Below are 115,343 nucleotides of genomic sequence, written 5' to 3'. Positions count from 1 at the left end.
GCGACGGCTATGCCGGCCTGTCGGACACGGCGCTGTTCTACATCGGCGGCATCATCAAGCACGCCAAGGCCCTGAACGCGATCACCAACCCTGGCACCAATTCGTACAAGCGCCTGGTGCCGGGCTACGAAGCGCCGGTCAAGCTGGCCTATTCGGCCAAGAACCGCTCGGCCTCGATCCGCATCCCGCACGTGGCCAACCCGAAGGGCCGCCGCATCGAAGTGCGCTTCCCGGACCCGCTGGCCAACGTCTACCTGTGCTTCTCGGCGCTGCTGATGGCCGGCCTGGACGGCATCCAGAACAAGATCCATCCGGGCGAAGCGGCCTCGAAGGACCTGTACCACCTGCCGCCGGAAGAGGACAAGCTGATCCCGACCGTCTGCGCTTCGCTCGAAGAAGCCCTCGAGGCGCTGGACAAGGACCGCGAGTTCCTGACCCGCGGCGGCGTGTTCAGCGACAGCATGATCGACGCTTACCTGGAACTGAAAATGCAGGAAGTGCAGCGCATGCGCATGACGCCGCACCCGCTCGAGTTCGACATGTACTACTCGGCATAAACCAACCTGTTGCGCTACGGCATCAAAAGCTGTAAGCACTGGTAACAAACGCGGGGAGGGCCGGTGGCTTTCCCCGCGTTTTTTTATGGATGCGGTATATTCGGCTCAACTCCACCTTGCACGCTCGACGTGCTGCCTCTACTGATGCGACTGACAACCAGTATGACCCGCCTGGCAATGGCCGCCGGCCTGCTGATTCATGGTGCGGCCCACGCCCAGACCACTGTCTACAAATGCGTCGATGCGCAAGGGCGCGTCGAGTTCACCGATACGGGAAAGCGTGGCTGCAAGGCGCTTGATTTGCCGGGCTATATTCCGGCGCCGGTCGAGCGCCGTGCCCCGGCGCCGTTGGCGTCCCGCCCGGGCAATGCGGCCCCGGCCGTCGCCGCCGCGGCGACGCCCAGCCCATCGAACTTCCCGCGCGTCGACACCTCGCAGCAGCGCGCCCGCGACGACGACCGTCGCGGCATCCTGAACGACGAATTGCGCGCCGAAGAGAAGAAGCTGCTTGAGCTGCGCCAGGTCTTCAACAACGGCGAGCCCGAGCGCCAGGGCAACGAACGCAACTACGCCAAGTACCAGGAGCGCGTCGCCGGGATGCGCGACGACATCAGCCGTACCGAGCGCAATATCGAGGCGCTGCGGCGCGAGCTCGCCAATATCCGATGAGCGAGCCCGCGCGTACCGTGCAGCCGGCGCGCTTCGCCGGCCTCGAACTGTTGGCCTCATCGGTGCTGCTGGTCGATGCGACCGACCGCGTGCGTTACGCCAATCCGGCGGCCGAGAACATGCTCGACGCCTCGTTGAAATCCCTGTCGCGCCAGACCCTGGCCGCGTTGTTCAGCAATGGCGACGAACTGGCCGCCCTGTGCGAGCAGACCCGCACCCATCAATACGCCGACCTGCGCCAGGACCTGGCCTTGGAAAGACAGGGCCGCGACACCCTGCATGTGCACTCGATCGCCAGCAGCCTGGAAAACGGCGAAGTGCTGATCGAGCTGCGCGAAAACGTCCAGCAACTGAAACTCGACCGCGAGGAGCGCTTCCTCGACCAGAGCCAGGCCAACAAGGAACTCATTCGCAACCTGGCGCACGAGATCAAGAACCCGCTGGGCGGCATCCGCGGCGCGGCGCAACTGCTGGAACTGGAACTGCCGCCGCTGCACCTGGGCGAGCTCAAGGAATACACGCAAGTCATCATCAAGGAAGCCGATCGCCTGCAAACCCTGGTCGACCGCCTACTGGCGCCGCACCGCAAGCCCTATATCGTCGGCGACGTGAATATCCACGAAGTGTGCGAGCGCGTGCGCTCGCTGGTGCTGGCCGAATTCCCCAACGGTCTGACCATCCGGCGCGATTACGATGCCTCGATTCCCGAGTTCAGGGGCGACAAGGAGCAGCTGATCCAGGCCGTTCTGAACATCGTCCACAATGCCGCGCAGGCGCTGGCGGGCCGCATCGCGCTGGGGAACGCCGAGATCGTTTTGCGCACCCGGGTGGCGCGCCAGGTCACCCTGGCCAAGGTCCGCTACGGCCTGGCATTAGACTTGCATATCATTGACAATGGACCGGGCATCGCACCGGAGATCCGCGACCGTATCTTCTACCCGCTGGTGTCGGGCAGGGATGGCGGCAGCGGCCTGGGGCTGACGCTGGCGCAAACCTTCGTGCAGCAGCACCTGGGCATGATCGAGTGCGAAAGCCGGCCTGGACTGACGGATTTCCGGATCCTGCTGCCGCTCCCATAAGGGGCGGCCGTGTTTCCGCCGTGTCCACTTATCAAGCCACATTGCGGAAAGCACGACCTACATGAAACCAATCTGGATTGTCGACGACGACGCATCGATCCGCTGGGTGCTGGAAAAAGCCCTGGCGCGCGAGAATCTCGAGACGCGCAGCTTCGCCAACGCGCGCGATGCCTTGGCCGCCTTCGAGCTCGATGCGCCGCAGGTGCTGGTATCGGACATCCGCATGCCGGGCGAATCGGGCATCGACCTGCTGCAGGCCGTGAAGGCGCGCCATCCCGGCCTGCCGGTCATTATCATCACGGCTTTTTCCGACCTCGATTCGGCCGTCGCCTCGTTCCAGGGCGGCGCTTTTGATTACCTTGCCAAACCCTTCGACATCGACAAGGCCGTCTCCCTGATCCGGCGCGCGCTGGAGGAAAGCCTGCGCGAAGCCAGTGTGGAAGCAGCGCCCGCCGAAACACCCGAAATCCTGGGCCTGGCGCCGGCGATGCAGGAGGTGTTTCGCGCCATCGGCCGCCTGTCGCAGTCGAACGTGACGGTGCTGATCACGGGCGAGTCGGGCACCGGCAAGGAGCTCGTTGCCAGTGCCCTGCACAAGCACAGCCCGCGCGTGCAGCAGCCCTTCATCGCCCTGAACACGGCGGCGATTCCGAAAGATTTGCTGGAGTCCGAACTGTTCGGCCACGAGCGCGGGGCGTTTACCGGCGCCCAGGCGATGCGGCGCGGCCGCTTCGAGCAGGCCGAGGGTGGCACGCTGTTTCTCGACGAAATCGGCGACATGCCATTTGATTTGCAAACACGACTGCTGCGCGTGCTCTCCGACGGCCATTTTTATCGCGTCGGCGGGCACCAGCCGGTCAAGGCCAACGTGCGCGTCATCGCGGCGACCCACCAGAACCTCGAGCAGCGGGTACGCGATGGGCTCTTCCGCGAGGATTTGTATCACCGCCTGAACGTGATCCGCCTGCGCCTGCCGAGCCTGCGCGAACGCGTTGAGGACATCCCGATCCTGGCGCGCCACTTTCTGGTGCAGAGTGCACACCAATTGGGCGTCGAACCGAAGCGCATGAGCGAAAGCGCGATGCGCTTCCTGTCAAGCCTGGAACTGCCCGGCAATGTGCGCCAGCTGGAAAACCTGTGTAACTGGATCACCGTGATGGCGCCCGGCCAGACGGTCGAGGTCAAGGACTTGCCGCGCGATCTGACGCAGGCGCCGGCCGGTGTCGCGCCCGCGGCTGCGCCGCCCTCCGAAGGCGCAGGAGGCGTGCCGGCCACCTTGTCGGTGCCGCCCTCGCCGGACGGCTGGATTGGTCTCCTGGAACTGCACGCGGCCAGCATGCTCAGCGCCGGCCAGTTCGAGGTGATGGACACGCTCGGCAAGCAGTTCGAGTCGGCCCTGATCAAGACGGCCCTGAAACATACGCACGGGCGCAAGAACGATGCGGCGATGCGGCTCGGGATCGGGCGCAATACGATCACGCGCAAGATCGTGGAACTCGGGATCGACGGCGCACGCGAGGAGTAAGGCGGATCGGTTCTGGTAGCGTGGCCGGGATAGTGTAAGCTCTCGCATCGCCGCCCCATCCATTCCATTTCATTTCATGCTGATCAACTGCGTCGCCTACCAGGAAGGCAAGAAACTGTCCGATATCCCCGTCGAGGATATCAGCGAGTACCTGAAACAACCCGATTGCTTCGTCTGGGTCGCACTGCGCGATCCGGATGCTGCCGAGCTGGCCACCATGCAGGAGGAGTTCAGCCTGCACGAGCTGGCCGTCGAAGACGCCTCGAGCGGCCACCAGCGCCCGAAACTCGAGGAATACGGCGATTCGGTATTCGCCGTCGTCCACACCGTCAACCTGAACGGCGACGAGATGGAGTCCGGCGAGGTGGCGATTTTCGCCGGCCCCAATTACGTGCTGTCGGTGCGGCGCGATTCGACCCAGGGCTTTCTCGGCGTCAGGGCGCGTACCGAACGCGACCCGCAAATGCTGAAAAAGGGCTCCGGCTTCGTACTCTATGCGCTGATGGACGCCGTCGTCGACCGTTATTTCCCGATCGTCGACAAGCTCGAATCCGACCTCGAAACGATCGAAGACCGCATCTTCGGCGGCCAGGGCGCGCAACGCGACAACATCGAACACCTGTATGACTTGAAGCGCAATACGCTGGTGCTGCGCCATGCGGTGATCCCCCTGATGGACGCCGTCGGCCGCCTGCACGGCGGCCGGGTGCCGATGGTCGCCTGCCACACCCAGGAATACTTCCGCGACGTCCACGACCACTTGCTGCGCATTTCCGGGCGTCTCGACACCATCCGCGACACCATCGCCACCGCGATCCAGGTAACGCTGTCGATGGTCACGATCGAAGAAAACGATGTCAACAAGAAGCTCGCCGCCTATGCCGCGATCTTCGCCGTGTTTACCGCCTTTGCCGGGGTCTGGGGCATGAATTTCGAGTTCATGCCGGAGCTGAAATGGAAGTACGGCTACCCGACCGCAATCGGATGGATGATCTGTGTCTGCGGCTATATGTACTACCGCTTCAAGAAGTCAGGGTGGTTGTAGACGTTTAGCTGCGACCAGCGGTGGCGGCACTACCCGCAGTGGCAATGACGATCATCCCGATCGCCAGCCACTGTGTCGTGCTCAACACTTCGCCGAGCACGAAGAAGCCGGCCAGCGCGCCCACGGCGGGACCGGCGCTGACCAGGATGCCGAACACGCGGCGCGGCAGGCGTGACAGCGCCATCATCTCGAGCGAATAGGGCAGGATGGAAGATAGCAAGGCGACCACCAGGCCGCCGATCAGCACCGCCGGCGCGAACAGGGCGCTGCCGGCCTGCGCCAGTCCGACCGGCACCGTGCACAGGGCGGCCACCAGCATGCCCCAGGCCACCACGTGCCCGCCCTTGAGGGTCGAGACGCGCTTGCCGAAGACGATGTACATCGCCCAGCAAAAAGCCGCGCCCAGGGCTGCTGCGACGCCGACCGGGTCGAGCGCGGCCGAACCTGCGCCAGTCGGCGCCAGTAGCCACAGTCCGAACGCGGCGCAGGCCACCCAGGCAAAGTCGCGCAGGTGGCGCGAGGACAGCACCACGACCGCCAGCGGGCCGATGACTTCGATCGCAATCGCAATCCCGATCGGGATGCGCGCGAAGGCCGCATAGATCAGCAAATTCATCATGCCGAGCATGAAGCCGTAGATCGCGACATTGATCGCGTCAACGCGCGCCAGCGGCGCCCGCCAGGGCCGCCAGAAGGCCAGCAGCAGGATGCTCGCCAGGCCCACGCGCACGGCGGTGATGCCGCTGCTTCCCACCAGCGGGAACAGGCCCTTGGCGTAGGCCGCGCCCACGTTCACCGAGATGATCGAGCCGACAACGGCCAGGAAGGGCGCGAGGGCGCCCGCGCGCGTTGCGGCCGCGGGGGAAGTCAAGGACTCAGTCCTGCAGCGCAGGCACCGGCACACCCATGGCCAGGGCCACCGCCTCGGCCACGCGGATGCCGTCCACCGCCGCCGACATGATGCCGCCGGCGTAGCCGGCGCCTTCGCCGGCCGGGAACAGGCCGCGCGTGTTCAGGCTTTGCAGGTCGTCGTCGCGGCGCTTGATGCGGATCGGCGACGAGGTGCGGGTCTCGACGCCGGTCAGCACCGCGTCTTCCTTGTAATAGCCCTTGATCTGCTTGTCGAAGGCGACGAAGGCTTCGCGCATGGCGACGATTGCGTATTCCGGCAGGGAAGGGGCGAGGTCGGTCAGGTGCACGGCCGGCTTGAACGACGGGATCACCGAGCCGAATTCTTTCGACGCCACGCCGCGCACGAAGTCGCCCATCAGCTGACCCGGGGCGTCATAGGTGCTGCCGCCCAACACGAAGGCGCGCGACTCGAGTTCGCGCTGGAAGGCGATGCCCGCCAGCGGGTGCCCCGGGAAATCCTCGGGCGTGATGCCGACGACAATCGCGCTGTTCGCGTTGCGCTCGTTGCGCGAATACTGGCTCATGCCGTTGGTGACGACCCGGCCTTCTTCCGACGAGGCGGCAACCACCGTGCCGCCCGGGCACATGCAGAAGCTGTACACCGAACGGCCGTTCGAGGCGTGGTGCACGATTTTATAATCGGCCGCCCCCAGAATCTTGTTGCCGGCGTTCGGGCCGAAGCGGCACACGTCGATCAGCGATTGCGGGTGCTCGACCCGGAAGCCGATCGAAAACGGCTTGGCTTCGACATACACGCCGCGTTTATACAGCATCTCGAAGGTGTCGCGCGCGCTGTGGCCGACCGCCATCACGACGTGGTTGGTCGGGATATGTTCGCCATTGGCCAGCACAATGCCGCGTACCTGGCGCACGCCGGCGGTTTCACTGATCACCACATCGTCGACACGGGTTCCGAAACGGAGCTCGCCGCCCAGCGAGATGATTTCGGCGCGCATCTGCTCGACCATTTTTACCAGGCGAAACGTGCCGATGTGCGGTTTGCTGACATACATGATCTCTTCCGGCGCGCCGGATTTCACGAATTCAGTTAAAACCTTGCGCCCGTAATGCTTCGGGTCCTTGATCTGGCTGTAAAGCTTGCCGTCCGAGAAGGTGCCGGCGCCGCCTTCGCCGAACTGCACGTTCGACTCGGTGTTGAGTTCACGCTTGCGCCAGAAGCCGAAGGTGTCGACGGTGCGTTCGCGCACGACCTTTCCGCGTTCCAGCACCAGGGGATTGAGGCCCATCTGGGCCAGGACCAGCGCCACGAACAGGCCGCAGGGACCGGTACCGACGACGACCGGGCGCGGCGTGCCGGCAGGCGGGCGTGCGGCATCGACGAATTTGTAGCCGGTATCGGGCGACGGAATGACGGTAGGTTCGCCCTTCAGGCGCGCCAGCACCGCCGCCTCGTTCAGTACTTCGACGTCGATCGCGTAGATCAGGACGATGGCCGCCTTCTTGCGCGCGTCATAGCTGCGCTTGAAGACATTGAAGTCGACCAGATCGGCGACCTCGATGCCGAGCCGCTTGAGAACCGCGTCGCGCAGGGCGTGGTCGGGATGGTCGAGGGGAAGTTTGAGTTCGTTAATTCGCAGCATGTGGGAATATCGCAACACGGGGCAGGCCCGCAATCTAATCCGACATTTTACTGGTTATCGCCGGAAGTCAACATGGAATGCGCATTTCATCTCATTAATGTTGCTTGGCAACATTCTTTTTGAAAAAATCGACATCCAGCCGCGCCGAGTCCAGCACACGGGATTTGCACATTTCCGCACCCCAGGTGTGCTGCGTTGCACCACCATTGGGATTAATTTCATTATCAACTTTCCAAGTGTTGCATGCATCCAAACTTCTCTCAATACGTGTTGACAGCTTTCCCATTTGCATGTTTTTATGCATATGTCTGATGCACTTTGATCAATATCACTGGCACCAGACGAAGCCATTCAGCAGTCCGAGGGCAAGCTGCCGTAGGTTGCAAGAAGTGATCCGAAAATGACAACATCTACGCTGGGCATTCGCACAGCCACATAAAAATTAGGACAATCACATGTTGATGAGAAAGACAGTTTTGGCGCGCGCGCTTACCATCGCGTTTGCGGCCTCCGTCGCTTCGCTTTCGAGCGGGGCTTACGCGGCCTCGAACTCGGCAGGCGACATTACCGGTCGCGCTAGCGCTGGCACGGTGATCACGGTTGAGAACAAGTCGATCGGTTTCACGCGCACGCTGACCGTTGAGGCTAACGGTAATTTCCAGTTGTCGCAACTGCCTCCGGGTAGCTACGTGGTGCGCGCCAAGCTGCCGGACGGTACGACCGAAGAGCGCGCGATCGCCGTCCAGGCAGGTACGGGCGTATCGGCCAACTTCGACGAGGCGACCGCTAATATCGTGCGCGTTACCGGCCGTGCCAGCCGCATCGACGTCAAGTCCCCGGAATCGAGCCTGGTCCTGAACGAAGCAGCGATCGACCGTATCCCGGTCGCGCGCAACGTGACTGCAGTGGCCTTGCTGGCACCGGGCGCAACCGGCGGCGACAGCCGTATCGGTCAGACCGCGCTCCGCGCCGGTAACGTGCCATCGCTGGGCGGTGCATCGCCAGCGGAAAATGTCTACTACATCAACGGTTTCAACGTCACGAACGCGCTCAACGGCGTGGCGTTCAATCAAGTGCCTTTCGAAGCAATTGCGCAGCAGCAGGTAAAAACGGGTGGCTACGGTCCTGAGTATGGCCGTTCGCTGGGCGGCGTGTTGAGCGTCACCACCAAGCGCGGTACCAATGAATGGCACGGCGGCGCCAACGTCATCTACTCGCCTGAATCACTGCAGGCATCGTCCGTCTATGCCGAGAAAAGCCCGTCGACGGGTAAATGGAACCTGGTCAATCGTCCGGGCGGCACCGACGACCTCCAGACAAACCTGTGGGTCGGCGGACCGGTCATTGCAGACAAGCTGTTCGTCTTCGGCCTGATCCAGGGTGCCGACATCCAGCGCGAGACTTACAACCTGAATCGTCAGGAAATCGTCAAGTCCAACACGCCGCGCTATTTGTTGAAGGCGGACTGGAATATCACTGACAAGAACCTGTTGGAAGTAACCGCCTTCAGCGACAAGAGCAAGGACAAGGCGCAGACCTTCGTATCGCCGAATGCATACAGCACCGAACGCGGCAACGACCTGGGTACGGATACCTACACGACCGGCGGCGAGAACGTCATCGGCAAGTACACCACGTGGATTACCGACGACCTGACCGTGTCGGCACTGGCCGGCCTGGGCCGCTACAACCGCAAGTCGGACATCGCTTCGGCAACTTGCCCGTACATCGTCGATCGCCGTCCGACCTCGCCGGTTCGCCTGGGCTGCGCCACGGCGACGACCATCACCGACCCGAACGCTAACGACGAGCGTAAAGCCTATCGTGTCGACGCCGAGTGGAACCTGGGCGACCACGGCCTGCGCTTCGGCATGGACAACGAAGAGTATTCGGTTGTCGACGGCACCTTCTATCCTGGCGACGACAACATCAACATCCGTCGCCTGGCTGCTGGCAGCAGGCTGTCGAACGGCTACGTGAACAACACTGGCGCTGCGCTCGACTACGTCGATGTCCGCCGCTTCTCGAACGGCGGCGAGTTCACCACCAAGAACTCGGCCTTCTACCTGGAAGACAACTGGCAGGTCACTAAGAACGTCGTTGCCAGCATCGGCGTTCGCAGCGAATCGTTCGAAAACCTGAATGCAGAAGGCAAGACCTTCATCAAGGTGGACAACACGATCGCTCCACGACTGGGCCTGACCTGGGACGTGCAGGGCAACGCGCAGACCAAGGTCTTCGCCAATGCCGGCCGTTACTACATCCCGGTCATGTCGAACACCAACGTGCGCCTGGCAGGTGCCGAGCTCGACTATCGTGACTTCTACCAATACACCGGTACCAACAGCGCGGACAAGTTCCAGCTGCCTGGCCGTGGCGCACAGCTGGGAAGCCGTTCGGTGACCTCGAACGGCGAAGCTGGCGATCCGCGCTCGGTCGTCGATCCGAACATCAAGCCGATGTTCCAGGACGAATTCATCGTCGGTGTCCAGCAGGCGCTCGCCAACCGCTGGACGGTTGGTGCAAAGGTGACGCACCGCAAGCTGAAGAAAGTCATGGACGACATGTGTAATGACGAGGGCGCCTACAACTGGGCCGTCGCCAATGGCTTCAATAGCGCCCGTGCTGACATCCTGGCCGGCGCGATCGGCCACTGCTTCCTGTACAACCCGGGGGGCGACCTGACGGCCAACATCGACTTCGAAGATGGCAAGGGCTTTACGTCGGTAACGATCCCGGCCAACGCACTGGGCTTCCCGCAGCCCAAGCGTACTTTCAACTCGCTTGAGCTGAGCTTCGAACGTGCATGGGACGGCGTGTGGAACCTGCAAGGTTCCTATGTGCTGGCTGCCAGCAAGGGCAACACCGAAGGTTACGTCAAATCGGACATCGGCCAGGATGACGCGGGTATCAGCCAGGACTGGGATTACCCGGGCCTGATGGAAGGCGCCGACGGTTACCTGCCGAATGACCGCCGCCATACCCTGAAAATGTTCGGCGCCTACCAGGTCACGCCTGAGTTCCGTGTCGGTGCCAACCTGATCGTCCAGAGCGGCCGTCCGCGCAACTGTCTGGGCTACTACAACGGCGATCTCGACGGCGTGTCGATCTTGTACGGCGCAGCGTCGTTCTACTGCAATGGCGTTGCAAACCCACGTGGTACGCTGGGCCGCCAGGAATGGACCCGCGAACTGGGTCTGCAGGCAACCTACCAGCCAACTTGGCTGAAGGGTACGACCTTCCAGGTGGACGTGCTGAACGTGTTCAACGAACGGGGCGTCACCAGCGTGGAAGAAGCTGGTGAAACGGCCCTGGGAACGCCGAACCCGACCTACCTGCAACCGCTGGGCATACAAAGCGCCCGTACGGTGCGCCTGATGGCACAATACGAATTCTGATTAACATCCACCTGCTTGCAGGTGCATGTCTCTAAATGCCGCCTTCGGGCGGCATTTTTCGTTTATTTCTGTCATTAAGCGAATTAGGAGGCGACACCGTCAGCTTCTTTCGGCTCGGCAACATTCGGCTAGGCAAGGGCTCGGTCATTTCGGGTGTGCTGTTTTTGATTCTTCTCACGATGTAGGAATGTGTTGTTTATTATCATCCCGATCATGACGTTTTATTGACATCCAGACTTTCCATATGGTTTTATGTTCTTCTCAGATAATGTTTAGGTCGATCAATGTATTTATGTAGAGTGTCTGTGCTAACCCGCACGGGATACATACATGGTCAGCGAGAAAAAACACCCGAATGCAGTGAGATTGATTTTTGGGTGCTCGATAGCGTACTGCAGTAGCGAGAGAAGCGGTTTTTTGCAGCATTTTGCTGTGAAATTCCGGATAGTAAAACCATTTAAAAAAACCAGAAGGAGATGTATCCATGATGTTTAAGTTGAAGTCGATGCCGCACGCGATCTCGTTCCTGATCGCCACCGGCGCCCTCGCAGGCATGAGCCCGGCAATGGCGCAGCAGGCACAAACCGAGACGCCTGCCATGCAGCGCGTGGTGGTGACCGGTTCGCTGATCAGCCGTGCCGGCACCGAGACGCCGACCCCGGTGCAGGTGCTGACTGCAGCAGATATCCAGAAGAGCGGCAAGACCTCGGTCGCCGAACTGCTGACCGACCTGGCTGCCAACGGCGCCGGTACTCTGGGCACCGGCTTCTCCGGCGCATTCGCTAACGGCGCGTCCGGCGTCTCGCTGCGCGGCCTGACCGTCGGCGCCACCCTGGTGCTGATCGACGGCCGCCGTATGGCTCCATACCCGCTGTCGGATGACGCCCAGCGCTCCTTCGTGGACGTGTCCTCGATTCCATTTGACGCCATCGACAGCATCGAAGTCCTGAAAAGCGGCGCCTCGTCGCTGTACGGTTCGGACGCAATCGCCGGCGTGGTCAACATCAAGCTGAAGAAGAGCTTCAAAGGCACCCGCCTGAGCGCCGAAATCGGCGACACACAGCAGGGCGGCGGCAAGACCAAGCGCGCCTCGTTCAGCACTGGCATCGGTGACATTGACGCCGACGGCTACAATGCCTTCATCACCGCCGAATGGCGTGACCAGAACGCAATCAAGGTCGCACAGCGCGACCAGTACGGCTGGGCCAACCGCGACTGGCGTTCGCGCGGCGGTAACGACCTGACCCTGGGCGTCCCGACCAGCCTGAACGGCGGCCTGACCGCGGCCAGCAGCCCGTTCCTGTACAACTCTTCGACGGCAGCCCAAGGCAACCCGAACCCTGGTGCTACCAACCCGGCGAACTTCCGCTTCCTGGATCCGAGCTGCAACTTTGAGCTGTACCGCGCCGGCCAATGCTCGGTGCGCGACGAAGTGTCGAACATCCAGCCTGCGACCCAGAACCTTAACGTGCTGATCGGCATGACCAAGAAGCTGAACGAGGACTGGGAAATCGCCTTCAAAGGCTCGCTGTTCAAGCGCGACAGCATCAACAACCGTGGCGTCTCGCCGGTCTATTCGGCAAACAACTTCGCCGGCAGCACCACCCTCGTCGACGGCGTGCTGACGGGTGGCGTGAACCGCATTGCGAACACCCGCTTCGCACCGGGCGCGGCAGTCGGCGCTGGCCTGAACAATACCTTCGGCCAGGCTGCCTCGCTGTACGGTTACATCCCAGGACTCGCGCCGACCAACACCACGGACAATACGTCAACGAGCACGCGTTTCTCGGTTGACCTGGTCGGTAGCGCCTACGGCTGGGACGTCAACGCCGCCGCCGGCGCCACCCGCGTCAAGGTCGATGCCGAATACAGCGGCTACGTCAACCGTGCAGCCCTGTACAACGCCATCAACCAGGGCCGCTGGAACGTGCTGGGCGGTAACTCGCCAGCGCTGATCCAGGAAGTCTCCCCGACATTCGGCAATTCGCTGGAAACCACGCTGAATTACTTCGACCTGACCGGTTCGCGAGAGCTGATGCAGCTCGGCGCAGGCCCGCTGGCTGTCGCAGCGGGCGTTCACTGGCACAAGCTGGACCAGAATTCGCCGCCGTCGAGCCTGACCCTGAACGGCGCCGTGGGCAGCACCTCGGCCTTCGCCATTGGCGAAGAAACCAATACTGCGGCCTTCGCCGAACTCCGTGCGACCCCGATCAAGAACGTCGAAGTCGGCGTCGCCGGCCGTTACGACCACTACGATACCTACGGCCATTCGTTCACGCCGTCGGCCAACTTCAAGTGGACCCCGATCAGGGAAGTCGGCGTGCGCGGCAACTTCGCGCGCGGCTTCCGCGCACCGAACCCGTCCGAGGTGGGTAATGCCGGTTCGTTCTTCACGTTCAACGCGATCAACGACCCGATCCTGTGCCCGAACGGCCTGACCAGCACCGCCGGCAACGTCATCGCGGCCTGCGGCCAGAACCCGCCGTACGTCCAGACGACGACCAACCAGAACCTGTCGCCGGAAAAATCGAAGTCGTACACCTTTGGTGTCATCGTCGAGCCGATGCGCGGCCTGAACATGAGCCTGGACTACTACAACATCGAGATCAGCAACTTGATCGTGACCCGTGCCGGCAACGATCCGACCTACGTGCCGCAATGGGTGCGCGGCGTCGCGGTGCCGACCACGGTCTCGGCCGGCGGCACGGCCACCACGCTGGCGACGCCGAGCGTCGGCCCGATCCTGTACGGCGAGTCGCCTTACATCAACGCGGGTAGCACCCAGACCCACGGTATCGAGGCGGACGTGCGCTACCGCTGGCGCCTGGCGAACGACATGGGCAACATCACGGCCAACCTGAGCGCGGCCCATACCTTTGGCTATGAAACCGAAGTGGCAGGCACGACCTACCAGCTGGCTGGCACCCAGGGCCCATCGTCGGTTGGCGGCGCCACCGGCAACCCGAAAAACCGTGGCCAGTTCACCGTTGGCTACAACCGTGGCCCACTGGACGTAACCACGACCGTGAACTACACGAGCGGCTTCTCGACCAAGGATCCTTCGCACGACGCCGTAGATTGCGCCAGCACCGCTCTCAACGTCGGTGGCCGGACCTACTTCCAGGGTCTGATTCAGCCGAATGCCTACTGTGACGTGCCGTCGTTCACCACGACCAACCTGAACGTGCAGTACAAGCTGAACGAAAACCTGACCCTGCGCGCCGCAGTGCTGAACCTGTTCGACAAGCAGCCACCGTACGACGTCGGCACCTACGGCAATGCCGGCCCACAAACCTCGTACAACGCTTCGTTGCACCAGGCCGGCGCGATCGGCCGCTTCTTCAGCCTGGGCCTGGCTTACCAGTTCTAAGTTGAGTGAACACAGCGGCAGGAATGCCGCTGCGTTATGCCGAAAGCCCCGCTTGCAGGATGCCTGCAAGCGGGGCTTTTTTATCTTTCCAGGACCGAGGTCACAGGCCGGACTTTATTCGCCCCACACGCCGGCCAGCATCGCCATTGCCGCCAGCGCAGCCGTTTCGGTACGGAGCACGCGCGGCCCCATCGAGAGGGCGAGGGCGCCGGCGGTCAGCGCCGCATCTTCTTCCTCCTGCGTGAAGCCGCCCTCGGGCCCGACCAGCAGCGTAAGGTCCTGCGCGCCATTCGCCTGCGCCCATCCAGCCAATGGCTGCGTTGCCCGTGGACTGAGCAGGATGCATGGCGCGTTGTTCTGCGCCGCTGCCGCGGGCGGGATTGTGCCGAGCCAGCGACGATAATCTGCCACGGGAGCCAGGACGGCCAAGCGGTTGCGCCCGCACTGCTCGGAAGCGGCCACGATCACGCCCTGCCAGTGTGAGTGCCGCTTTTCCGCGCGCTCGCCTGACAGGCGCACGACACTGCGTTGCGCCGCCAGCGGCTGGATCGCCGCCACGCCCAGTTCGACCGCTTTTTCGATGATCCAGTCCATCTTCGCGCCCTCCGGCAAGCCTTGCGCCAGCGTGATGGCATACGGGAGCTCCACCTCCAGCGCCTGGTGTTCTTCCACGCGCGCGCTCGCGCGCTTCTTGCCGCTGTCAAGCAGGCTGGCACGGTACTGTCCGCCGCGCCCGTCGAACAGCGTCAGCGTGTCGCCCGGCTGCATGCGCACCACGAACAAGTGGTGGGCAACCGCGTCCGGAAGGTCGACGATCGCGCCGGCGGCGAGCGGCTGGGGACAGTAAAAACGGGGCATGGGATTCCTGCGCATCAAAAGAGGGAAGCGCGCATTGTAAAGCGCCTTCGCGTGGCGACCAATCACCCCCTTGGTGCAGGATTGTTTCGTCCAAAAAAAACACAAGATGCAATTGTTGTATTTACGAAACAACTATATGCATGTATTGACACACGTCAATACAAAATGGTCATATCTCTATAGCAAAATTGTTCTGCAGCTGCTACAGCAGAGGTGGGATGGGGGAGAGCGTTTTGCGTCGGGGAATGGTGAGCCAGGTCCGTCATCCGGACCGGTCGCCTTCAGTGTGTTTTTTCGAGGGAAATCATAATAATGACTAAAGAAAAAGTATTGTCGCGGTCCGTCCGTTTGATGTTTTCGAGCGCCGTACTGGCAGGACTGAGTGCCGGGGCCTGGGCCCAGGAACAGAAACCGGCCGTGGTCGAGGTGACGGGTACGCGCATGACCGCTCCCGGCTTCAATTCGAACAGCCCGATTTCGTCGGTCACGGCCGAAGAGATCCGCTCGACGCAGCCGGTAGCGGTCGAGGAATTCTTCAAGTCGCTGCCGGCGGCGGTACCTGCGACCGGCCCGGCGACGAACAACGGCACTGCCGGCGCCGCGACGATCGACCTGCGCGGCCTCGGTACCAACCGCACCTTGGTCCTGATCAATGGCCGCCGCCTGGTGCCATTCAGCCTCCTCGGCGTCGTCGACACCAACTCGATCCCGATGGCCCTGCTCAGCCGCGTCGATATCCTCACCGGTGGCGCGTCTGTCGTGTACGGCGCCGACGCGGTGGCAGGCGTGGCCAACTTCAACCTGCGCCGCAACTTCACCGGCGTCGACGTCACCACCTCGTATGGCATGACGGGTGACCAGCACGACGCCAAGCGGCGCCGCACCGACCTCACCATGGGCGCCAACCTCGACGGCGGCCGCGGCAACGTCGTGCTGAGCATCGGCAAGACCAAGGCCGACCCGCTGACCCAGGGCGAGCGCCCGTTCGGCGTCACCAGCCTGAATTCGGTGACCGGCCTGCCGACCGGTTCGGGCACGACGGTGCCGTCGGCCTTCTCGACCAGCGCCGGCACCGCCGGCAACCCGAACGTCCTGTCCGGATCATGGCAAATCAACCCGGCCACCGGCCGCCTGGTGTTTCCAGCCCAGCTCTACAACACCAATCCTCCGAACTACTATGTGACCGGCATGGAGCGTACCCAGGCAACGGCGCTGGGCAACTACAAGATCAACGACTACGCCGAAGCCTACACCGAGGTCTTCGTCACCAACAGCAAGGTCGCCTCCGCCCTGGCGTCGACTGGCACCTTCGGCAACACCTTCAACGTCCCGATCGGCAACCCGTACATCCCGCAGGCGGCGCGCGAACAACTCTGCGAACGCCGCGGTATTCCCGCAGCCAACTGCGTGCCGGGCAATGCCACGATCGTCCCGCTGCTGGTTAACCGCCGCTTCACCGAACTCGGCCCGCGCTTCAACGACTTCGACAACAAGACGCTGCAGTACACGATCGGCCTGAAGGGCGAGATCGCCTATGACTGGACCTATGACGCCTACTGGAGTCGCGGCACCGCCGACCAGTCCCAGCAGCGCCGCAATTGGGGTTCGCTGGCAAAAGTCAGCCAGGCCCTGAATGCCCTGAACACAAGCACTTGCGTCAATCCTGCCAACGGCTGCGTGCCGCTGAATGTGTTCGGCGCAGAAGGTTCGATCACCCCGGCGCAACAGGCCTTCATCAACAACAGTGCACTGCTGAACCAGAGCGTGAAGCAGGACGTGGCCGCGCTGGCCTTGTCCGGCAACCTGGGCAACACGATTCGCAGCCCGTTCGCGCAGGATCCGATCAGCATGTCGCTGCTGGCCGAGAACCGCAAGGTTTCCGCCGGCACGCAGTCGGACGCGGCTTCGCAGCTGCAGGGCGAAGTGCTGGGCACCGGCGCGCCGACGCCCGACCGTTCGGGTCGCTTCTCGCTGAAGGAGTACGCGGTCGAGATGCTGGTGCCGCTGGCCAGGGACCTGCCGTTGATCCGTTCGCTGAACATGGAATTGGGCTATCGCCAGACCGAATTCTCCACTGCCAATGCCAAGAACGACTACGGCAGCTGGAAAGCGGGCGCCGAATGGGCACCGATCGATATGTTCCGCGTGCGCGGCATGGTGCAGAAGGCTACCCGTGCGCCGAACGTGAACGAACTGTTCGCCCCGAACGTGACCGGCCTGTCGAACCTGGCGACCGATCCTTGCCAGGGCGCGAACATCAACCGTGCCGACGCGAACCGCGCCGGTACCCTGTCGAATCTGTGCGTGCTGACCGGCGTGCCTGCAAGCGAGGTCGGCAGCCTGCCGGCGCCATCGTCGGGTCAGATCAACAACCTTTCCGGCGGCAACCCGGCGCTGGGACCTGAATCGGCCAAGACCAGGACCATCGGTTTCGTGATCGAGCCACTGCCGAAGCTGGCCTTGTCGGTCGACTACTACGAGATCGATATCAAGGATGCCGTTTCGTCGCCATCGACCACCGACATCCTGGACCGTTGCTACAGCGCGGGCCAGAATCCGGGCTTCACGGTCAACGAGTTCTGCGGCATGGTGGGTCGTAACACGATCAACGGTACCTTCAACGGCAACGAGGCACGTGGTGTCGCGACGCCGCTGTCGAACCTGGGTAAGCAGCGTACGAGCGGCGTCGACTTGAATATCGCCTACCGCTTCGCCGCCAGCAAGATGGGCCTGGATGCGCGCTACGGTAACTTCGACGTCAGTCTCGGTGCCAACCAGGTCAACAGCTACAAGTTCCAGGCCACGCCGACTGCAGTCGAGCGAGATTGCCTTGGCTTCTACAGCGTTGCCTGTAATAACATCGTGTCGGCACCGGTCTACAAGCGCAAGTTCAACCAGCGCACCAACTGGAACATGGGCGTCTGGTCGGTGGGCTACAACTGGCGCTACACCAGCAGCGTGATCGAAGAACCGGGCGGCACGGTGTTCCTGCCAGCGTTCGCGAGCATCCCGTCGTACCACTACGTCGACCTGAACGCGAACTGGAACATCAACAAGCACGTGCGCGTGAACCTGTCGGTCACGAATGCCGCCAACAAGAAGCCGCCTATCGTCGGCGGCTCGATCGGCGGCACTGGTCCGAACAGCGGCAACACCTTCCCGCAAAGCTATGACGCGGTGGGCCGTTACGTGACGCTGGGCGCTTCGGTCAAGTTCTAATCGGGTTCGGTGCAATAAATGAAATGGCGGACTTCGGTCCGCCATTTTTCGTTCAGGGAGATGAACGCTTTTTAGGCAGCACGGGCTCTGGTAGAATACCGGGTTACGGCTTCTTCCGACGCCGCCCGCAGCGTCCATGTTCACCAATCCAGACTCACCAATCATGACATCTATGCAAACCACCACCCTGATGGCCAACGCAATCCGCGCGCTGGCAATGGACGCCGTCCAGAAAGCCAACTCCGGCCACCCGGGCATGCCGATGGGCATGGCGGAGATCGCCGTCGCCCTGTGGGACAAGCATTACCACCATAACCCGGCCAATCCAGGCTGGATGAACCGTGACCGTTTCCTGCTCTCGAACGGCCATGGCTCGATGCTGCACTACGCGCTCCTGCACCTGGCCGGTTACGACGTCTCGATGGACGACCTGCGCGACTTCCGCCAGCTGCACTCGAAGACCCCGGGCCACCCGGAAGTGGGCATCACCCCGGGCGTGGAAACGACCACCGGCCCGCTGGGCCAGGGCATCGCCAATTCGGTGGGCATGGCGCTGGCCGAGTGGCTGCTGTCGTATGAATTCAACCGTCCCGGCTTCGACGTCGTCGACCACTACACCTATGCATTCCTGGGCGACGGCTGCCTGATGGAAGGCATCTCGCACGAAGTCGCGTCGCTGGCCGGCACGCTGCGCCTGAACAAGCTGATCTGGCTGTACGACGACAACGGCATCTCGATCGACGGCCGCGTCGAGGGCTGGTTCACCGACGACACCCAAAAGCGCTTTGAAGCCTACGGCTGGAACGTGATCCCGGCCGTCGACGGCCACAACGTGACGGCAGTATCGAACGCCATCGAGCAGGCCAAGGCATCGGACCGTCCGACCCTGATTTGCTGCAAGACGATCATCGGCAAGGGCGCCCCGAACCTGGAAGGCGGAGATAAAGTCCACGGCGCTCCGCTGGGCGACAAGGAAATCGCGGCCGTACGCCAGCACCTGGTGTGGGACCCGATCCCGTTCGACATTCCTGGCGAAATCTACCAGGCGTGGGATGCCAAAGCACGCGGCGCCGAACTGGAGAACGCGTGGAACGCGAACTTTGCCGAATACCGCGCGCAGCACCCGCAGCTGGCCGCTGAACTCGAGCGCCGCATGAAGGGCGAACTGCCAGGCAACTTTAACGAAGTGCTGGACGCGGCCATTGCGACCTGCATCGACAAGAAGGAAACGATTGCCACCCGCAAGGCCTCGCAGAACGCAATCCAGGCGCTGGCCGCGAGCTTGCCGGAATTCCTGGGCGGCTCGGCCGACCTGACCGGTTCCAACCTGACCAACTGGAAAGAAATCGTTGCCGTGCGTTCGGGCATCCCGGGCAACCACATCAACTATGGCGTGCGCGAATTCGGCATGGCCGCGATCCAGAACGGCGTCGCTTTGCATGGCGGTTTCATCCCGTTCGGCGCGACCTTCCTGACTTTCTCCGATTACAGCCGCAACGCGCTGCGCATGGCCTCGCTCATGAAGATCCGCTCGCTGTTCGTGTTCACCCACGACTCGATTGGTCTTGGCGAAGACGGCCCGACCCACCAGTCGGTCGAGCACGTTTCGTCGCTGCGCCTGATCCCGGGCCTGGACAACTGGCGTCCGTGCGACACGGTCGAGTCGCAAGTGGCCTGGGGCGCGGCAGTGCAGCGTCGCGACGGCCCATCGACCCTGATCTTCTCGCGCCAGAACCTGCCGTTCATGGAACGCGACGCGGCCCAGGTCGCCGATGTGGCGAAGGGCGGCTACGTGCTGCGCGACGCGCCGGATGCAAAAGTCATCCTGATCGCCACCGGTTCGGAAGTCGAGCTGGCCGTGAAAGCCTTCGATGCGCTGGCAGGCGAGGGCATCGCTGCCCGTGTGGTATCGATGCCGTCGACCGACGTGTTCGATCGCCAGGATGCCGCTTACAAAGCCAATGTGTTGACACGCGGCACGCCACGTGTTGCCATTGAGGCTGGTGTGTCCGACTTCTGGTACAAGTACGTGGGCCTCGAGGGCGCGGTCGTCGGCATCGACACCTTCGGCGAATCGGCACCGGCACCGGTGCTGTTCAAGCACTTCGGCTTCACGGTCGAGAACGTCGTGGCGAAGGCCAAGGGCGTCATCGCCGGTTAATGACATGGGCGTAGGGGGAAATCAGTCCGGGGACTGATTTTCGAAACGCGTTCATTGCGCCCCTACTTGCTAAAGCTTTTTTCAATCAGGAGCAAAAAGTATGACCATCAAGGTTGCCATCAACGGCTACGGCCGTATCGGCCGCAACATCCTGCGCGCTTTCTACGAAGGCGGTAAACAGCAGGACATCCAGATCGTCGCGATCAACGACCTCGGCGACGCCAAGTCGAACGCCCACCTGACCCGTTACGATACCGCCCACGGCAAGTTCCCGGGCACCGTCACGGTCGAAGGCGACAACATGATCGTCAACGGCGATCCGATCCGCGTGTTCGCGCAGCGTAACCCGGCCGAGATCCCATGGGGCGAGCTGGGCGTCGACGTCGTGCTCGAGTGCACCGGCTTCTTCACCACCAAGGAAAAGGCCTCGGCCCACCTGAAGGGCGGCGCCAAGAAGGTCATCATCTCCGCGCCGGGTGGCAAGGATGTCGACGCCACCATCGTCTACGGCGTCAACCAGGATGTATTGAAGAGCACCGATACCGTCATCTCGAACGCTTCCTGCACCACCAACTGCCTGGCCCCGATGGTCAAGCCGCTCAACGATGCGATCGGCCTGGAAACCGGCCTGATGACTACCGTGCACGCCTATACCAACGACCAGGTGCTGTCGGACGTGATGCACGAAGACCTGCGCCGCGCCCGTTCGGCCACGATGAGCATGATCCCGACCAAGACCGGCGCCGCCGCCGCGGTCGGCCTGGTGCTGCCTGAGTTGAATGGCAAGCTCGATGGCTTCGCGATCCGCGTGCCGACGATCAACGTCTCGCTTGTCGACCTGACCTTCATCGCCAAGCGCGACACGACGGTGGACGAAGTCAACGCGCTGATGAAGTCGGCCTCGGAAGGCGCCCTGAACGGCATCCTGACCTACCAGACCGAGCCACTGGTCTCGATCGACTTCAACCACAACCCGGCATCGTCGAATTTCGATTCGACCCTGACCAAGGTGTCGGGCCGCCTGGTGAAGGTTTCGTCGTGGTACGACAACGAGTGGGGTTTCTCGAACCGCATGCTCGACACCACCGTCGCACTGATGAACGCGAAGTAATTGGCAGGCCATGAGCTGCCGTGGATGGAACAAACGCCCTTCGGGGCGTTTTTTAATGTTTCTGCACAAACGACACCGAGGAATCAGGGTTAAAACCTTGCCATTCAGCCTGAATTGGTCCGTACCGGTTTATTGACGCGTATTCATCAATCGTTCGTTTTCAAGGGCTTGCTTGTCAACGTCAGAAATCGGGGCAGGCGAAGCTTCCTGCTTGGAGCGCTTGCGCGGAATAATGGTTCCGATCGGGACGTAGGCATCCGCCAGACGCTGCGCTGCCGGGGCATTACCCGATTCGGTGTCTGGCGTGCTTGCGCATCCTGCGATTGATACAATCACGACCGCCAACAAACAAAGAACTTTCATGCATCCTCCGTAATGGTTTCAGAATACGCATCAGGTATTCGATAGTTGAAACTTTATCATCGGAATCGTCATCAAAATCTGTTTAATGGTATATATGTTAAAAATATTCTGAACGTGACAAAGCGCGCATTTTGGCGACGGCGCGCATGATATCTTCGTCGTGCGGACCACGGTGGACGAAGTAAACGCACGGTCGAAGTCGCCTAGAAGGCGCCCTGAACGGCAAAGTAATCTGCACGTCAACTGCAGGCACAAAAAAACCCGCTGCTCAGCGGGTTTTTTCGTCCAGCGGCAGCGCGTGCGTAGCGAGGCGGCTGGACAATAAAAAAAAGGCGGGCGCCAGAGCGCCCGCCTCTTTACTACAACCAACCGCTCATCAGAAGCTGTATTCCGCGGTCAGGCGCACGCTGCGGCCCTGCACGTCCCGCAGGCTTTGCGGGATCACGCCGCCACCATCGCTGGCGAACGCACGCAGGTCAACTGGCGGCCGGTGGTCGAAGATGTTACGCATGAATGCAGTCAGGGTCCAGTTCTTGAAGCCGCGGTAGGCTAAGGTATAGTCCCAACGAACGTAGGAACCGACCTTGCATTCCGAAGTGCTCCAGCCGCGGGCCTCGCAGCCTTCAGTGGTGAAGCTTTCATCGAAGAAGTCGCCACGCAGCTGGGTGCCGCGGTTATAGCTTGCACGCAGCGCATTCGAGAAGTTGCCGGATTCCAGCGCAACCGTCGTGTTGGCGACGACTTTCGGCGCGTCATAGCGTCCGGCCAGATTGTCGCCATAGTCGCCGCGCGAGGTGCTGAAATAGCGCAGGTCGGTCAGGTAAGTCGCGTTCGCGTCCACGTTGACTTTGCCGTAGCCGGTGTTGAAGCGTCCCGAAGCGGTCACGTCAAGACCGCTGGTCTTGGTCTTCGACACGTTCTCGAACATGCCCGAAGTACCGATCAGCGACCCCGCCGTTACGCCATACTGAGCGCGCTCGGCAGCATTGAAGGTCTTGTCGTTAGCCAGCGTACCGCGTTCGATCACGCCTGCCGGCTGGTCAGCTTCCGCCGCCAGCAGGTCGGAGGTGCTCTTCAGGCCAATCTCGTCCTTGCGCACGATGTTCCAGTAGTCGACCGAGAAGCTGTAGCCCTTCACAGGCTCGTACACGAAGCCCAGGGTGGCGCTGCGCGAGGTTTCCGGTTCCAGATCCGGATTGTTGCGCACATTGCTGAACACACCGGCTGCGCACTCGTTGCCCTCGACTGTATCGGCGCGTGCGGCAAGCCGTTGCTTGTTCGGATCGTCGGACGCCAGCGCGTCGGCCTGGGCATCGAGGTCCTGGGCCAGGGCCAGCGCCTGCGGGCAACGCCGCGGGTCGACCACGCCGTTGTCGAACGCGAACTTGCTTGACTGGGCGCTTTCGGTCAGGTTTGGCGCGCGGAAGCCCGATTCGATGGTACCGCGCAGCATCAGCTGCTTCGTGGCGGCATAGCGGAAGGCCAGCTTTGGCGACACGTGAGCATCGAAGTTCTCGTACTTGTCGAGGCGTGCAGCACCGTTGAGTTCGAGCTTGTCGGTAACCGGCACATTGACCTCGGCGAACGCGGCGCCGGTCATGCGCTTGGCGTTTGCCGTGGCCGAACCGTTGCCGACGATGTCCCCGTTCAGCAGGTTTGCAGTTGGATTGATCTCGAACTTTTCGTGACGCAGTTCGCCGCCAAGGGCCAGGCCGACCGAGCGGCCGCCGATCTGGGCGATTTCGCCGCTGATCTTGCCATCGACGAAGAACTGGGTGATCTTGCCGTCATAGCCGTTTTCCGGGAACAGGGTGTTGAGTACCTGTGCCGAATTCTGCTGGCCGATCTTGTAATCGCGATTGAAGAAATTCGGGTCGAGCGCCACGTAATTTTCGTCGAACTGCGAGTAGTCGCCGATGACCTGCTTGAAACCGCTGGCGCTCAAGGTGCCACGGCTGCGCATCTTGGTCTTGCTGCCCATGACGCCGGCCGCCGTCTCCCAGTCATACTTGTCCCAAGTGCCCTTCAGGCCGGTCAGCACGCGGTACTGCGAGCTCTTGACCGTGCTGTCGCCGCCTGCGTCTGCGAAGCGATAGCGCAGTTCAGCCGGCTCGCCCGCCGTGCTCAGCGGGTGCGTCCCCGGCAGATACAGGGACGTGAAGGTGAGACGTTCACCGGTGCGTGGATTACCCCAGACGGTGTCCGGATTGGCGGAGCCATATGTCGGGAACGCGCTCAAATAATCGGTCTGGGTCTGCGAAAACAGCACTTCGGCGAAGGCATCGACCTTGTCGTTGATGCGCAGCTTGCCCGACACCAGGGCGTTAACGCGTTCGGCTTCCGGCACTGCCTGGAAACGCGAGAAGCGGTCGTACTGGCACAGGCCAGAGGCGACGGTGGTGCAGCCTGCGATTGCACCGGCGTCCGTGTTGCCCGGATAGCTGAACGACGAAGGCGCGCCGCGGTCGCCGAACATCCGGCCGCTGCCCGACGCGACGGCGCCAAATTTCCGGCCGTAGGCTGGGTTCATGTCGTCCACCACCTGGCGCCAGTTGACGGCATTGCGCTTGAACAGTTCGACGTTGGCCAGTACGTTGTAGCCGTCATTGGCGAAGTCGCCGACTCCGCCGGTGATGCTCGCGTTCGACGTCCTGAATTCGTTGTTCTTGAGCGAGCGGTCCTGGCTTGCCTTCAGGTGCACGCCCTGGTAGTCGCCACGGGTGATGATGTTGATCACGCCGGCCACCGCGTCGGAGCCGTACACGGCCGAACCGCCGTTGCGCAGCACTTCGACGCGTTCGATCGCGTCCAGCGGCAGCGCATCGAGGTTGGTGAACACTTCGTTGTAGTCGGCCAGTGCATACGGCGCCACGCGACGCGAGTTCAGCAGGATCAGGGTCGACTGCTTGCCCAGGTTCCGCAGCGACACGGACGACGAGCCGCCGGCGAACGAATTGCTGCCGCCGATGTCGGTCAGACTGCCGGTCGACGAGGTCAGCGTACCGAGCAGTTCGGTCACCGAATTGGCGCCGGTGCGCACGATATCTGCGCGCCGCATGACGGTCACCGGCGTTGCCGTTTCCGAATCGATCTTCGCGATGTTCGAACCGGTCACGAAGACCTTCTGAACTGGCTGGCCGGTTTCTTGTTGTTGGGCGACCGCCATCTGCGCATAAGCCAGGGTCAATGCAACCGCCAGCGCGCTTTTCTTGATAACACTGTGTCGTTTCAAAATTTCTCCAAATTTCATTGATGGACCATTCCGGCAGGGCCTGAGCATGCCAAATGTCTAGGAAAGCAATTTGAATAAATAAATTGTTACGGTCAAGTGACAGAGCGCTACTTTCCGATAAAAATATTCATTTGTGTTCAATAAACAACTGAATTTACTGTTGAGTGAAGTTGTGCGAGTTTAAGCTGTATAGACGAAAAAATCGTCGGGTATTTACGGTTAGCACCGTACCTCGCATATCAGAGGTCGTAGAACAATGTTAAATCGAGCTATCGGTATTGGTGCCGGTCTGTACTGCACTCAGCCTTTCGGCCAAGGCGTCAGGATTTCAAAGCCGTGCGCGGTCACCGCGATCATGTGCTCCCACTGGGCCGAGAGCGAACCGTCGCGCGTGACCACGGTCCAGCCGTCTTCCTGCTGGGCCACTTCGTCGTCGCCGGCGTTGATCATCGGCTCGACCGTGAAAGTCATGCCTTCCTTGAGCAGCAAGCCCGTGTTCGGGCGGCCGTAGTGCAGCACCTGCGGGTCTTCGTGGTAGACGCGCCCGATGCCGTGGCCGCAGTAGTCGCGCACGACCGAGTAACCCGCGCTCTCGGCCCGCTTCTGGATCGCGTGGCCGACGTCGCCCAGGCGCGCGCCCGGACGCACGGCGCGGATGCCCGCCATCATGCACTCGAATGTGGTGTCGACCAGGCGCTTGGCTTCAGGGCTCGGGGTGCCGGCGTAGTACATGCGGCTGGTGTCGCCGTGCCAGCCATCCTTGATGACGGTGACGTCGATGTTGACGATGTCGCCATCGTTCAGGATGTCCTTCTCGCTCGGAATGCCGTGGCAGACCACGCCGTTGACCGAGGTGCACAGGGTTTTCGGAAAGCCGTGGTAGCCGACGTTGGCCGGGGTCGCCTTCTGCACCTTGCGGATGTACTCGGCGCAGCGGCGGTCGAGTTCTTCGGTGGAGACGCCCGGCACGACGTATTCGCTGATCATGTCCAGGACCTCGGCGGCCATGCGGCCGGCAACGCGCATCTTTGCGATGTCCTTGTCGTTCTTGAGTTTGATTGCCATCGTCTGCCTTAATGGTCTGTACGGGGAACTGCCGCGGACCGGTTTTTTTTAATCCGCAATCATACCTCAGTGCCTGAGGCAGCCGTACTGAGGCAGGCAACGCTCTGCGTCGGAAAAAAAAATCCGCCGGGCTTGCCGGCGGATCCGATGCTGTCACGTCAAGGCGCCGTGCTGGCCGCCCCGACATGGCGAGCTATTTAAAACTTGTACGACGCATTGACATACGCGGTACGGCCGCGCGCATCGTAGTAGCGGTCGTCGTAGCCGAACTGTTGGCCACGGCCCGCGCCCGAGGTCGACGGAACAAACGGCGGTTCCTTGTCGGTCAGGTTGAGCACGCCGGCAGTGATCGACCACATGGCGCCTGGCGTCCAGACGGTCTGCCAATCGACGGTGGCGAACGAACCGACCTTATAACGGACGTCTTCCTGGCCGGTGACGTTGCCGCCGGCGTCGAGTACGTCGACCAGGGTTTCCTGGTCGCGATAGCCCGACTTGAAGTTGACAGTCAGCGTATTGGCGAAATTGCCGGTCTTGAGGGTGTTGCGCCAGGTACCGCGGTTGCGGAAGGTAACACCGCCGAGTTCGGCGAAGTTGCCGAGCGCCGAATAGTATTCGCCGTTTTCTTCCAGCTGGCTCGTCTCGCGCAGCATCTGCGAGATGTTTAGCTGCGACGTCAACTGGCCGTATGGGGTACGGTAGCGGCCGGTGATGTCGTAGTCGATGCCGGTGGAGTACGACTTGCCGAGGTTCTGGTTATCTGCCTTGAAAGCGAGGTAATTGCGGCCGGTGGCGATATCCACCTGCGAACCCCAAGAGCTGGCATAGCGCTGTGGATCTGCAAAGACGACCTGTTCGTTCAACTGGCCGAAGGTGTCGCGAATCGAGACAGTCCACAGGTCGAGGCCCAAGCTCAGCGCGCGGAATGGCTCGTAACGGAAGCCCAAGGTCGCCTGGCGCGATTTTTCCGGCTTCAGGTTCGGATTGCCACCGGCCAGCTGGTCATACTGGCCATTGCCTGGGCGGCAAATGGCATTGTTTGCCGTGGCGACCGCTTGCAGTCCCGGCGTACATGTGTAGTTTTCGCTGGTAACGCCGTAGCTCTGGAGCGCTGCGTTGACCTGTGGAACGGTCGGTGCGTGGAAACCATTGCCGACCGAGCCGCGGACCAGGAAGCTCGTCGTTGGCGACCACTTGAAGCTGGCTTTGCCGGTGACGGCGCTGCCGAAGTCCGAATAGTTGTCGTAGCGCGCGGCAGCGCCCAATTCCAAATTCTTGACAACCGGGATGACCAGCTCCGCGAACACGCCCTTGGAGGTGCGTTTCGCCTCATACGGCAGCGCGCTGGCTGCATCGCCGAAACGCTGGTCGCATTCCAGACCGGTAGTGCCGCCGCACGGCGTACCGGCAGCAGGATCGGCCAGCGCGCCTTGGGCGAACAGGCTCGGCTTCGACGCGTATTCCTCGCGGTTGAAGTTGACGCCCATACCGAGCATCATGGCGCCGCCCGACAGTTGCATCAATTCGCGCGAGCCGTTCAGGGTCAGCGAATTCAGTTCAGAGACGCCACCATCCCAATAGCCGGAATAGGTAGCCGCGCGGATTGCTTCCTGTGCGGCCGCGCTTTGCTGGCCAGGGCCGACGAACGGGTCGAGCAGGCCGCTGCTGGTCAGGTTGCTGACGGCAAGTGCGCCAGGATAGCCGGCGATATAGCCCTTAACCTTGCTTTTGGAGAAGTTGTACGACGTGTCGTAATCCCAGCCGGCGACGTTGCCGCGCGAACCGAAGACGGCGCTGGCAAATCCTGCCACGTCGTTCGATGTACGCTGGCCCATGTCGAACAGGCGGTAGAAGGCAACGCTATCACCGGTGATGCCAATCGGGGCAAGGTAGCGGGTGTGCAGCGCCGAGCCGGCGTCGATCCCGATCTGTCCCGGCACCGGAGCGATGCGCGAGCTTTGGCGCGATTCCGAGATCAGCACATCGGCGTACAGCTCTTGCCCAAATGCTTTCGTAACGCCGGACACCATCATGTTGCTGCGTTTGCGTTCCGGGAAGATCTCCAGGTCCTTCACGAAGTCGTAGCCGCAGTAGTCGTCGACAAAGTTCTCGCCGCCGAACGAATAGGGCTGGGTGACACGGAAGGTTTTTGTCGGGCAGCTGCCGCTGGTGCGCAGGGCCGGGCTGATCAGCTGGCCGCGGTCGTCGAGGGCGTTTGCCGGGATCGGGCTAGGCGAATATTGCTGGATCCGGTACTGTTTGCCGTTCTGGGAGAAAGTGCGCTGGCCGGTATCGGCGAACGTACGGTCGCCCGAGCTGAGCTTGGTGCGCTCATCGTAGCCGAGGGTCAGCATGACGTTATAGCCGTCTTCGTCGAGCGAACCGAAGCCCTTGGTCAGGCTGACACGGCGTTCGCGCGCGCCATCTTGCGGCTTCGAATAGCCAACCGTGATGTCGGCGTCGGTACGGTCGTGCTTGGTGATGAAGTTGACGACGCCGGCAATGGCGTCGGCGCCATACAGCGCCGAGGCGCCGTCGGTCAGCAGTTCGACGCGTTCGATGGCCGACAGCGGGATGGAATTGAGGTCGAAGCCGGCGGCGAAGCCCGTCAGGGTCTGGCCGCCGAACTGGGCCAGGCGTTTGCCGTTGAGCAGCACCAGGGTACGGGTTTCGCCGACGTTGTGGATCGAAATACCCGCGAAGCCGAAGGTGCTGCCGCCGACCGATGCCGATTCGCCGGTCGAGCCCTGCACCGTCGACATGCGCTGCACCAGGTCGGCCATCGAGGTGACGCCCGATGCGCGGATCGCTTCAGCTGTCATGACCGTGACCGGAAGTGCGCCCTCGGCGGCGATACGCTTGATCGATGAACCGGTCACTTCCACGCGCTGCATGACTGGTTGTTCCTGCTGCTCCTGTGCCAGCGCTTGCTGGGCGGCTACGCCGAGACCGAGCGCGACGCCGCTCGAAAACATCAGGCGCAGCGATTGCGCCAACACTTTTTCTTTAAACATTGATTGGTGTTCCTATTGTAGGCATATAAATCCAGACACCAGCGTGGAGGATTTGCAAGTCGTGGGTACTGGTCTGGGTGTGTATAAAGAAGTTCGTTCTTTTTACATTCGCAATGGAAGCATTTGGAGGCCACCGTTGTCAATGCAAGCACAGTGTAAAGATAGAAATGTTGTAAATCTGCGTACTTACATTGTTTGAATGCTCACGCCGGAGTGCGGAATGTGGGGAACTGGCCAGACGTTTACCGGGCGAGGCCGAAGATCGCCTGCCACAGCCCCGTCACCGCAGCCGCATGGTGTGCCACCAGCGCTGCCGCGACCCGCGCTTCACTTCCTTGCAGCCGGAGCTGGTGCTGCAGCCTGCGCATGACGCGGTAGGCATCGGCAGCGCCGGCGGCGAGCAACGGATCGATCAGGCCCAGTTCGGCGCTGCGATGCAGGAGCGCGATGTTGCCGGCATTGGCAGTCAGCTGCGGGTGCTGCGAGGAATGGCGCAGCACCAGGTACTGGACGATGAATTCGATGTCGATCATGCCCCCCGTGTCCTGCTTCAGGTCGAACAGGGTGCTGCGGTTCGGATAGGCCTCGTGCATGCGCTGGCGCATCTTGAGCACCTCGGCCTTCAGTCCATCGGCTTGCGCGTTGCGGTCGCGCCGCAGGACGGCTTCGCGGATGGCCTCGAAGCGCTCGCCGATCGATCCGTCGCCGGCGCAAAAACGTGCGCGGGTAAGGGCCTGGTGCTCCCAGACCCAGGCCGCATTGTGCTGGTAGCGCTCGAACGCGGCGAGCGAACTGACCAGCATGCCGCTGGCGCCGTCAGGGCGTAGCGCCGTGTCGATGTCGAACAGGATCCCGGCCGGGGTGTGCGCCGTCATCCAGGTGATGAAGCGCTGGCCCAGTTTCGCGTAGTTCGATGGCGCCATGTCGTCATCGTCGTCGAACAGGAAGATGACGTCGAGGTCGGACACATAGCCCAGTTCCTTGCCGCCGAGCTTGCCGTAGGCGATGACGGCGAAGCGCGGGTCCTCGCGGTGGCGCGTGGCCACCGCGCGCCATGCCCAGCGCACGGTGGCGGCAACGATGACATCGGCGAGCGCCGAGAGGTGGTCGGCCAGGCGTTCGACCGACAGTTCGCCGGCCAGGTCGAGTGCCAGCAGCCGGAACACCTGGGCGTGGTGAACGTCGCGCAGGATGTCGAGCTGGAGTTCGGTGTCGCCCGCCGCTTCCTCGAGCTTGGCGTCGAGGCTGGCCGCCAGCGCGGCCGGTTCGTCGATGCCGCCGCGGTCGTCGAGCAATTCGTCGAGCAGGATCGGGTGCAGGGTAAGAAACGTCGCGGCCCAGCCGCTGGCGTGCATCATGCGGATCACGCGCTCGAGCGTGCGCGGGTATTCGGAGAGCAGCGACAGGTAGGCCGAGCGCCGCGCAATCGCCTCCAGAAAGTCGAGCAGGCGCCCGAGGGTGGCGCCGTGGCTGCCGACGCCGGCGTCCACGACCACGGTGGCAACCAGCGGCAGCGCAAGGTTGACCAGGGCCAGCAGCCGGACCCGGCTCGCGTCGGGCAGGCTCTGCAGGCGCGGCGCGGCCCAGGTGGCGGCCAGGCGGCGCGCGCCGCCGGCGGGATCCTCGTAGCCGAGGGCGCCTAGGTGGGCCACGATCGCGGCGATTGCCTCGGGGTCGGCCGCAATCGCTTCCAGTTCGGCGCGCTCCTCGCCCGGCGGCACGCTTTTGTCGGCGAACATGTCGTCGAATTGCCCGGCCACGAAGGCACGCTGCTCTTCCAGGCGATCGAGCAGGGTGGCCACATCGGGCAAGCCCATCATCTGCGCGACGACGAGGCGGTCGGCGTCGTTCGCCGGCAGGGTATGGGTCTGGGCGTCTTCCAGGTATTGCAGCCGGTGTTCGAGGTTGCGCAGGAAAGTGTAGGCTTCGAGCAGGCGCTCGACCGTCTCCTGCGTCATCAGCTCGCGCTCTGCCACCAGGCGCAGGGTGACGCGGGTCGAGCGTTCGCGCAGGGCCGGGTCGCGCCCGCCGCGAATGAGCTGGAACACCTGGGCCAGGAATTCGATTTCGCGGATGCCGCCGCGCCCGAGCTTGACGTTGTTGCTGCGGTCCGGATGCAGGCGTTCCTGGCGCTTCACTTCGGCGCGGATCTGGGCGTGCATGTTGCGGATGGCATCGATCACGCCGAAGTCGAGATAGCGCCGGAACACGAACGGCCGCACGATCGCTTCCAGTGCGGCGATGTCTTCCTCATGACCCGTCACGGCGCGCGCCTTGACCCAGGCATAGCGCTCCCATTCGCGACCCTGCACGATCAGGTATTCCTCGACCATGCTCAGGCTCGCTGCCAGCGGTCCCGAGTTGCCGTTCGGGCGCAGCGCCATGTCGACCCGGAAGGTAAAGCCGTCTTCGATCACTTCCGACAGCGCGCCGATCAGGCGCCGCCCCAGGCGTATGAAAAACTCGTGATTCGACAGCTCGCGCTGATGCGGCCCGGCGGCGGTTTCGCCATCTTCCGGATAAACGAAGATCAGGTCGATGTCGGACGACACGTTCAGTTCGCCGCCGCCCTGCTTGCCCATCGCCAGCACCATCATTTCCTGCGGACGGCCGGATTCGGCCCCCATCGGCATCCCGTGGGCGGCCACCAGCTCGGCCATCAGGTCGGCCAGGTGGGTGCGGATGGCGAAGTCGGCCAGGCCCGTCATGGCGCTGACGACTTCGTTCAGGTCGGACAAGCCTTCCAGCTCGCGCCGGATCAGGGTCGCCAGCAAGAGGTTGCGCACGCGCCGCATGGCGCGCGGCAAGGGGATGGCGGCCTCCAGCTCGTGCGCCAATAACGCGCCGAAATCCGGGCAAGCCAGCGATAATTGGGCCAGCTGTGCGACGCGCTCTTCACGCCCGGGGGCGGCGGCGATCCAGCGTTGGTAGAAGCGCGAGGCGCAGGCGGGGGAAGCTGAGGTCATCGGGTAGTCCGGCACGAGTGTAAAAGCGTTCCGACAAGCAGCATGCGGTAGAATTGCCCGCCGTGCCGCCCCGGTCAGCACGATGGTGAGGTAGACGCCGCAATCCTAGCATGCGCTCTTATTCAAAGAATTACTTTACGGCGAGCCTTTTTTATTAGCACCCTGATGCAAAACCCGGAACCGCAGGCGCCCGCGGCGCCCGTGCCGCTGGCCGAACGCTGGCGGCGGTTGCGTGCCGCCTACCGCTATGCGAACCTGGCTTCGCATCATGTGCTCGGCTTTGTCGTCAAGCTGGCGCTGCTCGTGTATTTCGGGCTCGGCATCCTGTTCCTGGCGCTGCGCTATGCCATCCTTCCGAACATCGACCTCTACAAGGACGACATCGAACGCGCCGCCAGCCGCGCGCTCGGCAACCAGGTCGCGATCGCCCGTATCTACGCCACCTGGAGCGGCCCGCATCCTTCGCTGTTCCTGGGCGACGTCACGCTGCGTGATGCGGCGGGGCGCCAGGTGCTGGCGCTGCCCTCGGTGTCGGCCACCTTTTCCTGGTGGAGCGTGTTCGCGGCCGAGCCGCGCTTCGAGACGCTCGAACTGATCCGGCCGCAGCTGGACGTGCGGCGCGGGCTCGATGGCGTGATCCAGGTGGCCGGCATGCGCATCGATCCGAAGGGAGACAAAGGCGGCCCGGGCGGCGACTGGGTGTTCCGCCAGCGCGAGATCCTGATCCGCGAAGGGCGCGTCGACTGGACCGACGCCCTGCGGGCGGCGCCCACCCTGAGCCTGCGCGATGTCGGCGTCGTGCTGCAGAACCACTGGACCACGCACCGGTTTGCCTTGACGGCGACGCCCCCGAGCGCGCTGGCCAGGCCGCTCGACGTGCGCGCGCATTTCACCCATCCGCGCTTCGGCGGCCGCGTTTCCGACATCGCACTGTGGCGCGGCGAGCTGTACGCCGACCTGCGCGAAGCCGATCTGGCCGCCTGGCGGCGCTACATCGACTATCCGTTTTCGCTCACCCAGGGCCGCGGTTCGCTGCGCGCCTGGATGACGCTCGACCAGGCACGCCTGGCCGGATTTACCGCCGACCTGGCCCTGGCCGGCGTGGCCGCACGCGTGAAACCGGACTTGCCGCAGCTGCGCCTGGCTCGGGTCACGGGCCGCCTGTCGGCGCGGGAAACCCTGGTGCCCGGGAAGGAGGACGGCAAGCCCACCTTTGGCGCCAACGGCCATACGGTCAGCCTCGACAATTTCACGGTAACGACGCACGATGGCCGCATGCTGCCGCCGGCCACGCTGACGGAAACCTTCACCCCGGCGCGCGCCGGCAAGCCGCAACGCGTGGCGATCCAGGCGCGCCAGGTCGACCTCGCCGCCCTGGCCGAGCTGGCCGCGCAGCTGCCCCTGTCCGACCTGCAGCGGCGCGCGCTGGCCGACTTCGCGCCGCGCGGGCGCCTGCTCGATTTCTCCGCTTCCTGGGATGGCCAGTATCCGCGCCTGGCCGGCTACCGGGTCAAGGGTCAGGTTGCCGGGCTCAGCCTGCAACCGCAGGCGGCGCGCGCGGCGCAGGCCGGCGCGCAGGCCATGCCGGCCTTGCCGGGCTTCGACAACCTGTCGGGCAGCATCGACGCCACCGACAAGGGCGGCAGCATCACGGTCGACGCGAAAGCGCTGGCGCTGCACATGCCGGCCTGGTTCGCCGCGCCGTCGATGCCCTTCGACAGGCTGGCGCTGGGGGCGCGCTGGACCTACCAGGCGAAGGAGCAACTGCTGGTCGAAGTCGACAAGCTCGATTTCGCACAAGGCGGCTTGCGCGGGACCCTGGCGGGACGCCACCTGCTGCCCCTCGGGGCCGGGCACGGGCCGGGCGTGGCCGACATCACCGGCACGCTGGACGGGTTCCAGATCGCCCAGGTCGGCCGTTTCCTGCCGCTGGCCACGCCCGAGGGATTGCGCGGCTGGCTGAGCACGGCGCTGCAGGGCGGCATGCTCAACGATGTGCGCCTGCGCCTGCGCGGCGACCTGGCCGAATTTCCCTTCCGTGCCGGTAACGCGGCCGCACGCGCACGCGGCGAATTCCGCGTCGCCGGACGCCTGGCCGGTGCCGTGCTCGAATACGCGCCGGGCCACCGCACGCCGGACAACAAGCCCCAGTGGCCGCTGGCGGAAAGCATCGACGGCAGCATCGTGTTCGAGCGCGCACGCATGGAAATCCATGCCGAGAAGCTGCGCACGCTGGGCCTGGACCTCTCCGATGTTAAAGCGGTGATCCCGAACCTCGGTTCGCACGAGATGCTGCTCGCTATCGACGGCACTGCCGCCGGCGCGCTGCCGGATTTCCTGCGCTACGTCGCGGCCAGCCCGGTGCTGGGCTGGATCGGCCACTTCACCGACAACACGCAAGGCACGGGCAACGCCCGCCTGGGCTTGACCCTGCAAATGCCGCTGGCGAACCCGGTCGACACCAAAGTGCAGGGAGCCTTGCAGTTGCAGGACAATACTGTGCAGCTGCTCCCGGACCTGCCGCCTTTCGTGTCCACGCACGGCAACATCGAATTTACAGAGCGTGGCGTGAACCTGAACGGAATCGGCGTGAATTTCCTCGGCGGGCCGCTGGCGCTCTCCGGCGGCACCCAGCCCGACGGGTCGATGGCGATCCGCCTGGCCGGCACCCTGTCGGCCGACGGCATGCGATCGAGCGCGCCGGCGCCGGCGGTGGCGCGCCTGGCCAGCCGCCTCTCGGGCAGCACGCGCTACGGCGGCTTGATCACCGTGCGCGATCGCCAACTCAATGTCACACTCGATTCGACCCTCGCCGGCCTCGGCCTGGAATTCCCGGCGCCGCTGAACAAACCCGCGCTGGACGCGCTGCCGCTGCATTTCGTGCTGAACGGCGCGCCCAGCACGCCGGATGGCGCCGGGCGCGACGAACTGCGCCTGTCGCTGGGCAATGCGGTCGCCGCGCGCTATGTGCGCAGCAAGGCCCCGCGCGGCGCCTGGACCGTGGAACGGGGCGGCATCGGCGTCAACCTGCCGGCGCCCGAGCCGGACGAGGGCATGATGATCAACGCCGACATGAAGTCCCTGGATGTCGACGCCTGGGTCGCCACGGCGCGCTCGATTGCGGGCGAGGGCGAATCGGGCGCAACCGCCGGCAGCGGCGCCGGTGGCGCCGGACTGAATTTTGCCCAGTACGTGCTGCCGACAACGATCGCGGCGCGCGCCTCGGAATTGTTCGTCGGGGAGCGGCGCATGGCCGACGTCGTGGTCGGCGCCTCGCACCGCGGCAACGTCTGGCAGGCGAACATCCATTCGCGCCAGGCCACCGGCTACCTGACCTGGAGCCAGGGACAGGGGCAGGGCGTGGGCAAGGTCACTGCGCGCCTGGCCTCGCTCGTGATCCCGGCATCGCAGGCGGCTGAAGTAAAAGAGCTGCTGGAGTCGAACCGCGGCAGCAGCGCGACCATTCCCGCGCTCGACATCGTGGCCGAGCGTTTTGAACTTTTCAATAAGCAATTCGGGCGTCTTGACCTGCAGGCCAGCAATGTCCAGGCACTGGCCGGCAAGGAGTGGCGCATCGACCGGCTGTCGCTGACCAATCCCGACGGCCAGCTGAAAGCGACCGGGCGCTGGCTGACGAAAGATGGCAAGAGCAACACCGGCATGAATTTCACGCTCGACATCATCGATGCCGGGCGCTTGCTCGACCGCCTCGGTTTCCCGGAAACGCTACGCCGTGGCAAGGGTAAACTCGCGGGCGACCTGTCCTGGGCGGGTTTGCCGTATGCGATCGACATTCCCTCGCTGTCGGGCCAGATCGAGTTGAACGTGGGCGGCGGCCAGTTCCTCAAGCAAGACCCGGGTGCGGCCAAGCTGCTTGGCGTGCTCAGCCTGCAAGCGCTGCCGCGCCTCCTGAAGCTCGATTTCCACGATGTGTTCTCCGAGGGTCTTGCTTTCGATGGCATCAGCGCCAACGCCATGATTACGCGCGGCGTCGTGAAAACCGACAACCTCAAGATGCATGGCGTGGCCGCCACCATCCTGATGGAAGGCACAGCCGATATTGCCAACGAATCGACCGACCTGCGCGTGGTCGTGATTCCGGAATTTAACCTCGGTACCGGACCGCTGGTCTACGGCCTGGCGGTCAACCCGATCATCGGCCTGGGCTCGTATCTGGCGCAACTGTTCCTGCGCGCGCCGGTGATGAAGGCGCTCACTTACCAGATGCAGGTCACGGGGCCGTGGAAATCGCCTACCATTGTCAAACTCGACAACCCGCCGCCGCGTGCGGCCGCCAAAGCGAAGGAATAGACATGACCCGTGTTGCCGCAGTCCAGATGGTATCGACCCCCGACGTCGGCCACAACCTCGCCACGGCGCGCCGGCTTGTCGGCGAAGCGGCCGCTCTGGGTGCGACCCTGGTGACCCTGCCCGAGTACTGGCCGATCATGGGCATGAGCGATACGGACAAGGTGCGCCAGGCGGAGCCGGAGGGCGCCGGCCCGATCCAGGATTGCATGCGGCTTCTGGCGCGTGAACACGGCATCTGGCTGATCGGCGGCACCTTGCCCCTGGTGTCGAACGAGTCCGGCAAGGTGCTCAACACCACGCTGGTCTACGACCCGCAAGGCGAATCGATCGGCCGCTACGACAAGATCCACCTGTTCGGCTTCAACAAGGGCACCGAATCCTACGACGAGGCGCGCACCATCGTGCCGGGCGAAGCGGTGAGCAGCTTCGAGGCGCCGTTCGGCCGGGTCGGCCTGTCGGTCTGTTACGACCTGCGCTTTCCCGAGCTCTACCGTGCGATGGGCGAATGCGCGCTGATCGTGGTGCCGGCCGCGTTCACCCACACGACCGGCAGCGCGCACTGGGAAGTGCTGCTGCGCGCCCGCGCCATCGAAAACCAGTGCTATGTACTGGCCTCGGCCCAGGGCGGCACCCACGCCAACGGCCGGCGTACTTTCGGGCACAGCATGCTGATCGACCCGTGGGGCGAGGTGAAGACGGTGCTGCGCGAGGGCGAGGGTGTGGTGTCGGGTGAGCTCGATCCCGCCTTCCTGGCCTCGGTGCGCGAGAGTCTGCCGGCGCTGCGGCACCGGAAGATGTAAGCGCCGTCACCCGCGTCCGCATCGGTGCGATGTGGGCGGATATGGCACAATGCCCGCATCCACACGAGACACACACGCAAAATGACCCCATTCGAACCGAACCTTTCCTCCCTGGCTGTCGCGCGCGATGTGCTGCTGACGCCGTTTGGCCTCGACGAAGGCAAGTTGCTGCGCACGCTGGGCACGATGTTTACCCACAAGGTCGACTATGCCGACCTGTATTTCCAGTTCACCAAGAGCGAGGGCTGGAGCCTGGAAGAGGGCATCGTCAAGACCGGCAGCTTCTCGATCGACCAGGGCGTGGGCGTACGCGCCATCTCGGGTGAGAAGACGGCCTTTGCCTATTCCGACGAAATCTCCGAATCGGCGCTGCTGGACGCGGCCGCCGCGACGCGCACGATCGCGCGCGCCGGCGCCGGCCGCGTGAAAGTGGCCAGCAGTACCCAGCCGACGGGGGGCCGTTCGCTCTACCTGCCGCGCGACCCGCTCGCCTCGTTGGATGCCACCGCCAAGGTGCGCCTGCTCGAACGCGTCGAGAAAATGGCGCGCGCCAAGGACCCGCGCGTGGTGCAGGTGATGGCGGGCCTGGCCGGCGAATACGACGTGGTGCTGGTGGTGCGCAGCGACGGCGTGCTCGCCGCCGACATCCGTCCGCTGGTGCGCGTGTCCGTCACCGTGATCGCCGAGCAGAACGGCCGGCGCGAGACCGGTTCTTCGGGCGGCGGCGGGCGTTTCGACTATGGCTATTTCGACGACGAGATCCTCGAACGGTATGCCAGTGAGGCCGTGAAATCGGCACTGGTGAACCTGGATGCGCGTCCGGCCCCGGCCGGCCCGATGACGATCGTGCTGGGACCGGGCTGGCCCGGCGTGCTGCTGCACGAGGCGGTCGGCCATGGCCTCGAGGGCGACTTCAATCGCAAGGGTTCGTCATCCTACGCCGGCATGATCGGCCAGCGCGTCGCCGCCAAGGGCGTGACCATCGTCGACGACGGCACGCTGCAGGACCGCCGCGGCTCGCTCAACATGGATGACGAGGGTAATCCGACCCAGTGCACGACGCTGATCGAGGACGGCATCCTGAAGGGATATATCCAGGACACGATGAATGCGCGCCTGATGAAGATGCCGATCACGGGCAACGCACGCCGCGAATCGTTTGCCCACCTGCCGATGCCACGCATGACGAATACCTACATGCTGGCGGGCGACAGGGACCCGGCCGAAATCCTGGCCTCGGTCAAGAACGGCCTGTACGCGGTCAACTTCGGCGGCGGCCAGGTCGACATCACAAACGGCAAGTTCGTGTTCTCGGCCAGCGAAGCCTACATGATCGAAGACGGCAAGATCACCTATCCGGTGAAGGGCGCGACCCTGATCGGCAACGGCCCGGAAGTCATGAACCGCATCTCGATGATCGGCAACGACATGGCGCTCGACGCCGGTGTCGGCGTGTGCGGCAAGGAAGGCCAGAGCGTGCCGGTCGGCGTCGGTCAGCCGACGCTGCGCATCGATGGCGTGACGGTGGGCGGTACGGCGTAAGATTTGCTGCTGTTGCTATAAATGAATGCCCGGCGTTGCCGGGCATTTTTTTCGACCGCAATTCAAAACTTGTACGTCAGCCGCGCATACACCGTCCGGCCGAGCGGGTCCGTGTAGCGCGGATCGTAGCCCAGCTGGAAGTTGGTGACCTGGTTGGTGAATGGCGGCTCCTCGTCGAACAGGTTCTTGATGCCGGCCGTTAGCTCGAACTGCTTGTGCCCGGTAAAGGTCGTGGACAGCGACCAGGTCGAGTAATGCCCGACGTTGTTGGCGAACTCGGGTGCGACTGCCGTGTTCTGGTCGACGTAGTGCGACATATACCGGTTCGAGAGGTTGAAGGTGTAGTCGCCGCTTACCAGCGTCAGCAGCAGGTTGTGGCGCCACCGGAATACCGGCGTGGCGTCGGCATAGCGCCCGGCGTTTTCGGTGAAGGGGCCGCCGCGCTCGTTCTGGTAGTCGTATTTGTTGACATAGGTACCGTCGAGACTGAGGCTGACGTTGCCGAACGGGTTGCGCGGCAGCCGGTACAGCACCGACAGGTCGAGACCGCGGGTGCGCACTTCGCCCAGGTTGCTGGTGATGTCGAGCACATAGTCGAGCCGGTTGCCGGCCGCGTTATACACGAACAGGTCCTGGTAGCGCGCGAAGTTGCTGAAGATGGTTTGCTCGGCCAGCGCGCTGATCTGGTCCTTGAGGCGGATGTTCCAGTAGTCGGCGGAGACCGTCAGCGATGGTAGCGGCTCGACAACGATGCCGGCGCTGTAAGTGCGCGAACGTTCCGGCTGCAGGTTGGGGTTGCCGCCGCCGCGCACGTTCTGCTGCTGGCCGCAGACGATGTTCGGGTTGGCGCCGGGAATCGGTGTGCCGCCGGGGCACAAACGCGGGTCGTCGTAGGTGTCGGAGCTGTTGGTCGTCGTTTGCGGGCCATACAGGTCGAACAGCGTCGGCGCGCGGAAGCCCTTGTTGAACGAACCGCGCACCAAGAGCTGCTTGACCGGCTGGTAGCGCAGCGCCACCTTCGGGTTGAAGCTGCCGCCGACGTCGTTGTAATGGTCGTAGCGCGCGGCGAAGTTCAGTTCCAGGTCCTTGATCACCGGAACGTTGAGTTCGCTGAACACCGCGCCGATGCTGCGCGCGCCGGACTGGTCCTGGGCGTCTGCCGAACCAGAGCTCGACGCCTGCGAGGCCAGGGCCCGGTTGACGAAATATTTGGCGCGATCGCGCCGGAATTCGGCGCCGATGGCGAAGCCGAGCGGCCCGGCCGGCAGCGTCATCAGCTCGCGGCTGGCGCGCGCATCGACGGCACTGCTGTGGATGCGCGCATGCAGGTATTCGCCCAGCAGCAGGGAGTTCTGCAGGAACTCGGCACCTGCCGCGCTCTGCGGCCCGAAGGGATTGAGTGTGCCATCGCCGACGCCGTCGATGATGCGCTGGTCGATCACATAGCCGCCATCGAAGATGCTGCGCGCCCGCCCCAGCGAATGCGCGATGCCCGCGTTGTAATCCCAGCCGGCGAGCGTGCCCTCCAGGGTGGCCAGCAGGCGCACGGTACTGCTGCTGTCGGTATTGACGCGGCCGCCCGTTTCGGTCGGGCGCCAGCTGATGTCGAGGTTTTCTCCGGTCAGGCCGGGGAAGGCCGGCGTGACGCCGGCGCCCGGGTAGTAGGGGCTGGCCGACGTCATGGTCACGCCGATGTTCGACAGCGGCGGCGGGGCCACGCGCGCCTCGTTGGTGCTGCGTCCGAACACGAACTCCAGGCTGCCCAGGTGGTCGGGCGTGAACTGGCGGTTGAACTTGGCCATCGCGCTGTACTGGCGCGTCTTGGGAACGTTGTCGACATATTGGGTGAAGTCGAATTCGCATACCGGCTCATCAAGGGCAGGCGCGGTATCGGGCGGACGGCAGCCGCTGGCGAAATAGGGGTTGCCGGCGATGCCGTTGTCGGAAAAGAAGTTGGCCGGGAAGGTCGTGCGGCTGACCTCGTTCATGCCGCGGTCCGGCCGCACGCCGGTGCGCGAGAAGCTGCGGTCGACCGCGCGCAGCGCGCTTTGCTGGTGGTAGTCGAGCACGCCGAACATGCTGTAGCCGTCGCGGTTCAGGTCGCCCCAGCCGCCCGACAGGTTGATGCGCTGCTCATTGCCGCCGCCGCGGCGCAGCGGCTCGTAGCCTTCGACCGTGAGGGCGTTGCCCTTCACCGAACGCTTGGTGATGAAATTGATGACGCCGCCGATGGCGTCGGTGCCGTAGATGGCCGAGGCGCCGTCGCGCAGCACCTCGACCCGCTCGAGGGCGGCGATCGGAATGATGTTCAGGTCGACGGTGTCGGCGAAATACGGGTGGTTCGCCAGGCGCCGGCCGTTGAGCAGCACCAGGGTCTTGTCGCCGCCCAGGCCGCGCAGGTCGGCGCTCGATCGCCCGCCGGTGCCGGAACCGACCGCCGACGCGCTGACTGTCGAGGTCTGGTTCATCGGGATCGTATTGAGGACATCCTGCGCCGTGGTCAGGCCCTGCTTGGCGAAGTCGGCGGCGCGGATGGTGGTGATCGGCAGCGATGTTTCCGTTGCCAGCCGTTTAATTGACGAGCCCGTCACTTCGACGCGCTGCATCGGCTGGCCGCTCGTGTCCTGCGCGAGCGCAAGGGGACAGGCAAGCAGGCCCAGGCCCGCGACGGCGCCGCCGAACAGCCGCGACATGGTGCGGGACAAGATGGTTTCATTCATTTTCCCCTCCTGGATCCGGTTAGTCGGTGATGCCACGTCCGGCCTCGTGGCGCCGGACGTGGCTGCTGCTTCCCGTCAGAACGTGTAGCGGGCGCCGAGCGTGAAGCTGCGTCCGACCGCGCCCTGGAAGTCCAGCGGGTTGTAGGCCTGTGCACCGTAGGTCAGCGGATCGAGCGGCGCGACCTTGTCGAACAGGTTCTCGATCGTGCCGAACACTTCCCAGCCGGGCCGTGGCTTCCAGCGCAGGACCAGGTCGAAGGTCGTGAACGAGGCCAGCTCGCAGTTGCTCGGCGCATCGTCCCCGTTGGCGAAGTGGCTGGCACAGCCCTCCGGGTCGCCCTTGAACAGCACATTGTCGATGGGGCCCCGGTAGTTGGCGTTCAGGGCCACGCGCCAGTCGCCGCGGTCCCAGGCGGCGCGCAGGTTGACGCGGTGGTCCGGCGTGCCGATGCAGTTGGTGACGTCGCAATTGCCGTGGGTGCCGGCGAAGTCGCGCTCGCTGCCGTCCTGCTCGGTGCGCAGCCATTGGTCGAGGAAGGTCCATTTTCCGTCGAGCAAGACGTTGCCCCAGCCGTTAGGCAGGCGCACCGTGTGGCGGGCGTCGACGTCGATGCCGCGCACCTTGGTCGAGGCCGAGTTGACATAGTTCGCCAGCACAGCCGTGATGGCGCCCGGGTCCCCCGGCTGCTGCGCCGTGCTGGGGTCGCGCGATACCTGGCCGGCGGCGATTGCCGCATCGGTCAGCTGCTGGTTGATCTCGTTCTTGCGCTTGATTTGCCAGAGGTCGACCGAAATGCTGGTGCGCGGCAGCGGGTCCCAGATGACGCCGAAATTGAAGCTGCGCGAGCGCTCCGGTTCCAGGGCAGGGTTGGGCGAGGTGATGATCGCAATGGCTGCCGGGTTGCATGCGGTCGTGACGCCCAGGCTGCAGCGCAGCGGATCGGCCGCGGTGGAGAACGCCGCCAGGCCGCCGACGCCGTTCTCGGCCGCGCTGGGGGCGCGGAAGCCCTTTGCGAAGGTGCCGCGCAGGGCCAGCTGGCGCGAGGGTTGCCATTTGGCGCCGAGCTTCGGGGTATACGAGTCGCCGACGTCGGTAAAATGGTCCCAGCGCAGCGCGCCGGTGATCTCGAGGCCCGGCAGCACGGGCGCCAGTGCTTCGCCGTACAGCGCGAACACGTTGCGCGACCCGCGGTAGGCCGAGTAGCCCAGGCCAATCACGTTGCCGCGTTCAGTGCCGGTGGTCGGCTGCAGTTCAGTCTCCTCGCGCCGCCATTCGGCGCCGACCGCCACGCCGATCGCGCCGCCGGCCAGTTTTCCGAACTCACGCGTGGCCTTGAGGTCGCCCTGGACAATCTTGGTCTGGGCGTCGTTGGAGATGGCCGGTGCAATCGCCGCATACACGCCAGGATCGTTGAGACCGGCATTTTCGCCGATGCGCCAGACGGTTCCGGGCGGCAGTGCCGCATAGGCCTGGCTGGTGGCCAGCGCCGCGGCGATGTTCGCGGCAGACGGATCGAGCATGGCGAAGGTGACGTCGCGCTGCAGGTAACCGAAGCGTTCGTTCGACACCATGCTGCGCGAGAAGAGCAGCGAGGTATCGTACTCCCAGCCGGCCAGGGTTCCCTTCACGCCGGCCAGTGCGCGGATAAAGAACGAATCGATCTTCGACACCCGCGGACCGACGTCGCCCGCCAGGTAGCGCAGCCGCGCAGCGGTGCCGAAATAGGGATTGTCCGGATGGGTTGCGCCGAACTGCACGCCGGCATTGCTGACCGGGCCGCCAGGGAAGCCGACGTTGGCGCTGACGGTATTGGGCGTGGTCGAGGAGGCGGTCTTGCTCGAGTACAGGTTCAGTTCGCTGTACGCCTCCATCGCCGGCGTGAGGCGCCAGGTGCCGCGTCCGAAGATGCTGTAGTTCTCCTGCTCGGGCTGCATCTGGTTGTAGCTCAGGGTCGAATCGATCAGGCAGCCGCCGCCGGGATCGCCCTGCGGGTGACTGGTGAAGTTCGAGCAGGCCGCGCCGGGGAAGGGCCGGGTGAATCCGGTTGCCGGGTCGAGGTTGCCGCGATTGAAGTAGTTGTTCGTGGCAGGGTTGCGCACGTTGCCGTTGATGGCGCTGCCGGCGGCGTTATTGCCCGTGATGGCGCCCGTGCCGCCGAGCGCCTCCTGGGCCGAAAAGCCCCACGGGCGCAGGTCGATGCGGCCGATGTAGCGCCGGTCGGAGCGGTCGCGCAGCCACATGTCGTTGCTGCGCTTGAACTCGAAATTGACCAGCCCGTTGAAGCCGTCGGCCTCGAGGTCGCCGAAGCCGTGGGTAATGGCGAAGTTCTGCTCTTCGCCATCCCATTCCTCGGTAATGCCGAGCGAACCGCGCACGGTCGTGCCTTTGAAGTCGCGCCGCAGGATGATGTTGACGACGCCGGCGATCGCGTCCGAGCCATAGATGGCCGAGGCGCCGTCCTTCAGGATCTCGATGCGCTCGACGGCGTCGGTGGGGATCACGTTCAGGTCGGAAAACACTTTCTGGCCATCGTCGGCCAGGCCGTAGGGCGCCATGCGTCGTCCGTTGAGCAGGACCAGGGTCGAGGCCGAACCCAGGCCGCGCAGCGAGATGCCCGAGGCGCCGGCTGCGAAGCCGTTGCCGAAGCTGGTCGGCACCGAGCCCTGGTTGTCGACAGACAGGGTCTGCAGCAGTTCGGACACGGTGCTCTTGCCGGAGCGCTCGATATCGGCCCGGTTGACGGTCAGCACCGACGAGGCGGTTTCGGCTTCAGCACGGCGGATGTTACTGCCGGTGACGACGACGCGCGCGATCGGCTGCGCGGCCGGCGGCGCGACGGCATCTTGCGATTGTGCCTGCGACGGTGCCAGCAGGGCCAGGCCGATGGCGCCGCCGCCCGCGAACAGGCGACGCACGGATCGAGATAACAGGGTTTCAGTCATTTCCGGACTCCCAGGGTATGTAAGAATCCCGGTCCGATTGGCTGCACTTGCGCGGCCTCATATGCTATCTCTCAAGAAATTAATCCAATGCAAAGAGACTTGCTGGCCGGACGGGGGCTTGTCGTAACTTTTGCATTGAAGGCAACACGCTGTCTGATATCTCTCAATCGTAATCGGACCAATGCGGAAAGCTGTCAGTTTCTTGCAACCGCTTGTGACAAAAACTGGAGTTACGCCGCAAATGACGCGGTGCGACAAAACGCTTGCCAATATTCGCAGCCAGCGGTTATAGTCATTTCGACCTTTTTCGGATCCCTCATGCGCAACGCTGTCTTCTTTACCTGCTATTTTTGGTTTAGCCATTCCAGCCTTCAGGCGGTGGAGTAGCGGCAGGTTCACGCATCAGCGAACACAGACCGAACGACACGAAACCGCCAGCGATGGCGGTTTTTTTATTTGCAGACCACATACACGGAGTACCGCATGCCTCGTACCGACGATTTACGCATCCGCGAAATGAAGGAACTGACGCCGCCCTCGCACCTGATCCGCGAGTTCCCGGTGACACCAAAGGCCGAGGAAACCGCGTCCGCCGCGCGGGTGGCGCTGCACCGCATCCTGCACGGCCAGGACGACCGCCTGATGGTGGTGATCGGCCCGTGCTCGATCCATGACCCGAAGGCCGCGCTCGAGTACGCGCGGCGCCTGGTCGAACAACGGCGCCGCTTTGCCGGCGAGCTCGAGATCGTGATGCGGGTGTACTTCGAAAAGCCGCGCACGACGGTGGGCTGGAAGGGGATGATCAACGACCCCTACATGGACAACAGCTTCCGCATCAACGACGGCCTGCGCATGGCGCGCGAGCTGCTGCGCGACGTCAACGAGATGGGGCTGCCTGCCGGTACCGAATTCCTCGACGTGATCAGCCCGCAGTACATCGCCGACCTGATCAGCTGGGGCGCCATCGGCGCCCGGACCACCGAGTCGCAGGTGCACCGAGAGCTCGCGTCCGGCCTGTCCTGTCCGGTCGGCTTCAAGAACGGCACCGACGGCAACATCAAGATTGCGGTGGAAGCGATCAAGGCGGCCTCGCAGCCGCACCATTTCCTGTCGGTCACCAAAGGCGGGCATTCGGCGATCGTCTCGACCGCCGGCAACGAGGATTGCCACGTCATCCTGCGCGGCGGCAAGACCCCGAACTATGACGCGCCCAGCGTCGACGACGCCTGCCGCCAGATCGCCGGGCTCGGCCTGGCCTCGCGCCTGATGATCGACGCCTCGCACGCGAACAGTTCGAAGAAGCCGGAAAACCAGGTGCCGGTGTGCGCCGACATCGGGCGCCAGATCGCCGGCGGCGACGAGCGCATCGTCGGCGTGATGATCGAATCGCACCTGCTGGCGGGACGCCAGGACCTGGTGCCCGGCCAGGAACTGGCGTATGGCCAGTCGGTGACCGACGGCTGCATCGACTGGGACACCAGCATCGGGGTTCTGGAAGGATTGGCGGCGGCAGTGCGCCAGCGCCGTTTGAGGGAAGAATAAAAAAACGGGCGGTGAAACATCACCGCCCGTTTTGACCGACTTGACAGGTGCCCGGCTTGAGCCGGGCAACCATTCCTTAGAACTGGTAGCGTGCGCCCACCTTCAGGTAGCGGCCGATGGCGCCGCTGGCGTCCATCGGGTTGTAGGAGAGGCCACCGTAGGTCAGCGGGTCGAGCGGTGCGACCTTGTCGAGCACGTTGTTGATCGCTGCGAACAGTTGCAGGTTCGGACTCATGTTGTAGCGCGCCGACAGGTCGAAGGTGGTGAAGGACGCCAGGCGGCAGCCGTTCGGCGCATCGGTACCGTCGGCAAGGCGCGAAGCGCACATTGACAGCACCGCGCGCTGAGCCTTGGCTCCGGATTGTGCGGTGCAGCAACGTAGAGCCGCCAAGGGCAAGCGATTTACGCTATCGTTACGCCTTTTGGATACGGCCGAGCGCGCGGAAGGTGCTGCCGGCGCGATCTCAGGGAAGGCTCATGCTGGCTTACATATTCCGGCGGCTGTGGCAGATGCTGCCGACGATGGCAGGCGTCATCGTGCTCGTGTTCGTGCTGTTCAACTGGGTTGGCGGCGACCCCGCGTATCTGCTCGCCGGCAAGATGGCCGACGAGGCGGCGATTGCGAACATCCGCGCCCAGCTCGGCATCGACCAGCCCTGGCACGTGCAGCTCTGGATCTTCGTCAAGCAGATCCTCACCTTTGATTTCGGCAACGCCTGGAGCACGGGCGAACCGGTCTCCCGGATCATCGCCAGCCGGCTGGGACCCTCGTTGACGGTGCTGGTGCCGCTGACCATTCTCGAAACCTTCTTCGGCATCGCGCTGGCGCTGGCAATCGCATTCGTGCGCGGCTCGCTCACCGACCGCGCCGTCATGGTGGCCTGCACGGTCGGCATGTCGATGTCGATCCTGGTCTACATCATCGTGTTCCAGTACTTCTTTGCCTACAAGCTGGGGCTATTTCCGGTGCAGGGCTGGGGGAATAGCGTCGGGGAAAACTTACTGCACTATGCGCTGCTGCCGATCATCATTGGTCTGGCGGTATCGATCGCGCCGACCCTGCGCCTGTACCGCAGTTTCGTGCTCGATGAAGTGCACCAGGATTACGTGCGTACGGCACGCGCCAAGGGCCTGGGTGAGCGCCGCATCGTCTGGGTGCACGTGCTCAGGAATGCGGCGATACCGATCATCACCCATGTGATGGCGAACCTGCCGGCATTGCTGATCGGCGCCTTTCTGCTCGAGCGCTTTTTCGGCATTCCCGGCATCGGGCGCGAAGTGATCCTGGCCGTCGAACGCAGCGACTTTCCGGTGATTAAAGCCATTACCGTCTACGTGGCCGCCGCGACGATGGTGTTCAACCTGCTGGCCGACCTGCTGTATGGCGCGGTCGATCCACGTGTGCAATTGAAATGAGGGCCGTCTTGAACCACCATGCTGTGTCGCCAGGCCTGTGGATGCTGGCCTGGCGGCGCCTGCGCGCCGACCGCATCGCCATGACAGCGCTGGCCGTGGTTGGCGCTTTTCTCCTGATGCTGGTGGGCTCAATCAGCGGACTGATCGCGAACGACTGGGAAGAAGAGGTGGCGGTCAACTACGCGCCACCAGGCTTCCTCAAGCCCGACGCCGCGACTGCCGCGCTGGCACGTCCGCAGGCGCCGACGCCGCCGAATGCCTTCGATCCGCTGGCGTCCGAACTGGCAGTGCTGGAGGCGCAAGTGCAGGCCACGCACCCGCCACGCGCGAAAGCATTGACCCTGCCGTTCGGCGCCGACAAGTGGGGGCATGACGTCCTCAAGAAAACCGTCAAGGGCGGCGAGACCTCGATCGTGGTGGGACTGGTGGCAGCCTTCGTCGCGGTTGCGCTCGGCACCCTGTTCGGCGCCGTCTCCGGCTTTTATGGCGGTGCGGTCGATGACCTGTTCAACTGGTTCTACAGCATTTTTACCTCGATTCCTTCGATCCTGATGATTCTCACCGTTGCCGCCGTGCTGCAGCAAAAGGGCGTGATGACGATCGTGCTGATCCTGGGCCTGACCGGCTGGACCGGCCCGTATCGCCTGGTGCGTGCCGAATACATCAAGCACAAGGCGCGCGAATACGTGATGGCGGCCGATGCAATCGGGGCCTCAAACTGGCGCAAGATGTTCTCGCACATATTTCCGAACGTCTCGCACGTGGCGCTGGTGCAGTTGTCGATCCTGGTCGTCGGTTTCATCAAGGCCGAAGTGATTCTCTCCTTCCTCGGTTTTGGCGTGCCGGTCGGCACCGTTTCCTGGGGCAGCATGCTCAACGAAGCGCAGAATGAGCTGATCCTTGGCAAGTGGTGGCAGTTGGCAGCCGCGGCCGGCGCCATGGCGCTCCTGGTGACGGCGTTTTCGCTGTTTACCGATGCGCTGCGCGATGCGCTCGACCCGAAACTGAAGTGAGGCGGGCATGACTATTCACCCTGACATGCTGCTGCAAGTGCGCGACTTGCGCATTTCCTTCCGCGTCGACAAGAAGAACACGGCCGAGGCAATCAAGGGCATTTCGTTCGACGTTCCGCACAACAGCACTGTGGCGCTGGTAGGCGAATCGGGCAGCGGCAAGTCGGTCAGTTCGCTTGCCGTGATGGGTCTGCTGCCGCCCGAGACAACGATCGTGCATGAGGGATCGCGTGTCCTGTTCAACGGGCGCGAGCTGTTGCAGTTGCCGCCCCTGGAGCGCCGCAAGCTGTGCGGCAAGGACATCGCGATGATTTTCCAGGAGCCGATGTCGTCCTTGAATCCCGTGTTCACGGTGGGCTTCCAGATCGGCGAGGTGCTGCGCCTGCACATGGGCATGAGCAAGAAGGGGGCGCGTGCCCGTACGCTTGCACTGCTGGAGGAAGTCGGTATTCCCGAGCCGGCGGACAAGATCGACGCCTACCCGAGCCAGATGTCGGGCGGGCAGCAGCAGCGCGTCATGATCGCGATGGCCATTGCCTGCGAACCGAAGCTGCTCATTGCCGACGAGCCGACCACGGCGCTCGACGTGACCATCCAGAAGCAGATCATGGAACTGATCGCGGCCCTGCAGAAGAAGCACAGCATGTCGGTCCTGTTCATCACCCACGACCTCGGGCTGGTGGGAGAAATTGCCGACCGCGTGATCGTGATGCGCGATGGCGAGGTGCGCGAGGCGGGCACCAGCAGCCAGGTCTTTGGCGCCCCGAAGGATGCCTACACGCGCGCGCTGCTGCATTGCCGGCCGACGCTCGATGCGCGCCCGGTACGGCTGCCGGTGATCGACGATTTTTTGAGCGGGCGAACTGATCCGCTCGCCGTCTTGCCACAACGCACGCGCGGTTATGCGGCGGACGACGAGAACATCCTGGTGGTGAAGAATCTGGCCAAGAGCTTCACGCTGCGCCAGGGACTGTTCGGCAAGCGTGCCTTCCATGCGGTGAAAGACGTGTCGTTCACGCTCCCGCGCGGCAAAACCCTGGGCGTGGTCGGCGAGTCCGGCTCCGGCAAGACCACGGTCGGATTGACCCTGCTGCGCCTGCACCGCGCCACAGGCGGCAGCGCGCTGTTCGAAGGGCGCGACTTGTTCGCCATGCCGGAGCGCGAGTATGCCGTCTATAAACGGCGCATCCAGATTATCTTCCAGAACCCGTATGCGTCGCTCAATCCCCGCTTTACGGTCGGCCAAATTTTGCTCGAACCGATGCGCATCCACGGTATTGGTCGCGACGAGCGCGAACGCACCAGGTCGGTGCATGCGCTGCTGGAGCGGGTCGGCTTGCCGGCGCAGGCATTTGGCCGCTATCCGCACGAGTTTTCCGGCGGCCAGCGCCAGCGCATCGCGATTGCCCGCTGCCTGACGATGAAGCCGGACATCCTGGTCTGCGACGAGTCGGTCTCGGCGCTCGACGTCTCGGTGCAGGCCCAGGTGCTGAACCTGCTGCAGGATCTGCAGGACGAATACAAGCTGAGCTACATTTTCATTTCGCACGACCTGTCGGTGGTGCGCTATATCGCCGACCGCGTGATGGTGATGCATCACGGCAGCGTGGTTGAAATGGCCGATTCGGACGAGCTGTACCGCAATCCGCAGCATCCTTATACGCAGTCGTTGCTGGCGGCGATTCCGCGCCTGGCGTAAGGGACATACGGCCGCCGAACCCTTGTAAAAAACCGGCACCCGCCAGCCGAAAAAGGCGAATTCGGCTACCATGAACGGATGTCCCAGCTCACCCTCCTGATCCAGAACCACGGTGTCTTCTTCCTCTTCGGCACCGTCTTGCTGGAGCAGTTCGGCCTGCCGATTCCCGCTTTTCCGATCCTGGTGCTGGCCGGTGCGATGGCGATGGAGGGCGGTGCCAGTTGGCAGTTGTGCCTGGCTGCGGTGCTGCTGGCTTGCCTGATCTGCGACTACTTCTGGTTCAGCGCCGGACGTTGCTATGGCAAGGGCGTGCTGCGCCTGCTGTGCCGTATTTCCCTGTCACCCGATTCCTGTGTCAACCAGACCGAAGACCGGTTCCGCCGTTTCGGTCCGAAGTCGCTGCTGGTCTCGAAATTCATTCCCGGCTTCAATACCATTGCCGCGCCGATGTCCGGTGCGCTCGGCACCAGTACGCGCACCTTCCTCGGTTTCGCGAGCACCGGCGCGCTGCTGTGGGGCGGCACCGGCATCGCGGTGGGCGCCATCTTCCACGACAGCGTCGACCGCGTATTGGTGACCCTGGAAACCATGGGCAGTGCCGCGCTGATGGTGCTGGGCGGCCTGCTGGCGCTGTTCGTCGCCTACAAGTATGTGGAGCGGCGCCGCCACCGGGCCACGCTCGCCGTGCCCCGTATCGCGATCGCCGAACTGAGGGCGCTCATCGACAGCGGGCACGATCCGCTCATCATCGATGCGCGCAGCCTCACCGCCCAGGGGCTCGAGTCGGCCATCCCGGGGGCGCTGCTGTACAAGGACTGCGAACCGGGGCAACTGATGGCCAGCCTCGACAAGGACCGGCACATCGTCGTGTATTGCAGCTGCCCGAACGACGTCTCGGCGGCGCAGGTAGCCACGCAGTTCCTGGCCAACGGTTTTCACCGGGCCCGGCCCCTGCATGGCGGGCTCGATGCCTGGCAGACGCACCATGCGCAAGCTGCTCCCGCTCAGCCGGCCGCATGCTGAGTCGCCCAGTCGCTGACGTAGTCGTACTACTTTAGAGCCTTGCTAATATGCGCGTCGGGTAGGCGTCCTTGTACCTAAACTACAAAATATACTTGTAAGTCAGCAAAGAAATCCAGTAAGCTTGGACATCACCAGCCTTATGTCCCGCAATGACTGCTTCTCTGCCTGCTCACCTCGCTTCCAGCGCCAGCCCCTTCGATAGCCCACGCCTGCTGGCCGATGTCGGCGGCACCAATGCGCGCTTCGCGCTGGAACTGGCCCCGGGACAGTTCGAGGCGGTGCAAGTGCTCGCTTGCGGCGACCATGCGACGTTTGCCGACGCCATGCGCGCTTACCTGGCGTCGCCTGCCGCGGTGGCAGCAGGCCAGGTAAGCCATGCCGCGGTGGCGATTGCGAATCCGGTCGATGGCGACCAGATCCGCATGACGAACCACCATTGGCAATTCTCGATCGAGGCGGTGCGCCGTGAAGTCGGTCTGGACACGTTGTTGGTGGTGAACGATTTCTACGCGCTGGCGCGTTCGCTGCCGCACCTGCCCGACGCCGACAAGGTGCAGGTCGGCGGCGGCATGGCGCGTGCCGGGGCGCCGCTCGGCCTGCTCGGCGCCGGTACGGGGCTCGGTGTGTCCGGCCTGATCCCGACCGGAAGCAGCTGGATCGCGCTCAACAGCGAAGGCGGTCACGTCGGCTTTTCGCCCGCGAATGAACTCGAAGTCGCAGTGCTGCAATACGCATGGCGCGAATTCGAACACGTCTCGGCCGAACGCTTCCTGTCGGGCGCCGGCGTCGGACTGATCTACCGGGCGCTGGCACATATCGGGGGCCAGCCGATGGAAAGCTTGAGCGCACCGGAAATCTCGCGCCGCGCGCTGACGGGAGAGTGCGCTTTGTCGGAGCAGGTGATCGATGTCTTCTGCGGCATGCTCGGCTGCGCTGCCGGCAATCTCGCCGTGACGCTCGGCGCCCAGGGCGGCGTGTATATTGGCGGCGGCATCGTGCCGCGCCTGGGCGAGCGTTTCGCCAGTTCCTGCTTCCGCAGCCGCTTCGAACAGAAGGGCCGCTTCGCTTCCTACCTGGCCCAGGTGCCCACCTACGTGATCACGGCCGAATATCCGGCTTTCCTTGGCGTGTCCGCTGTTTTGGCGGAAAAACTGTCGGCTTGAAGCCAAAGCGGGCGCGCACCCCTTGCGCAAGTGGCCCCACCAAGGTTTTATCGGTTACAATGAATCGCAGTTGAAAGAAACGATGTCGATCTTGTCATGGCGCGCTTACCCCAGAGCCGCATGCCAGGTCCGCGTTTCGCTGAATAATCATCTGTAGGCCGCCCGCCTGGCACGCGGACAGCCCTTGTGGCAGGGTCCTGTCCCGCCACCGTTATTCCGCCCGCCGCGTCCAAGCGCGGGCCATTGATTCCTGTTTCAACGAGCAGTACTGCGAACCGCGTTGGCGATATGGCCTGCGCTGCGCCGATTCCGGCCAGCCGCCGAGCGCTGGACGCTTATTTATTTGATCGTTTCCTGGCGTGAGCCTGACATCGAGCATGAAGACTGATGAGGCCAAGCGGGTCCTCGAGACCGCCTTGCTGTGCGCGCGCGAGCCGATGTCGCTGCACGGCATGAAGAAACTGTTTGCCGATGTCGACGCGGGTGGGCGGGTGCTCGGCATCGGTGTCGGGCTCGATACCATCAAGCTGCTGCTCGAGGAACTGCGCCACGACTGGAAAGACCGCGGCATCGAGATCGTCAGCCTGGCATCGGGCTGGCGCTTCCAGAGCCGTCCCGAGATGAAGCCCTATCTCGACCGTATTACGCCGGAAAAGCCGCCGAAGTACTCGCGGGCCACGCTCGAGACCTTGGCGATCATCGCCTACCGCCAGCCGGTCACGCGCGGCGACATCGAGGAAATCCGCGGCGTCGCGGTGAACTCGCAGACGATCAAGATGCTGGAAGACCGTGGCTGGATCGACGTCGTCGGCCACCGCGAAGTGGTAGGCCGGCCGGCCTTGCTGGGCACGACGAAGCAATTCCTCGACGACCTCGGCCTGGCATCGCTCGGGCAATTGCCTGCGCTAGATAGTATTGCCGACGCCCAGGATGGGTGCAGCCTGGAAGCGCTGGAAGCGGCGCTGCAACAGAATTTTAACAAGACGGACGCGCAGGCGAACGTCGACGACGAACAAGTTACTTCACCCGTTGAAGTCCCGATACACGACCCGCAACCGGCCTACGGCGTGGACAGGGTCAACAACAACGAAACGAACGATGAATCCAACTGACACCGATACCATGCCTGCCGAAGCGGGCAAGGACGACGCGGCAAAACCGAAGCGTCGCACCAAGGCTGCTGCAGCGGCGGCAGACACCGCAGCGCCGGCTGCCGCACCGACGGCTGCCGTACCTGCCGAGAAGCCGAAGCGCCGTACCAAGGCCGCTGTTGCTGCCGACAGCGCCGCGCCCGCGAGCGCAGAAGCCGCTGCGCCAGCGGCCGACATTGCACCGGCGCGCGTTTCCGTGCGCAAGCCGCGCGGGGCCAGGGCCAAGCCGGCCGAAGCACCTGCCCAGTCGATGGACACCGGGCCGCAGCCGGTAGCGGCGACGACGCCAGCCCCGGCCGCCGACAATATGGCCGCCGCTGACGCACCACGCCAGGAGCAGGGTCAGCGCAAGCCGCGCGGTCCGCGCCAGATGCGCGAACAGCGCGCAGTGCGCGAAGCACTCCGCCCGGTTCCGGCGCCGGCAGTCGAGGCAGCCCCTGAAGCGCAGCTTGAGGACGCGCCGCAGGCCGCAGCCGAGCAGGGCGGTGAAGCGCGCCGCGAGCCGCGCCAGGGTAAAGGTAAGGGCAAGAACGCCAAAGGAGCGCCAAATGCTGCTCCACGCAACGCGCAGCCGGGCGCTCAGCCAGGCGGCCGCGGCCAGGCCGGCAAGCCGAACGCCAAGGGTAAGCCTGGCGCCAAGCCAAGCGACGCCGACGCCGTGTTCTCGTTCGTCACCTCGGACGCGTTCGACGCCAACGAAGGCGGCCGTGGCCAGGCGCCGAAGGCCGTGCGCCGCGACCTGACCGCCGACGACGACGCGCCGAAGCTGCACAAGGTGCTGGCCGAAGCCGGTCTCGGTTCGCGCCGCGACATGGAAGACCTGATCGTTGCCGGCCGCGTGTCGGTGAACGGCGAGCCGGCCCACATCGGCCAGCGCATCCTGCCGACTGACGCCGTGCGCATCAACGGTAAACTCATCCAGCGCCGCGTCACGAGCAGCAAGCCGCCGCGCGTGCTGGTGTATCACAAGCCGGCCGGCGAAATCGTCAGTCACGACGATCCGGAAGGCCGTCCGTCGGTGTTCGACCGCCTGCCGACCATGAAGACCGGCAAGTGGCTGGCCGTGGGCCGCCTCGACTTCAACACCGAAGGCCTGCTGCTGTTCACGACCTCGGGTGACCTGGCGAACCGCCTGATGCACCCGCGTTACAACATCGACCGCGAATACGCCGTGCGTACGCTGGGCGAACTGGAAGAAGGCATGCGCCAGAAGCTGCTGGCCGGCGTCGAGCTCGACGATGGCGTGGCGAGCTTCACCAAGATTGCCGATGGCGGCGGCGAAGGCATCAACAAGTGGTACCGCGTGGTGATCGGCGAAGGCCGCAACCGCGAAGTGCGCCGCATGTTCGAGGCCGTCGGTCTGACCGTCTCGCGCCTGATCCGTACCCGCTACGGCGCAATGACCCTGCCGTCGGGCCTGAAGCGCGGCCGCTGGGAAGAGATGGAAGAAAACGACGTGCGCAGCTTCATGTCCGCGTTCGGCATCGAGAAGAAGGGTGCCGCGGGCGGCGCCGACAAGGGCAAGGGCGGCAAGGGCGGCCCGCAGGGCGATCCGCGCCGTTCCGACGGTAACCGCATCGACCGTGTCGATGCGAACCGCAATGTCGATCCGTACGGCCCGGCGGTGGGGCGCGTCGGCGCGCCGCCGCGTGGCGGCGCCGCGCCTGCGGGCCGTGGCCCGGCCGGTGCCGGTGGCGGCAAGGGCCGCGGCGCGAATGCCGGCGGCTTCGGCGGCGGTGCATCCGGTCGTCCGACCGGTGGTGGCGGTGGTGGCGGCGGCGGTGGTGCCGGCGGTCGTCCACGCCAGCCCGATCCGCTGCAGACCACGTTCGGCTTTGGCAATGCCGGTGGCACACGTCGCGGTGGCCAAGGTTCGCGCGGCGCCGAGCCGGGCCTCCCGCGCCGCGGCCGTCGCGGTTAAGGTGTTGTCGGGTGGGCCGGGCCGATATCGGAACCGAGCCCGCGCGGTACACCGCTTGCATTGCGGCGCCTTGCCACCAAATGGGGTGGCCGGGTTCGGCCAAGCTTACGCGGCAGTTAGCAGCTGACATCGCCATCGCAGGTCCTTGTGTTCCTGACACGACCCGTTTCAGCTTTAATATCGTGCGCAGGCGTTGTTCGCTTGCTCATAAAATGGTATGTCGATTGCAGCGTGCCCTCGAATACGTTATAATCTGCAGCCTAAACGAAGTCCTTTCCCAGTATTAATTTGGTGCAAGTGCTTTCATCTGGTTGGGTTGTAAATACAAAAAGATGGGCAGATGCCCATTTTTTTTTTGGTAAAACGCTTTGAAGCCCTTGGAGAAGTACCGTGCAGCAGTTTGATTTGATCGCCAAGACAGTCGGTGGCCTCGGCTATGACCTCGTTGATGTTGAGCGCGGCGAGCGCGGGGTGCTGCGCGTGTTTATCGATTTCCCGGCTGCCGTCGCGGAAGAGAAGGGCCTGATTTCCGTCGAGGATTGCGCAATGGTGAGTCGCCAGTTGTCGCACGTGCTGACGGTGGAGAACGTCGATTACGAACGTCTCGAGATTTCGTCGCCCGGGCTTGATCGCCCGGTGCGCACCCTGGCCGATTTCGAACGCTTCGCCGGCCACGAATGCACGGTGAAGCTGCATGTCGCCATGCCGGGCGCCGCGAACCGGAAGACCTTCACGGGCATCCTGGTGGCGCCGGAAGGCGACAAGATCGGTCTGGAATTTGAAGGTAAAGATGGGCTGGCGTTGTTGGAATTTACGCTGGCCGAATTGGACAAGGCACGTTTGGTGCCGCAGGTGGATTTTAGGAGTCGCAAAGCATGAGTCGCGAAATTTTGTTATTGGTTGATGCGCTTGCGCGCGAAAAGAATGTCGATAAGGAAGTGGTGTTCGGGGCGCTCGAGTTTGCCCTGGCCCAGGCCACCAAAAAGCGCTATGAAGGCGAGGTCGACATTCGCGTGAACATCGATCGCGACACCGGCGAGTTCGAGACTTTCCGCCGCTGGCACGTGGTACCCGATGAAGCCGGCATGCAACTGCCGGACCAGGAAATCCTGCACTTCGAAGCAAAAGAACAAATTGCCGACATCGAAGTCGACGAATACATTGAAGAGCCGGTGGAATCGGTCGACTTCGGCCGCCGCTTCGCCCAGGACACCAAGCAAGTCGTCCTGCAGCGCGTACGTGATGCCGAGCGCGAGCAGATCCTGCAAGACTTCCTCGAGCGCGGCGACGCGCTGGTCACCGGCACCATCAAGCGCATGGAACGCGGCGATGCGATCGTGGAATCAGGCAAGATCGAAGCGCGCCTGCCGCGCGACCAGATGATCCCGAAAGAGAATCTGCGCATCGGCGACCGCGTCCGTGCTTATATCCTTCGCGTGGACCGCAACATGCGCGGCCCGCAGGTGATCCTGTCGCGTACCGCGCCGGAATTCATCATGAAGCTGTTCGAGCTGGAAGTGCCGGAAATCGAGCAGGGCCTGCTGGACATTAAGTCGGCTGCCCGTGACGCCGGCGTGCGCGCCAAGATCGCGGTCTTTACTTCGGACAAGCGCATCGACCCGATCGGTACCTGTGTCGGCATGCGCGGTTCGCGCGTCCAGGCCGTCACCGGTGAACTGGGCGGCGAGCGCGTCGACATCGTGCTGTGGTCGGATGATCCGGCCCAGTTCGTCATCGGCGCCCTGGCGCCGGCGAACGTGTCGTCGATCATGGTTGACGAAGAAAAGCACGCAATGGACGTCGTGGTCGACGAAGAGAACCTGGCCATCGCGATCGGCCGCTCCGGCCAGAACGTGCGCCTGGCCTCGGAACTGACCGGCTGGAAAATCAACATCATGACGGCCGAGGAATCGGCCAACAAGGTGGCCGTGGAAACAGCGTCGATTCGGTCGCTGTTCATGGAAAAGTTGGACGTTGACCAGGAAGTGGCCGATATCCTCGTCGATGAAGGTTTCTCGAGCCTGGAAGAAATTGCGTACGTACCGATTTCGGAAATGCTGGAAATCGAATCGTTCGACGAAGAAACCGTCAGCGAACTGCGTACCCGTGCCCGGGATGCGCTCGTGACCGAAGCAATCGCTTCGGAAGAGGGCCTGGAAGGCATGGACGAGCAACTGGTCAATCTGGAAAGTATGGACCGTACGACTGCCGGCAAGCTTGGCCTGGCCGGCATCAAGACGGTGGAAGCATTTGCAGGACTCGCGTACGACGAATTCGGTGCCATTCTGGCCCTGCCGTCGGAGCGCGCCCGTGAACTGATCAAGAACGAATTTAATGATGTGACCGACGATGAGATGAAGCTGGTCGACAGTAAATATGATGACCGCGCCAAAGCGCTGCAGGCGAAAGCCTGGAGCATGGCAGAAACGGCCAAGGCATAATTTGCAAATCTTTATCATCTCCGCGACACATAGAAAAGAGGACTGAATGGCGAGTAACAACGTAGCCCAATTTGCCACCGAACTGAAGATGCCTGCAGATTTGCTGCTGACGCAGCTGCGTTCTGCCGGCGTCGAGAAAAGCTCGACGTCAGATCCCTTGTCAAAGGATGATAAGGACAAGCTGCTGAATCACCTGCGCCGTACCCACGGCGCCGGCGAAGGGACTGAGAAGAAAAAAATCACGGTCACCCGCAAGGAAACGAGCGAGATCAAGCAGGCGGACGCTTCCGGCAAGTCACGCACGATCCAGGTCGAAGTGCGCAAGAAGCGCACCTTCGTCCAGCGCGACGACGTCATTCCAGCGCCGGCCGCACCTGCCCAAGCGGCTGCCCCTGTGATCGACGAAGCTGAAATCGCCCGCCGCGAGGAAGAGTCGCGCCGTCATGTCGAGCTCGTTGCTCGCCAGGAAGCGGACCTGCGTGAAAAGCAGGAACGCCTCGCCAAGCTCGAGTCCGAGCGCGCCGAGCAAGCCAAGGCCGCCGAAGACCAGGCCAAGCGCGACGCCGCCGAACAAGCCAAGCGCAACGCAGCCGCTACCGCAGCCGCCAACTCGGCTGCCGGCGAACAAGCGAAGCAGGCTGCCGCCGACGACGCCAAGCGCAAGTCGGAAGAAGCCGCCAAGGAAGCTGCCGAGCGCGCTGCCGCCACCGAGAAGGCACGCAAGGCCGTGGCCGACGAAGTGGCCCAGATCAAGCTGATGATGGCGCAGCCGCGCCGTGTCATCAAGGCGCCTGAGCCGGTGCCGCCACCGGTCGTGGTCAAGCCGGCCGCACCTGCCGGCACGCTGCACAAGCCTGCCGACAAGAAGCCGACCGATGCGACTGCCAAGCCGGGCGACAAGAAGCCGGCCGACAAGAAGTCGATCAAGTCGGCGAACGTGTCCTCGACCTGGTCGGACGACGCCAAGAAGCGTGGCGCACCGAGTGGTGCGAAGGGCCGTGGTGCCCCTAGCGCGCCGAGCGGCCGTGACGGCTGGCGTAGTGGTGGCCGTAGTGGTGGCCGTCGTTCTTCGCATGACGACCGCGAAACCAACTTCCAGGCGCCGACCGAGGCGATCGTCAAGGACGTCCACGTCCCTGAAACGATCACCGTGGCCGAACTCGCCCACAAGATGTCGGTGAAGGCATCGGAAGTCATCAAGCAACTGATGAAGCTGGGCCAGATGTGCACCATTAACCAGGTGCTGGACCAGGAAACCGCGATGATCCTGGTGGAAGAGATGGGCCATAAAGCCTTCGCTGCCGCCGAGGACGATCCGGAAGCGCTGCTGGCCGACCAGGGCGAGCACGCCGAGTTCGAGTCGACCTCGCGTGCACCGGTCGTGACCGTCATGGGTCACGTCGACCACGGTAAAACCTCGCTGCTCGATTACATCCGCCGCGCCAAGGTTGCTGCGGGCGAAGCCGGCGGCATTACCCAGCACATCGGTGCATACCACGTGGATACTCCACGCGGCATGATCACCTTCCTGGATACCCCGGGCCACGAAGCGTTCACCGCGATGCGTGCCCGTGGCGCCAAGGCGACCGACATCGTCATCCTGGTGGTCGCTGCCGACGACGGCGTGATGCCGCAAACGAAGGAAGCAATTGCTCACGCAAAAGCTGCCGGCGTGCCACTGGTTGTTGCGATCAACAAGATCGACAAGCCGGGCGCCAACCTCGACCGCGTCACGCAGGAACTGGTCGCTGAAGGCGTGGTGCCGGAAGAATACGGTGGCGAGTCGCCATTCGTGCCGGTGTCCGCCAAAATCGGTACCGGTATCGACGATCTGCTCGAGCAAGTGCTGCTGCAGGCCGAGGTACTGGAACTGACGGCGCCGATCGAAGCTCCGGCCCGCGGTCTGGTGGTCGAAGCCCGTCTGGACAAGGGCCGTGGCCCGGTCGCGACGATCCTGGTGCAGTCGGGTACCCTGCGCCGCGGCGACGTGGTGCTGGCAGGTTCCGCTTATGGTCGTGTCCGTGCAATGCTGGACGAAAACGGCAAGTCGGTTGCCACCGCTGGTCCGTCCTTCCCGGTCGAGATCCAGGGCCTGACCGAAGTGCCGGTTGCCGGTGAAGAAGTCATGGTCATGGCCGACGAGCGCAAGGCGCGTGAAATCGGTCTGTTCCGTCAAGGTAAGTTCCGCGACGTGAAGCTGGCCAAGCAGCAGGCAGCGAAGCTGGAAAACATGTTCGAGCAGATGGCCGAGGGCGAGGTGAAGAACCTGCCGCTGATCATCAAGACCGACGTGCAGGGTTCGCAGGAAGCACTGGTCAGTTCGCTCCAGAAGTTGTCGACGTCGGAAGTGCGTGTGCAGGTCGTGCACGCCGCCGTCGGTGGCATCACCGAGTCGGACGTCAACCTGGCAGTGGCATCGAAGGCAGTCATCATCGGCTTCAACGCCCGTGCCGACGCCCAGGGCCGCAAGCTGGCCGAAGCCAACGGCGTGGACATTCGTTACTACAGCATCATTTACGATGCGATCGACGAAATCCGCACCGCACTGTCGGGCATGCTGGCACCGGAGAAGCGCGAGACCATCACCGGCCAGGTCGAGATTCGCCAGGTCATCCTGGTCTCGAAAGTCGGCGCGATTGCCGGCTGTCTGGTCACCGATGGCGTGGTTCGCCGCAGCTCCTCGGTTCGCCTGCTGCGCAACAACATCGTCCTCTGGACTGGCGAGATCGACTCGCTCAAGCGTTTCAAGGACGATGCGAAAGAAGTGCGCGCCGGCCTCGAGTGCGGCCTGTCGCTGAAGAACAACAACGAAATCCAGGTTGGCGACGTCCTGGAAGTGTTCGAAGTGACCGAAGTGGCTCGTACGCTGTAATTTCAGCGCGATCGACAAGCGCCATCCGCCGGGCTCACGCCCAGCCGATGGCGTTTTTTTTGCCGCTGCCCCTGCGCGCCGCCCCACACGCCCGTACGCCTCGCGCCACCCAATCGATGTACCATCGTCAGAAAAACATACAGTAATTACCATGGCCAAACACAGCAAAACCATCCCCCAGCGCGGCTTGCGCGTCGCCGACCAGATCCAGAAAGACCTGTCGGAACTGGTCGCCTACGAGCTGAAGGACCCGCGCGTCGGCATGATCACGCTCACCGAAGTGCAGCTCACGCCCGACTACGCCCACGCGAAGATCTATTTCACCCTGCTTAAAGACAGCAAGGAAGAAATCAAGCAGACCCTCGATGGCCTGAACAAAGCCTCCGGCTACCTGCGCAACATGCTCGGCAAGCGCCTGCACATCCACACGCTGCCGGCACTGCACTTCGTGCACGACACCTCGACTTCGCGCGGCATCGAGATGTCGGCCCTGATCGACCAGGCGAACGCCGTGCGCGCCGCCGACTTCGACGACGGCAGCGACCCTGCCGCGCCGGCTGAACCGGCAGCGGACGACGACGCCAAGTGAGCGCACGTTTGCCAAAAAAGCCGCGTGACCTGGTCGACGGCGTGCTCCTGCTCGACAAGCCGGTCGGCCTGTCCTCGAACGACGCCCTGATCCGCGCCAAGCGCGTGATGAACGCGAAAAAGGCGGGCCACACCGGCACGCTCGACCCGTTCGCCACGGGCTTGCTGCCGCTGTGCTTCGGCGAAGCGACCAAATTCTCGCAAGACTTGCTGGAAGCGGACAAGAGCTACGATGCGACGGTGCATCTGGGCATCACGACGACCACCGGCGACACCGAAGGTGAGGCCATCGAAACGCTTCCCGTGGACGTGACGCTCGAACAGATCGACGCGGCGCTGGGGCGTTTTCGCGGCCCGATCCTGCAAGTGCCGCCGATGTACTCGGCCCTCAAGCGCGACGGCAAGGCCTACTATGAATACGCGCGCGAGGGCATCACCCTCGAGCGCGAAGCGCGCCCGGTGACGATCCATTGCCTCGAGCTGGTCAGTTACGACGCGCCGATGCTGAAAATCCGCGTTACTTGCAGCAAGGGCACGTATGTGCGCGTGTTGGGCGAGGACATCGGCGCGGCACTTGGGTGTGGCGCCCACCTGAACGCGCTGCGCCGGATCCAGGTCGGCGCCCTGACGGCGGAGACGATGATCACGCTGGAAGACTTGCAGGCGCATGCCGACCCGCTGTCGCTGCTGGCGCCGGTCGACGCGCTGCTGGCGACCTTCCCGTCGGTCGAGCTGACGCCGGAACTGGCCAGGCGCTTCCTGAACGGCCAGCGCCTGGCGCTGGGCAAGGAGCCGGAAGTGACTGTGCCGCCCGAGCAGGGAAGGGTGCGCGTGTACGCAGCCGGCAAGCTGCTGGGAACGGCGAATGTGCAGGAATATGCGGTGCTGGCGCCGGAACGGCTGATCGCGGCGACCTGATTGAACAGACCCACCCACGCAAGGTCCTGCTGCAAACGTCTACAAGAATTCGTGGAGAAACAGCGAAAAACTGGGTCCAGAAAGCCCTGGAACCCAGCAAGCCGTTGAAATTGCGGGCCTTTTTGAGGAAAGCGCGCATCTCCGTGCTATACTACGCGGTCTCCGAAATTGGCAGCATCGCACACATCCGTACCATCACGCACATCACGCTGAAACTACATGTCAAATACCAAACGCGCAATTCGTAATATTGCAATCATCGCCCACGTCGACCACGGCAAAACCACACTCGTGGACATGCTGCTGCGCCAGTCCGGTACCTTCCGCGAGAACCAGGCCGTCGAAACTCGCGTGATGGACTCGAACGACCTCGAAAAAGAACGCGGCATTACGATTCTGTCGAAAAACTGCGCGGTTGAGTACGAAGGCACGCACATCAACATCGTCGACACCCCAGGCCACGCCGACTTCGGCGGCGAGGTCGAGCGCGTGCTGTCGATGGTTGACTCGGTGCTGCTGCTGGTCGATGCGCAAGAAGGTCCGATGCCGCAGACGCGCTTCGTGACCCGCAAGGCGCTGGCCCTGGGCCTGAAGCCTATCGTCGTCGTCAACAAGGTCGACCGTCCAGGCGCGCGCGCCGAGTGGGCCATCAACCAGACTTTCGAACTGTTCGACAAGCTCGGCGCCACCGATGACCAGCTCGACTTCCCGATCGTCTACGCTTCGGGCCTGAACGGCTACGCCGGCCTGACCGAAGACGTCCGCAGCGGCGACATGAAGCCACTGTTCGACGCCATCCTGCAGCACGTGCCGGTCCGCGACGACAATCCGGAAGGCCCGCTGCAGATGCAAATCACCTCGCTCGACTACTCGTCGTACGTGGGCAAGATCGGCATCGGCCGTGTCAACCGCGGTACCATCAAGACCGGCCAGGACGTCATCATCATGAACGGTCCTGATTCGACCCCGATCAAGGGCCGCATCAACCAGGTGCTGAACTTCAAGGGCCTCGAGCGCGTGCTGGTCGACGAAGCCGTCGCCGGCGACATCTGCCTGATCAACGGTATCGACGAAATCGGTATCGGCTCGACCCTGTGCGCACCGGACACCCCGGAAGCGCTGCCGATGCTGACCGTCGACGAGCCGACCCTGACCATGAACTTCATGGTCAACAACTCGCCACTGGCCGGCCGCGAAGGCAAGTTCGTCACCAGCCGCCAGCTGCGCGAGCGCCTGGACCGCGAACTGAAGGCCAACGTCGCACTGCGCGTGGCGCCGACCGACGACGACACGGTGTTCGAAGTGTCGGGCCGCGGCGAGCTGCACCTGACGATTTTGCTGGAAAACATGCGTCGTGAGGGCTTCGAGCTCGCGGTGTCGCGTCCACGTGTCGTCTTCAAGATGGTCGACGGCGTGCGCCAGGAGCCGTTCGAGAACCTGTCGGTCGACGTCGAAGAAGTCAACCAGGGCGGCGTCATGGAAGAGCTGGGCCGCCGTCGTGGCGACCTGCAGAACATGGAATCGGATGGCAAGGGCCGCGTGCGTCTCGAGTATCTGATCCCTGCGCGTGGCCTGATCGGCTTCCAGGGCGAATTCATGACCCTGACCCGCGGTACCGGCCTGATGAGCCACGTGTTCCACGAATACGCGCCAGTCGACAACACCCGCGGTGAAATGGCCGGCCGCCGTAACGGCGTGCTGATCTCGCAGGATGACGGCGCTGCCGTTGCCTACGCGATCTGGAAGCTGCAGGACCGCGGCCGCATGTTCGTGTCGCACAACGATCCGGTGTACGAAGGCATGGTCATCGGCATCCACTCGCGCGACAACGACCTGGTCGTCAACCCGATCAAGGGCAAGCAGCTGACCAACGTGCGTTCGTCGGGTACCGACGAAGCCGTGCGCCTGGTGCCGCCGATCCAGATGTCGCTCGAGTACGCTGTCGAGTTCATCGAGGACGACGAACTGGTCGAGATCACGCCGAAGTCGATCCGCCTGCGCAAGCGTTACCTGAAAGAGCATGAGCGCAAGAAGGCAAACCGCGACGCGTAATTAAAAAGAAGTCAACAACGTCCGGTGTACCCGGCGTTGTCAGAAACCGCTGTCACCGCATGCAAATGCGGGGCAGCGGTTTTTTCATTAAGGCATCGCGCGGCGCCAGAGCTCATCTGTGCGCAGCGTTCCGGACCCGCTTGTTAAGATCGTTGCATGCGCATTCTCTGGACTTACCTGAAACCCCACTGGCGACTGGGACTGCTGGCCTTGCTCTTCGCCGCCATCGCCCAGGTTCTGGCCCTGGTCGACCCGATCATCTTCGGCACCATCATCGACCTCGTCAACGGCCCACGCCTGCCGGACGCCGAACTCATGCCGCGCGTGATGCGCCTGCTCGGGATCGCGGTCCTGGTGGCCGTGCTGTCGCGCCTGGCCAAGGCCTTCCAGGAATATATAACGCGCCTGGTCGTGCAAAAGCTGGGCGTGGCGATCTTCAACGACGGCCTGCGGCATCTGCTGCGCCTGAAATTCCAGGAGTTCGAGGATCTGCGCAGCGGCGAGATGCTGTCCCTGCTGCAAAAAGTGCGCGCCGACAGCGAACGGTTGATCAATACCTTCATCAACACGGCCTTCGCCGCGCTGGTCGGCGTGACTTTCCTCACCTGGTATGCGGTGACCAAGCACTGGTTGCTGGTGCCGGTGTTCCTGGTCGGGGTCGTGGTGCTGGGCGGGCTCACTGGACTGCTCTCGCGCGAGATCAAGACCCAGCAGCGCTCGATCGTGCGCGAGACCAACCGCAACTCCGGTTTCATCACCGAATCGCTGCGCAACATCGAGCTGATCAAGAGCCTGGGATTGACCTTTCCCGAGATCCGCCGCCTGCGCAGCCAGACCGATGCCATCTTTGCGCTGGAGATGGAAAAAGTAAAACGGATCCGGCTGCTCTCGTTTTTGCAGGGGTCGACGCTGAGCCTGTTGAAGCTGGCGATCCTGTTTGCGCTCTTGTGGCTGATCTTTCGCGACGTACTCACCACGGGAGAACTGATCGCGATGCAGTTCATTTCGGTCTCGATCTTCGCGCCGCTGCAAGAGCTCGGCAACATCATCCTGGCGCACCGCGAAGCCGAGGCGTCGCTGCTGAACTTCAAGACGCTGATGGACAAGCCGGTCGAGCGGCGCCCGCCGGATCCGGTCGAGATCGGACCACTCACCGAGTTGCGTTTCAGCGACGTGCGCTTTCGCCACAAGGGCGCGGGCGAGGATGCGCTGGGCGGCGTCTCGTTCTCAGCAAACCTGGGACAGACGATCGCGTTCGTCGGGCCGTCCGGCTCGGGCAAGTCGACGCTGGTCAAGCTGCTGGTGGGACTCTACACCCCGAACGCGGGGGAGGTCTCGTACAACGGGGTGCGCACGACCGACCTGCGCTACAACCGGGTGCGCAGGCAGATCGGTTTCGTCACGCAGGAGACCTATCTGTTCGCAGGGTCGATTCGCGACAACATCCGCTTCGTGAAGACCGACGCGACCGACGAGGACATCGTCGCGGCGATGCGCCAGGCCTCCTGCGCTTACCTGCTCGAGCGTTCGCCCGAGGGCCTCGATACCGTGATCGGCGAGCGCGGCATGAAGCTGTCGGGTGGCGAGAAGCAGCGGCTGTCGATCGCGCGTGCACTGGTGCGCCAGCCGGCGCTCCTGATCTTCGATGAGGCGACGTCCGCGCTCGATTCGATCACCGAGGAGCAGATCACGAATACCGTGCGCGAGATTTCAAGACGGGCGGCGCAGATGACGATCTTGATCGCGCACCGGCTCTCGACCGTGATGCATGCCGATACGATTTTCGTGCTGGAGAAGGGATTGGTCGTCGAGAGCGGCACGCATGCGCAGCTGCTCGAGACGCGCGGCTTGTACTACGCGATGTGGCGCCAGCAGATTGGAGAGCGGCCGGTGCCGGTGGGGACAGCCGTAGACGGCTAGCGCATCCCCAGCAGGGCCAGCACCCGCTCGCGGCTCACGCCGACCAGCGCCGACGTGATCGCCAGCAGCGACTCGTAATCGTGGCTCGCCGCGGTCGAGGCGAAATCCTGCGCCGTCATGGCCAGTTCCTCCGCACTCAGTTCCGACTGCGCGGCGCGCAGGGTGGCCGCATTCAGGGCGGCGCTGGCCGCATCCTGCGAGCGGCGCACGCGCTCGAGCGCCTGCACGACTTCGCGCAGGTTCTGGCGCAGCGCGTCGGCGTTGCCGGTGCCGAGGTCGGCAAGGTGCACGTCGGGCGCCACGGTCTCGGTGGCGACGCGGCCGCGGCCCGAGATGGCGATGCTGTCGCGCACCAGCGGCCAGTTGGCCTCGGCCGTCTGAAATTCGATGCGGCCCTGGCCATCGAGCCCGGCGCGCACGTCGACCGGCGCCAGGGTGCGGTCCAGGCGCGCGGCGATCTGCACGGACGTCATCTCCGGCTCCAGCGCGGCGGCCAGTTGCGGCCCGCCGGCGCCGCCGACCGAGAACGACAGTTTCAGGGGCGCGGCCGCCTGCAGCATGCCGGTGTCCAGGCCCGTGATGCGGAAACGCTGCTGCGCCGGGACGCCGTCGGAGAAGGCAAACTGCGCATCGACCGAGCCGCCGGCCTGGGTACTGCGGGAGGCGATCGTGGCGCCAAGCTGGCGTGCGCGCGCCTCCAGGTCGCGTGCGCCGCTCTTCATGCCGGCGAGCTTCGCCGACAGCGCGGCTTTCACCGATTCGAGCTGGGTGGCGACGCGGTTGAGGTAGTCGCGCGCCTGCTGGGCGCTGGCGACATCGCCCTGCAGGCGCGTATCCCAGTTTCCCTGGCTGCGGCGTGGCGCGATGTGTGGCGTCGGCCGTACGGACTGGCGAACGCCGACATCAGCCTCTTGCGGCGCTTGGGGCTGGGAACGAACGAGCGCCGGCGCGCCTTTGGCGGCGCCGGCGTTAATGTTGACAGTGGCCGGAAGCGACGTAGGGGCAGGGCGCAGCGTGGTGTTCATCGATTACAGTGCGGAGAACAGGGACAGTGAGCCGATCCGGCTATACGCCTTGTAGGTTGCTTGCAGGGCCGTCGAATAGCCATTCAGTTCGGTTGCAGCGACGCCCATGTCGAGCTGGCCGATATCGGTCAGCGCCATCTGGTTCGACAGGCTGACGTTGGCATGATTCGCATCGAGCGTATCGAGGATGTTCTGCTTGCCGCCGAGGACGGCGATCTTGCCGGTGACCAGGTTGAGGGCGTCGTCGAAGCCGGTCAGGTTCGCGGTCAGCACGGTGCGCGTGGCCGGGTTGTTGACATCGAGGTTGGCGCCCTTGAGCGTGTCGATGGTGGCGTCCAGGCGGTTCAGCAACTGCTCCATGCCTAGCACGTTTTCGTTGGCGACCTGGGTCAGGCCGTTGCCGACCACGACCCGCTGTTCGTTGGTATTGCCGGCGAAACTGTAGCGCGCGCCTGGTGCGGCGCTGGCGTTGTAGGCCATCGGGGCGGTCGAGGTGCGGGTGCCTGCGAACACGTAGCGGCCTTCCTGGTCGACCGTGTTCGCGCTGAAGAGCAGGCTGTCGCGCAGCGCTTCGAGCGGGTTGATCATCGCCTTCAGGTCGTCCGGCGTGTTGCCGCCGTCGAGCGCCCAGACGATCTGGTCGCGGCCGGCGGCGATGTCGTTGACCATGCTGCCAAGATAGCCTTCGTTCTTCGACAAGCGGATCTTGATCGCGCCGATGTTGTCGCGGTACTGGGTGATCGACGCTTCTTCACGCTGCAGGCGCGACAGGCGCACGCTGTCGACCGGGTCGTCCGACGGCACCTGGATGCGCTTGCCGCTGGCCATCTGCTGGGTCAGCTTGCTGAGACGCTCCTGGTTCAGCTGGAGCGACTGGTTCATGTTCGACTGGTACTGGGCGGTGGCGATGCGCATGATTGATCCTTAACCCATCATCGCCAGCGTGGCGTCGAACAGGGAGTTAGCGACCGACATGACTTTCATGTTGGCCTGGTACATATTCTGGTATTCGACGAGATTGACGGCTTCTTCGTCCTGGTTGACGCCGCTGGTGGCTAGCCAGTCGTCGACCGCGTGGGTGCGCATGGTCTGGGCGGTGGCCAGCGCGGCCTGGTTCTGCTGGCTGAGCACGCCGAGTTTGCCGACCAGCTGGGTATCTGCGTCGCTCAGCAACACGTTGCCCAGGCCCGTGACGTTGACCGTCTGGCCATTGATGCCGACCAGTTTCAGCAGGTTGCCGCTGTCGCCCTGGTTGCCGTCGGCCGCGAAAGCCAGGTCGGTCGGCGTGAAGCCGGCCGCGACGTTGAGCATGTTGGTCGCGCCCGGCGTATAGACGAACAGCGGCTTGCCGGCGGTGCCGTCCATCGCGTAGCCAACGCCGAGCTGGGTGTTGATTTTTTCCGAGAGCTGGCGCGCGATGTCGGCCGTGCCCTGTTGCATCGGGCGCAGCGTGTCGCGTTCGTAGGTGCTCAAGCCGCCCAGCTGGCCGCCGAGTTTGGCGGCATCGAGACCGAAGGTGGTCGCGGCGAAGGTCAGGGTGAAGCTCTGCGCGCCGACGCCGCCCACCGCATTCAGTTTACCGGCGACGTTACCGATCACCAGCGCCTGGCCGGTTTTCAGCGAAATGTCGCGCACGCCACCCGGCTGCTCCGATACTTCCACCGCCATCTGCCCGGCCAGCTCGTCGATCGCCAGGTCGCGCGCGTCGATCAGGCTCGAGGCCGGCGCGCCGACCGCGTTCGCTTGCGTGATGCGGGCGTTCAGCGCGGCGATCTTGGTGATGTTCGAATTGGCGGAGTCGACGATCGCGCTGCGCTGCTGGCTCACCGATTGCTGCTGGGCGTTGTAGACATTGTTCAGGCTGTTGACGCGCTGGGACAGCAGGCCGGCAGCGGTCAGTACCTGCTGGCGCAGCGGGGTCGAGGTGGCGTTGTCGCCGGCGACCGCGTTGAGCGAGGAGAAGAACTGGTCGACCGCGACCGACAGGCTGGCCGTGTCGTCGCCCATCACGCGCTCGAGCTGGGTGAGGTAGGGCTGGGTCTGCGAATACTGGCCCGTCTCGGCCGCCGCACGCCACATCTGCTGGCTTTTGTAGCCATCCGAGAAGCGCAGCAGCGAGCTGACCTGCACGCCATTGCCGACGGCCTTGCCGCTGGCGTCCGCACCGACGGCCGACAGCAGCGCCGCCTGGCGGGTATAGCCTTTGGTCTGCAGGTTGGCGATGTTCTGGCTGGTTGCCGACAGCGCAAGCTGCGAAGCAAGCGCGCCCGACAGGGCGTTGGACATGATGGTCATGGAGGTCTTTCTCGAGAAACGGGGGCCTATCTAAGACAGGCGACCAGTTACATGGAATTGTTAAGTATTTCCGGGAGTAATTTTTGCCGGCAGCAGTTGGCGCAGGATGGCATCGGCAACGCCGAAGGCGCGCTGGCCGGCCATTTGCTTCGAGAGGAGGCCGTCGGCCATGTCCTGCATGTCCTGATTGACTCTGTCCTTGAAGACACTGTCCTCGTCGGCCATTTCGCGCGTGGTCGAACGCATGTCTTTCAGCATCTGCGAGATGAAAAAGCTTTCGAACTCGACCGCGGCCTTGGTGGCGTTGGCAACGTGGGCGGCATCAAGCGCGGCAGGCGTTACGGCGTCAAGCTTGGCCATGCCCGGACGCGGCAGCAGGGGATCGAGGGGCGTGGTGCGGTCCATCAGATCACCACCAGTTCGCCTTCGATGGCGCCGGCCTGGTCGAGCGCCTGCAGGATCGCCATGATGTCGTCCGGCGACGCGCCCAGGCTGTTGACGACGTCGATGATCGTCTGCAGCCTGGCGCCGCCTGGCCACTTGAACATCTGGCCCGAACCCTGGTCGACCGACAATTGCGACTGCGGCGTCACGGCGGTCTGGCCGCGCGAGAGCGGGCCGGGCTGGCTGACCCGCGCGCTTTCCGAAATGACGACCTTCAGCGCGCCGTGGGTCACGGCAGCCGATTTCACGCGCAGGCCGTCGGCAATGACCACGGTGCCGGTGCGCGAATTGAACACGACCTTCGGCACTTCGATGCCCGATTCGACCGAGAGGTTCGAGAGCTTGGCCACAAAGGCGACGCGCTCGGTCGGATTACTCGGCGCGACGACTTCGACGCTGGTGCCGTCGGCGGTCGTGGCAACCTGGCCGAAGCGGCGGTTGATCGCTTCGACCACATTGGTGGCGGTTTCGAAATGCGGGTGGCGCAGGCGCAGCAGCACTTGCGGGCGGGTCGCGAAATCGGTCGCGATTTCGCGCTCGATCATGGCGCCGTTCGGAATGCGGCCGGTGGTCGGGGTATTGACCGTCACCGACGAGCCGCTCTTGCCCGAAGCCGACAGGCCGCCGACCACCAGGTTGCCCTGGGCCAGCGCATAGACTTCATTGTCGGCCGCGCGCAGTTGCGTCATCAGGAGGGTGCCGCCGCGCAGGCTCTTGGCATCGCCCAGCGAGGAGACGGTGACGTCGATCGCCTGGCCGCGCCGGTAGCCCGGCGGGAAGACGGCCGAGAGCATCACGGCGGCGACGTTCTTGTTCTTGGCGTCCTGCCCTTCAGGGAGCTTGACGCCGAATTGCTTGAGCATGTTCAGGACCGACTGGCTGGCGAACTTGACCTGGGTCGAGTCGCCGGAACCGTTCAGGCCAACCACCAGGCCGTAGCCGACCAGCGGATTTTCGCGCACGCCCTCGATGCTGACCAGGTTGCGCAGCGCCTGCGCGGCCTGCGCGGGCACGGCCGCGGCAAGGCTCAGCGCGGCGGCAAACATGATACGGGAAACGAGGGAGGTGCTGCGAAATTGAATCATGTTGTTCCTATAGGAGCGTCAAGCGTTAAAACGGCATCAGCGGGCCGGTGAAAAAGCGCATCAGCCAGCCTGCCGAATTGGCATCGGCCAGTACACCTTTCGCCGAATAGGCGATGCGGGCATTGGCCACACGCAGCGACGACACCTGGTTATCGGCATCCACGTCTGCTGCGCGCACATAACCTTTCAGGCGGACGAATTCTTCGCCCTGGTTCAAGGTCATGTTCTTTTCGCCCGCCACACGCAGCAGGCCGTTCGGCAGCACTTCCTGCACGATCACGGTCAGCGCGCCGGACAGGGCGTTCTGCTGGGTACTGGTCGAGTCGCCCGAGAAGCTGCGCTCGGCCGAGAGGTCGACGCCGGTCTTGCCAAACGTTTTCCCGAGTACGCCCAAGGGCGTCACGCCCACCGACGAACCTTTATTGAAACTGGTACCGGCACGCTTGCTCGCCTGGGTGGTCTCCTGCAGGATCACAGTGACCACGTCGCCGACGCGGTAAGCGCGTGCATCGGAGGTCAGCGACAGCGCGTCGCTACTGAACACACCGCCGGAAACGCCGCGCCCAACAGTGCGCGACACCGGCACGGAATCTTCGTCGGGCGCTGCCGCAATCGGCGCACGCGAGGCACAGCCAACCAGCAACACAGAAAGGATTGTTGCTGCAAGGCTAGAGTATTTCATTATCGGGCCGCCTGCGCGAGGTATTGCAGCATATTGTCGGCAGCCGACAACACTTTGGTATTCATCTCATACGTACGCTGGGCAGCGATCATGTCGACCATTTCTTCGACCACTTGCACGTTCGAACCTTCGAGCGCGCCTTGCTTGAGTTTGCCCAGTGCGCCGTCGCCCGGACGACCTTCGGTCGGCGCGCCGCTGGCGGCCGTTTCCGAGAACAGGTTCTCGCCCAGTGCCAGCAAACCGGCTGGATTGACGAAGCCGGCGAGGGTCAGCGCGCCGATTTCGGTCGGAGCGGCCTGGCCGGGAACGGTGGCCGAGACGGTGCCGTTTTCGGCAATGGTGATCGCGGTGGCGTTGTTCGGCACGGTGATCTGCGGCACCAGCGGCAAGCCCTGGGCATTGACCAGGGTACCGTTGGCGTCGAGCTGCAGCTGGCCGGCGCGGGTGAACGCGGCGTCGCCGTTCGGGCGGCGCACCTGCAGGAAGCCGTTGCCGGAGATGGCGACGTCGAGCTGCTGGCTGGTCGTTTGCAGCGAACCGTTCGTAAATACCTTCTGGGTGCCGACCAGGCGCGTACCGTTACCGAGCTGGACGCCGTTCGAGACGGTGTTGTCGGCGCTCTGCGCGCCCGGCTGGGCATCGACCTGGTAGTGCAGGTCTTCGAACACGACGCGGTCGCGCTTGAAGCCGACGGTGTTGACGTTGGCCAGGTTGTTGGCGATTGCTTGCAGCTTGGCGTCTTGCGCCTGAACACCGGTCTTGCTGATCCACATTGCTGGATTCATGAAATTCTCCTTGAGTTGTCGACTGCTCAGTTAAGCAGAGTTAAGCGCCGAGCAGGCGGTTACCCGCTTCATTCATCTTGTCACTGGCCTGGAACAGCTTCATCTGCAGTTCGAAACTGCGGTTCAGGGCCATGGTCGCGACCATCTCTTCGACAGCCGACACATTGCTGCCCTCTAAGGCACGGCCGCGCACGGTGATGTTGGCGTCCGCCTGCAGCCCCTCGCCATTGCGGGCGACGATCAGGCCGGCTTCGTTCTTGGTCAGCTCCGGACCTTCGGCATTGACCAGGCGCAGCTTGTCGATCACCTGCATCGTGGTCGCGCCTTCGGCCATCACCGAGATCGTGCCGTCGGTGCCGATCTCGACTGCCGAATGCGGCGGCAGCACGATCGGGCCGCCTTCGCCCAGCAGCGGACGGCCACTGACCGACAGCGCGCCGTTGGCGTCGAGGTCGATCGCGCCGGCCCGGGTGTAGGCTTCCGCGCCGCCGAATTCGACCGCGAAGTAGCCGTTGCCGGTGATCGCCACGTCGAGCGGACGGCCGGTCTCGCGCACGGTGCCCGGTTTGGTCGAAATCGTGTCGGCCTGGGTGCGGGCCATGTGCACATCGTCGTAGCCATAGCCGCCCAGCGACTGGGTCGTCACCAGCTCGAGGTTGGCGCGAAAGCCCGGCGTGTCCATATTGGCCAGATTGTTCGCGTGGACCTGCTGGGCACGCAGCGTATGCTCGGCGCCGGAGACGGCGGTGAAGATCAGTTTATCCATGGCCCGTCAGTCCTTAACCCAGCGCCTGCATCAAGGTTTGCATCATCTGGTTCTCGGTCGTGATGACCTTCGAGTTCGCCTGGTAGTTGCGCTGCGACGTCATCAGGCCGACCAGTTCCGAGGTGATGTCGACGTTCGAGCCTTCGAGCGCACCGGTATTGAGTTTGCCGGCCAGGCCCGTGCCCGGGGTGCCCATCAGGGCCAGGCCCGATGCGGCATTCGCCTGCCAGCTGGTGTCGCTGGTGGCGGTCAAGGCGCCTTCGTTGCCGAAGGTGGCCAGTGCGATCGTGCCGACGGTCTGCTTTTGCTCGTTGCTGTAGCGCGCCACCACCGAACCGTCCGACGCCAGCTCGACGCCGACGTAGCTGCCCGAGGCATAGCCGTCGGTGCTGTTGGTGGTGCTGGTCGCTTCGCCGGCGAACTGGGTACTGCCGGTGTAGTCGACCGAGAACCCGATTGCCGCAGCGCCGTTGGTCGGGGTCAGGGTCAGCGGGCCGCTGTTGGTCGATGCTGCGTCCAGCTGGCCTTGCGCATTGAAGGTCAGCGCTTTCGACGCAGCCGGCGCCGCGCCATCGAAACCGTAGCGCACGGTGACGCTGTTGTTGCCGGACTTGACGAAATACTGCGACACGGTGTGCTGGGTGCCGAGCGAATCGTACAGGACCGATTGCTTGACCATGTTGTAGCTCGACGGGTCGTTGGCGTTGAAGGGCGTGGTGGTCGGCGGCGTCCAGTCGGCCGACAGGTTGCCGACGAAATTGACTTCGGTCGAGGCCTTGGCGGCGATCTGGCCGGTCGGGATCTTGATGTCGCCCATCGTGCCGAGCGTCGTGCCCACGCTCGGGCCATAGCCCTGCACCCTGCGGTTGGCCGCATCGACCAGGTTACCGTCCTTGTCGGCGGCGAAGATGCCGACGCGGCTGTACGACATCGCGCCGGTCGTGTCGCGGCTGACGAAAAAGCCGCGGCCTTCGATGGCGGCGTCGAGCGAGCGGCCGGTCGATTCGACCGAGCCGTTGGTGCCGATGTTCTGGGTCAGCGAGCCGACCGAGACGCCGTTCGCCTGCTCGCCCGCGTACATGGCGGAGAAGTTGGCGCGGCTGCTCTTGAAACCGTAGGTGCTCGAGTTGGCGATGTTGTTCGAAACGGCTTCCAGCTGCTCGTTGATGGCCTGGATACCGGAGAGGGCGATGTTAAAGCTCATGGCGTAATCCTTGAATATTAGTTGGCGGCGACCGCGGGGGCCTTGCCGTTGAAACCAGTGATGGCGCTTGGATCGACGTCGCCGACGCCAGCGACCTGCAATACGACGGAGCCGGTACCCGACAGGCGTACGCTGTCGACGCGGCCGGCGATTTCGACGGGCACGCGTGCACCGTCGGCGATCTGGCCCGAGATCGAGTAGCTGCCCGGCGCCAGGCCCAGCGCGCTCGGGTCGATCGTGAAGCTTGTCGCGCCGGCCGTGTGGAACGGCAGGGCGACGCTGTGGTTCCGGCCATCGGCGCCGGTCAGCACCAGGTTGGCGCTGCCGGCGGCAGGCAGATTGATGCTGCCGCTGAGCGGGCTGCCGTCCAGGCGCACGCGATCGGTGGCGACCGTCACTTGCGAGCCGACCTGGCCGCCCATCGCCAGCACTTGCAGGCTTTGCAGCACACTGCCGCTGGCGCTGGTGGTCTTGGAGAGGCTTTGCAGCGCTTCGGTCTGCGACAGCTGCGACAGCTGGTTGACGAACTGGCTCGGGTCCGACGGCGCCAGCGGATCCTGGTTGCGGATCTGCGCCACCAGCAGCTTGGTGAACATGTCCTTGGTCGCGCTGACATCCGCGCCGGCCGATACCGGCTCGGTGGCGCCGCTGGTGTTGTTCGCGCTTGCGAGAGAATTATTGGTCAGCATGATCAGCTTTCGCCCAGTTTCAGCAGCGACTGCTGCATTGATTTGATTCGGCCCAGCACCTCGACGTTGGTCTCGAAGGCGCGCGAAGCGGACATCATGTCGGCCATTTCGGCTACCGAATTCACGTTCGAGTAGACGACCATGCCTTCGGCGTTGGCCAGCGGATTGCCCGGCTCGTAGACCTTGCGCACCGGGTCCGCGCTCTGGACCACGTCGAGCACCTGCACGCGCCCGCCAGCGTCGTTGTCCATGACGGCGGCGAACACGGGTTTGCGTGCGCGGTAGGCGTCGGCTTCCGACGAGGCGGCGGTGTCGGCGTTGGCCAGGTTCGATGCGATCGTGTTCAGGCGCACCGACTGCGCCGTCATCGCCGAACCCGCAATACTGGAGATGTCTTTAAAACTCATGGTTTATCGTCCGTCGATGGCTTTTGCCAGGCCGCGCAGCTTCATGTTGATGAAGGTGAGGCTGGTCTGGAAGTCGGAGGCATTTTGCGAGAACGCCGCTTGCTCGACGCCGATTTCAACGGTGTTGCCGTCGGCGCTAGGGTGGAAGGGAACGCGGTACAGGGTGTCGGCGTCAAACGTCGCCGTAAAGCCGTCCGCATCGTCGGCCGCACGTTCCTGCAGCATCGCGCCGAAGTCGACGTCGCGCGCCGTATAGCCCGGCGTGCTTTCGTTGGCGATGTTCGCGGCCAGCACTTTCGTCCGCTCGGCGCGCACGTGCAGCGCGTCGGCATGCACTCCCAGTGCGTCCTTAAAATTAATCGTCATCTTCGATCTCCGTCGTGAACTGCAGTGTGTTTCGTTAGAATGGGTAATTCTTTCATGCCGGGGTGTGTCGCAATGATTGTTCGTGCTGCTTGTGTTCTCGTCCTGCTCTCTACGTTGCCAGCCTTCGCTGCGCCATCCATCACCAGCCAGGTCGAGGAGGCTGCCCGCGCCCAGCTGGAAAAGCAGGCTGCCGCTTCCGGTCTGGCAGACGCCCGCTTCGAGCTGACCGTGGTGCCGCCGCGCGTGGCGCCAAACTGCCCTGGTCCGGTCGAGGTCGACACACTCGATACCCGGCAGGCAAGCCGGATGCGTTTTGCGGTGCGCTGTCCGCAGGCTGGCAGCAGTCGCCTCGAATACATCGTGCGGGCGCGCATCTCGGCGTCGGTGGTGGTAGTGGCTGCAGCAATCGCTGCCAACGAACTGCTGACCGACCTCCATCTTGCTATAGCGCAACGAGACATTACCACCATTGCCGATCCAGTTGTCGCCACGCAAGATGCTGTAGGGCAAACGAGTCGTCGTTCGTTGCGTGCAGGCGACGTTCTCCGTAGCAGTTCGCTAACAGCACCTGTTTTGGTGAAACGCGGGGACGCGGTGGTGATGATCGCGCGCATCGAAGGGATCGAGGTCAGCACGGCTGGCGAGGCGCTCGATGCCGGTGCGAAAGGGACAACGATTCGGGTGCGCAACAGCACCAGTGGGCAGACACTGCGCATGCGCGTTACCGCGCCTGGCACTGTCGAGCCGGCCGAGATGCCTCGCATCAACCGTTAGTTCCTTGCAATTTTCCGGCCAGGCGCGCCAGCTTGGCGGCGTAGGCCGGATCGGTGGCATAGCCGCCTTTCGCCAGGCCCTGCGCGAAGGCGTTGGCGTCGCTGCCAGCGCCGATGGCGCCCTTATAGCGTGGGTTATCGAGCAACATCTGGGCGTAGTCGCGAAAGGCGCTGGCGCCATCCGGATACGCCCTGAATTTCGCGCTCGTCTTGACCGCGGCGCCACCGACGTATTCCGTGGTGGCCGTTTCGCTGGTGGCGCCTTGCCAGGCGCTGCCGGCCTTGATGCCGAACAGGTTATGGCTGCTGGCACCATCGACATTGCGGATCGGGCGCTGGCCCCAGCCCGATTCGAGCGCGGCATGTGCCTGCACCAGTTCGGGCGCGACGCCCAGCTTGTCCGCCGCTTCCTTCGCCCATGGTGCGATGCTGTCCAAAAACGCCTGCTGGTCGTCGTTGGACGAGCCGTCGACTTCCGGCGCGCCCAGTACCGATTGCGCGCTCCGTGCATGCCAGAGGCTGCCTTCCGGCGTCAGGTCGGGCATCGAAGCGCCGCCGCCGTTCTGGATGAAGTCGACGACTTCGCCCTGCACGTCGGAGAACGCGCGGCCGAAGCCGCTGCCGCCACCGATCGCCGTTGTCGGGCGGGTCGCTGTGGTCGGCACCGTGGCCGAGACCGGGGAGCTTGAAAAATCAGCGTGGCGCATAGGTTCCGTCTCCGCCGTGCAGCACGCGCCCCATCAGGGAAAATTGCTCTGCCAGCAAGTTGCTGTTACGCGTGGTGGCAGCCTTGCACGCGAGGACCAGGCGTTCCAGTTCAGTCCAGGCGGCGGCCAGTGTCGTGCGGCCTGGTTCGGCCTGAGTGGCGATGAAGCCGCCCATCGTGCCTTCCTGGCCGTGCAGCGCGCGCACCAGTGCCACGCGCTGGCGGCGGCGTGCGTCCATCGCATCGAGTGCCGGCGCCAGTTCCGCGGCCAAGGCACCGAGTTCGGCGCTCTGGTGGCGCAATGCAGCGTCGAACTGGCGCTCCAACAGGGCCTGGATCGCATTCGCGGCGTCCAGGTCCTGTTGGATGCCGTCGACCAGGGTGCCCACTGCCTGCTGGCGCGTCATGCGGCTCATCCCCGGCCTCCATGGAAACGCTGGATCAGGCCGGCAAGGCGCGCCGGGTCGAAGGGGAGCTCGCCCTTGGCCAGCGCATCGCGCAGTTCGGCCACGCGGGCGGCATCGAAGTCGGGCATGGCGGCAAGCGCCCTGGCGGCCGGCTGCAGCACGCTCGATTCCAGGGCAGCGGAGCTTTGCAGCGCTGCCGCAGGTGCGGCCGGGGCCGCAGCAGCAGTGGCGCCACCAAGGGCGGGCGTCATGGTGGGAGCGCCGCTTCCAGTGATTTTCATGCGGTTACCTCGGGTTTTCGATTGAATCGTCATGGTCAGTTCGCCAATTGGCCGCGCAGCGTCGCCGCATCGCCTGCTTTGCCGCTGCCGGGGGCGCTGACCGACACGCCGTCAAGGAGCGCTTCGGTGGCGCCGGGTGCGCCGAACATCGCCGCCACCGAGCGCGATTGGGCGCGCGTCAGGATCATCAGTTCGATGCGGCGGTTGATGCCGGCATCGGTGCGTTTTTCGTCGAGCGGCGCGCGGTCGGCCATGCCGACCACCTGCAGCACGCTGTTGCTGCGCATCCCGCCCGTCAGCAGCTGGGCACGCGCCGCCATCGCGCGGTTCGACGACAGCGACCAGTTCGACATGCCGGTCTTTTCCGCAAACGTGTACTGCACCGAGTCGGTATGGCCGACGATCAGCATCTGGTTTTCCATCTGCGCGAACAGCGGCGCCATTTTCTGCAGCAGGCGCACGAAGCGGCCGGTCGGCAGCGCGCTGCCGCGCATGAACATGCCCTGGCGGTCGGTATCGTGCAGCATCACGCGCAGGCCGTACGGCGTCACTTCGGACTGGAGGTTCGCCGCCAGGCCCGCGTCTTCACTCATCTTTTCCAGTTTTTTCGACAGTTGCTTCAGGTCGGCCGGCGAATCATAGGATACGCGCGCATCCTTGCCTGGGCCGGTACCGTCGTGCAGGGTCGGGAACCGTTCGATCAGGCTGCCGCGCGGCGCGGTGGCGATTTCGGGACGGTTGCCCGGGCCTTCGAGCTGGCCGGCGGCGGCGTCGCGCGTCATGCTCTGGATCGCTTCCTTTTCACGCGCGGCCATCAGCCACAGCACCAGGAACAGCGACAGCAGGGCCAGGCAAAAGTCGGCGAACGCGACTTTCCAGGCGCCGCCGTGCTCGTCGTGGTCGTGCTTGCCGCCGCCACGCTTGATGATGGTCTGTTCGTGGTGCTTGTCGTTAGGAGCGGACACTGCTTACCCCGTCATGCGGTCGCTGTTGCGGCGCCGCTTGTTCTGCGATTCGTCATCGCCGCCCATCGCATTGATCCACTGTTCCAGCTGGGCGAAGCTCGGCTTCGTGTTGAGCTGGATCAGGCGCCGTCCGGCGTCGATCGCCAGCAGGGCAGGCTTGCCTGCCACGTGGGTGCACAGCACGACTTTCACGGTTTCCATGGTCGACGCTTCGCCGTTCACTAACTGCTTCATCATGTTCGACAGCGGGTCGAGCAAGCCGTAGCAGAAGAAGATACCGATGAAGGTACCGACCATCGCCGCGCCCACTTTTTCCGCGATCGCGCCCGAATCGGCGCCTTCCGCGACCGAATACATGGCCATCACGATGCCCAGCACGGCTGCCAGGATGCCGAAACCCGGCATGCCTTCGGCAATCTTGTGCAGCGACTTCGACGGCTGCATGAGTTCTTCGTGGATCGCGCCGAGTTCCTGCTCGAGCACGCCTTCCAGTTCGTGGGCGTTGATTTTGCCCATCGCCATCAGGCGGAAGTTATCGACGATGAAGGCGAGCAGCTTCGGCTCGTCCAGGATGCGCGGGTAGCGCTGGAAGATGGCGCTGTCTTTTGGCGCTTCGACGTGGGCGTCGAGCGCCTTCAGGCCGCCGGCGGCCAGTTGCAGCAGTTCGTACATCAGCAGCAGCAGCTGGCGCTGGAATTCCGAGTCGTGTTTTTTGCGCGACGCGATTTTTTTCAGCTGGTGCGCCATCTCGCCCAGCACGTGCTTTTCGTTGCCGATCACCAGCGCACCGAAGGCGGCGCCGACGATGATCAGGATTTCGATCGGGTGCCAGATCGCAACGACCGTGCCGCCCATCAGTGCGAAGCCGCCGAATACGGAGCCGAGCACGATGAAAATACCTAGGAATTGCTGCATTACAGGCCTTTCTGGATGAGGATCATGGTGTTTCTTTTCTTTTCAACGCGCCCCGAGGGCCGCTTTCATCTTGGCCAGCGCGCTCTTGTTGAGCTGGCAGACGCGGGCGTCGGACAGATCGAGCACGGCGGCGATTTCTTTGTAGCTGAGCTCGAACTCGTAGATCATCTGGATGACGCGCTGCTCACGCTCGGACAGCGCGCCGAGTGCCTGCTCGAGGCTGCGCCGCACCATAAATGCTTCTTCCGGACCGGCCGTGCTGTTGGCGGGATCAAGCGCTTCCTGCAGCACGTCGTCGAAGCTCAGCATCTCTTCGGCGCCGTCGTCCAGCAGATGCTGGTAATACGCTTCCTGGCTGATGCCCAGGGAGTCTGCCGCCTCCTGCGGGCTCGGCTCGCGGCCGAGATTGCGGGTGAGGGCGCGCAGGCCGTCACGGACGCGGTGCGCATCTTGGCGCACCGCGCGCGGACGCCAGTCCTGGCGGCGCAGCTCGTCCAGGATGGCGCCGCGGATGCGCAGCGAAGCAAAGCTGCCGAAGCCCGTGTCGGGCGCGCCGTAGCGGCGCAGCGCTTCGAGCAGGCCCATCAGGCCGATCTGTTCCATGTCCTCGCGCGCCATCATGCCGGACACCTGCGAGTTCAACTGGCGCACGATGCGTTTCACCAGGGGCGCGTAGGCCACCAGGTGCTGCTGCTCTTCGCGCGGGCTCATGTTGGCGGCAGCCGATACCTCGCGGTATTCGCTGCCGCCGGAAGCATCGGCGTAGTCGGCGTAGTTGTCGGAAAAGGCCACGTGGTCCCCGGCCTTATTCAACGATCAGCTTGCCGATCATGACCTCGCCGAACGGTTTTTCCCGTTCCTCGCTGGCATAATTGGCGTCAAACGTCTTGTTCAGCAGCGCGGCGACCTGCTCGACGGTCATGGTCGAGGCTTGCGCCAGCGTGTAGCCGGAGAGCGAGCGCACGGCGATCGCGCGCAGCAGCGGCAGGTGTTCCTTGGTCGGCTTCTCGCCCTTGGCGTCGGTCGCCAGCACCAGGTCGGTCGACAAGTAGTGCGTCGTCGCTTCGTTCGGGCCGCGCTTGAGCATCACGATCACTTTGTCGAGTGTGACGTACTTGACCGGCTCGCCTGATTTTTCCTTCTTCGGCGCAGCCTTGGCCGTCGATTGCGCGCCAGGGGCAGCTTCCTGGGATTTCATCCACCACATGGCGCCACCGGCCGCACCCCCACCTACGAGCAGGATGGCGACAACGCCGATCATCATCTTGAGCTTGCTGTTCATTATTTGTCTTGGTTAATTAGCTACGGCCTTGGCCGCGCCCGTTCAATGAGAACGGGGAAGTACCGGTATTTGCTTCGGCCAGGGCCGTACCCGGGTCTTGTTCCTGCTCGCGTCCATCCTGCTGGCGGCCACGTCCTTCCCCACCGGCGAACATCGGTGCCCCATTCGCGCCGCGTGGTGCCGGCGCAATGTTGACTGCGACATCGGTGAACTGGCGCTGTGCCAGGTCGTTGCGCAAGCCTTCGCTGACCGATTGCAGCTGGCGCAGTACTTCGCCGTGGGTGGCCGTGATATGCACTTCGAGCGAACCGGCGCTGTGGCGGATCGCGATCTCGACGCGCCCCAGCATCGGCGGATCGAGACGGATCACGGCTTGCTCGGCGTTCTTGCCGACTTGCAGCTGCATACGCTCGCCGAGCGCTTCCTGCAGGGTCTGGCGCCATGCGGTCGGCGGACCCGACAGCGTCACGGTGTCGGCCGTGCGTTGCGACGTGCCCGCGGCCGGTGCCTGGACGCCGGCGGTGTGGGCGGCGCCACGCTCGGGGCCTGGCGCGGCCTGGTCTTGCGGCGCGTCGCGCAGCGCCGCCAGCGTCTCGGCCGGCGGCGCGACGGGTGCGCCAGCCTTCGATGCCGCGCCTGGTGCTGGCTGGACCGGCGTTTCTGCCAGCGTCAGGGCAGGTGCGGCAGCCGGCAGGCCAGCGAAGTCGGCGCGGCCTTCGCGCTTGGAAGAGGCGGTACCCGCCGGCAGCGAAACGTCGGTATCGGCAGCCGGTGCGGATGCTTTAGGGAGCGGCACACCCGGCAGCGCGGCAGCAAGGGCCGCCAGCGTGGTTTGCGCGACCGGCATCATCGGCATCGACATCGTCATCGCGCCCAGCAGGGGCGCGTCGGCGTTTTGCTGCTCCGCGGCCGTGGTCTCGGCCGCGATCTCGTCGGCTTCAGGCGCTGCGTTCTCGGGCCTAGCGGCGACAGCGCCCGGCGGCGCCGGAATAATCTGTTCCAGGCCGAGCCATTGCGCGAACGCCAGCGCCGGCTGGGCCGGGGCGGGCTGCGCGCCGTCCTGTGCCGGCGTTCCAGGCGACTCGACTGCCGCACCCGCCACATCCGGCGTTATCGGTGAGCCGGTCTCGTTCGCCGCTGGCGTTGCGCTCTTGGCTGCTTGCGCCGGCTGGTTCAGGTTTGTCAGGGTCAGGTTCATTCGTGGTGTCCGGCGAGTTCCGTATCGCTGGAGAGCGCATAGGCGATCCAGCCATCCTTGTTGTTACGCATGTCGGCAAGACGCGCGCCCAGCGTCTCAAGCGCTTCGGCGCACGCTGCGGCCGCGCCGTCGTGGGCCGCGCGCAACTGCGCCAGTGCGGCCAGTTCGCTGCGGTTCCACGCGCCGCGTGCGCCCAGCGTCGCCAGTTGCGGCGCCAGCGCGCTTGCCAGAAGGCCCAAACGCTCCCAGTCGCGCGCAGCGCCGGCGTCAGTGAAGGCAGCGACAAGCTTGCCGATCGCAGCGCTCCTAGGCATTGCGTGCCTGCACGCCTTGCCAGCCCTGGCGGATCGTCGTCAGCACGCCGACCACTTCGTCGACCATCGCCGGGTCCAGCTTGATGCCGGCGCTTTGCAGGCGCGCCGAGCAGAAGTCGTACAGGTTGGCCAGGTTGACGACCGTGTCGCCGCCGCCCTCGAAGTCGAGCGAGCTCGACAGGCCGTTGATGATTTCGCAGCATTTGTCGATGCCGATCGCTTTTTGCTCGTAACGCTTGCCGACGATGTGGCCGCGTACGCGCGCCAGTTCGTCGAGCAGGCCGTCGGTCAGCAGCAATACCAGCTCGACTGGCGTCGCGCGCGCGGTCTGGGAATCGAGGTTGACAGCGTGATAATTGCCGTAGGCTTCTTGATAGGACATGGCTATGAGTTTAATCTTTTGAGCTGCTGAACAAAGCGTCGAACAGCGAGGTGTTATAGGACATGTTGCTCTGAACGGATTGCAGTTGGGTGAACTGCGCCAGGTAGCGCGAATAAGCGCTGTCGTACTGTTTGTCGAGCGTGGTTTGTCGTACTGTCAAGTCGACCTGCAACTCGCTGACGGCATTCTTGCGGCTGCCGATCTGGCCATTCGCGCTGTTGGTCCACAGCTTCAGGTAGCCGTCGAGCTGGCCGGCGATGCCGCTGGCGCCGGTCGTGGCGGTGCTGCCGATCAGGGTATCGAGGCCGGTCGGGTTCAGCGCCAGCGCCTTCGTCAAACGGGTGCTGTCGAGCGTGAGCGTGCCCTGGCGGTTGGCGGTGATGCCGAAGTTGGCCAGGCTGGTCGCGCCGGCAGTGCGCAGGGCGCTGATCATGCGGTCGCGCAGGGCGCGTACGCCGCTGTCGCCGGAAAAGGCGCCGGGTTCGCCGCCGCTTTTCGGGTCGCCCGGGCTGACCAGGCCGTCGATGGCCGTTTTCAGCTTGTTGTAGGCGTCGACAAACGCCTGGGCGTTTGCGCTCGTCTTCGTGGCGTCCGAGGCAACCGTCAGCGTGACCGGCGCGCTGCCGGGCGCCTGTGCTTTCGAGAGCGTCATGGTGACGCCATCGACCACGGAGAGCGTGTTGCTGGCCTGGCGGATTTCGGTACCGGTGCTCGATCCGACGCGTACCACGGCGTCGAGGGCCTGGGTCAGCTGATTCGGTGGGGTGGCCAGTTTCGCTGCAAGAACGGGGTCGGCGCCGGTGCTGCTGAGCGAAATGGTATTCGCCGCGCCCGTCGTTTTCGACGTCAGCACCAGTTCCGAGGTGCCGCCGGTGGTCACGACCGCAGCCGACATGCTGGTGTTGCCGGTCGCGCCGTTGATCGCCGCCGCCAGCTCGCGCACGGTCCAGGTCGGCTTGGTACTCAGGTCGACCATAAACGAACTGGCGCCCACGCCCAGCGTCAGCGAACCGCCGCCCGTGAAATCGGCCATGCCGCTATACGACACCTTGTTCGCGCTGGCGACCTGTTCCACGAAAAAGCTGTAGGTGCCCGGCGCGGCGGTCGCCGTCGCGCTGGCGCTGGCGACGGCGGTGTCGCTGAAGACCGCGCTGCTGGCAGAAATCGTCTTGTTCAAGCCCGTCAGCGTGGCGAGGGTGCCCTGGAAAGCAGTCAGTGCGGAACCAAGCGTGTTCAAGCCTTTTTCGGTGGCGGTGGCCTGCGCGCCCTGGCGCGTCAGGATCGACTGGCGCCCGGCCGTGAAGGATTCGGCCAGGGCTTGCGCGGTGCTCGCCGGATCGTAGGTGTTCGAAATAGCTGCCATGAGTTCTCCTTGATGTCCGGGCTTACGCCCGGCCTGCCAGCCACGATTGGGTGGCGATTTCGTCTTCGCGCTTGCGTGCCGCACGATCCTGTTCCCGCGCAAGCGCGTCCTGCTGCTGCTCAAGCACCTTGCCGAGCAGTTCGCGGCGTGCCCACGCCGTGCTCAAGTTGCGCTGCGAGACCGCCATATTCGCCTCGTGCAGCTGGAGGTCGGTACGGTGATTGTCGGCCAGCGCAAACACGGCCTGCTTGTAGTGGCCGCAATTGAGGGCCAGCGCCGGCGCCAGTCGCCCCGAAGCGCCGCTGCCTTCAGCCAGCGACGTCAGCCGCGCGAGGTTGGCCTGGTAGCGCGCCCGTGTCGCTTCCTGGCGCGCCAGTTCGGTCTGCAGCTTGTCGACCTCGATGCTGCGCAGGTCGACCAGCGTGTCCAGGCTCTTGATTTGGTCTTTTCGCTTCATGCCATCATCCCTTGCAGTTGCGGTACGCAGGCGTCCATTGGCGCGCCTTCGCGCGTGCCCTGGCACAGGAAAGCTTCGATGTGCGGCTGCAGGCGCACTGCGCGATCGGTTTCCGGATCGGCGCCCGGCGTGTAGGCGCCCAGCGGAATCAGGTCGCGCACGCGCGCATGGCGGGCCATCGTGGCTTTCAGTTTGCGCGCCGCGTTCGAATGCTCGGGCGTGACCACCTGGGCCATGCAGCGGCTGATCGACTGGGCGACGTCGATCGCCGGATAGTGGCCCGCTTCGGCCAGTTCGCGCGTCAGCACGATGTGGCCATCCAAAATCGCACGTGCCGTGTCGACCACCGGATCCTGCTGGTCGTCGCCTTCGGCCAGCACGGTATAGATCGCACTCATGCTGCCCTCGGCGTTCTCGCCATTGCCGGCCGATTCGACCAGTTGCGGCAGGTTCGAGAACACCGACGGCGGATAGCCGCGCGTTGCCGGCGGCTCGCCCAGCGACAGCGCCACTTCGCGCAGCGCCATCGCGTAGCGGGTCAGCGAGTCGACCAGCAGCAGCACGTTCTGGCCGCGGTCGCGGAAGTGCGCCGCGATCGAGTGGCACAGTTCCGTGGCCATCACGCGCATCATCGGCGACTCGTCGGCTGGCGCGACGACTAGCACGGCGCGTTTCAAGCCTTCCGGGCCGAGCGACTTCTCGACGAATTCGCGCACTTCGCGGTTACGCTCGCCGATCAGGCCGACCACGACCACATCGGCCACGGTCTGGCGCGTGATCAGGCCGAGCAGCACCGACTTGCCGACGCCGGAGCCGGCCATCAGGCCGACGCGCTGGCCCTTGCCGAGCGTGAGCATCGAATTGATCGCGCGCACGCCCACGTCGAGCGGCTCGTCGACCGGGGTCTTGCGCAGCGGGTTCACTTTCGGTGGCGTGAAGTTCAGCGGCTGGTCGCCGCCAAGGCGGCCCAGGCCATCGATCTCTTCGCCCAGGCCGTTGACCATGCGGCCCAGCCAGGACGGGCCGATCATCAGGCTGGCGGCCGTTTTTTCCGGCAGCACGCGTGCGCCCGTCGCCAGGCCGTTCGCCTTCTTGAACGGCATCAGGTACGAGACCTTGTCGCGAAAGCCCACGACTTGCGCGTCGAGCCAGCCACCGTCATTGAGTTCGACCCGGCAGCGCTGGCCGGTGTGCAGCTTGCAGCCGACGCTTTCCAGCAGCAGGCCTTGGGCACCGACCAGGCGGCCGGTCGGCGTGGCGACCGGCACCTCGCCGATGTCGAGCGAACGCAGGGTGTCGAGCAGGGCGGTCATGCCTGTTCTCCTTCGGGGACGGCGAGGGCATCCTGCACCTGCTCCATGCAGGCGGCGAGGCGTCCCTGGCAGCCGGCGTCGACTTCGTGGTCGCCCGCCTTGACGCGGATTTCGCCCGGAATGAGGGATGGATCGGCCAGCAGGTTCCACTTCTTGGCGCGCTTTGGATCGAGTTCGGTCACGCGTTTGAGTTCTTCCGGATTCATCAGCACTTCGATCGTGTCGCGCGCCGGCGGCATCGCGGCCAGCGCTTCGTCGACCAGGGCCAGCAACTGGGTCGGCTGCAGGGCCAGCTCGGCGCGGATGACCTGGCGCGCGATCTTGCCGACCAGGTCGACCACTTCCTTGCGCTGGGCGGCCTTGAAATCGGCCTTCAGCTTTTTCAGCGCTTTCAGGGCGGCGTCGATCGGTTTGCCGATCTGGTCGAGATGGGCCAGCGCCTGGGCGCTGCCTGCTTCGAGACCGGCAGCCAGACCGTCGGCCTGGCCGGCGGCAAAACCTGCGGCGCGCGCTTCTTCGAAGCCGGCGTCGTAACCGTCTTGCTGGCCCTGGCGATAGCCGGCTGCCAGGGCACCCTCCCAATCCTGCTCATGGGACGCGTCGCCACCCGCGGCGGGCGACGCGCCATGCGAACCGCGCACCTGGGCGAGGGGCGGAAAGTGAAAAGGCCGGAACTGCTTCATTCGGCGGTGGCCTCGGCGAACAGTTGCACGTCGATCTCGCCGGCATCCGCCAGCGCTTTCACGGCAACCATGATGTCCTTGCGCGTCTGTTCGATGCGCGACATCGGCACCGGACCCGAACGGCGCATCAGGTCTTCGAAACTCTGCGCTTGGCGCTTCGGCATCGCCATCAGGATCGCGTCGCGCAGGGCCGGCTCGGCGCCCTTCAAGGCGATCGCCCACTGCTCGAGCGGAATGTCGTCGAGCAGGCGCGTGATGACCTGTTCGGTCTGGCGCGAGAGGATGAAGAAGTCGTACATCGACATCTCGATCTTGGACACGACCTCCGGATCGTGGGCGCGCAGCAGTTCGACCATGCCGGCACGGTTGCTCGGCAGGCGGTTCAGGATCTCGGCGACCTGGCGCACGCCCTCGACGCTTGCACTTTGCGTGTCGAGCGCGGACAGGCAGCGCGTGACCAGGTCTTCGAGTTCCTGCAGCAGGTCGCGGTCGATCTCGTCCAGGCGCGCCAGGTTCAGCAGCACCAGGTCGCGGCTGTTTTCAGGCAGCCCTTCGATGATCTGGCCGGCCAGCGCCGGCGACAGGAAGGCGAGGAACACGGCCTGCATCTGCACGTGCTCGTGCGAGATGAATTCGGCCAGCCACTTCGGCGAGGCGTACTGCAGGCGCGCCATCATCGGGCGGATCGCATCGCCATAGATCGTGTTCAGCACGCTGTTGGCGATGTCGCTGCCCAGCGCCAGGTCGAGCGAGCGCTTCAGGTAGGTGCGCGAGGCGCCATGCAGGCCGCTTTGCTCGCGGTAGTCGTCGAAGAAGTTCTGGACGGCGTACTTGACCGAGTCGACCTTGATGCCGCTCATGCGCGACATCACCTGGGTCAGCTCGATCAGCTCATCGCGCTCGAGGCAGCGCAGCACGGCGGCGGCCGGCTCTTCGCCGATCGACAGCAGGACGATCGCAGCTTGCTCGACCGGGGTCAGGACGACGCCCTCGGCGTTATTGTTCAGTTCGGCCATGTTTTTTCTGCACCCATTGTTTGACGACTTCGGCGACGCGCTCCGGCTCTTTACCGGCAAGCACCTTGAGGTGATCGACCATCACATCCACGGCGGAACCGGCCGGCGGCAGATCGTAGTTCTCCAGCAGCGGCACCATCGGCATCGTGCCGACACCGCCTGCGCTGGCGCCAGGGGCGGCCAGGGCCGGCGCGGTACCGGCAGCGGTGGCATTCGGCAGCGCGGCGGCAGCACCCGTACCCGGTGCCGGCAGGGCCGGCGTCATGCGCGCCGTGACGGTGCGCAGCATTGGACGGGCCAGCAGCAGGTAGGCGAGCAGGGCACCGACGATCCAGAGGCCGTAGCCGGTAGCGTCGACGATGGTGTCGCGCTCCTGCCACCATGGCTCCACGAGCGGCGGCGCCGGGAAGTTCAGGCTCGATACGGCCAGCACGTCGCCACGTGCGGCATTGATGCCGAGGCCGCCGGTCAGTATTTTCTCGATGTTCGCCAGCTCGGCAGGCGTGTAGCCGGCCTTGGCATTCGCGGCGCTCGCATTGTTCAGCACCACGGCGACGGACAGCTTGCGCAGGCGGCCACGCGAACGCTTGATCTGGGTGATCGCGCGGTCATAGGCGTACTGGCGGGTAGTCGCATTCTTGCGCGAGTTGTCGTTGCCCTTGTCGGCAGCGGCGCCGTCGGCGCCAGCCGGTGCCGCAGGATCGGCAGGCACTGGCGGACGGTTCGACAGCGTGCCCGGCACACCCATCGCCAGGCGGCTCTTTTCCATCTCTTCGCGCGTCGCTTCGCTGGTGACCTTCGGCGCTTCGCCGTACTTTTCCTGGGTTTCTTCGATCTTGTCGTTGTCGATGTCGGCGGTGACGCTGACCTTGAAGTTGTTCGCACCCAGCACAGGTCCGAGCAGCTCGGCGACGTTGTTACGCACTTCGTTCGACACGCGCTGCGCGGCCGCATCGCCCTGGCCGCCACCGTCGAAACTTTCCGACAGGTCGACACGCGAAGACAGGTAGTTGCCGGCCTGGTCGACCAGCGACACGCGCGCCGGACTGAGGCTGGCGACGCTGCCGGAGACCATGTTGACGATCGCGGCGATCTGCTCGTTGCCGAGTGTCTTGCCTGGCTTGGTCGCGATCACGACCGAGGCCGAGCTCTGGTCCGAGGCGCCGGCCACGAACGAGTTGGTCTTGGCGATGGCCAGGTGCACCCGTGCCGACGCGATGGAATCGAGGCTCAGGATGCTCTGTGCCAGTTCGCCTTCGAGGCCGCGCCGAAAGCGCACGTCCTGCACGAACTGCGACACGCCCAGCGGATCGTTCTTGTCCATCAGCTCAAGGCCGGCCGGCAGTTGCGCAGTCACGCCCTTGGCGGCGAGCAGCATGCGCACCTTGCCCAGTTCGTTCGACGGCACCATCACCTGGCCGCTGTCCGGATGGATGCGGTAAGGGATCTGCTCGGCCTCGAGCACGGTCATCATGTCGCTGGCGGCGACTTTTTCGCGCGCCCCGAAGACCGGCTTGTAGTTGGCCTGGTCCTGCCACATGAACATCATGACGGCGGCGGTAATGACGACAGCCAGCACCAGCAACGGGGTCAGGTTGTTGCGCAGGGCAGGAGGCAGGCCGGGCATCGCGCCGAGTTTCGCACCACCGAAGACATTCTTGAGTTTCGAAATCACGTTGGGTTTTTCCCTTGAATCAAACTGGCAGCTTGATCAGTTCATCGACCGCGCCCATGACCTTGTTGCGCACTTGCATGAGCATCGAGAAGGACAGGCTGGCTTCCTGGCTGGCGAGCATCGCGCCGACCAGGTCGTCGCTTTTGCCGCTGTCGACATCGGCCATCTTGACGGATGCAGCCTCGCCTTGGGCGTCGACGCTCTGGATCGCATTCTTCATCGTCTGGGCGAAAGAGAAGTCGGTCTGAGCTGCAGGCGTTGCCATTTCGACAGATGGTGCGATCGCCATGCGCTGCGCTTCATTTGTCAGAGCAGCAAGGTCGGCTTTAATCTGGCCGGCTAATTCAATTCCCATTTGTTAAATCCTATGCGTTGAATGTTGCATGTGGGTGACAGACTAAGTATCTTTTTTGCGACATTTGACGATTAAAATCTAGGTTCGCAGCGTCAAATGTTAAATATTACGCATGTAAAACATGCATCAAACGACCATTCAAAACCCGGCGGATTTCACGATTTTCCCTCGTAGAGCACCTGTGTTTCCCAGGAAGCCGCGCACATCCAGATACGATCTTACCGTAGGGCAATGGGGAATTCAAAGAGGAATATCGAGTGAGCGGAAACATCTAAGCAGGTATAATTGTTGCCTTCGGGAATGAAATAAAAACACGTCCCTTTTGATCTCATCAATTCGTCATTTATGCCGATTAACAATTCAACTGTTCAAGAGCGTCCGCATCAAGTGCTCGATCCGGCTTTATTAGGCCGGCCCGTGCATTTACTGCCGTCGTTTGCCGGCGCCTTTGCCGAGGACATGACGGCGATGCTGTCTGCGCCAGGCTGGCGCCGCTATTGGAGCAGCTTCGAACTGGCCGCGGTCGTCTTCGAGCGGGCGCCCGACAGCAGCAGCTTGCGCTGGCTGGGCGTGAGCGGTCCGCACGGCAGCACCGCCGTCGCTTTCGAGCGTGCCCTGCTGGTGGGCCTGCTCGAAGCGCGCTACAGCGGCAAAGGCTCGGCCAGGGAGCTGCGCGATCCGGCAGGCGAGCGGGTCACCGCCACCGAAGAGCGGCTGGCGCATACGCTGACGCAGCAGTTGTCGGAAGTATTGGCGATGCGCGTACGCGTGGCTGCTGGTGCCGCCGGCGTCGATGTGGCGTCGTCGCCGCTGTCGCAGGTCGTCCCGGCCACGCCGGGCAAGAATGCATGGGCCCTGGCCATCCTGCTGCGTGAACCCCAGGGCGGCAGCACCGCGCGCTGCTATATCGCGCCGGATGCCCGCATGATGGGCCTGATCCTGCAGGCGCTGCAGCCGGAGCGCCCGCAGCGCGCACGTCCGGCCGAATCGATCGGCGCCAGCCTGAAGGTCAAGCTGGACGGCCGCCTGGTGACGCATGAGATCACCCTTGAAGCGCTGTTCGGCTTGAAGGTGGGCGACGTGATTCCGGTTTCCGTCGGCCGCGCCGACGTATTGCTCGACGAAGCGCGCCTGTTTACGGCGGCCGTCGCCGAGCACAAAGGCAAGCTGTGTTTAACCTCTTTTGAAGACGCTGAATAAATGGACATGAACCTCAACGAGCAACTGGCTGTCGACGTCCTCCTGGACGACAACGTGGAGATCGGCGCGCCGGTGCGCAATACGCGCCTGCCGCAGATGATGCGCCGTATCCCGGTCACGCTGACGCTGGAAGTGGGCTCGGCCCGCATCTCGCTGCAGGATCTGATGGACCTCGGCCCGGCGAGCGTGCTGCCGCTGGACGCGGTGGCCGGCGAGCCGCTCATCATCAAGGTCAACGGCGCCCCGATCGGCCGCGCCGAAGTCGTGGTCTCGGGCGAGCAATACGGCCTGAAAGTGATCGATCTCGACGGCCTGAATCTGGACCTGATCACGGCATGAAGATAGTCGGGAGCGCCACGGTTTCCTTGTTGGCTGGCGCCGTTTTTTTCATCGCTGCAGCACCCGCCGGCGCCCAGGACCTGATGGCCGGGGTGATCCCCGGTGCGAATACCGGGATGAGCGTCAAGTCGCAGATCCTGGTCCTGATGACGCTGCTCGGGCTGTTGCCGGTGCTGGTCATGATGACCACCTGTTTCACGCGCTTCGTGATCGTGCTGTCCCTGCTGCGCCAGGCCCTCGGCCTGCAGCAGGGCCTGCCGAGCCGCGTCGTCACCGGCATCGCGCTGATCCTGACGCTGCTGGTAATGCGTCCGATCGGGGTGCAGGTCTGGAACGAGGCCTTCCTTCCGTATGACCAGAACAAGATCGGCCTGGAGCAAGCCTTGAAAACGGCCGAAGTCCCGCTGTCGCGCTTCATGCTGGCCCAGACCAGCAAGAGCGCGCTGGCCCAGGTTGCCCACCTGGCCGGCGAAGCCCCAGGCATGAAGGCGCAGGACCGCGCCTTCACGGTGAAACTGGCCGCGTTTGTCCTGTCCGAATTGAAGACCGCGTTCCAGATCGGCGCCATGCTCTTCATTCCCTTCCTGATCATCGACCTGGTGGTGTCGTCGGTGCTCATGGCGATGGGCATGATGATGCTGTCGCCGCTCGTCATTTCGCTGCCGTTCAAGCTGCTGCTGTTCGTGCTGGTCGACGGCTGGACCCTGACCGTCAACACGCTGGTCGGCAGTATCCACGGCTATTAGGGGGTTGTTCAGATGAGTCCTGATGTTGCGGTCGACCTGGTAGCCGAAGCACTGCGCGTGGTAATGCTGCTGGTAATGGTGCTGGTGGTGCCGGGCCTCCTGATCGGCCTGGTGGTGGCGCTGGTGCAGGCGGCCACCCAGATCAATGAACAGACCCTGAGCTTCCTGCCGCGCCTCCTGGTGACGCTGATGGTGCTGATCCTGACCGGTCACTGGATGACCGGCTACCTGATGGACTATTGCGTGTCGGTGTTCCAGCGCGCAGCGACGATCGCCTCATAGTGGATTTCGTCAGCTATCTGATGCCGCTGATCGGCGCGCTGTGGTGGCCGTTTTGCCGCATCATGGCGCTCTTGTCCTCGGCCCCGGCGATCGGCGACGGCATGGTGCCGATTCCCGTGCGCGCGCTGTTGTCGATGGTGCTGGCATTCCTGATGCTGCCGCTGACGAAGAACATGCCGATGCCCGATCCGTTTTCGCTGGCCGGCGTGGTCGCCATGTTCGAGCAGGCGGTGATCGGCGGCGTGCTCGGCTTCGCACTGCAGTTCGCGACTTCCGCCATCTCGATGCTTGGCTTTCTGGCCTCGAGCCAGATCGGTTTCGCGATGGCGCAGATGAACGACCCTGTCAATGGCCAGCAGTCCGATGTCATTTCGAGCTTGCTCTCGCTGGTGGCGATCTTCATCTTCTTCGCGATCGACGGCCACCTGGTGCTTGCGAGCATCCTTGGCCAGAGCTTCCACGCCTGGCCGGTGGGGCAGGGCATCGGGTCGATGGCGCTGCAGACGGTAGCGCTGAACCTGGGCTGGGTGTTCGCAGCCGCGATGCTGCTCGCGCTGCCGATCGTGTTTTCGACGATGGTGGTGCAGATCGGTTTCGGCTTCCTGAACCGGGTGGCGCCATCATTGAATTTGTTCTCGCTGGGCTTTTCGCTGGTGACCGTGTTCGGCCTGATGATGCTGGTGCAGCTGGTACGCTTCATCCCCGAACACTATATCCAGCTGACGAATGCGGTACTCGAAATGCTGCAGCAACAGATGAGGGCAGCGCGTGGCTGACAATGGCGACAAAACCGAAAAGGCCTCAGCGCAAAAGCTGAAAAAGGCGCGCGAGGAAGGACAGATCGTCCGTTCCAAGGACTTGTCGACCGCGATCGGCATCCTGGTCAGCCTGAAAGTGTTTTCGATGATGCTGCCGGACTATTTGGAATCCTTCAGGTCCTTGTTCAGACTCGTCTTCGTGCCCCTCGGCGAAACCGGGGCGATCGAAAATGCGATGTCGGTGGTCTTCATGGCCGCCGCCATGTTGTTCGTGAAGATGGTGCTGCCCCTCGCGGTGGTGCCGCTGGCGATCATCATCGGCGGCCTGGTGCCGGGTGGCTGGATCATGTCGGGCAAGAACATGATGCCGAAGGCGGATCGCCTGAGCCCCATGAAAAACCTGGGCAACCTGGTCAGCCAGAAGCACCTGGTCGGTTTTGCCACCTCGGTGGCCAAGGCCGTGGTGCTCGGTTTCGTGCTGGTGCACGTGACGCGATCGAGCATTTCGAGCTATGTCGACCTGCAGCGCCTGCCCCTTGGGGATGCCGTCGTCCGTGGCGGAACCATGATGTTCGACGCCCTGTTCGCGCTGGTCGCCGTGTTCGTGATCTTCGCCGTGCTCGACGTGCCGATCCAGGCCTTCCAGTTCGCGAAGAACCAGCGCATGAGCAAGCAGGACCAGAAGGACGAGCACAAGACCAGCGAGGGCAAGCCCGAGGTCAAGCAGCGCATCCGTCAGCTGCAGCGCCAGCTGGCCCAGCGCAACGTGAACAAGACGGTGCCCACGGCCGACGTGGTGATCGTCAACCCGGAGCACTATGCGGTGGCCCTGAAGTACGATACGAACCGCGCCGAAGCGCCCTACGTGGTGGCCAAGGGCGTCGACGAGATGGCGCTGTACATCAAGAGCGTCGCGGCGAAACACAAGATCGAGACCGTGTCGCTGCCACCGCTGGCGCGCGCGATCTACAACACCAGCCAGGTGCAGCAGCAGATTCCGGCCCAGCTGTACCAGGCCGTGTCGCAGGTGCTGAACTATGTGCTGCAATTGAATGCTTTCCGTGATGGCCGGCGCCAGGCGCCCCCACGGTTCCCCAACGAGGTGGCCGTGCCATCTCATTTGAGCGAGGTAGTTGCTTCATGAATTCGTTGAACGCCTTTGTCGCCGAGCTGCGGCGCCAGAAGTACGCCGCCCCGGTCTTCATCCTGATGCTGCTCGGGATGATCATGCTCCCGCTGCCGCCGATCCTGCTCGACGTCCTGTTCACTTTTAACATTGTCCTGTCGCTGCTCGTGATCCTGGTCGCCGTGTCGGCCAAGCGCCCGCTCGACTTCTCGGTGTTCCCGACCGTGATCCTCGGGACCACGTTGATGCGCCTCGCCCTGAACGTGGCCTCCACCCGCGTGGTCCTGCTGCATGGCCACGAGGGCACGCACGCCGCCGGTGCCGTCGTCGAGGCCTTCGGTAACGTCGTCATTGGCGGTAACTTCGTGGTCGGCCTGGTGGTGTTCATCATCCTGATGATCATCAACTTCGTGGTCGTGACGAAGGGTTCGGAGCGTATTTCGGAAGTGTCGGCGCGCTTTACTCTCGACGCTTTGCCGGGCAAGCAGATGGCGATCGACGCCGACCTGAATGCGGGCCTGATCAACCAGGAAAAGGCGCAGCAGCGGCGGAAAGACGTCGCCGCCGAAGCGGACTTCTATGGCGCGATGGACGGTGCCTCGAAATTCGTGCGCGGCGACGCGGTCGCCTCGATCCTGATCCTGATCATCAACCTGATCGGCGGTATCGCGATCGGCGCGCTGATGTACGACCTGCCGCTGGGCGACGCCTTCCGCGTGTACGCGCTGCTCACCATCGGTGACGGCCTGGTCGCACAGATCCCGGCACTGCTGCTCTCGGCCGCCGCCGCCATTCTGGTTACCCGTATCGGCGAAGCAGGGGATCTCGACAAGCAGGTCGGCAACCAGTTGCTGGCGCAGCCGCCAACCCTGTTCGCCGCATCCGGCGTGATGGTGATCCTGGCCCTGATTCCGGGCATGCCGTTCATCGTCTTCGCCGTCTTCGCCGCCGTCCTGGGTTATGCAGGTTATCGTTTGCACACCCGCGTGCAGCCGGCCGATACGGGCAGCGTGGCCGCGATCGAAGCGGCGCTGCGCGACGACCGCGCGCCCGACCTGGACTGGGAGCAGCTGCCGGTGGTGCAGCCGATCTCGGTGGCGGTCGGCTATAAACTGGTCGGCATGGTCGACAAGGCGCAGGGCGAGCAGCTCACCAAGCGCATCAAGGGCATCCGCCAGAGCCTGTCCGAATCGATGGGCGTCCTGCTCCCGGCAATCGGCGTGCGCGACGACCTGGCGCTGCGCCCGTCGCAGTATTCGGTGAGCCTGTCGGGCGTGGTCGTGGCTGATGGAGAGGTCCATCCCGAGCACCTGATGGCGATCCCGTCGCCCAACGTGTATGGCGAACTCGATGGCATCCCGGGCCTCGAGCCGGCCTTCGGCATGGCCGTCACCTGGATCACGCCCGACCAGAAAGGCCATGCGCTCGGCCTGGGTTACCAGGTGGTCGAGGTGCCGAGCGTGATCGCGACCCACTGCTCGAAAGTCATCCGCGACCACCTGCACGAACTGTTCCGCCACGACGACGTGCCGGCGCTGCTCGAGCGCCTGGGCGCGCTCTCGCCGAAGCTGTCGAACGCATTGGAAAAGGCGCTGAACCACACCCAGTTGCTGCGCGTGTTGCGCGTTTTATTGGCCGAGGGCGTGTCGCTGAAGGACATCGTGGTCATCGGCACCACGCTGCTTGACGCTTCCGAGACGACCAAGGATCCGATCCTGCTGGCGGCCGAAGTGCGCTGCGCGTTGCGGCGCCAGATCGTCTCGACCATGTTCGGCAAGAAGAAAGACATGCCGGCCTTTAACCTGTCGGCGGAACTCGAGAACATGCTGCTCGGTTCCTTGAACCAGGCACGCCAGAATGGGGGCGGGAAGGTCGCGCTGGATAACTATCCGATCGATCCGCAACTGCTGTCGCAACTGCAGATCAACATGCCGGTCGCACGCGAACAGATGAAGGGGCAGCACACGCCGCCGCTCCTGCTCGTGCTGCCGCAGGTGCGCCCGCTGCTGGCGCGCTACGCCAAGCTGTTCGCGCCGGGATTGAACGTGCTGTCGTATAACGAGATTCCCGAGAACCGGGAAGTGTCGATCGTGGGGACGGTTGGGTAGTGATGGCCGGTCGCCGTTGCTGGAATATTCTTTCACCACACGCTCTGCGGTGAAATAAAATTTCATCCCTGCGCCGGCAACATCAAGGCCAGTTCCGCCACCGCGCGAAACACCGGCAAGGTCAATACCTGCGCCGCATCTTCCGCCGCCAGCTTCGCGTGCGCCGACCCGGCGGGCGCGATGCCCGTCATGAAACTCCAGCGCACGACCACCAGCCCCGCGCGTCCCACCGCCGCGTCGAGCGCGGGCTGCAAGGCGCGCAGGCGCGCCAGCGTGGCGGCGTCCGGCGCGGCCATCTCGATCACAACACCGCCCGGCGCCGGCTCGACCTGCACCACGACCTGGGTGCCGTCGGCCAGCGCCAGTTCCAGCCGCAGCGCCGCGCGCGGCCGGCGCCGGCGGCCCGCGCCGCCATCGGCCCCTTTGCGCATCACTTGCAGGTGCTGTGCCTGGGCGCTCCCTGCGTGCACCGTAAAACGCCAGGCGTCCGCCGGCAGCAGCTGGCCATCGAGCGCGCGGCCTGGCGTGCGTCCTTCCTGTCCGACCAGCATCAGCGCAGGAGGCAGGGCGCCGGCGCGGGTGCGCAGCTCGCGCTCGATCAGGGTCGCGCCATAGTTGCCGACCATCGAGCGCCAGTTGCCGGCCAGTGTGCGGCCGTCGGCTTGCGCAAAGAGCATCTGGCGCGTCATGAACACCTGGTCGGGGCGCATCGCCACGCCGTCCTGGTGCTCCGTGCCTGTGGCGACAGCTTGCGCATTGGGCAGCGGTAGCGGCTGGGAAAAAGGCAGTTCCGGCTCGGCGGCGGCAAAGGCGACCGGCGCAATCGCCGTGATCGCAGTGGCCTGCAGTGGAGGCGTGATCGGAGCCAGCAAGGGAGCGGAGAGCGAAAGAGGGTTCATGGCGCGATCCAGAATGAAAAAAAGCCAGCCGGAGTGCGGCTGGCCCATGATACTCCCCGTCAAACCAGACCGGGGGTAGCCGTGATTACTGCAGGAGCGACATGACCATCGACGACATCTGGTTGGTCTGCTTGAGCATCGCGGTACCCGCTTGCATCAGCATCTGGTTCGAGGTCATCTTCGCGCTTTCCGTTGCGAAGTCGACGTCCATGATGCGGCCGGCGGCAGCTTGCGTGTTGGTGCTGATGTTCGACAGGTTGTTGTTGACGTGTTCCAGGCGGTTGGCGGTTGCACCGATCTTCGAGCGCAGGGTGCTGACCGAGTTGATGGCCTGCGACAGTTCGTCGATGGTGTTGTTCGCGTTGGTCGCGCCGAGGGCTTCGGTCGTGCCGCTGACGTCGGTACCGACCGTGGTGGCGCCGGCAACGGTGCCGCCGGAGTAACGGGCGCTCGTTGCAGCAAGCTTGGTGTGCACGTCGCCCAGTTCGACGGTGAAGTTGCCGATCATGGTTTCGGCCTTGTCGGCGCCGATCTGGAAGGTCACGGCAGCGTCGAGCTTGCCGTTATCGGAGTTCAGCAGCGTGGTGCCGCCGAACTTGGTGTTCTTCATGATGTTGCCCAGCTCGTCAGCCAGCGAGTCGTACTCTGCCTGCATTGCAGTCTGGTCGTCCTTCGACGACGAACCGTCGGCTGCCTGGGTGGCCAGGTCTTTCATGCGGACCAGGATGTTGCCGGTTTCGTTCAGCGCGCCTTCGGCGGTCTGCAGCATCGAGGTCGAGTTCTGGGTGTTGCGCATTGCGACGGCCATGCCGCTGGTCTGGGACTTCAGGCGGGTAGCGATCTGCAGGCCGGCTGCGTCGTCGCTCGCCGAGTTGATGCGGAAGCCGGTCGACAGGCGAGTCATCGTGGTCGACAGCTTGCCCTGGGTCGACGACAGGGAATTTTGTGCGGACAGGGAAGCGGCGTTGGTGTGAAGGCTCAGCATGTTTGGCTCCAGTTAGTTGGGATGCATGGAGCAGAACATCTGCTCTCACAAGTACAAGACGACCGTTTCTGTACATCCATTAAATGCCGTATGGAAATTATTTGAAATATTTTCCGGATGTGCTTGTTACGGCCTGCAGAGCGCATCCTGAAACGAAAAAAGGCCAGCCGGGTAAGCGGCTGGCCTGTCCTGACCCGGCTCAGTTGCGCCGGGGTGCGCCTGATTACTGCAGGAGCGACATGACCATCGACGACATCTGGTTGGTCTGCTTGAGCATCGCGGTACCCGCTTGCATCAGCATCTGGTTCGAGGTCATCTTCGCGCTTTCCGTTGCGAAGTCGACGTCCATGATGCGGCCGGCGGCAGCTTGCGTGTTGGTGCTGATGTTCGACAGGTTGTTGTTGACGTGTTCCAGGCGGTTGGCGGTGGCACCGATCTTCGAGCGCAGGGTGCTGACCGAGTTGATGGCCTGCGACAGTTCGTCGATGGTGTTGTTCGCTGCGGTCGCGCCGAGGGCTTCGGTCGTGCCGCTGACGTCGCTGCCGACCGTGGTGGCAGCAGCTGCGGTGCCGCCGGCGTAACGGGTGCTGGTCGCGGTCAGCTTGGTGTGCACGTCGCCCAGTTCGGTGACGAAGTTGCCGGACATGGTTTCGGCCTTGTCGGCACCGATCTGGAAGGTCACGGCAGTGCTCAGCTTACCGGTGTTCTGGTTCAGCAGGGAAGTGCCGCCGAACTTGGTGTTCTTCATGATGTTGGTCAGCTCGTCAGCCAGCGAGTCATACTCTGCCTGCATCGCGGTCTGGTCATCCTTCGACGACGAACCGTCGGCTGCCTGGGTGGCCAGGTCTTTCATGCGCACCAGGATGTTGCCGGTTTCGTTCAGCGCGCCTTCGGCGGTCTGCAGCATCGAGGTCGAGTTCTGGGTGTTGCGCATTGCGACGGCCATGCCGCTGGTCTGCGACTTCAGGCGGGTAGCGATCTGCAGGCCGGCTGCGTCGTCGCTTGCCGAGTTGATGCGGAAGCCGGTCGACAGGCGGGTCATCGTGGTCGACAGCTTGTTCTGGGTCGACGACAGGGAATTTTGTGCGGACAGGGAAGCGGCGTTGGTGTGAAGGCTCAGCATGTTTGGCTCCAGTAAGGTGGGATTCATGGAGCAGCTCATCTGCTCTCACAAGTACAAGACGACCGTTTCCTTACATCCATTAAATGCCGTATGGAAATTTTTTGAATTATTTTTTCAGGCCTCGAATGTGGCGCAAACCCCGACGCCGCGCGCCGGGGAGGGTGCTATTCTTGCCGCACGTAAACACCTCCCTCTATAATGGGACGCAAGTTCATCACCACCGCCTGTACCCTGCACGGCGTGGCGCCGCATGCGGCTGCTCTCATTACAAAGGTTCTCCAGCATGGCAAAACACAGCAAGGGCGCACCGGCATTCAGGCCAGCCAATTCGACCGCCGCACGTGTCTCCACACTGTTTGCCGAAGGGATGGCGTTCCACACGAACGGCCAGCTCGACCGCGCACTGATTGCCTATGAACAGGTGCTGCGCCTGATGCCGAAGCATTTCGAGGCACTTCACCACACTGGCATCATTGCCTTCCAGGGTGGTAACTATCAAATCGCTGCCGGGTTCATCCGCTCCGCAATCGCGATCAGCCCGAACGTGGCCTCGGCCCATGGCAACCTCGGCAATGCCTTGAAGGAGCTTGGCAACTACGACGGGGCGCTGGCCAGCTACGCGCGCGCGCTGGCCCTGGCGCCGAAGGACGCCGATACCCATTACAACCGCGGCACCGCACTGCAGGCCCTGGGGCGCTACGACGAAGCGCTGGCCAGTTTCGAGCGCGCCATCGCCCTCAACCCGGGCGATGCCGACGCGCTCAACAACCAGGCCGTCGTCCTGCACGAACTGCGCCGCAATAAGGAAGCGCTGGCGGGCCTGGACCAGGCGCTGGCGCTCAACCCCGGTTTTGCGCACGCCCAGAATAATCGCGGTAATGTATTGAAGGACCTGGGCCGCTTCGAAGAAGCGCTCGAGAGCTACGAGTGCGCCCTGGGTTGTGCGAATGCGTTCGGCGACGCCTGGTATAACCGCGGCATCGTCCTGCAGGCACTCGGCCGTCTGGAAGACGCCCTGGCCAGCTACGACAATGCACTCGGGCTCAACCCGGCCTCGGCCGCCGGCTGGCACAACCGCGCCCTGGCCCTGCAAGTGCTCAGGCGCCGTCCGGAAGCGCTGGCCAGCTGCGAGCGCGCACTGGCCCTGCAGCCGGACAACCCGGAAATTTTGCGCCACCGCAGCCGGCTGCTGGTGCAGCTCGACATGCAGGGCGCGGCACTCGCTAGCCTCGACCAGCTGGGCGTCCAGAAGCCGGACGACCCGAAGACCCTGCACCTGCGCGCGCAGACCTTGCGCCAACTCGGGCAGAACGAGGCCGCATTGGCCAGCATCGACCAGGCGTTGGCGCTCGATCCGAATCGTTACGAATTCCTCCTCACGCGCGGAACGCTGCTGCGCGCGCTGCTGCGCTACCCCGAAGCCCTGGCCTGTTTCCAGGAGACCCAGACGCAGCGTCCGGATGCGGCGTCGAGCCACACCGATTGCGGCATCGTGCTGGCCGACCTCGGCCAGTTCGAGGCCGCGAGTGCCGCCTACGACCGGGCGCTGGCACTCGATCCCGACTTCGCGCTGGCGCGCTGGAACCGCGCGCTGCTGAACCTGCTGCTGGGCGACCTGGCGCAGGGATGGCAGGATTACGAAGCGCGCTGGCATGTGGAAGCACTCGGCGTATTCCACGAAAAGCGCGACCTGGGCGCGCCGCTGTGGCTGGGCGTCGAGCCGCTTGACGGCAAGACCATCCTGCTGCACGCCGAACAGGGCCTGGGCGACGCGCTGCAGTTCTGCCGCTATGCATCCATGGTGGCCGAGCAGGGCGCGCGCGTCATTCTCGAGGTGCAGCCGGCGCTGGTCTCGCTGGCGCACAGCCTGCCGGGCGTGGCCCAGGTGGTGGCGAAGGGCGATCCGCTGCCGCAGTTCGACCTGCAGTGCCCCCTGATGAGCCTTCCGCTGGCCTTCGCTACGCGCACGGACACCATCCCCGCTCCGGCCGCCTATCTGGCCCCGGACGCGGCCAGGGTCGCCGAATGGGCGGCCCTGCTCGGCGAGAAGACGCGTCCGCGCGTGGGCCTGGTCTGGAGCGGCAACGCCTATCACCGTCTGGACCACTTCCGCAGCCTGTCGTTCTCGGCGATCGCGGGCCTGGTATCGGACCAGTACGAGTTCTTCTCGCTTCAGAAAGAACTGCGCACGCTCGACAAGGTGACGCTGCAAATGAAGCGCAGCGTGCGCCACTTCGGCGAACGCCTGCACGATTTCGAGGATACGGCCGCGCTGGTCGCGCAGATGGACCTGGTCATCACGGTCGACACCAGCGTGGCACACCTGGCCGGCGCGATGGGTAAGCCGGTCTGGATCCTGCTGGCGGGCGGCACCCTGACCGACTGGCGCTGGCTGTGCGATCGCCCCGACAGTCCGTGGTATCCGAGCGCGCGCCTGTACCGCCAGGCGGTGCCGGGCGACTGGAACGCGGTGCTCGACAAGGTGAGAGCGGACCTGTGCGCGCCGGTCGCGAACTGATTTCTGGCTCAGGCATGTACTGAGCAAAGTTTTTGTTCAAATGCTCAGGCGAAAAAGGCCTTCACCTGTGCTGCAACATAGGCCACGTCGTCTGCGCTCAGATACGGCGACATCGGCAGACTCAGAATCTGCGATTGCAGTCGCTCGGTTACAGGGAGCTCAGGCCAAGCCTGATGGGCAAATGCCCCTTGGCGGTGGCACGGCACCGGATAGTGAATTTGCGTGCCAATCCCCCGCGATGTCAGGTAATCGCGCAGGGCATCGCGCCTGGGAGTTCGCACGACGAAAAGGTGCCAGATAGACTGGGCCTTGTCAGGGATGCGAATCAACTCGACTGGCGTATCGGCCAGCGCTTCACGATAACTATCCGCGACAGCTGCGCGTCGTGCGTTGTCTGCATCCAAATGCTGCAACTTTACGCGCAGCACGGCTGACTGCATCTCATCCAGACGGGAATTGACGCCCGCGACATCATGCTGGTATTTGATCGATGAGCCGTAATTGCGCAGCTTCCGGAGATGCTCGGCAAGATCATCGTCGCTCGTTGTGATCGCGCCGCCGTCACCCAGCGCGCCCAGGTTCTTGCCGGGATAAAAACTGAAGCCTGCTGCGTCACCGAGGCTTCCCGCACGAAGCCCCCGATAACGCGCGCCATGTGCCTGCGCTGCGTCCTCAATGACGCGAAGATGATGTCGTTGCGCGATTTCCCGGATCGCGTCCATGTCCGCCGGAGCACCGTAAAGGTGAACGGGCATGATCGCGCGCGTTCGCGGCGTGATCGCTTCTTCGATTCGCTCCGGGGCAATATTCCAACTCAACTCGTCAGGTTCGACCGGTACGATTCGCGCACCAACAAGGCTGACGGCGAGCCAGGTTGCGATGAATGTATTGGCAGGCACAATGACTTCATGCCCCGGGCCGATGCCATAGGCGCGCAAAATCAAATGCAGTGCATCCAGGCCATTGGCCACGCCGACACAATGCTTTACTCCGCAGTAGCTCGCGAACTCCCGTTCGAAGGCGGCGGTTTCCTCGCCCAGGATGTAGTAACCCGAGCGAAGCACACGCTCGATCGCCTCCCGAATGGCCGGCTCATATGGGGCGTTCACGCGGCCAAGATTGAGAAAATCTATCAACATTTTATCGGTCAAATCTTCGTACAAGACAGGTCATGCACCGGCAAGTGTATTGTGCCGGGCGCGTGCGAGAAATTCGTCATGGTCGCGAATGTAGTCATCGGCGGTGTAAGGTTCCGACGCAAGCACCATACAGACGCCGCCCGACGAGAAGTTATCCAGCGTACGCCACATCATGGGACAGATATACAGTCCATAGTATGAGCGGTTCAAATGGAAACGCCGCTGACGGTCGCCGTCATCGAGAACAATGTCGAAGCTGCCTGACATTGCCACGACAAACTGATGGAGGTTCTTGTGTGCATGCGCTCCGCGGTCCGAGCCTCCCGGAACGTCATACAGATAGTAGACCCGCTTGATGTCGAATGGGATGTGGTTTCCGCCTTCAACGAAGGTCAAGTTGCCACGTGGATCGGAAATCTTCGGCAATTCGATTAAGCAGCAATCATTGAGAGGCATTTCCAGCTCCTTTTAAGTTCAACTCGTAAAACTCATGTACAACTCCGCCGGCGCCGAACTCGTTTTTAAACTGTGCAAGGCCGTCATTCAGGATCAGTCCCTGGTCTTCGGTGCTGATGCCGAAATCGAAATAGCGCTTGCCGGACTGGGAGCTATGCCCGATCGCTTCGTCAAACAGGAGATCAAGTGCGTTAACCGAATAACCGACTTCGCTCGAAGCAATGTACTGCGCGTGCGCAACCGTCTGCCCGAGAAAAAGGACGATGCCCGCCTCGACGACGCCGTTCACCAGCGCGGTCATGACATGAATATGCTCAGGAAAGCGGTCCACAAGCAAGCTGATCTCGTCCAGCGTATGCACCGGGGCGACGCCATGATTGCGCATAAGGTTATCGGCAAGCACTAACCATAGCGCCGCAAGATGTGCTCTTCCCCGAACAACTTGCACGCATGCCCGCTGTGCTTTCCTTTTTCCGCGTTTCCGGCGTTCGCTGACCGGCAGGCGACATCGCAGGTCGATGCAACTGGAGAGGTCGACGCGATAGCGAACCGCCCCTGCCCGAAAAAGCGCGTAAAGATCCTCCTGCGCGGGAGCTGCCTGGTATATGTGTGGAACGGCCTTGTACTGCAGCCGCTCATAGCCGGCGGACGCCCATAGTGCACGTGCCGAATCGAACGCATGCAGCATTTGCGTACCCCGAAGTCGTCCCTGATGCACAATCCCGCCATAGGTTGCGCCTGGGTGGGAAACAACAGTGGATGGGTCAGCAGCATGCCCCGCGGCCGGGATTACCCCCAGCCACTCGCCATGCTGTTCGATCACGACAGACCGGTCAATGAATCGGGTGCCGTGATAGGAAAGGAAGGCGCGAGAATGCAAAAACGTGGCGCCATGCGCGCCGCGACAAAAATTATCCCAGGAGCTTGCTTCATCGAGATCGAAAAAACGTGCCTGCATCATGGCTGCACGCGCTCCGCGATGCCAAACCCTGTGCCACCGAAATCGTTTCCGTTATACAGCAGCCACGTTCTGCCACCGGCATCGATGTCGATACCGTAGGAGATGGCCTCGCCATCCCATGCCCCCTCGGTGACGTCGAGCCCCATGTCGGCGTCAAGCCGTTGCCACATCAGCCCGTCGCAAGATTGCGCATACCCCAGGCGATAGCGGGCGGGATTGCGCTTGCGTATGGAGTAGAACATCCGGTACCCGTCGGGGCGGTTCCGAACGACCGGGCGTCCGAAGCCGTGCTCGTTCTCGAGCGCTACCGGCATCACGACATGCCCCTTGGCTGGCCAGTGTATGCCATCGTCGGACTCCATATAGCGGATTTCGTAGATGGGCATCTGCTTGCCGTCGATTGTTTCCCAGTCGCTTCCTGCAACGTACCACATGCGAAAACGGTCGCCTTCGCATTCGACCCACGGGCCGCAGCGAAAGAACTGCTCATCCGGGCTGCGCTCCAGAACCGGCGTGGCCTGGGCGCGATGAAACGTGTTCCCATTGTCCGTGCTGATGGCAAGCCCCGTCAGGAGGCGATAACGGATCCGATGGCACAGCTCGAAGCCAACGTAATACATATAGATACGGCCATCCGGAACACGAATGACCGACGTTTGAAATACGCCGTTGTCGTCGAAGGAACCGGGCGAACCGATGTCGAGCACGGGTTCCGGACTTTCACGAATCACCTTGCGCGGGTCCAGCGGGTCGAGATCGACGAAACCGATGCGCCCGACGTTATTCTCGTCCCGACATTGCACGTAAACCCGCAGGGTTTGGTCGTCGAGCCAGATCGGCGTCGGGCAGGTCGCATGCGTGCGAGCCCACCATGTCGTTCCCGACGGCTTCCACACGACGCCATGCTTCAGCCATTTCATTGGTTCACCCTGAAGAAACGTGTCGTTGGTACTTTTGCAGGCTCGGCATGCGTCGCCTTGAACAAGGTATTGGGTTCGGTGTCTTTCATCAAGGTCATGCCGGGGCCCACCCAGTTATCCCTGCCAATCGTCACGTTGTTTGCAATGGTTGCATTAACGCCGAGAAAAGAGTTCTCACCGATATCGCAAAAACCAGAAATGACGACATGGGATGACACGAAGATGTTGTCGCGCAGCTTGCTGTGATGGCCGATATGATTCCCGCTCCACAGCACGACGTTATCGCCGATCTCGACAAATGGCTGAACAGTATTGTCTTCGAAGATGAACACGTGCTCCCCCAGCCTTACATTGCGCCAGATGAACGCGCGTGGGCTGACATACGACGCGAGCCGGTATCCCTGGTCCTTCGCTTCGCCGGCAAGTCGCGCTCGCAGGCGGTTCAGCTGCGTGTAGACGACAGCGACAAACACGTCATGCTCCTGCGGCGGATAAAGCGCATGAAGCTGTTCGAACGCCACGAGCGGCAGGCCCTGCAATTCGTTCTGCTTCAGGTAGGACTCTTCCACGGCGAATGCCACCACCTGGTAGTCCGTATCGACGTCGAAGTATTCGCGTGCGATTTCGGCAAACGCCGATGCGCCGACAATGACAAGCTTTCTCTTTTTCATACTCGCTTTCCAAATGCCTCGCGGTGAGGCAAGTGATGTTATTGGTCCAAACTCGCAGACCCGAGCTGCCGCCCCGTATGCCGCTGGCCGATGAGCGAGACGCCTGTATCCTTGATGTCGAAGGGGGCGGTGATGTTTCCTTTACTACGGCTTAATGATGAGCACATCTTCACGTCGATTTGCCATTGGAAGCGATTCTCCCTGGGGCAGCCAGTAGGCATCGCACCCTTGCGCGCGGGCGCGCATGATAACGCCAAGGATGACGGCATCGTCAATCTTGTCTTTTTCTACCGCGCGAAAATCCACATGCGGCACTTCTGAAGTTTGCGTGAAATCCTGATGAAATCTGACACCCGCATCGCTCGCAAAGAAGCGCTTGCGTTTAGACACATTCGGGATATCCCCGATCAGCATCTGACCGCCTGGTGCAAGCAGCTGGATTGACAGGTCCAGGAATTTCCAGAAACTGGCCTCAACGAATATGTATTGGAAGACGCTGTAGCAAATAATGACGTTGAAACGACCAATCCATGGCTGCAATGCGTCATTGCAATCCGGGTAAAAGCCCGGCAGCTTGATCACGCCGGATGCATCAGGCAGGTGCGCCAGCATTTCAGGCGAATCGATCAGCACGAGCGAATGCTCCCGCAGTCGGCATGCATCCATCAAAAGGCGCGGCAGGCCCGCGCACCCGGGGCCGATATCGAGCACGTTCTGGGAGCGGCGCGCGAGGTTGGCGAGCTTCGATTCGATATCGGCGAAGATTGCCGCTTCATGGGCATCCCGGTATGCGTTCGGAAAGCCGATCTTCTCGTGGGGGCTCAGGCTATCATCCATTGCCATCTGGCGAAAATCCTCATAGCCAATGTCGTCGAAAACAGCCATTTCCTCACCTTTTCCAATTCCGAGCATGTCACAGCGCGCTCCGTGCCGGCTTCAGCATTCGCGGTGAAACGGTTAAACAAAAAAAAAAATTATACGCCGGCGCAAGCCGGGGACATCCAGAGAACTAAAACCCTATTTACACTTAATTTGGCGATTCAAGTCGCCCAGAACACTCCTGCAGCAGGCACCGCTGGACAGCGGCGCACAACATATCACGCCCTCGCTCGAGCCCTGACCATGTCACTCATCCCTTCGAGGTGCTTGATGAAATTGAAGAGCGAGAAATGCTGTTGATAGTGCCGCGCAAAATCGCAAGCCTGCGCTCGGTGGGCCTCGGGCGACTGCATGACACGCTCTGCTCGAGCACGTAATGCGCCGGCAGCGCCGTCGAAGAACAGGTCACTGTAGTCGCCGCCAAGGAAAGTCTCGTACGACCAATTGGACCCCATCAGGAAGCCCGACCGGTTGCTCATGGCACGAAGGGTGCGGTCGTGCAAGGAATCGTGAATAGGCGCCGCATCGACAATGCCGTATTGGGACGCAAACTGGAAAGCATTGTCCGACATCGCGTCAAACGGGAGAAATTCGTGATGGCGGTTCTGCCTGAGCCGGAAACGCTCCCACCCCCGCCCGTAGATCTTGAGCGGCACATCTTTAAGATCGTTGACGACGTGCTCGGCGACCATATTGCGATAGATTTTGTCAAGCAGCGTATGGAGGTGCACGCGCACCGTGAACTCCGAGTTGTCCAGGTTCTCGCAGAGCGCTGCCATCACCTCGGCATTGAGCATGCCATCAATGATGTCGTGATGACTCGTTCGATTGCCATTCCTGAATTCACCGATGATCGCGTCCGCGGCCTCGAGCAGGAAGCTCGCGACCAGGCGCTCTGGTGCACCGCGCCACTTGTCCAAGGTCGCGTCGAGGTCATCGATATTCTTGGGGAAAACGAAAAAATTCCCCTCGAATTGTCCTTTGACGCCATCGGTAAACCAGACAGGCGTCGGAAAGAACGTTGCGCTGGTCTCGCGCGAAAAGTAGGTGTTCGCGAACATGGCGAATGAAGCCGTGCCGTAGATATGCTGCACCCATGGAGACGTAGCCTTGTGATGAATAGGCATGTGGCATGGATGGTCGCCGTGATAGCAGAGTACCGGCACCTTCAGCTGGTCCCAGACGGTGGCGGGGTCGGTGTCCGTAGCGCCAATCTGCGAGCCGAGGCCCTGCCACAAAATGACAAAATCGATACCTTTGTTGTTGATTTCAGCCAGCTCGCGCATGAACGAATCGTCAAGATTGACGATGTGCGTCGGGCGCCCCATTCGCTCGAACGCCTGCTTCATGCATGCGCTGAAATAGGTGAAGGGATCGTTCTCGCCCCCCCGCCAGTTAATTATTACGATGCTCATATTTGTGCGAGATAAAGTGGGGGAATCATGCGAAATACCGTTGATTTGCAAAAACGATATCGCCGGAACGATCTGCGTATATTTCAAGGCATTGAGCCGCGAACTGCCGCTGCCGCTATTCTAGATGGAAGCAGACTGCGCGTGCAATCAGGCGCCATCGTGGCCGGCCCCTTCCATGTCGAAAAGGAGCAGCCATGGCGCGTGACTGGCCTTCGTGTCGTCGGCAACATCGCCGCTGACACTCGCGAGCGTCGCGTTCTCGGCGATCTGGTCAAGCAAATATAGCAGCATCGACGCATCGCCGATAGCATTGTCGGTCACGGCGATGGCTCGGAACTGGCGCTTGCCCAAGTACGCACCGACGTCGCGCGCTGCGCCAGCGGGGATATTTCCTCGGCCGGTTTGCGCTAAAATCGACCCTTCGCCCGCATCGAATCACGTATGGAAATCCCAAATGAGCTGCCCAGCCGCCGCCTCCCGGTCGTCCCCGTATGAATAAGCGCCGCGCACTCGTCACCGGCGCCAGCGGCTATGTCGGCTCGCAGTTGGCGCGCCGCCTCGTGGCCGACGGCTGGGAGGTGCACGTGCTGCTGCGCGCCGGTTCCAGCCTTGCCGCCTTGGCGGGCGTGAACGTCACCCTACACCGCTGCGGCACCACCACGGCCGACCTGGTGGAGATCGTGCGCATGGCGGCGCCGGACGCCGTGTTCCACCTGGCCGCACTGTTCCTGGCCCAGCACCGGCCCGAAGAAGTGGCAGGCCTGGTGCAGGCCAACATCCTGTTCTCCACCCAGCTGGCCGAAGCGATGGCGGCCAACGGCGTGCGCATCCTGGTCAACACCGGCACCGCCTGGCAGCACTTCGAGGGGCGCGACTACGACCCGGTCAACCTGTACGCCGCGACCAAGCAAGCCTTCGAAGCGATCCTCGCGTATTACGTCAACGCGGCCGGCATGTCAGTGGCGACGCTGGCGCTGTTCGACACCTATGGCCCGCACGACCCGCGTCCGAAACTCATGAGCGCCTTGTGGAAGGCGGCGGCCAGCGGCGGGGCGCTGTCGATGTCGGCGGGCGACCAGCTGCTCGACATGGTGTATATCGACGACGTGGTCGAGGCCTATCTCGCGACCGAACGCGCGCTGCGCGCGGCCGGCCCGGTGCAGCTGCGCTATGGCGTGTCCTCGGGCGCGCCGCTGCGCCTGAAGGACCTGGTGGCGGCCTTCGAAGCGGCGCTCGGCGTGCGGGTGAACGTGGGCTGGGGCGAGCGGCCCTGCCGTCCGCGCGAAACCATGCTGCCCTGGACCCGTTTCGAGGCCCCCCCCGGCTGGCAGCCGCGCATGCCGTTCGAGGAGGGCATGCGGCGCAGCGTGCCGCCCGGTTTCGTGGCGGCGCCGCTTGGAATCTCAACGAAGGACGCCTGAAGGCGTCCCAACCCGGTCAAGTCAGTACACCCGCGGTTGACGCCCCGCTGGGGTACAATTCCGCTCCCGCGTGTGCGGCGCTCGCGCTGCCGCTCCCGAATTCTTCTGATCGCCATGACTCTCGAAACAACTCCCCCGCGTGCTCCAGGCGGACGCCGCCTGTCGGTCGCCCCGATGATGGACTGGACGGAGTGAAACGTCGTTAGCCCCGAGAACCGCTAAAAAACCTTGATTTGTGGCATCAATTTGTGGCACCGAGCTCATCGGGTGTCACTCCACGGGAAGAGTTCTACTAGCCTTATGGCGGCGATGCCGTTTGAACGGCGAACTTGCGATTAGGCTGAGCCATAGATGCGCGCTAGCGGTCATGCGGATCTGCGGTGGTTCCAGCCCTCCAACGTCCTGAACACCTTGCACCTATTGAGGCGCTGGCGGCGGATGTTCACGATTCTGACCAATTCTTGGTGTCGATGGCCTATAAGAAGTCCATAAGGCCGGGCGCATGCATCAGTATTCGTTCCATGATGACGTTGTCGATGTCATGGAAGAGTTGCTCAAGTCTACGCTGCCTTTGTATGGCCGCGCTAAAATTCTAAGCCACCTACCGTTGCAGCGAGCGCAACCATCGGGCGCGCGGGAGGATTGACCGGTCGATCGAAAAGCGGTGGAATCGGGCAAATGGAGATAATGTGGCACGCCACGGCAGAATTTTCCCAGGTGGCGTGACGTAGCGAGTCATCGCGCAAAGTGCGCCGCATGGAGCAAGCCGTTTAAGGTGGTCACAATAATAAAATATATTGCGCTGTTACCTCAACTGTATTCCAAGTAAATCGAACACTTCTGGTATCTGATTCGTCCTCGTCATCGGAGGTTGATACCAAATTCGTTCAAGCGTGTCAGCTAGAATGAGCCGCTGCAAAGCATTTAGGTTGAGAAGTTTGCTGATGAGCGGCGCGGCGCATGAGACTTCATAATTGTCAAGTTTGATACCTAAGGCCTCACATACGTAAGATGGAATGGTACTTATTTGGTCGGTGCTGAACACAATGTCTTGATAGCAGTTTATCAAAGTAAAAATGTCCTTCTCGCTAAACACTCCGCTTAGTGTAGAGCGTGCTGCGCCAAGCAACCAGCTAAGGCGACCCGCTGCCATCAATCCAGACCGTCTGTCATCGAAGCATTCATCATTATATGTATGCTCGTCCAGATAACGCGCAATGTGATACAAGCTGGACGTCCAACCTTGATCAACTTCGAATGATAAATCGTCCGACAATGTAGATAATCGCTTTGACATATCTTTGATTCTGTTTGTATTGTGTTTCATGGAAAGACCTCATTTTTTTGACAGTATGTTAATCGCTAATTTCTTATCCGGCGAAAATTTGCCTAGCTAAGGAGCGCTGGATGTCAACATAATCTGCGAGATCTCGAACGTCGACCACACGGTTTTTCCCCATTTTTCTTGTGGGCAGTGGAAATGTCCCTGCGCCTATCTGGTTGTGCGCAGTACCGACCTCCAAGCCAAGTTCCGCCGCAGCTTCGGCTAACGTAATAATAAGCTTTCCAAATTTAAGGCCATAATAAACGTGTGAATTCATTTGTTGCCTCTGCAGATGATTTGCCCAAGACTATCGAGATTGCCCAGCAGATCGGTGATCAGTATTTTTATGTTTCGAAAATTCGTCATTTTAGTAGGGAGTTGATTATGTGTGTTCAGACAGTTAGCTTTTAAGTTTTTTCTAAAAGCATTCTTGTTTGATTTACGAAGTGAATTCTATAAAGAAAGCGAATAAGGAAACAAGGTGGAATTTCGAAATCTTTTGGATTTCATCGAATTTTCCCAAATTTCCAACACTGTTGCTATTTATGCAGCCAGAAAGATTTTGGAGTGCAGCGCTAAAACGAAAGATGTTTCGTTTTTATTTAAAATTAATTTCGATGGAACATCCGTTGAACTGATTCGCGAATTATTTTGTCGAATTTTTGAATAAATCTGCGCAACCGTCGTTTTGGGCCGAATGTAAGCTGAAAAATTGGTATCGTAATTGCTCCAGAATAGGAGGAATTATGGCAAATAGAGAGAGAGTGAAAAAGAAATCGGGCGTAAAGGAGTATTCTTCGCCTGCTTGGGAAATGTCATTGATAGATAGAATGAAGTTGCCGAAATGTATGCCCATACTGGCAATCCAATTGGAAATTCCGGATCTTTGCGCGGCTGACGGATTAAAAAAATCTGTTTCTCAAAAAACGAAGCCAAAGACAAAAGGAAAACGATCTCTGTCTTACGCGCAGAATATTGCGATCGACCCTCGGCAATTGCAGCTTGCATTTTTCGAAGCATGAAATTCAAGGTCGAAAGAAAAAAATGAACTGGACATTCAATTGGCATCCCTCCTACGTTGGCAGACAGTGTACTGGCGATGAAGGTACGATCAAAAAGGCTGACGAAAAAGTAGTTTTCAGCACGCGTATGGGCGTCGTTAAGCTGCTTGCTTCATACAAGGATGAGCAACTCAGCATACTACTGAAGCAAACCTATGACCGTGATTTCCAAACAGAAAATGACATTCCGGCGTCGCTTCGTCGAGAAGATGCGGAGATATTAGGTAGAATTCGTCTCGAAGTTGACAGACGCCTCGCAGCAATTATCGAGACAGAAGGCAAGATAGCCAATTACATCGATTTTGACCAATTTGACATTAAGCAGCTTGCTGTCAACCTTGCTGAGCAGGAGTATCGTGACCCAGCTGATAAGATAAAATTTGCCGAGACACTTCTCGGTGTTCCTGTACCAGGTTCGTCGCCGTATTCTCAATACCAGCGCACATGCACTGCTATGTTTTGGCGTAGAGCTTTGACTATGCGCATAAGCCGAGCGAGAGAGCATTTTTTTCTTAGAGTTGGTTTGATCGGAAAACAAAAGGAAAAGTATTCTTCCAGTCTTAGCGTAGACGCACGCGAGCAGCAACTCTATGCCCAGGAAAAATGGATGCGTGATACTGTTTTGGTACCTAGGAAGATCGATAATGATGACAATGACCTTGCACGCGTGCGGCCAGAGATTAGCCTATCCGACGTTGTAAAACGGCCCGAACATAAGTTCGCGAAACTGTACACCTTTGTTAAGGGAATGGAAACGCTAGGCGAGCAGCAAAATTTGGCTTCAGCCATGGTCACTATAACTCTTGATCCAGAATGGCATCCGAATCCATTACATGGGAAGAAAAAATGGAACGGCAAATCCCCACGGGAAGCACATAAATTTTTCTGCAAGCGTTGGCAGGCTATCATGCGCGATCTCGAACGAGACGGAATCAAACTCAGCGGCCTACGCGTTGTGGAACCGCACCGTGATGCATGCCCGCATTATCATATTTGGCTACTTTATCGCGCCGAGAACGAGACGAAGATTTTGCTTGCGGTCATGCGTTACTTTCCGCTTGGGCTAAAAGTGCGTACCCCAGGCGCCGGTGAATTATCTGACAAAGATGAGATCTATGAGAATAGATTAGCCTTGGCAGCAGGTGCTTCTCGCGTATGGCGCGGTATGAAAGACAAGTTTCAGGTTGAGTTCTCTCGGATTGTTCGTAGATTGGATGCTAACGGGGAGCGCCGTCCTTGTAGCAGCGCGTCGTACGTGATGAAGTACCTGATGAAAACCCTCCCTGCAAATGTCAGCAAGGCTTCGAATAAGTCGATAGACGGGGCAGGTAACGGCAAATCATCTGACGAAGTTGAAATTTCCCGGGTTGATGCTTTTCGTTCCGTGTGGGGTATAAATCAAGGACAGCTTTTCGGTGTTGCGAAGTGCTTGACTATCTGGGATGAGCTCAGACGAATCCAACACCCCCCCGAGCATCCTCGAATGAAGGATTTGTGGGAAAAAGCGCGTGGAGGGGATGGGGTAGGTCGCATCGAAAAATGCTCTGAACAGAAAGGTGACGCACATGCATTTCTTGAGGCTTTAGGTGGACTTGACGCTGCTAGAAACGGTAAACGGAATGGTAAGCGTTTAGTCGTTGGGCGTTTAGTTGAGGAAGTGCTTAATCGATATGGAGATTTAATAAAGAAGACGACTGGTATTCGTTTGTTAGAAAAAGAGAGTAAGAAAGTGAAAAAGGTTGACAGTAGCGGAAAGGTAGTACGGTGTGGATGGAAAATCTTCACGAAAGTTGTTGTAAGTATAACAACCAAGAAGGAAACATGGACATTTGAGAAAAAAAGATCAGATTTATTTAATTTAAATATAAGACCGACAGCATCGCATTTTTCGACTGCTTAGTGACTTTAGCTAACGTAACATGAAACGAAGCCGGCAGAGCCGGCTATTTGTGTTTGTGTTTGCTCGGCGTGTTGGCGTGAACTCGGAAAACCTAGAATAAAATATTTCACATTCTGAATATTTTTGCGAAACTGGCAATTTTTTTATTTACTTTTCCGTCGGATAGCGGATTATTTAATATAAAAGCGCTATAATTCGTGCCATTTTTCTGAAGCAAAAGCTCAATGCCGGAAAACTTTTCCTAGTTCTCCAAGTGGGGGCGCTGCTTATAATAAGTTCTAGCGATACTGTGTGTGAAAAATTACGTCGTTATAACTTTATTGTACCCAAGAGCAAAATATCTCGTCTTGCCTGAGGAACTTTCCAATTTTAAGGACTGAGCCTTAGAGAGAATGTTATCAAGTTCTTTTAACTGAATTTTCTTGTCTTGCGTCTCGCCTTTCTGGCATTGCCCTATAAAGAACCGAAACTCTTTTTGATAACTATATTCATAATCCTTTACTGTTAGAGAACGGTCTAATGGAGCGCTAGAATATCGAACTAGACCGTAGCGGACTGCGGAGCCACTCGCTTGCTCAAGCAAATTGGCATAAGTATCAATATCTTTGGCAGACAATAAAACGAAATAACTACCAAATTCGTCTACCATTCGCTGTAATGATTCTTCGAAATTATTATGAGGGCCTATGATGCACCATGATTGCAGCCAAGCATCTTGTTGCTCATCTGCGGGATATATTAAGACACTTTTAACGTCGGCCATGTCCATTGGCGAGTCGCCGCGTACTAGATTCGGCATCTGGTGACCTAGCCCCTTATCCCAGTAGCCTAGACATGATTCGTTCCTATCACCTCGTCCTGGATCTTCGCATGTCCGGTAAAAATGGGGAGTCCGGAGTAATAAATTTCCGTTTCTAAATGCCAGGTAGTGCTCTTCTTTACTAAAAAACTTGATTAAGGCTAATGCTTTTTCGGAGCCTTTAACATTTCGATCCATGAAATATAAGTCCTTTTTTGATTCGTATCAGTGACTAGATTTTGAGCAAAATCTGGCCATGTCAATTCCTGAGATTATCAGGTATACGCAAAGCTGACCCGT

At 62.8% G+C, this 115,343-nt stretch carries 96 protein-coding genes (1 of these 96 only partly in view); 41 read left to right on the top strand and 55 right to left on the bottom strand.

Features of this window, described 5'->3' with window-relative positions; translation table 11 throughout:
* From glnA to corA, 5 genes are all read left to right on the top strand, one after another.
* On the top strand, window positions 1-557 hold the final stretch of the coding sequence (gene glnA / locus ACHAC9_RS08540; RefSeq protein WP_435759084.1) for a type I glutamate--ammonia ligase. It extends 859 nt beyond the left edge of the window; only the last 557 of its 1,416 coding nucleotides appear in the window; its start codon lies off the left edge, out of view; its stop codon occupies window positions 555-557.
* 162 nt (window positions 558-719) lie between these two features.
* Window positions 720-1,226 carry a DUF4124 domain-containing protein gene (locus ACHAC9_RS08535; RefSeq protein WP_435759082.1) on the top strand — a complete coding sequence of 169 codons (507 nt, stop codon included), beginning with the start codon at window positions 720-722 and terminating at the stop codon, window positions 1,224-1,226.
* On the top strand, window positions 1,223-2,305 hold the full coding sequence (gene glnL, locus ACHAC9_RS08530) for a nitrogen regulation protein NR(II) (RefSeq protein ID WP_435759080.1): 1,083 nt from the start codon (window positions 1,223-1,225) through the stop codon (window positions 2,303-2,305). The genes ACHAC9_RS08535 and glnL overlap by 4 nt, the downstream gene beginning before the upstream one ends.
* A gap of 61 nt (window positions 2,306-2,366) precedes the next feature.
* Window positions 2,367-3,830: a nitrogen regulation protein NR(I) gene (ntrC, locus tag ACHAC9_RS08525; RefSeq protein ID WP_435759078.1), complete on the top strand. Its 1,464-nt coding sequence runs from the start codon at window positions 2,367-2,369 to the stop codon at window positions 3,828-3,830.
* 76 nt (window positions 3,831-3,906) lie between these two features.
* Window positions 3,907-4,875: a magnesium/cobalt transporter CorA gene (gene corA, locus ACHAC9_RS08520; RefSeq protein WP_435759076.1), complete on the top strand. Its 969-nt coding sequence runs from the start codon at window positions 3,907-3,909 to the stop codon at window positions 4,873-4,875.
* A gap of 4 nt (window positions 4,876-4,879) precedes the next feature.
* On the opposite strand, the gene ACHAC9_RS08515 is transcribed toward corA, so the two are convergent.
* The 3 genes from ACHAC9_RS08515 to ACHAC9_RS08505 form a co-directional block, all read right to left on the bottom strand.
* Window positions 4,880-5,746, bottom strand: a complete 867-nt coding sequence (locus tag ACHAC9_RS08515; protein ID WP_435759074.1) for an EamA family transporter — start codon at window positions 5,744-5,746, stop codon at window positions 4,880-4,882.
* Between the two features lie 4 nt (window positions 5,747-5,750).
* Window positions 5,751-7,388, bottom strand: coding sequence for an NAD(P)/FAD-dependent oxidoreductase (locus tag ACHAC9_RS08510; RefSeq protein WP_435759072.1), 1,638 nt, complete (start codon window positions 7,386-7,388; stop codon window positions 5,751-5,753).
* Window positions 7,389-7,482: 94 nt separating this feature from the next.
* Complete coding sequence (locus ACHAC9_RS08505) at window positions 7,483-7,692, bottom strand: hypothetical protein (RefSeq protein ID WP_435759070.1); 210 nt, start codon at window positions 7,690-7,692, stop codon at window positions 7,483-7,485.
* Between the two features lie 157 nt (window positions 7,693-7,849).
* Between ACHAC9_RS08505 and ACHAC9_RS08500 the strand changes: the two genes are divergently transcribed.
* Both ACHAC9_RS08500 and ACHAC9_RS08495 read left to right on the top strand, forming a co-directional pair.
* Entirely contained in the window at window positions 7,850-10,786 is a 2,937-nt protein-coding gene (locus tag ACHAC9_RS08500) for a TonB-dependent receptor (RefSeq protein ID WP_435759068.1), read from the top strand.
* 484 nt (window positions 10,787-11,270) lie between these two features.
* Window positions 11,271-14,156, top strand: a complete 2,886-nt coding sequence (locus ACHAC9_RS08495; RefSeq protein ID WP_435759066.1) for a TonB-dependent receptor — start codon at window positions 11,271-11,273, stop codon at window positions 14,154-14,156.
* 114 nt (window positions 14,157-14,270) lie between these two features.
* On the opposite strand, the gene ACHAC9_RS08490 is transcribed toward ACHAC9_RS08495, so the two are convergent.
* Complete coding sequence (locus tag ACHAC9_RS08490; RefSeq protein ID WP_435759064.1) at window positions 14,271-15,014, bottom strand: 16S rRNA (uracil(1498)-N(3))-methyltransferase; 744 nt, start codon at window positions 15,012-15,014, stop codon at window positions 14,271-14,273.
* Window positions 15,015-15,344: 330 nt separating this feature from the next.
* Between ACHAC9_RS08490 and ACHAC9_RS08485 the strand changes: the two genes are divergently transcribed.
* From ACHAC9_RS08485 to gap, 3 genes are all read left to right on the top strand, one after another.
* A complete protein-coding gene (locus ACHAC9_RS08485; protein ID WP_435759062.1) occupies window positions 15,345-18,233 on the top strand; it encodes a TonB-dependent receptor domain-containing protein in 2,889 nt (962 codons plus the stop codon).
* Between the two features lie 163 nt (window positions 18,234-18,396).
* Entirely contained in the window at window positions 18,397-20,394 is a 1,998-nt protein-coding gene (tkt, locus tag ACHAC9_RS08480; protein WP_435759060.1) for a transketolase, read from the top strand.
* 100 nt (window positions 20,395-20,494) lie between these two features.
* On the top strand, window positions 20,495-21,505 hold the full coding sequence (gene gap, locus ACHAC9_RS08475) for a type I glyceraldehyde-3-phosphate dehydrogenase (RefSeq protein ID WP_435759058.1): 1,011 nt from the start codon (window positions 20,495-20,497) through the stop codon (window positions 21,503-21,505).
* Window positions 21,506-21,634: 129 nt separating this feature from the next.
* Here the strand turns inward: gap and ACHAC9_RS08470 are convergent, their stop codons facing one another.
* The 5 genes from ACHAC9_RS08470 to glnE all read right to left on the bottom strand — a co-directional run bounded on the left by ACHAC9_RS08470 (window position 21,635) and on the right by glnE (window position 32,145).
* A complete protein-coding gene (locus tag ACHAC9_RS08470) occupies window positions 21,635-21,868 on the bottom strand; it encodes a hypothetical protein (protein ID WP_435759056.1) in 234 nt (77 codons plus the stop codon).
* A gap of 376 nt (window positions 21,869-22,244) precedes the next feature.
* Entirely contained in the window at window positions 22,245-25,100 is a 2,856-nt protein-coding gene (locus tag ACHAC9_RS08465; RefSeq protein ID WP_435759054.1) for a TonB-dependent receptor plug domain-containing protein, read from the bottom strand.
* Between the two features lie 300 nt (window positions 25,101-25,400).
* Complete coding sequence (map, locus tag ACHAC9_RS08460; RefSeq protein WP_435759052.1) at window positions 25,401-26,165, bottom strand: type I methionyl aminopeptidase; 765 nt, start codon at window positions 26,163-26,165, stop codon at window positions 25,401-25,403.
* A 197-nt stretch (window positions 26,166-26,362) separates the two neighbouring features.
* A complete protein-coding gene (locus tag ACHAC9_RS08455; protein WP_435759051.1) occupies window positions 26,363-29,179 on the bottom strand; it encodes a TonB-dependent receptor domain-containing protein in 2,817 nt (938 codons plus the stop codon).
* 242 nt (window positions 29,180-29,421) lie between these two features.
* Window positions 29,422-32,145: a bifunctional [glutamate--ammonia ligase]-adenylyl-L-tyrosine phosphorylase/[glutamate--ammonia-ligase] adenylyltransferase gene (glnE, locus tag ACHAC9_RS08450; protein ID WP_435759049.1), complete on the bottom strand. Its 2,724-nt coding sequence runs from the start codon at window positions 32,143-32,145 to the stop codon at window positions 29,422-29,424.
* A gap of 165 nt (window positions 32,146-32,310) precedes the next feature.
* Here glnE and ACHAC9_RS08445 point away from each other — a divergent pair, with 165 nt between their 5' ends.
* From ACHAC9_RS08445 to tldD, 3 genes are all read left to right on the top strand, one after another.
* Window positions 32,311-36,456: a YhdP family protein gene (locus tag ACHAC9_RS08445; protein ID WP_435759048.1), complete on the top strand. Its 4,146-nt coding sequence runs from the start codon at window positions 32,311-32,313 to the stop codon at window positions 36,454-36,456.
* A gap of 2 nt (window positions 36,457-36,458) precedes the next feature.
* Window positions 36,459-37,256, top strand: coding sequence for a carbon-nitrogen hydrolase family protein (locus ACHAC9_RS08440; RefSeq protein ID WP_435759046.1), 798 nt, complete (start codon window positions 36,459-36,461; stop codon window positions 37,254-37,256).
* An 81-nt stretch (window positions 37,257-37,337) separates the two neighbouring features.
* Window positions 37,338-38,798, top strand: a complete 1,461-nt coding sequence (gene tldD, locus ACHAC9_RS08435) for a metalloprotease TldD (protein WP_435759045.1) — start codon at window positions 37,338-37,340, stop codon at window positions 38,796-38,798.
* Window positions 38,799-38,860: 62 nt separating this feature from the next.
* Here tldD and ACHAC9_RS08430 read toward each other — a convergent pair whose 3' ends face one another.
* Both ACHAC9_RS08430 and ACHAC9_RS08425 read right to left on the bottom strand, forming a co-directional pair.
* On the bottom strand, window positions 38,861-41,518 hold the full coding sequence (locus tag ACHAC9_RS08430; protein ID WP_435759043.1) for a TonB-dependent receptor: 2,658 nt from the start codon (window positions 41,516-41,518) through the stop codon (window positions 38,861-38,863).
* Between the two features lie 75 nt (window positions 41,519-41,593).
* Complete coding sequence (locus tag ACHAC9_RS08425; protein WP_435759041.1) at window positions 41,594-44,461, bottom strand: TonB-dependent receptor; 2,868 nt, start codon at window positions 44,459-44,461, stop codon at window positions 41,594-41,596.
* Between the two features lie 483 nt (window positions 44,462-44,944).
* Between ACHAC9_RS08425 and aroG the strand changes: the two genes are divergently transcribed.
* Window positions 44,945-46,003 carry a 3-deoxy-7-phosphoheptulonate synthase AroG gene (aroG, locus tag ACHAC9_RS08420; RefSeq protein ID WP_435759039.1) on the top strand — a complete coding sequence of 353 codons (1,059 nt, stop codon included), beginning with the start codon at window positions 44,945-44,947 and terminating at the stop codon, window positions 46,001-46,003.
* Between the two features lie 76 nt (window positions 46,004-46,079).
* On the opposite strand, the gene ACHAC9_RS08415 is transcribed toward aroG, so the two are convergent.
* On the bottom strand, window positions 46,080-46,331 hold the full coding sequence (locus tag ACHAC9_RS08415; RefSeq protein ID WP_435759037.1) for a hypothetical protein: 252 nt from the start codon (window positions 46,329-46,331) through the stop codon (window positions 46,080-46,082).
* 149 nt (window positions 46,332-46,480) lie between these two features.
* Between ACHAC9_RS08415 and ACHAC9_RS08410 the strand changes: the two genes are divergently transcribed.
* The 14 genes from ACHAC9_RS08410 to ACHAC9_RS08345 all read left to right on the top strand — a co-directional run bounded on the left by ACHAC9_RS08410 (window position 46,481) and on the right by ACHAC9_RS08345 (window position 66,180).
* Window positions 46,481-47,419 carry an ABC transporter permease gene (locus ACHAC9_RS08410; RefSeq protein WP_435759035.1) on the top strand — a complete coding sequence of 313 codons (939 nt, stop codon included), beginning with the start codon at window positions 46,481-46,483 and terminating at the stop codon, window positions 47,417-47,419.
* On the top strand, window positions 47,416-48,432 hold the full coding sequence (locus tag ACHAC9_RS08405) for an ABC transporter permease (protein WP_435759033.1): 1,017 nt from the start codon (window positions 47,416-47,418) through the stop codon (window positions 48,430-48,432). Before ACHAC9_RS08410 ends, ACHAC9_RS08405 begins: the two co-directional genes overlap by 4 nt.
* 7 nt (window positions 48,433-48,439) lie before the next feature.
* Window positions 48,440-50,131 (top strand): ABC transporter ATP-binding protein, encoded by a 1,692-nt coding sequence (locus ACHAC9_RS08400; RefSeq protein WP_435759031.1) that lies wholly within the window; start codon window positions 48,440-48,442, stop codon window positions 50,129-50,131.
* A gap of 78 nt (window positions 50,132-50,209) precedes the next feature.
* The gene (locus ACHAC9_RS08395; RefSeq protein ID WP_435759029.1) at window positions 50,210-51,154 is read left to right on the top strand and encodes a DedA family protein/thiosulfate sulfurtransferase GlpE; all 945 of its coding nucleotides are present in this window, start codon (window positions 50,210-50,212) and stop codon (window positions 51,152-51,154) included.
* Between the two features lie 149 nt (window positions 51,155-51,303).
* The gene (locus ACHAC9_RS08390) at window positions 51,304-52,317 is read left to right on the top strand and encodes a glucokinase (protein ID WP_435759027.1); all 1,014 of its coding nucleotides are present in this window, start codon (window positions 51,304-51,306) and stop codon (window positions 52,315-52,317) included.
* A 377-nt stretch (window positions 52,318-52,694) separates the two neighbouring features.
* On the top strand, window positions 52,695-53,429 hold the full coding sequence (scpB, locus tag ACHAC9_RS08385; protein ID WP_435759025.1) for an SMC-Scp complex subunit ScpB: 735 nt from the start codon (window positions 52,695-52,697) through the stop codon (window positions 53,427-53,429).
* Window positions 53,416-55,389, top strand: a complete 1,974-nt coding sequence (rluB, locus tag ACHAC9_RS08380; protein ID WP_435759023.1) for a 23S rRNA pseudouridine(2605) synthase RluB — start codon at window positions 53,416-53,418, stop codon at window positions 55,387-55,389. The genes scpB and rluB overlap by 14 nt, the downstream gene beginning before the upstream one ends.
* A gap of 390 nt (window positions 55,390-55,779) precedes the next feature.
* Window positions 55,780-56,268, top strand: a complete 489-nt coding sequence (gene rimP / locus ACHAC9_RS08375) for a ribosome maturation factor RimP (protein ID WP_435759021.1) — start codon at window positions 55,780-55,782, stop codon at window positions 56,266-56,268.
* Window positions 56,265-57,830, top strand: a complete 1,566-nt coding sequence (nusA, locus tag ACHAC9_RS08370) for a transcription termination factor NusA (RefSeq protein ID WP_435759019.1) — start codon at window positions 56,265-56,267, stop codon at window positions 57,828-57,830. Before rimP ends, nusA begins: the two co-directional genes overlap by 4 nt.
* A gap of 46 nt (window positions 57,831-57,876) precedes the next feature.
* Window positions 57,877-60,702, top strand: coding sequence for a translation initiation factor IF-2 (infB, locus tag ACHAC9_RS08365; protein WP_435759017.1), 2,826 nt, complete (start codon window positions 57,877-57,879; stop codon window positions 60,700-60,702).
* Window positions 60,703-60,853: 151 nt separating this feature from the next.
* Window positions 60,854-61,291: a 30S ribosome-binding factor RbfA gene (rbfA, locus tag ACHAC9_RS08360; RefSeq protein WP_435759015.1), complete on the top strand. Its 438-nt coding sequence runs from the start codon at window positions 60,854-60,856 to the stop codon at window positions 61,289-61,291.
* Complete coding sequence (gene truB, locus ACHAC9_RS08355; protein ID WP_435759013.1) at window positions 61,288-62,208, top strand: tRNA pseudouridine(55) synthase TruB; 921 nt, start codon at window positions 61,288-61,290, stop codon at window positions 62,206-62,208. Before rbfA ends, truB begins: the two co-directional genes overlap by 4 nt.
* A 219-nt stretch (window positions 62,209-62,427) precedes the next feature.
* Window positions 62,428-64,260, top strand: a complete 1,833-nt coding sequence (gene typA, locus ACHAC9_RS08350) for a translational GTPase TypA (RefSeq protein WP_435759011.1) — start codon at window positions 62,428-62,430, stop codon at window positions 64,258-64,260.
* 156 nt (window positions 64,261-64,416) lie between these two features.
* Window positions 64,417-66,180 carry an ABC transporter ATP-binding protein gene (locus ACHAC9_RS08345; protein WP_435759009.1) on the top strand — a complete coding sequence of 588 codons (1,764 nt, stop codon included), beginning with the start codon at window positions 64,417-64,419 and terminating at the stop codon, window positions 66,178-66,180.
* On the opposite strand, the gene ACHAC9_RS08340 is transcribed toward ACHAC9_RS08345, so the two are convergent.
* From ACHAC9_RS08340 to flgB, 12 genes are all read right to left on the bottom strand, one after another.
* Window positions 66,177-67,205: a hypothetical protein gene (locus tag ACHAC9_RS08340; protein WP_435759007.1), complete on the bottom strand. Its 1,029-nt coding sequence runs from the start codon at window positions 67,203-67,205 to the stop codon at window positions 66,177-66,179. The two genes, ACHAC9_RS08345 and ACHAC9_RS08340, sit on opposite strands and share 4 nt — an antisense overlap.
* 3 nt (window positions 67,206-67,208) lie before the next feature.
* Window positions 67,209-68,120: a flagellar hook-associated protein FlgL gene (gene flgL / locus ACHAC9_RS08335; RefSeq protein WP_435759005.1), complete on the bottom strand. Its 912-nt coding sequence runs from the start codon at window positions 68,118-68,120 to the stop codon at window positions 67,209-67,211.
* Window positions 68,121-68,129: 9 nt separating this feature from the next.
* The gene (gene flgK / locus ACHAC9_RS08330) at window positions 68,130-69,500 is read right to left on the bottom strand and encodes a flagellar hook-associated protein FlgK (protein WP_435759003.1); all 1,371 of its coding nucleotides are present in this window, start codon (window positions 69,498-69,500) and stop codon (window positions 68,130-68,132) included.
* Between the two features lie 60 nt (window positions 69,501-69,560).
* Window positions 69,561-69,905: a rod-binding protein gene (locus ACHAC9_RS08325; RefSeq protein WP_435759001.1), complete on the bottom strand. Its 345-nt coding sequence runs from the start codon at window positions 69,903-69,905 to the stop codon at window positions 69,561-69,563.
* Window positions 69,905-70,990: a flagellar basal body P-ring protein FlgI gene (locus ACHAC9_RS08320; RefSeq protein ID WP_435759465.1), complete on the bottom strand. Its 1,086-nt coding sequence runs from the start codon at window positions 70,988-70,990 to the stop codon at window positions 69,905-69,907. The genes ACHAC9_RS08325 and ACHAC9_RS08320 overlap by 1 nt, the downstream gene beginning before the upstream one ends.
* Window positions 70,991-71,054: 64 nt before the next feature.
* Window positions 71,055-71,711 (bottom strand): flagellar basal body L-ring protein FlgH, encoded by a 657-nt coding sequence (gene flgH, locus ACHAC9_RS08315; RefSeq protein ID WP_435758999.1) that lies wholly within the window; start codon window positions 71,709-71,711, stop codon window positions 71,055-71,057.
* On the bottom strand, window positions 71,711-72,496 hold the full coding sequence (flgG, locus tag ACHAC9_RS08310) for a flagellar basal-body rod protein FlgG (RefSeq protein ID WP_435758997.1): 786 nt from the start codon (window positions 72,494-72,496) through the stop codon (window positions 71,711-71,713). The genes flgH and flgG overlap by 1 nt, the downstream gene beginning before the upstream one ends.
* Window positions 72,497-72,536: 40 nt before the next feature.
* On the bottom strand, window positions 72,537-73,262 hold the full coding sequence (locus ACHAC9_RS08305) for a flagellar basal body rod protein FlgF (RefSeq protein ID WP_435758995.1): 726 nt from the start codon (window positions 73,260-73,262) through the stop codon (window positions 72,537-72,539).
* A gap of 13 nt (window positions 73,263-73,275) precedes the next feature.
* A complete protein-coding gene (locus tag ACHAC9_RS08300; protein ID WP_435758993.1) occupies window positions 73,276-74,466 on the bottom strand; it encodes a flagellar hook protein FlgE in 1,191 nt (396 codons plus the stop codon).
* Between the two features lie 17 nt (window positions 74,467-74,483).
* Complete coding sequence (locus tag ACHAC9_RS08295) at window positions 74,484-75,155, bottom strand: flagellar hook capping FlgD N-terminal domain-containing protein (RefSeq protein WP_435758991.1); 672 nt, start codon at window positions 75,153-75,155, stop codon at window positions 74,484-74,486.
* Between the two features lie 2 nt (window positions 75,156-75,157).
* Window positions 75,158-75,562, bottom strand: coding sequence for a flagellar basal body rod protein FlgC (flgC, locus tag ACHAC9_RS08290; RefSeq protein WP_435758989.1), 405 nt, complete (start codon window positions 75,560-75,562; stop codon window positions 75,158-75,160).
* 3 nt (window positions 75,563-75,565) lie between these two features.
* Entirely contained in the window at window positions 75,566-75,928 is a 363-nt protein-coding gene (gene flgB, locus ACHAC9_RS08285) for a flagellar basal body rod protein FlgB (RefSeq protein WP_435758987.1), read from the bottom strand.
* A 72-nt stretch (window positions 75,929-76,000) separates the two neighbouring features.
* On the opposite strand from flgB, the gene flgA reads away from it, so the two are divergent.
* Window positions 76,001-76,702, top strand: a complete 702-nt coding sequence (flgA, locus tag ACHAC9_RS08280; protein ID WP_435758985.1) for a flagellar basal body P-ring formation chaperone FlgA — start codon at window positions 76,001-76,003, stop codon at window positions 76,700-76,702.
* Here flgA and flgJ read toward each other — a convergent pair.
* The 17 genes from flgJ to ACHAC9_RS08195 are packed head-to-tail and all read right to left on the bottom strand — an operon-like array spanning window position 76,692 to window position 90,013.
* The gene (gene flgJ, locus ACHAC9_RS08275) at window positions 76,692-77,408 is read right to left on the bottom strand and encodes a flagellar assembly peptidoglycan hydrolase FlgJ (protein WP_435758983.1); all 717 of its coding nucleotides are present in this window, start codon (window positions 77,406-77,408) and stop codon (window positions 76,692-76,694) included. The genes flgA and flgJ overlap by 11 nt on opposite strands.
* Window positions 77,395-77,823 carry a flagellar export chaperone FlgN gene (gene flgN, locus ACHAC9_RS08270; protein WP_435758981.1) on the bottom strand — a complete coding sequence of 143 codons (429 nt, stop codon included), beginning with the start codon at window positions 77,821-77,823 and terminating at the stop codon, window positions 77,395-77,397. The genes flgJ and flgN overlap by 14 nt, the downstream gene beginning before the upstream one ends.
* Window positions 77,820-78,095 (bottom strand): flagellar biosynthesis anti-sigma factor FlgM, encoded by a 276-nt coding sequence (flgM, locus tag ACHAC9_RS08265; protein ID WP_435758979.1) that lies wholly within the window; start codon window positions 78,093-78,095, stop codon window positions 77,820-77,822. Before flgM ends, flgN begins: the two co-directional genes overlap by 4 nt.
* 35 nt (window positions 78,096-78,130) lie before the next feature.
* A complete protein-coding gene (locus ACHAC9_RS08260; RefSeq protein ID WP_435758977.1) occupies window positions 78,131-79,060 on the bottom strand; it encodes a flagellar motor protein MotB in 930 nt (309 codons plus the stop codon).
* A gap of 3 nt (window positions 79,061-79,063) precedes the next feature.
* Window positions 79,064-79,975 carry a flagellar motor stator protein MotA gene (motA, locus tag ACHAC9_RS08255; protein ID WP_435758975.1) on the bottom strand — a complete coding sequence of 304 codons (912 nt, stop codon included), beginning with the start codon at window positions 79,973-79,975 and terminating at the stop codon, window positions 79,064-79,066.
* A gap of 42 nt (window positions 79,976-80,017) precedes the next feature.
* Window positions 80,018-80,767 carry a FliA/WhiG family RNA polymerase sigma factor gene (locus tag ACHAC9_RS08250; protein WP_435758973.1) on the bottom strand — a complete coding sequence of 250 codons (750 nt, stop codon included), beginning with the start codon at window positions 80,765-80,767 and terminating at the stop codon, window positions 80,018-80,020.
* Between the two features lie 13 nt (window positions 80,768-80,780).
* The gene (locus ACHAC9_RS08245) at window positions 80,781-81,257 is read right to left on the bottom strand and encodes a flagellar basal body-associated FliL family protein (RefSeq protein ID WP_435758971.1); all 477 of its coding nucleotides are present in this window, start codon (window positions 81,255-81,257) and stop codon (window positions 80,781-80,783) included.
* 16 nt (window positions 81,258-81,273) lie between these two features.
* Window positions 81,274-82,455 (bottom strand): flagellar hook-length control protein FliK, encoded by a 1,182-nt coding sequence (locus ACHAC9_RS08240; protein WP_435758969.1) that lies wholly within the window; start codon window positions 82,453-82,455, stop codon window positions 81,274-81,276.
* Window positions 82,452-82,769, bottom strand: a complete 318-nt coding sequence (locus ACHAC9_RS08235; RefSeq protein ID WP_435758967.1) for a hypothetical protein — start codon at window positions 82,767-82,769, stop codon at window positions 82,452-82,454. The genes ACHAC9_RS08240 and ACHAC9_RS08235 overlap by 4 nt, the downstream gene beginning before the upstream one ends.
* The gene (gene fliS, locus ACHAC9_RS08230; RefSeq protein ID WP_435758965.1) at window positions 82,762-83,151 is read right to left on the bottom strand and encodes a flagellar export chaperone FliS; all 390 of its coding nucleotides are present in this window, start codon (window positions 83,149-83,151) and stop codon (window positions 82,762-82,764) included. Before fliS ends, ACHAC9_RS08235 begins: the two co-directional genes overlap by 8 nt.
* Before the next feature lie 10 nt (window positions 83,152-83,161).
* Window positions 83,162-84,514 carry a flagellar filament capping protein FliD gene (gene fliD, locus ACHAC9_RS08225; protein ID WP_435758963.1) on the bottom strand — a complete coding sequence of 451 codons (1,353 nt, stop codon included), beginning with the start codon at window positions 84,512-84,514 and terminating at the stop codon, window positions 83,162-83,164.
* Window positions 84,515-84,536: 22 nt separating this feature from the next.
* Window positions 84,537-84,971: a flagellar export protein FliJ gene (fliJ, locus tag ACHAC9_RS08220; protein ID WP_435758961.1), complete on the bottom strand. Its 435-nt coding sequence runs from the start codon at window positions 84,969-84,971 to the stop codon at window positions 84,537-84,539.
* Window positions 84,968-86,284 (bottom strand): flagellar protein export ATPase FliI, encoded by a 1,317-nt coding sequence (gene fliI / locus ACHAC9_RS08215; RefSeq protein WP_435758959.1) that lies wholly within the window; start codon window positions 86,282-86,284, stop codon window positions 84,968-84,970. Before fliI ends, fliJ begins: the two co-directional genes overlap by 4 nt.
* Window positions 86,281-86,967 (bottom strand): flagellar assembly protein FliH, encoded by a 687-nt coding sequence (fliH, locus tag ACHAC9_RS08210; protein WP_435758957.1) that lies wholly within the window; start codon window positions 86,965-86,967, stop codon window positions 86,281-86,283. Before fliH ends, fliI begins: the two co-directional genes overlap by 4 nt.
* The gene (locus tag ACHAC9_RS08205; protein ID WP_435758955.1) at window positions 86,964-87,983 is read right to left on the bottom strand and encodes a flagellar motor switch protein FliG; all 1,020 of its coding nucleotides are present in this window, start codon (window positions 87,981-87,983) and stop codon (window positions 86,964-86,966) included. Before ACHAC9_RS08205 ends, fliH begins: the two co-directional genes overlap by 4 nt.
* Window positions 87,964-89,658, bottom strand: a complete 1,695-nt coding sequence (gene fliF, locus ACHAC9_RS08200) for a flagellar basal-body MS-ring/collar protein FliF (RefSeq protein WP_435758953.1) — start codon at window positions 89,656-89,658, stop codon at window positions 87,964-87,966. The genes ACHAC9_RS08205 and fliF overlap by 20 nt, the downstream gene beginning before the upstream one ends.
* A gap of 19 nt (window positions 89,659-89,677) precedes the next feature.
* Window positions 89,678-90,013, bottom strand: coding sequence for a flagellar hook-basal body complex protein FliE (locus tag ACHAC9_RS08195; RefSeq protein ID WP_435758951.1), 336 nt, complete (start codon window positions 90,011-90,013; stop codon window positions 89,678-89,680).
* A 417-nt stretch (window positions 90,014-90,430) separates the two neighbouring features.
* On the opposite strand from ACHAC9_RS08195, the gene ACHAC9_RS08190 reads away from it, so the two are divergent.
* Genes ACHAC9_RS08190 through ACHAC9_RS08160 form a run of 7 tightly spaced genes read left to right on the top strand, consistent with a single transcriptional unit; the run spans window position 90,431 to window position 96,572 of the window.
* Window positions 90,431-91,213 carry a FliM/FliN family flagellar motor switch protein gene (locus tag ACHAC9_RS08190; protein ID WP_435758949.1) on the top strand — a complete coding sequence of 261 codons (783 nt, stop codon included), beginning with the start codon at window positions 90,431-90,433 and terminating at the stop codon, window positions 91,211-91,213.
* Window positions 91,214-91,552, top strand: a complete 339-nt coding sequence (locus ACHAC9_RS08185; RefSeq protein ID WP_435758947.1) for a FliM/FliN family flagellar motor switch protein — start codon at window positions 91,214-91,216, stop codon at window positions 91,550-91,552.
* Window positions 91,549-92,298, top strand: coding sequence for a flagellar type III secretion system pore protein FliP (gene fliP / locus ACHAC9_RS08180; RefSeq protein ID WP_435758945.1), 750 nt, complete (start codon window positions 91,549-91,551; stop codon window positions 92,296-92,298). The genes ACHAC9_RS08185 and fliP overlap by 4 nt, the downstream gene beginning before the upstream one ends.
* 12 nt (window positions 92,299-92,310) lie before the next feature.
* Window positions 92,311-92,580 (top strand): flagellar biosynthesis protein FliQ, encoded by a 270-nt coding sequence (fliQ, locus tag ACHAC9_RS08175; protein ID WP_435758943.1) that lies wholly within the window; start codon window positions 92,311-92,313, stop codon window positions 92,578-92,580.
* On the top strand, window positions 92,577-93,356 hold the full coding sequence (gene fliR / locus ACHAC9_RS08170) for a flagellar biosynthetic protein FliR (RefSeq protein ID WP_435759463.1): 780 nt from the start codon (window positions 92,577-92,579) through the stop codon (window positions 93,354-93,356). Before fliQ ends, fliR begins: the two co-directional genes overlap by 4 nt.
* Window positions 93,349-94,482 (top strand): flagellar type III secretion system protein FlhB, encoded by a 1,134-nt coding sequence (gene flhB / locus ACHAC9_RS08165; RefSeq protein ID WP_435758941.1) that lies wholly within the window; start codon window positions 93,349-93,351, stop codon window positions 94,480-94,482. Before fliR ends, flhB begins: the two co-directional genes overlap by 8 nt.
* Window positions 94,479-96,572 (top strand): flagellar biosynthesis protein FlhA, encoded by a 2,094-nt coding sequence (locus ACHAC9_RS08160; RefSeq protein WP_435758939.1) that lies wholly within the window; start codon window positions 94,479-94,481, stop codon window positions 96,570-96,572. Before flhB ends, ACHAC9_RS08160 begins: the two co-directional genes overlap by 4 nt.
* A gap of 62 nt (window positions 96,573-96,634) precedes the next feature.
* Here the strand turns inward: ACHAC9_RS08160 and ACHAC9_RS08155 are convergent, their stop codons facing one another.
* The 3 genes from ACHAC9_RS08155 to ACHAC9_RS08145 all read right to left on the bottom strand — a co-directional run bounded on the left by ACHAC9_RS08155 (window position 96,635) and on the right by ACHAC9_RS08145 (window position 99,579).
* Window positions 96,635-97,471 (bottom strand): hypothetical protein, encoded by an 837-nt coding sequence (locus tag ACHAC9_RS08155; RefSeq protein ID WP_435758937.1) that lies wholly within the window; start codon window positions 97,469-97,471, stop codon window positions 96,635-96,637.
* 85 nt (window positions 97,472-97,556) lie between these two features.
* Window positions 97,557-98,456, bottom strand: coding sequence for a flagellin (locus ACHAC9_RS08150; protein ID WP_435758935.1), 900 nt, complete (start codon window positions 98,454-98,456; stop codon window positions 97,557-97,559).
* A gap of 223 nt (window positions 98,457-98,679) precedes the next feature.
* The gene (locus tag ACHAC9_RS08145; protein ID WP_435758933.1) at window positions 98,680-99,579 is read right to left on the bottom strand and encodes a flagellin; all 900 of its coding nucleotides are present in this window, start codon (window positions 99,577-99,579) and stop codon (window positions 98,680-98,682) included.
* A 25-nt stretch (window positions 99,580-99,604) separates the two neighbouring features.
* On the opposite strand from ACHAC9_RS08145, the gene ACHAC9_RS08140 reads away from it, so the two are divergent.
* The gene (locus tag ACHAC9_RS08140) at window positions 99,605-99,778 is read left to right on the top strand and encodes a hypothetical protein (protein ID WP_435758931.1); all 174 of its coding nucleotides are present in this window, start codon (window positions 99,605-99,607) and stop codon (window positions 99,776-99,778) included.
* A gap of 84 nt (window positions 99,779-99,862) precedes the next feature.
* The gene (locus tag ACHAC9_RS08135; RefSeq protein ID WP_435758929.1) at window positions 99,863-102,097 is read left to right on the top strand and encodes a tetratricopeptide repeat protein; all 2,235 of its coding nucleotides are present in this window, start codon (window positions 99,863-99,865) and stop codon (window positions 102,095-102,097) included.
* Window positions 102,098-102,141: 44 nt separating this feature from the next.
* Here the strand turns inward: ACHAC9_RS08135 and ACHAC9_RS08130 are convergent, their stop codons facing one another.
* From ACHAC9_RS08130 to ACHAC9_RS08095, 8 genes are all read right to left on the bottom strand, one after another.
* On the bottom strand, window positions 102,142-103,260 hold the full coding sequence (locus ACHAC9_RS08130; protein WP_435758927.1) for a DegT/DnrJ/EryC1/StrS family aminotransferase: 1,119 nt from the start codon (window positions 103,258-103,260) through the stop codon (window positions 102,142-102,144).
* Window positions 103,261-103,266: 6 nt separating this feature from the next.
* Window positions 103,267-103,692 (bottom strand): sugar 3,4-ketoisomerase, encoded by a 426-nt coding sequence (locus tag ACHAC9_RS08125; protein WP_435758925.1) that lies wholly within the window; start codon window positions 103,690-103,692, stop codon window positions 103,267-103,269.
* Window positions 103,679-104,653, bottom strand: a complete 975-nt coding sequence (locus ACHAC9_RS08120; protein WP_435758923.1) for a GNAT family N-acetyltransferase — start codon at window positions 104,651-104,653, stop codon at window positions 103,679-103,681. Before ACHAC9_RS08120 ends, ACHAC9_RS08125 begins: the two co-directional genes overlap by 14 nt.
* Window positions 104,650-105,573, bottom strand: coding sequence for a hypothetical protein (locus tag ACHAC9_RS08115; RefSeq protein ID WP_435758921.1), 924 nt, complete (start codon window positions 105,571-105,573; stop codon window positions 104,650-104,652). Before ACHAC9_RS08115 ends, ACHAC9_RS08120 begins: the two co-directional genes overlap by 4 nt.
* Window positions 105,570-106,244: an acetyltransferase gene (locus ACHAC9_RS08110; RefSeq protein WP_435758919.1), complete on the bottom strand. Its 675-nt coding sequence runs from the start codon at window positions 106,242-106,244 to the stop codon at window positions 105,570-105,572. Before ACHAC9_RS08110 ends, ACHAC9_RS08115 begins: the two co-directional genes overlap by 4 nt.
* A 144-nt stretch (window positions 106,245-106,388) precedes the next feature.
* The gene (locus tag ACHAC9_RS08105; protein ID WP_435758917.1) at window positions 106,389-107,129 is read right to left on the bottom strand and encodes an SAM-dependent methyltransferase; all 741 of its coding nucleotides are present in this window, start codon (window positions 107,127-107,129) and stop codon (window positions 106,389-106,391) included.
* Window positions 107,130-107,341: 212 nt separating this feature from the next.
* Window positions 107,342-108,625: a hypothetical protein gene (locus ACHAC9_RS08100; protein WP_435758915.1), complete on the bottom strand. Its 1,284-nt coding sequence runs from the start codon at window positions 108,623-108,625 to the stop codon at window positions 107,342-107,344.
* Between the two features lie 60 nt (window positions 108,626-108,685).
* Window positions 108,686-108,889, bottom strand: coding sequence for a hypothetical protein (locus ACHAC9_RS08095; RefSeq protein WP_435758913.1), 204 nt, complete (start codon window positions 108,887-108,889; stop codon window positions 108,686-108,688).
* A gap of 140 nt (window positions 108,890-109,029) precedes the next feature.
* Between ACHAC9_RS08095 and ACHAC9_RS08090 the strand changes: the two genes are divergently transcribed.
* Window positions 109,030-109,959: an NAD-dependent epimerase/dehydratase family protein gene (locus tag ACHAC9_RS08090; RefSeq protein ID WP_435758911.1), complete on the top strand. Its 930-nt coding sequence runs from the start codon at window positions 109,030-109,032 to the stop codon at window positions 109,957-109,959.
* A gap of 805 nt (window positions 109,960-110,764) precedes the next feature.
* On the opposite strand, the gene ACHAC9_RS08085 is transcribed toward ACHAC9_RS08090, so the two are convergent.
* Both ACHAC9_RS08085 and ACHAC9_RS08080 read right to left on the bottom strand, forming a co-directional pair.
* Entirely contained in the window at window positions 110,765-111,286 is a 522-nt protein-coding gene (locus ACHAC9_RS08085) for a hypothetical protein (RefSeq protein WP_435758909.1), read from the bottom strand.
* Between the two features lie 43 nt (window positions 111,287-111,329).
* Window positions 111,330-111,560 (bottom strand): pyocin activator PrtN family protein, encoded by a 231-nt coding sequence (locus ACHAC9_RS08080; protein WP_435758907.1) that lies wholly within the window; start codon window positions 111,558-111,560, stop codon window positions 111,330-111,332.
* A 487-nt stretch (window positions 111,561-112,047) separates the two neighbouring features.
* Between ACHAC9_RS08080 and ACHAC9_RS08075 the strand changes: the two genes are divergently transcribed.
* Together ACHAC9_RS08075 and ACHAC9_RS08070 are read left to right on the top strand one after the other, a co-directional pair.
* Window positions 112,048-112,305, top strand: coding sequence for a hypothetical protein (locus ACHAC9_RS08075; RefSeq protein WP_435758905.1), 258 nt, complete (start codon window positions 112,048-112,050; stop codon window positions 112,303-112,305).
* 22 nt (window positions 112,306-112,327) lie between these two features.
* Window positions 112,328-114,244 carry a replication endonuclease gene (locus tag ACHAC9_RS08070; protein ID WP_435758903.1) on the top strand — a complete coding sequence of 639 codons (1,917 nt, stop codon included), beginning with the start codon at window positions 112,328-112,330 and terminating at the stop codon, window positions 114,242-114,244.
* A gap of 301 nt (window positions 114,245-114,545) precedes the next feature.
* Here ACHAC9_RS08070 and ACHAC9_RS08065 read toward each other — a convergent pair whose 3' ends face one another.
* Window positions 114,546-115,241: a hypothetical protein gene (locus ACHAC9_RS08065; protein WP_435758901.1), complete on the bottom strand. Its 696-nt coding sequence runs from the start codon at window positions 115,239-115,241 to the stop codon at window positions 114,546-114,548.
* Window positions 115,242-115,343 lie beyond the last annotated feature (102 nt).

The organism is Massilia sp. CMS3.1 (genome assembly GCF_051262535.1).
Lineage (GTDB): Bacteria > Pseudomonadota > Gammaproteobacteria > Burkholderiales > Burkholderiaceae_D > Telluria.
Note: the sequence above shows the minus strand (reverse complement) of the source record. Positions and strands in the feature narration are given on the sequence as shown.

Bases quoted from the DNA above. Each gene is read 5' to 3' on its own strand.
- ACHAC9_RS08535 (WP_435759082.1), top strand. From the start codon at position 720: ATGACCCGCCTGGCAATGGCCGCCGGCCTGCTGATTCATGGTGCGGCC.
- glnL (WP_435759080.1), top strand. From the start codon at position 1,223: ATGAGCGAGCCCGCGCGTACCGTGCAGCCGGCGCGCTTCGCCGGCCTC.
- ntrC (WP_435759078.1), top strand. From the start codon at position 2,367: ATGAAACCAATCTGGATTGTCGACGACGACGCATCGATCCGCTGGGTG.
- corA (WP_435759076.1), top strand. From the start codon at position 3,907: ATGCTGATCAACTGCGTCGCCTACCAGGAAGGCAAGAAACTGTCCGAT.
- ACHAC9_RS08510 (WP_435759072.1), bottom strand. From the start codon at position 7,388: ATGCTGCGAATTAACGAACTCAAACTTCCCCTCGACCATCCCGACCAC.
- ACHAC9_RS08505 (WP_435759070.1), bottom strand. From the start codon at position 7,692: ATGCATAAAAACATGCAAATGGGAAAGCTGTCAACACGTATTGAGAGA.
- ACHAC9_RS08500 (WP_435759068.1), top strand. From the start codon at position 7,850: ATGAGAAAGACAGTTTTGGCGCGCGCGCTTACCATCGCGTTTGCGGCC.
- ACHAC9_RS08495 (WP_435759066.1), top strand. From the start codon at position 11,271: ATGATGTTTAAGTTGAAGTCGATGCCGCACGCGATCTCGTTCCTGATC.
- ACHAC9_RS08490 (WP_435759064.1), bottom strand. From the start codon at position 15,014: ATGCCCCGTTTTTACTGTCCCCAGCCGCTCGCCGCCGGCGCGATCGTC.
- tkt (WP_435759060.1), top strand. From the start codon at position 18,397: ATGACATCTATGCAAACCACCACCCTGATGGCCAACGCAATCCGCGCG.
- gap (WP_435759058.1), top strand. From the start codon at position 20,495: ATGACCATCAAGGTTGCCATCAACGGCTACGGCCGTATCGGCCGCAAC.
- ACHAC9_RS08470 (WP_435759056.1), bottom strand. From the start codon at position 21,868: ATGAAAGTTCTTTGTTTGTTGGCGGTCGTGATTGTATCAATCGCAGGA.
- map (WP_435759052.1), bottom strand. From the start codon at position 26,165: ATGGCAATCAAACTCAAGAACGACAAGGACATCGCAAAGATGCGCGTT.
- ACHAC9_RS08455 (WP_435759051.1), bottom strand. From the start codon at position 29,179: ATGTTTAAAGAAAAAGTGTTGGCGCAATCGCTGCGCCTGATGTTTTCG.
- glnE (WP_435759049.1), bottom strand. From the start codon at position 32,145: ATGACCTCAGCTTCCCCCGCCTGCGCCTCGCGCTTCTACCAACGCTGG.
- ACHAC9_RS08445 (WP_435759048.1), top strand. From the start codon at position 32,311: ATGCAAAACCCGGAACCGCAGGCGCCCGCGGCGCCCGTGCCGCTGGCC.
- ACHAC9_RS08440 (WP_435759046.1), top strand. From the start codon at position 36,459: ATGACCCGTGTTGCCGCAGTCCAGATGGTATCGACCCCCGACGTCGGC.
- tldD (WP_435759045.1), top strand. From the start codon at position 37,338: ATGACCCCATTCGAACCGAACCTTTCCTCCCTGGCTGTCGCGCGCGAT.
- ACHAC9_RS08430 (WP_435759043.1), bottom strand. From the start codon at position 41,518: ATGAATGAAACCATCTTGTCCCGCACCATGTCGCGGCTGTTCGGCGGC.
- ACHAC9_RS08425 (WP_435759041.1), bottom strand. From the start codon at position 44,461: ATGACTGAAACCCTGTTATCTCGATCCGTGCGTCGCCTGTTCGCGGGC.
- aroG (WP_435759039.1), top strand. From the start codon at position 44,945: ATGCCTCGTACCGACGATTTACGCATCCGCGAAATGAAGGAACTGACG.
- ACHAC9_RS08415 (WP_435759037.1), bottom strand. From the start codon at position 46,331: ATGTGCGCTTCGCGCCTTGCCGACGGTACCGATGCGCCGAACGGCTGC.
- ACHAC9_RS08410 (WP_435759035.1), top strand. From the start codon at position 46,481: ATGCTGGCTTACATATTCCGGCGGCTGTGGCAGATGCTGCCGACGATG.
- ACHAC9_RS08405 (WP_435759033.1), top strand. From the start codon at position 47,416: ATGAGGGCCGTCTTGAACCACCATGCTGTGTCGCCAGGCCTGTGGATG.
- ACHAC9_RS08400 (WP_435759031.1), top strand. From the start codon at position 48,440: ATGACTATTCACCCTGACATGCTGCTGCAAGTGCGCGACTTGCGCATT.
- ACHAC9_RS08395 (WP_435759029.1), top strand. From the start codon at position 50,210: ATGTCCCAGCTCACCCTCCTGATCCAGAACCACGGTGTCTTCTTCCTC.
- ACHAC9_RS08390 (WP_435759027.1), top strand. From the start codon at position 51,304: ATGACTGCTTCTCTGCCTGCTCACCTCGCTTCCAGCGCCAGCCCCTTC.
- scpB (WP_435759025.1), top strand. From the start codon at position 52,695: ATGAAGACTGATGAGGCCAAGCGGGTCCTCGAGACCGCCTTGCTGTGC.
- rluB (WP_435759023.1), top strand. From the start codon at position 53,416: ATGAATCCAACTGACACCGATACCATGCCTGCCGAAGCGGGCAAGGAC.
- nusA (WP_435759019.1), top strand. From the start codon at position 56,265: ATGAGTCGCGAAATTTTGTTATTGGTTGATGCGCTTGCGCGCGAAAAG.
- infB (WP_435759017.1), top strand. From the start codon at position 57,877: ATGGCGAGTAACAACGTAGCCCAATTTGCCACCGAACTGAAGATGCCT.
- rbfA (WP_435759015.1), top strand. From the start codon at position 60,854: ATGGCCAAACACAGCAAAACCATCCCCCAGCGCGGCTTGCGCGTCGCC.
- typA (WP_435759011.1), top strand. From the start codon at position 62,428: ATGTCAAATACCAAACGCGCAATTCGTAATATTGCAATCATCGCCCAC.
- ACHAC9_RS08345 (WP_435759009.1), top strand. From the start codon at position 64,417: ATGCGCATTCTCTGGACTTACCTGAAACCCCACTGGCGACTGGGACTG.
- ACHAC9_RS08340 (WP_435759007.1), bottom strand. From the start codon at position 67,205: ATGAACACCACGCTGCGCCCTGCCCCTACGTCGCTTCCGGCCACTGTC.
- flgL (WP_435759005.1), bottom strand. From the start codon at position 68,120: ATGCGCATCGCCACCGCCCAGTACCAGTCGAACATGAACCAGTCGCTC.
- flgK (WP_435759003.1), bottom strand. From the start codon at position 69,500: ATGACCATCATGTCCAACGCCCTGTCGGGCGCGCTTGCTTCGCAGCTT.
- ACHAC9_RS08325 (WP_435759001.1), bottom strand. From the start codon at position 69,905: ATGGACCGCACCACGCCCCTCGATCCCCTGCTGCCGCGTCCGGGCATG.
- ACHAC9_RS08320 (WP_435759465.1), bottom strand. From the start codon at position 70,990: ATGTTTGCCGCCGCGCTGAGCCTTGCCGCGGCCGTGCCCGCGCAGGCC.
- flgH (WP_435758999.1), bottom strand. From the start codon at position 71,711: ATGAAATACTCTAGCCTTGCAGCAACAATCCTTTCTGTGTTGCTGGTT.
- flgG (WP_435758997.1), bottom strand. From the start codon at position 72,496: ATGAATCCAGCAATGTGGATCAGCAAGACCGGTGTTCAGGCGCAAGAC.
- ACHAC9_RS08305 (WP_435758995.1), bottom strand. From the start codon at position 73,262: ATGGATAAACTGATCTTCACCGCCGTCTCCGGCGCCGAGCATACGCTG.
- ACHAC9_RS08300 (WP_435758993.1), bottom strand. From the start codon at position 74,466: ATGAGCTTTAACATCGCCCTCTCCGGTATCCAGGCCATCAACGAGCAG.
- ACHAC9_RS08295 (WP_435758991.1), bottom strand. From the start codon at position 75,155: ATGCTGACCAATAATTCTCTCGCAAGCGCGAACAACACCAGCGGCGCC.
- flgC (WP_435758989.1), bottom strand. From the start codon at position 75,562: ATGAGTTTTAAAGACATCTCCAGTATTGCGGGTTCGGCGATGACGGCG.
- flgB (WP_435758987.1), bottom strand. From the start codon at position 75,928: ATGACGATTAATTTTAAGGACGCACTGGGAGTGCATGCCGACGCGCTG.
- flgA (WP_435758985.1), top strand. From the start codon at position 76,001: ATGATTGTTCGTGCTGCTTGTGTTCTCGTCCTGCTCTCTACGTTGCCA.
- flgJ (WP_435758983.1), bottom strand. From the start codon at position 77,408: ATGCGCCACGCTGATTTTTCAAGCTCCCCGGTCTCGGCCACGGTGCCG.
- flgN (WP_435758981.1), bottom strand. From the start codon at position 77,823: ATGAGCCGCATGACGCGCCAGCAGGCAGTGGGCACCCTGGTCGACGGC.
- flgM (WP_435758979.1), bottom strand. From the start codon at position 78,095: ATGAAAATCACTGGAAGCGGCGCTCCCACCATGACGCCCGCCCTTGGT.
- motA (WP_435758975.1), bottom strand. From the start codon at position 79,975: ATGCAGCAATTCCTAGGTATTTTCATCGTGCTCGGCTCCGTATTCGGC.
- ACHAC9_RS08245 (WP_435758971.1), bottom strand. From the start codon at position 81,257: ATGAACAGCAAGCTCAAGATGATGATCGGCGTTGTCGCCATCCTGCTC.
- ACHAC9_RS08240 (WP_435758969.1), bottom strand. From the start codon at position 82,455: ATGAACCTGACCCTGACAAACCTGAACCAGCCGGCGCAAGCAGCCAAG.
- ACHAC9_RS08235 (WP_435758967.1), bottom strand. From the start codon at position 82,769: ATGCCTAGGAGCGCTGCGATCGGCAAGCTTGTCGCTGCCTTCACTGAC.
- fliS (WP_435758965.1), bottom strand. From the start codon at position 83,151: ATGTCCTATCAAGAAGCCTACGGCAATTATCACGCTGTCAACCTCGAT.
- fliD (WP_435758963.1), bottom strand. From the start codon at position 84,514: ATGGCAGCTATTTCGAACACCTACGATCCGGCGAGCACCGCGCAAGCC.
- fliJ (WP_435758961.1), bottom strand. From the start codon at position 84,971: ATGAAGCGAAAAGACCAAATCAAGAGCCTGGACACGCTGGTCGACCTG.
- fliI (WP_435758959.1), bottom strand. From the start codon at position 86,284: ATGACCGCCCTGCTCGACACCCTGCGTTCGCTCGACATCGGCGAGGTG.
- fliH (WP_435758957.1), bottom strand. From the start codon at position 86,967: ATGAAGCAGTTCCGGCCTTTTCACTTTCCGCCCCTCGCCCAGGTGCGC.
- ACHAC9_RS08205 (WP_435758955.1), bottom strand. From the start codon at position 87,983: ATGGCCGAACTGAACAATAACGCCGAGGGCGTCGTCCTGACCCCGGTC.
- ACHAC9_RS08195 (WP_435758951.1), bottom strand. From the start codon at position 90,013: ATGGGAATTGAATTAGCCGGCCAGATTAAAGCCGACCTTGCTGCTCTG.
- ACHAC9_RS08185 (WP_435758947.1), top strand. From the start codon at position 91,214: ATGGACATGAACCTCAACGAGCAACTGGCTGTCGACGTCCTCCTGGAC.
- fliP (WP_435758945.1), top strand. From the start codon at position 91,549: ATGAAGATAGTCGGGAGCGCCACGGTTTCCTTGTTGGCTGGCGCCGTT.
- fliQ (WP_435758943.1), top strand. From the start codon at position 92,311: ATGAGTCCTGATGTTGCGGTCGACCTGGTAGCCGAAGCACTGCGCGTG.
- ACHAC9_RS08160 (WP_435758939.1), top strand. From the start codon at position 94,479: ATGAATTCGTTGAACGCCTTTGTCGCCGAGCTGCGGCGCCAGAAGTAC.
- ACHAC9_RS08155 (WP_435758937.1), bottom strand. From the start codon at position 97,471: ATGAACCCTCTTTCGCTCTCCGCTCCCTTGCTGGCTCCGATCACGCCT.
- ACHAC9_RS08150 (WP_435758935.1), bottom strand. From the start codon at position 98,456: ATGCTGAGCCTTCACACCAACGCCGCTTCCCTGTCCGCACAAAATTCC.
- ACHAC9_RS08145 (WP_435758933.1), bottom strand. From the start codon at position 99,579: ATGCTGAGCCTTCACACCAACGCCGCTTCCCTGTCCGCACAAAATTCC.
- ACHAC9_RS08140 (WP_435758931.1), top strand. From the start codon at position 99,605: ATGGAGCAGCTCATCTGCTCTCACAAGTACAAGACGACCGTTTCCTTA.
- ACHAC9_RS08135 (WP_435758929.1), top strand. From the start codon at position 99,863: ATGGCAAAACACAGCAAGGGCGCACCGGCATTCAGGCCAGCCAATTCG.
- ACHAC9_RS08125 (WP_435758925.1), bottom strand. From the start codon at position 103,692: ATGCCTCTCAATGATTGCTGCTTAATCGAATTGCCGAAGATTTCCGAT.
- ACHAC9_RS08120 (WP_435758923.1), bottom strand. From the start codon at position 104,653: ATGATGCAGGCACGTTTTTTCGATCTCGATGAAGCAAGCTCCTGGGAT.
- ACHAC9_RS08115 (WP_435758921.1), bottom strand. From the start codon at position 105,573: ATGAAATGGCTGAAGCATGGCGTCGTGTGGAAGCCGTCGGGAACGACA.
- ACHAC9_RS08110 (WP_435758919.1), bottom strand. From the start codon at position 106,244: ATGAAAAAGAGAAAGCTTGTCATTGTCGGCGCATCGGCGTTTGCCGAA.
- ACHAC9_RS08105 (WP_435758917.1), bottom strand. From the start codon at position 107,129: ATGGCTGTTTTCGACGACATTGGCTATGAGGATTTTCGCCAGATGGCA.
- ACHAC9_RS08090 (WP_435758911.1), top strand. From the start codon at position 109,030: ATGAATAAGCGCCGCGCACTCGTCACCGGCGCCAGCGGCTATGTCGGC.
- ACHAC9_RS08085 (WP_435758909.1), bottom strand. From the start codon at position 111,286: ATGAAACACAATACAAACAGAATCAAAGATATGTCAAAGCGATTATCT.
- ACHAC9_RS08080 (WP_435758907.1), bottom strand. From the start codon at position 111,560: ATGAATTCACACGTTTATTATGGCCTTAAATTTGGAAAGCTTATTATT.
- ACHAC9_RS08070 (WP_435758903.1), top strand. From the start codon at position 112,328: ATGAACTGGACATTCAATTGGCATCCCTCCTACGTTGGCAGACAGTGT.
- ACHAC9_RS08065 (WP_435758901.1), bottom strand. From the start codon at position 115,241: ATGGATCGAAATGTTAAAGGCTCCGAAAAAGCATTAGCCTTAATCAAG.